General features: G+C 72.7%; 96 protein-coding genes and 2 pseudogenes. 60 read left to right on the top strand and 38 right to left on the bottom strand.

The genetic code is table 11. The annotated features are described in order from the left end of the window. The 4 genes from ABZ873_RS08230 to ABZ873_RS08215 form a co-directional block, all read right to left on the bottom strand. A partial coding sequence (locus ABZ873_RS08230; RefSeq protein WP_360867051.1) for a NeuD/PglB/VioB family sugar acetyltransferase occupies nt 1–743 on the bottom strand: 743 nt, incomplete at its 3' end. Continuing rightward, nucleotides 740–1,894, bottom strand: a complete 1,155-nt coding sequence (locus ABZ873_RS08225; RefSeq protein WP_360867048.1) for a DegT/DnrJ/EryC1/StrS family aminotransferase — start codon at nt 1,892–1,894, stop codon at nt 740–742. The genes ABZ873_RS08230 and ABZ873_RS08225, both read right to left, overlap by 4 nt. After that, nucleotides 1,891–2,913 (bottom strand): NAD-dependent epimerase/dehydratase family protein, encoded by a 1,023-nt coding sequence (locus ABZ873_RS08220; protein ID WP_360867045.1) that lies wholly within the window; start codon nt 2,911–2,913, stop codon nt 1,891–1,893. The genes ABZ873_RS08225 and ABZ873_RS08220 overlap by 4 nt, the downstream gene beginning before the upstream one ends. A gap of 108 nt (nt 2,914–3,021) precedes the next feature. Then, nucleotides 3,022–4,131, bottom strand: a complete 1,110-nt coding sequence (locus tag ABZ873_RS08215) for a Gfo/Idh/MocA family oxidoreductase (protein WP_360867042.1) — start codon at nt 4,129–4,131, stop codon at nt 3,022–3,024. Nucleotides 4,132–4,513: 382 nt separating this feature from the next. Between ABZ873_RS08215 and ABZ873_RS08210 the strand changes: the two genes are divergently transcribed. The 18 genes from ABZ873_RS08210 to hypE all read left to right on the top strand — a co-directional run bounded on the left by ABZ873_RS08210 (nt 4,514) and on the right by hypE (nt 23,674). Further along, nucleotides 4,514–5,383, top strand: a complete 870-nt coding sequence (locus ABZ873_RS08210) for a glycosyltransferase (protein WP_360867039.1) — start codon at nt 4,514–4,516, stop codon at nt 5,381–5,383. Between the two features lie 127 nt (nt 5,384–5,510). After that, nucleotides 5,511–6,932, top strand: coding sequence for an MFS transporter (locus ABZ873_RS08205; RefSeq protein WP_360867036.1), 1,422 nt, complete (start codon nt 5,511–5,513; stop codon nt 6,930–6,932). After that, complete coding sequence (locus tag ABZ873_RS08200; protein WP_360867033.1) at nt 6,929–7,945, top strand: TolB-like translocation protein; 1,017 nt, start codon at nt 6,929–6,931, stop codon at nt 7,943–7,945. The genes ABZ873_RS08205 and ABZ873_RS08200 overlap by 4 nt, the downstream gene beginning before the upstream one ends. Before the next feature lie 59 nt (nt 7,946–8,004). Next, entirely contained in the window at nt 8,005–8,379 is a 375-nt protein-coding gene (locus ABZ873_RS08195) for a low affinity iron permease family protein (RefSeq protein WP_360867030.1), read from the top strand. Between the two features lie 218 nt (nt 8,380–8,597). Next, nucleotides 8,598–10,307, top strand: a complete 1,710-nt coding sequence (locus tag ABZ873_RS08190; protein WP_360867027.1) for a hydrogenase maturation protein — start codon at nt 8,598–8,600, stop codon at nt 10,305–10,307. An 82-nt stretch (nt 10,308–10,389) separates the two neighbouring features. Then, nucleotides 10,390–11,460 (top strand): hydrogenase expression protein HypE, encoded by a 1,071-nt coding sequence (locus ABZ873_RS08185; RefSeq protein ID WP_360867024.1) that lies wholly within the window; start codon nt 10,390–10,392, stop codon nt 11,458–11,460. A 152-nt stretch (nt 11,461–11,612) separates the two neighbouring features. Further along, the gene (locus ABZ873_RS08180; RefSeq protein WP_360867021.1) at nt 11,613–13,397 is read left to right on the top strand and encodes a nickel-dependent hydrogenase large subunit; all 1,785 of its coding nucleotides are present in this window, start codon (nt 11,613–11,615) and stop codon (nt 13,395–13,397) included. Further along, complete coding sequence (locus ABZ873_RS08175) at nt 13,394–13,918, top strand: hypothetical protein (RefSeq protein ID WP_360867018.1); 525 nt, start codon at nt 13,394–13,396, stop codon at nt 13,916–13,918. Before ABZ873_RS08180 ends, ABZ873_RS08175 begins: the two co-directional genes overlap by 4 nt. Continuing rightward, the gene (locus ABZ873_RS08170; protein WP_360867016.1) at nt 13,915–14,574 is read left to right on the top strand and encodes a DUF5947 family protein; all 660 of its coding nucleotides are present in this window, start codon (nt 13,915–13,917) and stop codon (nt 14,572–14,574) included. The genes ABZ873_RS08175 and ABZ873_RS08170 overlap by 4 nt, the downstream gene beginning before the upstream one ends. Next, nucleotides 14,571–15,272, top strand: coding sequence for a DUF6084 family protein (locus tag ABZ873_RS08165; RefSeq protein WP_360867014.1), 702 nt, complete (start codon nt 14,571–14,573; stop codon nt 15,270–15,272). Before ABZ873_RS08170 ends, ABZ873_RS08165 begins: the two co-directional genes overlap by 4 nt. Next, a complete protein-coding gene (locus ABZ873_RS08160) occupies nt 15,269–16,687 on the top strand; it encodes a hypothetical protein (RefSeq protein WP_360867011.1) in 1,419 nt (472 codons plus the stop codon). Before ABZ873_RS08165 ends, ABZ873_RS08160 begins: the two co-directional genes overlap by 4 nt. Beyond that, on the top strand, nt 16,684–17,235 hold the full coding sequence (locus ABZ873_RS08155) for a hydrogenase maturation protease (RefSeq protein WP_360867008.1): 552 nt from the start codon (nt 16,684–16,686) through the stop codon (nt 17,233–17,235). Before ABZ873_RS08160 ends, ABZ873_RS08155 begins: the two co-directional genes overlap by 4 nt. A 226-nt stretch (nt 17,236–17,461) precedes the next feature. Beyond that, nucleotides 17,462–17,857, top strand: a complete 396-nt coding sequence (locus tag ABZ873_RS08150) for a hydrogenase maturation nickel metallochaperone HypA (protein ID WP_360867005.1) — start codon at nt 17,462–17,464, stop codon at nt 17,855–17,857. 3 nt (nt 17,858–17,860) lie between these two features. Beyond that, nucleotides 17,861–18,736 (top strand): hydrogenase nickel incorporation protein HypB, encoded by an 876-nt coding sequence (hypB, locus tag ABZ873_RS08145; RefSeq protein WP_360867002.1) that lies wholly within the window; start codon nt 17,861–17,863, stop codon nt 18,734–18,736. After that, entirely contained in the window at nt 18,736–21,120 is a 2,385-nt protein-coding gene (gene hypF / locus ABZ873_RS08140; RefSeq protein ID WP_360866999.1) for a carbamoyltransferase HypF, read from the top strand. Before hypB ends, hypF begins: the two co-directional genes overlap by 1 nt. Continuing rightward, nucleotides 21,089–21,460, top strand: a complete 372-nt coding sequence (locus ABZ873_RS08135) for a HypC/HybG/HupF family hydrogenase formation chaperone (protein ID WP_360866996.1) — start codon at nt 21,089–21,091, stop codon at nt 21,458–21,460. Before hypF ends, ABZ873_RS08135 begins: the two co-directional genes overlap by 32 nt. Then, nucleotides 21,457–22,596, top strand: a complete 1,140-nt coding sequence (gene hypD / locus ABZ873_RS08130) for a hydrogenase formation protein HypD (RefSeq protein WP_360866993.1) — start codon at nt 21,457–21,459, stop codon at nt 22,594–22,596. Before ABZ873_RS08135 ends, hypD begins: the two co-directional genes overlap by 4 nt. Further along, on the top strand, nt 22,589–23,674 hold the full coding sequence (gene hypE / locus ABZ873_RS08125) for a hydrogenase expression/formation protein HypE (RefSeq protein WP_360866990.1): 1,086 nt from the start codon (nt 22,589–22,591) through the stop codon (nt 23,672–23,674). Before hypD ends, hypE begins: the two co-directional genes overlap by 8 nt. A gap of 85 nt (nt 23,675–23,759) precedes the next feature. Here the strand turns inward: hypE and ABZ873_RS08120 are convergent, their stop codons facing one another. From ABZ873_RS08120 to ABZ873_RS08075, 10 genes are all read right to left on the bottom strand, one after another. Continuing rightward, entirely contained in the window at nt 23,760–23,960 is a 201-nt protein-coding gene (locus ABZ873_RS08120; protein ID WP_360866987.1) for a hypothetical protein, read from the bottom strand. Between the two features lie 75 nt (nt 23,961–24,035). Further along, a complete protein-coding gene (locus tag ABZ873_RS08115; protein ID WP_360866984.1) occupies nt 24,036–24,626 on the bottom strand; it encodes a hypothetical protein in 591 nt (196 codons plus the stop codon). A gap of 91 nt (nt 24,627–24,717) precedes the next feature. Continuing rightward, on the bottom strand, nt 24,718–25,395 hold the full coding sequence (locus ABZ873_RS08110) for a potassium-transporting ATPase subunit C (protein WP_360866981.1): 678 nt from the start codon (nt 25,393–25,395) through the stop codon (nt 24,718–24,720). A gap of 21 nt (nt 25,396–25,416) precedes the next feature. Continuing rightward, nucleotides 25,417–27,546 (bottom strand): potassium-transporting ATPase subunit KdpB, encoded by a 2,130-nt coding sequence (gene kdpB / locus ABZ873_RS08105; RefSeq protein WP_360866977.1) that lies wholly within the window; start codon nt 27,544–27,546, stop codon nt 25,417–25,419. After that, entirely contained in the window at nt 27,543–29,207 is a 1,665-nt protein-coding gene (gene kdpA / locus ABZ873_RS08100; protein ID WP_360866974.1) for a potassium-transporting ATPase subunit KdpA, read from the bottom strand. The genes kdpB and kdpA overlap by 4 nt, the downstream gene beginning before the upstream one ends. Nucleotides 29,208–29,215: 8 nt before the next feature. Next, nucleotides 29,216–29,305 carry a K(+)-transporting ATPase subunit F gene (kdpF, locus tag ABZ873_RS08095; RefSeq protein WP_037631082.1) on the bottom strand — a complete coding sequence of 30 codons (90 nt, stop codon included), beginning with the start codon at nt 29,303–29,305 and terminating at the stop codon, nt 29,216–29,218. After that, nucleotides 29,302–29,520, bottom strand: a complete 219-nt coding sequence (locus ABZ873_RS08090) for a hypothetical protein (protein WP_360866971.1) — start codon at nt 29,518–29,520, stop codon at nt 29,302–29,304. The genes kdpF and ABZ873_RS08090 overlap by 4 nt, the downstream gene beginning before the upstream one ends. Before the next feature lie 618 nt (nt 29,521–30,138). Then, nucleotides 30,139–30,666 carry an SMI1/KNR4 family protein gene (locus ABZ873_RS08085; RefSeq protein ID WP_360866968.1) on the bottom strand — a complete coding sequence of 176 codons (528 nt, stop codon included), beginning with the start codon at nt 30,664–30,666 and terminating at the stop codon, nt 30,139–30,141. 70 nt (nt 30,667–30,736) lie between these two features. Next, a complete protein-coding gene (locus ABZ873_RS08080) occupies nt 30,737–32,566 on the bottom strand; it encodes a DEDDh family exonuclease (RefSeq protein WP_360866965.1) in 1,830 nt (609 codons plus the stop codon). A gap of 81 nt (nt 32,567–32,647) precedes the next feature. Beyond that, on the bottom strand, nt 32,648–33,781 hold the full coding sequence (locus tag ABZ873_RS08075; protein WP_360866962.1) for a hypothetical protein: 1,134 nt from the start codon (nt 33,779–33,781) through the stop codon (nt 32,648–32,650). 224 nt (nt 33,782–34,005) lie between these two features. Between ABZ873_RS08075 and ABZ873_RS08070 the strand changes: the two genes are divergently transcribed. Further along, complete coding sequence (locus ABZ873_RS08070; protein WP_360866959.1) at nt 34,006–35,142, top strand: winged helix DNA-binding domain-containing protein; 1,137 nt, start codon at nt 34,006–34,008, stop codon at nt 35,140–35,142. Nucleotides 35,143–35,282: 140 nt separating this feature from the next. Continuing rightward, a complete protein-coding gene (locus ABZ873_RS08065; RefSeq protein WP_360866956.1) occupies nt 35,283–36,980 on the top strand; it encodes an AMP-binding protein in 1,698 nt (565 codons plus the stop codon). A 75-nt stretch (nt 36,981–37,055) separates the two neighbouring features. On the opposite strand, the gene ABZ873_RS08060 is transcribed toward ABZ873_RS08065, so the two are convergent. Both ABZ873_RS08060 and ABZ873_RS08055 read right to left on the bottom strand, forming a co-directional pair. Continuing rightward, on the bottom strand, nt 37,056–37,544 hold the full coding sequence (locus tag ABZ873_RS08060) for a glutathione peroxidase (protein ID WP_360866953.1): 489 nt from the start codon (nt 37,542–37,544) through the stop codon (nt 37,056–37,058). A gap of 38 nt (nt 37,545–37,582) precedes the next feature. Then, a pseudogene (locus ABZ873_RS08055) lies at nt 37,583–37,981 on the bottom strand (hypothetical protein); the annotation flags it as partial. A gap of 1,135 nt (nt 37,982–39,116) precedes the next feature. On the opposite strand from ABZ873_RS08055, the gene ABZ873_RS08050 reads away from it, so the two are divergent. Together ABZ873_RS08050 and gcl are read left to right on the top strand one after the other, a co-directional pair. Then, entirely contained in the window at nt 39,117–39,302 is a 186-nt protein-coding gene (locus ABZ873_RS08050) for a hypothetical protein (protein WP_360866950.1), read from the top strand. Between the two features lie 292 nt (nt 39,303–39,594). Beyond that, nucleotides 39,595–41,373, top strand: a complete 1,779-nt coding sequence (gene gcl, locus ABZ873_RS08045) for a glyoxylate carboligase (protein ID WP_360867074.1) — start codon at nt 39,595–39,597, stop codon at nt 41,371–41,373. Nucleotides 41,374–41,466: 93 nt separating this feature from the next. On the opposite strand, the gene ABZ873_RS08040 is transcribed toward gcl, so the two are convergent. From ABZ873_RS08040 to ABZ873_RS08020, 5 genes are all read right to left on the bottom strand, one after another. After that, nucleotides 41,467–43,563 (bottom strand): NB-ARC domain-containing protein, encoded by a 2,097-nt coding sequence (locus tag ABZ873_RS08040; protein WP_360866947.1) that lies wholly within the window; start codon nt 43,561–43,563, stop codon nt 41,467–41,469. A gap of 80 nt (nt 43,564–43,643) precedes the next feature. Continuing rightward, a complete protein-coding gene (locus ABZ873_RS08035) occupies nt 43,644–44,126 on the bottom strand; it encodes a hypothetical protein (RefSeq protein ID WP_360866944.1) in 483 nt (160 codons plus the stop codon). A 492-nt stretch (nt 44,127–44,618) separates the two neighbouring features. Then, on the bottom strand, nt 44,619–46,076 hold the full coding sequence (locus ABZ873_RS08030) for a catalase (protein ID WP_360867071.1): 1,458 nt from the start codon (nt 46,074–46,076) through the stop codon (nt 44,619–44,621). Nucleotides 46,077–46,282: 206 nt separating this feature from the next. After that, entirely contained in the window at nt 46,283–47,182 is a 900-nt protein-coding gene (locus tag ABZ873_RS08025; RefSeq protein WP_360866942.1) for a 2-hydroxy-3-oxopropionate reductase, read from the bottom strand. Nucleotides 47,183–47,257: 75 nt separating this feature from the next. Beyond that, nucleotides 47,258–48,091, bottom strand: a complete 834-nt coding sequence (locus ABZ873_RS08020) for a TIM barrel protein (RefSeq protein ID WP_360866939.1) — start codon at nt 48,089–48,091, stop codon at nt 47,258–47,260. 125 nt (nt 48,092–48,216) lie between these two features. On the opposite strand from ABZ873_RS08020, the gene ABZ873_RS08015 reads away from it, so the two are divergent. The 7 genes from ABZ873_RS08015 (at nt 48,217) to ABZ873_RS07985 (ending at nt 54,140) form a co-directional block, all read left to right on the top strand. After that, on the top strand, nt 48,217–48,468 hold the full coding sequence (locus ABZ873_RS08015) for a hypothetical protein (RefSeq protein ID WP_360866936.1): 252 nt from the start codon (nt 48,217–48,219) through the stop codon (nt 48,466–48,468). Continuing rightward, a complete protein-coding gene (locus tag ABZ873_RS08010) occupies nt 48,465–48,848 on the top strand; it encodes a helix-turn-helix domain-containing protein (RefSeq protein WP_360866933.1) in 384 nt (127 codons plus the stop codon). The genes ABZ873_RS08015 and ABZ873_RS08010 overlap by 4 nt, the downstream gene beginning before the upstream one ends. 155 nt (nt 48,849–49,003) lie before the next feature. Further along, nucleotides 49,004–49,519 carry a 2-oxo-4-hydroxy-4-carboxy-5-ureidoimidazoline decarboxylase gene (gene uraD, locus ABZ873_RS08005; protein WP_360866930.1) on the top strand — a complete coding sequence of 172 codons (516 nt, stop codon included), beginning with the start codon at nt 49,004–49,006 and terminating at the stop codon, nt 49,517–49,519. 7 nt (nt 49,520–49,526) lie between these two features. Further along, a complete protein-coding gene (gene uraH, locus ABZ873_RS08000; protein ID WP_360866928.1) occupies nt 49,527–49,925 on the top strand; it encodes a hydroxyisourate hydrolase in 399 nt (132 codons plus the stop codon). A 1-nt stretch (nt 49,926) separates the two neighbouring features. Further along, the gene (gene pucL, locus ABZ873_RS07995) at nt 49,927–50,850 is read left to right on the top strand and encodes a factor-independent urate hydroxylase (protein ID WP_360866925.1); all 924 of its coding nucleotides are present in this window, start codon (nt 49,927–49,929) and stop codon (nt 50,848–50,850) included. Nucleotides 50,851–51,040: 190 nt separating this feature from the next. Next, nucleotides 51,041–52,441, top strand: coding sequence for an 8-oxoguanine deaminase (locus tag ABZ873_RS07990; protein ID WP_360866922.1), 1,401 nt, complete (start codon nt 51,041–51,043; stop codon nt 52,439–52,441). 307 nt (nt 52,442–52,748) lie between these two features. Then, nucleotides 52,749–54,140: a nucleobase:cation symporter-2 family protein gene (locus ABZ873_RS07985; protein ID WP_360866919.1), complete on the top strand. Its 1,392-nt coding sequence runs from the start codon at nt 52,749–52,751 to the stop codon at nt 54,138–54,140. Between the two features lie 103 nt (nt 54,141–54,243). Here the strand turns inward: ABZ873_RS07985 and ABZ873_RS07980 are convergent, their stop codons facing one another. Then, entirely contained in the window at nt 54,244–55,434 is a 1,191-nt protein-coding gene (locus tag ABZ873_RS07980; RefSeq protein WP_360866916.1) for a GDSL-type esterase/lipase family protein, read from the bottom strand. A gap of 303 nt (nt 55,435–55,737) precedes the next feature. Here ABZ873_RS07980 and ABZ873_RS07975 point away from each other — a divergent pair, with 303 nt between their 5' ends. The 3 genes from ABZ873_RS07975 to ABZ873_RS07965 are packed head-to-tail and all read left to right on the top strand — an operon-like array spanning nt 55,738 to nt 59,757. Continuing rightward, nucleotides 55,738–57,480: an Hsp70 family protein gene (locus ABZ873_RS07975; protein ID WP_360866914.1), complete on the top strand. Its 1,743-nt coding sequence runs from the start codon at nt 55,738–55,740 to the stop codon at nt 57,478–57,480. 13 nt (nt 57,481–57,493) lie between these two features. Beyond that, nucleotides 57,494–58,168 carry a hypothetical protein gene (locus tag ABZ873_RS07970; protein ID WP_360866911.1) on the top strand — a complete coding sequence of 225 codons (675 nt, stop codon included), beginning with the start codon at nt 57,494–57,496 and terminating at the stop codon, nt 58,166–58,168. A 2-nt stretch (nt 58,169–58,170) separates the two neighbouring features. Beyond that, on the top strand, nt 58,171–59,757 hold the full coding sequence (locus ABZ873_RS07965; protein WP_360866908.1) for a serine/threonine-protein kinase: 1,587 nt from the start codon (nt 58,171–58,173) through the stop codon (nt 59,755–59,757). Nucleotides 59,758–59,851: 94 nt separating this feature from the next. Here ABZ873_RS07965 and aceB read toward each other — a convergent pair whose 3' ends face one another. The 3 genes from aceB to ABZ873_RS07950 all read right to left on the bottom strand — a co-directional run bounded on the left by aceB (nt 59,852) and on the right by ABZ873_RS07950 (nt 62,495). Continuing rightward, nucleotides 59,852–61,471: a malate synthase A gene (aceB, locus tag ABZ873_RS07960; protein WP_360866905.1), complete on the bottom strand. Its 1,620-nt coding sequence runs from the start codon at nt 61,469–61,471 to the stop codon at nt 59,852–59,854. Nucleotides 61,472–61,722: 251 nt separating this feature from the next. Then, complete coding sequence (locus tag ABZ873_RS07955) at nt 61,723–62,334, bottom strand: nucleotidyltransferase family protein (RefSeq protein WP_360866902.1); 612 nt, start codon at nt 62,332–62,334, stop codon at nt 61,723–61,725. Beyond that, nucleotides 62,301–62,495 carry a hypothetical protein gene (locus ABZ873_RS07950; protein WP_360866899.1) on the bottom strand — a complete coding sequence of 65 codons (195 nt, stop codon included), beginning with the start codon at nt 62,493–62,495 and terminating at the stop codon, nt 62,301–62,303. Before ABZ873_RS07950 ends, ABZ873_RS07955 begins: the two co-directional genes overlap by 34 nt. Nucleotides 62,496–62,585: 90 nt before the next feature. On the opposite strand from ABZ873_RS07950, the gene ABZ873_RS07945 reads away from it, so the two are divergent. After that, on the top strand, nt 62,586–64,073 hold the full coding sequence (locus ABZ873_RS07945) for a PLP-dependent aminotransferase family protein (RefSeq protein ID WP_360866897.1): 1,488 nt from the start codon (nt 62,586–62,588) through the stop codon (nt 64,071–64,073). A 16-nt stretch (nt 64,074–64,089) separates the two neighbouring features. Here the strand turns inward: ABZ873_RS07945 and ABZ873_RS07940 are convergent, their stop codons facing one another. Further along, on the bottom strand, nt 64,090–64,722 hold the full coding sequence (locus ABZ873_RS07940) for a response regulator transcription factor (protein ID WP_360866894.1): 633 nt from the start codon (nt 64,720–64,722) through the stop codon (nt 64,090–64,092). Continuing rightward, a complete protein-coding gene (locus tag ABZ873_RS07935; RefSeq protein ID WP_360866891.1) occupies nt 64,719–65,978 on the bottom strand; it encodes a sensor histidine kinase in 1,260 nt (419 codons plus the stop codon). Before ABZ873_RS07935 ends, ABZ873_RS07940 begins: the two co-directional genes overlap by 4 nt. A gap of 134 nt (nt 65,979–66,112) precedes the next feature. Here ABZ873_RS07935 and ABZ873_RS07930 point away from each other — a divergent pair, with 134 nt between their 5' ends. Together ABZ873_RS07930 and ABZ873_RS07925 are read left to right on the top strand one after the other, a co-directional pair. Next, nucleotides 66,113–67,198, top strand: a complete 1,086-nt coding sequence (locus ABZ873_RS07930) for an ABC transporter permease (RefSeq protein WP_360866888.1) — start codon at nt 66,113–66,115, stop codon at nt 67,196–67,198. Then, nucleotides 67,195–67,890 (top strand): ABC transporter ATP-binding protein, encoded by a 696-nt coding sequence (locus ABZ873_RS07925; protein WP_360866885.1) that lies wholly within the window; start codon nt 67,195–67,197, stop codon nt 67,888–67,890. The genes ABZ873_RS07930 and ABZ873_RS07925 overlap by 4 nt, the downstream gene beginning before the upstream one ends. Nucleotides 67,891–67,970: 80 nt before the next feature. Here the strand turns inward: ABZ873_RS07925 and ABZ873_RS07920 are convergent, their stop codons facing one another. Then, the gene (locus ABZ873_RS07920; protein WP_360866882.1) at nt 67,971–68,777 is read right to left on the bottom strand and encodes an IclR family transcriptional regulator; all 807 of its coding nucleotides are present in this window, start codon (nt 68,775–68,777) and stop codon (nt 67,971–67,973) included. 328 nt (nt 68,778–69,105) lie between these two features. On the opposite strand from ABZ873_RS07920, the gene allB reads away from it, so the two are divergent. Then, nucleotides 69,106–70,449, top strand: coding sequence for an allantoinase AllB (allB, locus tag ABZ873_RS07915; protein WP_360866880.1), 1,344 nt, complete (start codon nt 69,106–69,108; stop codon nt 70,447–70,449). Nucleotides 70,450–70,451: 2 nt separating this feature from the next. After that, nucleotides 70,452–71,585, top strand: a complete 1,134-nt coding sequence (gene alc, locus ABZ873_RS07910) for an allantoicase (RefSeq protein ID WP_360866877.1) — start codon at nt 70,452–70,454, stop codon at nt 71,583–71,585. 1,248 nt (nt 71,586–72,833) lie between these two features. On the opposite strand, the gene ABZ873_RS07905 is transcribed toward alc, so the two are convergent. Next, nucleotides 72,834–73,301, bottom strand: a complete 468-nt coding sequence (locus ABZ873_RS07905) for a GNAT family N-acetyltransferase (protein WP_360866874.1) — start codon at nt 73,299–73,301, stop codon at nt 72,834–72,836. A 129-nt stretch (nt 73,302–73,430) separates the two neighbouring features. Beyond that, nucleotides 73,431–74,546: an NADAR family protein gene (locus ABZ873_RS07900; protein ID WP_360866872.1), complete on the bottom strand. Its 1,116-nt coding sequence runs from the start codon at nt 74,544–74,546 to the stop codon at nt 73,431–73,433. Between the two features lie 67 nt (nt 74,547–74,613). Here ABZ873_RS07900 and ABZ873_RS07895 point away from each other — a divergent pair, with 67 nt between their 5' ends. Next, entirely contained in the window at nt 74,614–75,498 is an 885-nt protein-coding gene (locus ABZ873_RS07895; protein WP_360867068.1) for an endonuclease/exonuclease/phosphatase family protein, read from the top strand. 657 nt (nt 75,499–76,155) lie between these two features. Here the strand turns inward: ABZ873_RS07895 and ABZ873_RS07890 are convergent. Further along, complete coding sequence (locus ABZ873_RS07890) at nt 76,156–76,890, bottom strand: SDR family oxidoreductase (RefSeq protein WP_360866869.1); 735 nt, start codon at nt 76,888–76,890, stop codon at nt 76,156–76,158. 169 nt (nt 76,891–77,059) lie between these two features. After that, nucleotides 77,060–80,029: a DNRLRE domain-containing protein gene (locus ABZ873_RS07885; RefSeq protein WP_360866866.1), complete on the bottom strand. Its 2,970-nt coding sequence runs from the start codon at nt 80,027–80,029 to the stop codon at nt 77,060–77,062. A gap of 1,089 nt (nt 80,030–81,118) precedes the next feature. On the opposite strand from ABZ873_RS07885, the gene ABZ873_RS07880 reads away from it, so the two are divergent. Together ABZ873_RS07880 and ABZ873_RS07875 are read left to right on the top strand one after the other, a co-directional pair. Further along, nucleotides 81,119–88,081 carry a polymorphic toxin-type HINT domain-containing protein gene (locus tag ABZ873_RS07880; protein ID WP_360866863.1) on the top strand — a complete coding sequence of 2,321 codons (6,963 nt, stop codon included), beginning with the start codon at nt 81,119–81,121 and terminating at the stop codon, nt 88,079–88,081. A gap of 16 nt (nt 88,082–88,097) precedes the next feature. Then, nucleotides 88,098–88,544 (top strand): hypothetical protein, encoded by a 447-nt coding sequence (locus tag ABZ873_RS07875; protein WP_360866860.1) that lies wholly within the window; start codon nt 88,098–88,100, stop codon nt 88,542–88,544. A gap of 83 nt (nt 88,545–88,627) precedes the next feature. Here the strand turns inward: ABZ873_RS07875 and ABZ873_RS07870 are convergent. Beyond that, nucleotides 88,628–89,470, bottom strand: a pseudogene (locus ABZ873_RS07870) (site-specific integrase); the annotation flags it as partial. A 905-nt stretch (nt 89,471–90,375) separates the two neighbouring features. Here ABZ873_RS07870 and ABZ873_RS07865 point away from each other — a divergent pair. After that, entirely contained in the window at nt 90,376–90,993 is a 618-nt protein-coding gene (locus ABZ873_RS07865) for a dihydrofolate reductase family protein (RefSeq protein ID WP_360866858.1), read from the top strand. Between the two features lie 1,197 nt (nt 90,994–92,190). Here the strand turns inward: ABZ873_RS07865 and ABZ873_RS07860 are convergent. Next, entirely contained in the window at nt 92,191–92,562 is a 372-nt protein-coding gene (locus tag ABZ873_RS07860; protein WP_360866855.1) for a hypothetical protein, read from the bottom strand. An 807-nt stretch (nt 92,563–93,369) separates the two neighbouring features. Between ABZ873_RS07860 and ABZ873_RS07855 the strand changes: the two genes are divergently transcribed. After that, nucleotides 93,370–94,299 carry a DMT family transporter gene (locus tag ABZ873_RS07855; protein ID WP_360866852.1) on the top strand — a complete coding sequence of 310 codons (930 nt, stop codon included), beginning with the start codon at nt 93,370–93,372 and terminating at the stop codon, nt 94,297–94,299. A 72-nt stretch (nt 94,300–94,371) separates the two neighbouring features. Here the strand turns inward: ABZ873_RS07855 and ABZ873_RS07850 are convergent, their stop codons facing one another. Continuing rightward, complete coding sequence (locus ABZ873_RS07850) at nt 94,372–95,385, bottom strand: Gfo/Idh/MocA family oxidoreductase (protein ID WP_360866850.1); 1,014 nt, start codon at nt 95,383–95,385, stop codon at nt 94,372–94,374. A 257-nt stretch (nt 95,386–95,642) separates the two neighbouring features. Here ABZ873_RS07850 and ABZ873_RS07845 point away from each other — a divergent pair, with 257 nt between their 5' ends. The 8 genes from ABZ873_RS07845 to ABZ873_RS07810 all read left to right on the top strand — a co-directional run bounded on the left by ABZ873_RS07845 (nt 95,643) and on the right by ABZ873_RS07810 (nt 102,354). Beyond that, nucleotides 95,643–96,623, top strand: a complete 981-nt coding sequence (locus tag ABZ873_RS07845) for a sugar ABC transporter substrate-binding protein (RefSeq protein WP_360867066.1) — start codon at nt 95,643–95,645, stop codon at nt 96,621–96,623. Next, nucleotides 96,620–97,684, top strand: coding sequence for an ABC transporter permease (locus ABZ873_RS07840; protein ID WP_360866847.1), 1,065 nt, complete (start codon nt 96,620–96,622; stop codon nt 97,682–97,684). The genes ABZ873_RS07845 and ABZ873_RS07840 overlap by 4 nt, the downstream gene beginning before the upstream one ends. After that, nucleotides 97,681–98,604 (top strand): ATP-binding cassette domain-containing protein, encoded by a 924-nt coding sequence (locus tag ABZ873_RS07835; RefSeq protein WP_360866845.1) that lies wholly within the window; start codon nt 97,681–97,683, stop codon nt 98,602–98,604. The genes ABZ873_RS07840 and ABZ873_RS07835 overlap by 4 nt, the downstream gene beginning before the upstream one ends. Beyond that, the gene (locus ABZ873_RS07830) at nt 98,601–99,770 is read left to right on the top strand and encodes an ROK family glucokinase (RefSeq protein WP_360866842.1); all 1,170 of its coding nucleotides are present in this window, start codon (nt 98,601–98,603) and stop codon (nt 99,768–99,770) included. The genes ABZ873_RS07835 and ABZ873_RS07830 overlap by 4 nt, the downstream gene beginning before the upstream one ends. Next, entirely contained in the window at nt 99,767–100,360 is a 594-nt protein-coding gene (locus ABZ873_RS07825) for a hypothetical protein (protein ID WP_360866839.1), read from the top strand. Before ABZ873_RS07830 ends, ABZ873_RS07825 begins: the two co-directional genes overlap by 4 nt. A 30-nt stretch (nt 100,361–100,390) precedes the next feature. After that, on the top strand, nt 100,391–101,023 hold the full coding sequence (locus ABZ873_RS07820) for an MBL fold metallo-hydrolase (RefSeq protein ID WP_360866836.1): 633 nt from the start codon (nt 100,391–100,393) through the stop codon (nt 101,021–101,023). 30 nt (nt 101,024–101,053) lie between these two features. Next, nucleotides 101,054–101,839, top strand: coding sequence for an exodeoxyribonuclease III (locus ABZ873_RS07815; RefSeq protein WP_360866834.1), 786 nt, complete (start codon nt 101,054–101,056; stop codon nt 101,837–101,839). A gap of 74 nt (nt 101,840–101,913) precedes the next feature. Next, nucleotides 101,914–102,354, top strand: coding sequence for a DUF6278 family protein (locus tag ABZ873_RS07810; protein ID WP_360866832.1), 441 nt, complete (start codon nt 101,914–101,916; stop codon nt 102,352–102,354). A gap of 88 nt (nt 102,355–102,442) precedes the next feature. On the opposite strand, the gene ABZ873_RS07805 is transcribed toward ABZ873_RS07810, so the two are convergent. Further along, nucleotides 102,443–103,615 carry an Ig-like domain-containing protein gene (locus tag ABZ873_RS07805; protein ID WP_360867063.1) on the bottom strand — a complete coding sequence of 391 codons (1,173 nt, stop codon included), beginning with the start codon at nt 103,613–103,615 and terminating at the stop codon, nt 102,443–102,445. Nucleotides 103,616–103,863: 248 nt separating this feature from the next. On the opposite strand from ABZ873_RS07805, the gene ABZ873_RS07800 reads away from it, so the two are divergent. The 6 genes from ABZ873_RS07800 to ABZ873_RS07775 are packed head-to-tail and all read left to right on the top strand — an operon-like array spanning nt 103,864 to nt 110,758. Beyond that, nucleotides 103,864–105,027 (top strand): peptidoglycan bridge formation glycyltransferase FemA/FemB family protein, encoded by a 1,164-nt coding sequence (locus tag ABZ873_RS07800; RefSeq protein WP_360866830.1) that lies wholly within the window; start codon nt 103,864–103,866, stop codon nt 105,025–105,027. Next, nucleotides 104,952–106,730 carry a murein biosynthesis integral membrane protein MurJ gene (murJ, locus tag ABZ873_RS07795; RefSeq protein WP_360866828.1) on the top strand — a complete coding sequence of 593 codons (1,779 nt, stop codon included), beginning with the start codon at nt 104,952–104,954 and terminating at the stop codon, nt 106,728–106,730. The genes ABZ873_RS07800 and murJ overlap by 76 nt, the downstream gene beginning before the upstream one ends. Nucleotides 106,731–106,771: 41 nt before the next feature. Further along, nucleotides 106,772–107,455 (top strand): response regulator transcription factor, encoded by a 684-nt coding sequence (locus tag ABZ873_RS07790; protein ID WP_360866825.1) that lies wholly within the window; start codon nt 106,772–106,774, stop codon nt 107,453–107,455. A gap of 6 nt (nt 107,456–107,461) precedes the next feature. After that, a complete protein-coding gene (locus ABZ873_RS07785; RefSeq protein ID WP_360866822.1) occupies nt 107,462–108,907 on the top strand; it encodes a HAMP domain-containing sensor histidine kinase in 1,446 nt (481 codons plus the stop codon). Continuing rightward, a complete protein-coding gene (locus ABZ873_RS07780) occupies nt 108,904–109,416 on the top strand; it encodes a hypothetical protein (RefSeq protein WP_360866819.1) in 513 nt (170 codons plus the stop codon). Before ABZ873_RS07785 ends, ABZ873_RS07780 begins: the two co-directional genes overlap by 4 nt. A 49-nt stretch (nt 109,417–109,465) precedes the next feature. Further along, nucleotides 109,466–110,758 carry a cytochrome P450 gene (locus tag ABZ873_RS07775; protein ID WP_360866816.1) on the top strand — a complete coding sequence of 431 codons (1,293 nt, stop codon included), beginning with the start codon at nt 109,466–109,468 and terminating at the stop codon, nt 110,756–110,758. On the opposite strand, the gene ABZ873_RS07770 is transcribed toward ABZ873_RS07775, so the two are convergent. Beyond that, a complete protein-coding gene (locus tag ABZ873_RS07770) occupies nt 110,718–111,443 on the bottom strand; it encodes a hypothetical protein (RefSeq protein ID WP_360866813.1) in 726 nt (241 codons plus the stop codon). The genes ABZ873_RS07775 and ABZ873_RS07770 overlap by 41 nt on opposite strands. A gap of 101 nt (nt 111,444–111,544) precedes the next feature. Between ABZ873_RS07770 and ggt the strand changes: the two genes are divergently transcribed. After that, on the top strand, nt 111,545–113,353 hold the full coding sequence (gene ggt, locus ABZ873_RS07765; protein WP_360866811.1) for a gamma-glutamyltransferase: 1,809 nt from the start codon (nt 111,545–111,547) through the stop codon (nt 113,351–113,353). 10 nt (nt 113,354–113,363) lie between these two features. On the opposite strand, the gene map is transcribed toward ggt, so the two are convergent. Then, complete coding sequence (map, locus tag ABZ873_RS07760) at nt 113,364–114,131, bottom strand: type I methionyl aminopeptidase (RefSeq protein WP_360866808.1); 768 nt, start codon at nt 114,129–114,131, stop codon at nt 113,364–113,366. A 64-nt stretch (nt 114,132–114,195) separates the two neighbouring features. Here map and ABZ873_RS07755 point away from each other — a divergent pair, with 64 nt between their 5' ends. From ABZ873_RS07755 to ABZ873_RS07745, 3 genes are all read left to right on the top strand, one after another. Continuing rightward, nucleotides 114,196–114,447, top strand: coding sequence for a helix-turn-helix transcriptional regulator (locus ABZ873_RS07755; RefSeq protein ID WP_360866805.1), 252 nt, complete (start codon nt 114,196–114,198; stop codon nt 114,445–114,447). A gap of 117 nt (nt 114,448–114,564) precedes the next feature. Beyond that, nucleotides 114,565–114,825 carry a hypothetical protein gene (locus tag ABZ873_RS07750; RefSeq protein WP_360866802.1) on the top strand — a complete coding sequence of 87 codons (261 nt, stop codon included), beginning with the start codon at nt 114,565–114,567 and terminating at the stop codon, nt 114,823–114,825. A 9-nt stretch (nt 114,826–114,834) separates the two neighbouring features. Beyond that, entirely contained in the window at nt 114,835–115,215 is a 381-nt protein-coding gene (locus ABZ873_RS07745) for a PPOX class F420-dependent oxidoreductase (RefSeq protein WP_360866799.1), read from the top strand. Nucleotides 115,216–115,250: the final 35 nt, after the last annotated feature.

Raw genomic sequence — 115,250 nt, 5'->3', positions numbered from 1 at the left:
GGCGGGGGGATCCGGCGGGGCGGCCGCGCGCGGGCCAGTTCGGCGAGGGCGGTGGCCCCCGCCGGCCGCAGCGGGCGGGCCGGACTGCCGGCCCACACCTGCCCGGCGGGCACGTCCGCGAGCACGGTGCTGCCCATGCCGGTCAGCGACCAGGCGCCGAGCGCGGCGTACTCCCGCACCAGTGCCCCCGCCCCCACGTACGCCCCGCGCCCCACCCGCACCCCGCCGCCCAGGCGGACGCCGGAGGCGAGGGTGGCGAAGTCCCCGACCTCGTCCTCATGGGTGAGCACCACCTGCGGCATGACCGCCACATGGGCCCCGACCCGGACGGCCGCCGTCAGCACGCAGTGCGCGAGCAGCACCGAGCCCGGCCCCACGGCCGAGGAGGCCGACACCGCCGCCGTCGGGTGGACCACCGTCGCCCAGCGGTGCGCGGGCAGCCCCAGGCGCCGCACCAGCCGCGCCCGTACCGCGTAGTCCCGGGGACTGCCCACGCAGACCACCACGCGGGCGGCGGGCAGCGCGTGGACCAGCTCGCAGCCGCCCAGCACCGGCACCCCGTCGACCTCGCGCCCGAGCAGCGCCGGATCGTCGTCCAGGTGCCCGGCGAGCCGCCAGCGCGGGGCCAGGCCGCGCGCCGTGTCCGCGGCGGCCACGTCCCGGACCGCCTGCGCGGTCTCCCGCGCGAACCCGCCCGCACCGACGATCAGCAGATCCTCGGTCGCGGCCCCCGGCCCGCTCATCCGCCCGCCCGCTCCCGCAGCACGGCCACCACCCGGTCCTGCTGGGCGGCGGTCATCGTGTGGAACAGCGGGAGGATCAGCGAGTCCCGCGTCAGCCGCTCCGTCACCGGCAGCGCCGCCGCGCCGTGGCCCGCGTACGCCGGCTCCAGGTGCGAGGCCATGATCCCGCGCCGGGCCGAGATCCCGGCCTCGGCGAGCGCCGCGAGCAGCGCGTCCCGGCCGAGGGGGAAGTCCTCGGCGAGCAGCACCCAGTACGACTGGAAGTTGCCCTGGCCGTGCTCCGGATCGCGGACCGGGCGCACGCCCGGGACCCCGGCCAGCAGCTCCCCGTACCGGGCGGCGAGCGCCCGCCGCCGGGCCACGATCTCGTCCAGCTTGCCGAGCTGCACCAGGCCCACCGCGGCCTGGATGTCGGTCATCCGGTAGTTGTAGCCGGTCTCCAGATAGCTCTCGGCGATCGGGGTGCCGCTCGCGTGGCGCTCGGCGGCCGACACGTTCATCCCGTGCTCGCGCAGCCGCCGCAGCCGCTCCGCCCAGCCGGCGTCGTCCGTGGTCAGCATGCCGCCCTCGCCGGTGGTGATCACCTTGCGGGGGTGGAAGGACCAGGCGGCGAGCAGGGCGCCGTGGCCGACGGACTTCCCGCCGACCGTGGCGCCGATACCGCAGGCGGCGTCCTCCACCAGCGCCAGGTCCCAGTCGGCGCAGGCCGCGCGCAGCGCGTGCACATCGGCCGGCACCCCGCCCTGGTGGACGGCGAGCACCGCCCGGGTCCTGGGGGTGCGCACGGCGTCCACGGTGGCCGGGGTCAGGTTCCCGGTGGCCTCCTCCACGTCCGCGAACACCGGCCGCGCGCCCACGTAGCGCACGGCGTTGGCGGTGGCGATGAAGGACAGCGAGGGCACGACCACCTCGTCCTCCGGGCCCAGGTCCAGCGCGATCAGCGCCAGGTGCAGGGCGGTGGTGCAGGAGCTGAGCGCGATGGCGTGCTCGGCCCCGACCCGCTCCGCGAAGGCCCGTTCGAAGGCGGCGACGCGGGGCCCCTGGGCCACCCAGCCGGAGAGCACCGCCTCGGCGGCGGCGCGCGCCTCCTCCTCGCCCAGCCACGGCACCATCACCGGGATCCGGGCCGCGGCGGCCCCCGGGGCGCTCATCGGCCCGCCTCGGCGGGAGCGGACGCGGACGCGGCAGCGGGATCCTGGGCGTCGGCCGCGCGCTCGGACCGCCACCAGTCGACCAGGTCCCGCAGCCCCGTCCGCAGGTCGATCGCGGCCGTGAAGCCCAGCCGCTCCGCCGCCCGCGAGGTGTCCGCGAGCCGCCGGGTGACCCCGTTCACGGCGCGCGCCGGCCCGTGCTCCGGGACCATGCCGTCCGCGTCCATGGCCTCCAGCAGCCCCTGGGCGAGCTGGAGCAGGCTGGTCTCCGTACCGTGCGCGACGTTGAACACCTCGTCGGTCAGCCCGGACTCCGCCGCCAGCAGGTTGGCGCGCGCGATGTCCCGTACGTCGACGAAGTCCATGGTCTGCGTGCCGTCGCCCAGGATCAGCGGCGGCTCGCCCGACGCGATCCGCTCCATCCAGCGGATCAGGACCTCCGTGTACAGGCCGTGGATGTCCATCCGCGGCCCGTACACGTTGAAGTAGCGCAGGGCGATGTAGTCCAGCCCGTACATGGAGTGGAAGCTGCGCAGCATCCCCTCGTTGAACGCCTTCGCCGCGCCGTAGAAGGTGTCGTTGCGGTACGGGTGGTGGTCCTCGCCCGTCGGGAAGGTGTCGGCCAGCCCGTACACCGAGGCGGAGGAGGAGGCGATCACCTTGCCCACCCCGGCGGCGGCCGCCGCCTCCAGCACGTTGAACGTGCCGTCCACCATGACCTCGTTCGCCAGCCGCGGCTCCTCCGCGCACTGGGTGATCCGGATGGCGGCGAGGTGGAACACCAGGTCGGCGCCCTCCGTCGCCTTGCGCACCGCGGCCACGTCGCGGATGTCGCCCTCGACGACCTCCACGACACTGCTCGGCAGCGCGCGGGCCAGGTTGGCGGTGCGCCCCCGCACGAAGTTGTCGAGCACCACGATCTCGCGGGCCCCGTGGTCCACCAGCTGGTCCACCACGTGCGAGCCGATGGTGCCCGCCCCTCCGGTGACCAGAATCCTCTTGCCTCGTACCCTGCTCAACGCCCTGCCCCCACTGGTTGGTCGTGGTCTTGCGTGTGACGGAATGCGGAGGGCCCGCGGACGGACCCGCCCGTGCGGCGGCCCGGTCCTCGCCCGGACCGCGAGGGATCAGCGCCCGGTGCGCAGTCCGACGACCGCGCCGCGGAACTCCAGGCTGCGGGAGGCGGCTTCGAGGATGTCCAGGACCTTGAGCCCCGCCCGGCCGTCGGTGAGCGCGGGCCGGCCCGTGCGGATGGCGTCGGCGAACTCCTCCACCATGCTGCGCAGGGCCTCCTTCTCGCCGATCGCGGGCGCGACCATGTCGCCGGTCCGGTAGGAGACGAGCATGTCGCGGCGCTCGTCGGCGCCGATCTCCTGCGGGGTGCTGAGCTCCACCCCGCGGTCGAACACCGAGACGCGCTGGGTGGGGTTGAGGTCGTCCCAGACCAGGGTGCGCTTGGAGCCGCCGACCATGGTGGTGCGCACCTTCGTCGGGGAGAGCCAGTTGACGTGCACGTGCGCGATGGCGCCGGTGTTCAGCTGGAGGGTCAGATAGGCCACGCAGGACTGCCCGGTGCCGATCGGGTCGGCGCCGTGCGCGGCGACCGCCACCGGCTCGACGTGGTCGGGGAGGATGAAGTCCAGCACCGACAGGTCGTGGGGGGCCAGGTCCCACAGGACGTCGATGTCCTTCTGGACCAGCCCGAGGTTGATGCGTACGGAGTCCACGTAGTGGATCTCGCCCAGTTCGCCGGAGCGGACCATGTCCCGGATCCGGCCCACGGCCGGGGTGTAGCAGTAGGTGTGGTCGCACATCAGGGTGAGATCGCGCTCCTCGGCCTCGGTGACCAGCCGCAGCCCGTCCTCGTAGGTGGCGGCGAGGGGCTTCTCCACGAGGACGTGCTTCCCGGCGCGCAGCGCGGCCAGGGCGACGTCCAGGTGGGTGCCGGCCGGGGTGGCCACGGCGACCGCCGCCACCGAGGGGTCGGCGAGCACCGCCGCGTAGTCCGCGGTCGCCTGGACGGTGGAGTACCCGCCGAGCACCTGCCGGGCCCGGTCCACGTCCAGGTCGCACAGCCACTGGAGGCGGAACAGCGGGCTGGACTGGAAGTTGCGGACGAGATTGGGCCCCCAGTAGCCCGCACCGACCACGGCCACGCCTAAGGGGGCCGGGGGCTCCTCACCGGTGGTCCCGGCGCCCCGCCCCGCCCGTTCCGCGTCCTTCGCGGTGTCCTTCACAGCGTTCCCCTTCCTTCCGCGCACGCCGCACGGCGTGCCGACAACTCGTGGCCGGGACGCGTGGAAGGGAGGGAAATGCCGTCGACGGCAGGGCGGACGCCCGCGCGTGGCGTGTCCGACCTGCTCGACGGTGATGGCCCCCCACAACCGCGCTCTGCGTGAACCGCGTGTTCCGCCCCCCGGCCCGGCCACCTGTTCCCCACAAGCGGCCGAACCCGTACTGCTGCCGCCGTTCCGGAGCGTGCCCGCCGGCGGCACCGAGGCGTGCCGGAGGAGCATGCCGATTCCGGTCGGCGCCGTTCAATCTAGACCACCGGGCTTACGTCCGGGCAGAGTTGACGGAAACGCCTGGAGCGGGTGTTCGACGGTGCATACTGCCCGGGTGACCAGCATCGTGATACCGGCCCACAACGAGGGCCGGGTCATCGGCCGGCTCCTCGACGAGCTCCTGGCCGACACCTCCTCTCCCGCCCCCGACATCGTCGTGGTGTGCAACGGCTGTACGGACGACACCGCGCGGGTCGCCGCCGCGCGCGGGGACCGCGTACGCGTCGTGGAGATCCCGGCGCCCTCCAAGCACACGGCCCTGCGGACCGGCGACGAGCACGCCCGCGGCTTCCCCCGACTGTACGTGGACGCCGATGTCGTGCTCGGCGCCACCGATGTGCGGGAACTGACGGACGCGCTCGCCGGGGACCCGGACCTGCTGGCCGCCGCCCCCGCCCGGCTGATCCCGCTGGCGGCCGCCGCCTGGCCGGTACGGGCCTACTACCGGGTCTGGCAGCGGCTGCCCGCCGTCCGCGAGGGGCTGTTCGGCCGCGGGGTGATCGCCGTGACCGAGGAGGGACACCGCCGGATCGCCGCGCTGCCCCCGCTGATGGCCGACGACCTGGCCGCCTCCCTGGCCTTCGCGCCGGGGGAGCGGAGCGTCGTCGGCTCCGCCCGGGTGGTCGTGCGTCCGCCGCGCACCTGGGCCGACCTGGTACGGCGCAAGGTGCGCGCGGCCACCTCGTCGGCCGAGCTGGAGCACCTCCAGGCCACCGGGCAGGTGCCCGTACCGGTGCGGGCCGCGCCCTCGGCCCGCACCGGCACCGCGGACCTGCGCGGACTGGTGCGCGCCGATCCCGAACTGCTGCCCGCCGTCGCGGTGTTCGTCCTGGCGGCGCTGGCCGCCCGCCGGGGGTCCCGCGAGGCCGTGCGCGCGGGGGACTTCTCCACCTGGCTGCGGGACGAGAGCAGCCGCGAGGGCTGAGACCGCCCGGCCCGGCGGGGGCGGGACGGCCGAATCACCGCGTACGCACCGCAGTTGGCCCGTACAAGCATTAGGGTTCCACTCGCACGTGCGAGTGATCCACACGGAGGCATCGGGGGCTCAGAGCATGTACCTCGCGGACCGCTCCGCGCCCGCGGGCGAGCAGGGCGCGCAGGGCGCGCGGCACGACCGGGGCGACCGGGGCGAGCAGGGGGAGAGGAGCGCGCCGGGGGCCTTATCCGGCCGGACCGGGCGCGTCGTCGCCCCGGCCGTCCTCGCCCTCGGCACCGTCAGCCTGATCACCGACATCTCCTCCGAGATGGTCACCGCCGTCCTGCCCCTCTACCTGATCGCCGGGCTCGGCCTGAGCCCGCTCGGCTTCGGCGCCCTCGACGGCGTCTACAACGGGGTCAGCGCCCTGGTCCAGCTGACCGGCGGCCACCTCGCGGACCGGGTCCGCAACCACAAGCTGATCGCCGGCCTCGGCTACGGACTCTCCGCGCTCTGCAAACCCCTGCTGCTGCTCGCCCACAGTCTCGGCCCGATCAGCGTGATCCTCGCCCTCGAACGCACCGGCAAGGGCCTGCGCACCGCGCCCCGCGACGCGCTGATCTCCCTCTCCGCACCGCCCGAGGCCCAGGGCCGCGCCTTCGGCGTGCACCGGGCCATGGACACCACCGGCGCCCTGCTCGGCCCGCTCGCCGCCTTCCTCATCCTGGGCGTCGCCGCCGACGGCTACGACGCGGTCTTCGCCGTCAGCGGCTGCGTCGCCGTGCTCGGTGTCGTGGTGCTGGTGCTCTTCGTGCCCTCCGGCGGCGGCCTTCCCGCGCTGCCGCCCCCGTCCGGGCCCGCCCCCGCCCCGGAGGGCCCGAGCCCCGTACGGGTCCGGGACGCCCTGGCGCTGCTGCGCCTGCCCCGGCTGCGTTCCCTGGCGCTCTGCGCGGTGCTGCTCGGCCTGACCACCGTCAGCGACGCCTTCGTCTACCTGCTGCTCCAGCGCCGGACCGGCCTCGGGGACCAGTGGTTCGCGCTGCTGCCGCTGGGGACCGCCGCCGTGTTCCTGCTGCTCGCCGTCCCCGCCGGGGCCCTCGCCGACCGCATCGGCCGCCGCACCGTCTTCCTCACCGGGCACGCCCTCCTCCTCACCGGCTACGCCCTGCTGCTGTGGGCCCCCGACTGGCCGGCGCTGCCCTATCTGGTGCTCGCCCTGCACGGCATGTTCTACGCCGCCACCGACGGGGTGCTGCCCGCCGCCGTGGCCGCCACCGTGCCCGCCGCCCTGCGCGCCACCGGCATGGCCCTGGTCGGCACCGGCCAGGCGCTGGCCCGCTTCGTCTGCTCCCTCGCCTTCGGCGGCGCCTGGACCCTGTGGGGCCCCGGACCCGCCCTCGCCGCCGCCGCGGGCGGGCTGCTGTGCTGCGCCGCCGTCGCGGGCCGCGTACTGCGCCCCGCCGCGCCGGGGGCCACGCCTGCCGGGGACACCCCGCCCCCGGCTGCCGGGGACACCCCGGCCACCGACCCCGCCCGAAGCCCGCGAGGACCCCGATGACCCGCTCCCGCCGCCTGCTCGTGCTCCTGGTGGCGGTGCTGCTGCTCGGAGGGGTCGCCGCCGCCTGGGTGCTGTACGCCGCCGACCGCGCGGGACGGCCCGGCGCGGGAGGCGCGGCCGGCACACCGGGCGCCGTCGCGCTGACCCCCGGACAGGACGCGCTGGCCTTCCTGGGCGGCGGGCAGGGGCCCCGGCGCGGAGCCCTGGCCGCCGTCCCGGCCGCCGCGCCCGATGGCCCCCGTACCGTCTCCGACCTCAGCTGCCAGCGGTTCCACGCCGCCGCCGGCACCGGGATCTGCCTGCGCTCCACGCCGGGCGCGCTGGCCCAGGACAACAAGGCCCTCGTCCTCGACGCCGGACTGCGCACCGTACGGAGCTTTCCGCTCGCGGGGACGCCGAGCCGGGCCCGGGTCTCGCCCAGCGGCCGTTTCGTGGCCTGGACCGTCTTCGTCTCTGGGGAGTCCTACGGCGCGGCCTTCTTCTCCACCCGTACGGCCGTCCTGGACACCCGTACCTGGAAACTGGAGGCCAGCCTGGAGGAGTTCGCCATCACCCTGGACGGCCGCGACCACCGGGCGCAGGACGTGAACTTCTGGGGCGTCACCTTCGCCAAGGACGACGACACCTTCTACGCCACCCTCTCCACCGGCGGCCGCACCCATCTGGTGAAGGGCTCGCTCTCCCGGCGGTCCGTCACCACGCTCGTCCAGAACGTCGAATGCCCGTCCCTGTCGCCGGACGAGACGCGCATCGCGTACAAGAAGCGGGTGCGCCCCGGGGCCGCCCTGTGGCGGGAGCACGTCATGGACCTGTCCACCCTGCGGGACCACCCCCTCGCCGAGAAGCACAGCGTCGACGACCAGGCCCTCTGGCTGGACGACCGCACCCTGGCCTACGCCCTGCCCACCGAGGGCGCCCCCGACGGCACCGACCTGTGGACGGTCCCCGCCGACGGCAGCGGTGCCCCCCGCCTCCTCACCCCGGACGCCTCCTCCCCGGCCCGCCTGCGCTGAACGGGTCCCGGCGCCGGCCGGGAGGGGTTCGGCGGGCCCGGTTCGGGCAGGTGTGCGGCATGACCTTCGAGCACCCCGCCGAGAAGAAGGACGGGAAACAAGGACTCGGCCGCTTCGAGAAGCTGGCGGAACTGGCGTCGAACTTCACCAGCTCCGCCGCCTTCTCGGTGTTCTGCGTCCTGCTGGTGGCCACCTACCTCACGGTCCACCTGCTCCACCTGGAGACGACCTGGCAGCACCTGGTCGGCGACGCGATGGGCGCGGTCTCGCTGCTGCTCCTGGCCCTGCTGAAGAACTCCGAGCGCCGCGCCGAGCACGCGATCCAGCTCAAGCTGAACGCCATCGCCGCCGCCCTGCTGGAACAGCAGGAGGGGGAGTGGGGCCAGGCGCACAAGGACCTCCAGGAGGCCATCGGCGTCGAGGACCAGCGCTGATCCGGCCCCCCGGCCCGCCCCGGCCGGCCGCCCCCGGGTAGGGCCGAGCGGGCGTTCCCGGGCTGCGCTTTCGGGTGACACCGCCGCAGCGCCGCGGCCGGGCGGGCGGCGGGGTGGCCCAGCATCTCAGGCGGCCGGTCGTGTGCCGGTCAGGAGCCGCACCGATCCGGCCGGGCCCCGCGACACGCGGCCCCCGGCCGCCGCCGCCGGGAGACCACGTGTTCGTCCTGCTCGTCGCGAGCGCCTTCAACAGCCTCACGCAGCGCGTCCACGCCGAACTGCGCGACCACGGCCACCGGGTGGCCGTCGAGCTCGCCGTGCCCGGCACCCCCTGGGCCGCGGCCGTGCACCGCCACCGGCCGGACCTGGTCCTCGCCCCGATGCTGCGCACCGCGATCCCCGAGGACGTCTGGACCGCCCACACCTGCCTGATCGTGCACCCCGGCCCCGTGGGCGACCGCGGCCCCGCCTCCCTGGACCACGCCGTGCAGGACGGGGAGACCCGCTGGGGCGTCACCGTCCTCCAGGCCGGCGCCGAGATGGACGCCGGGGACGTGTGGGCCACCGCCGCGTGCCCCGTACCGCCCGTCGGCAAGAGCGACCTCTACCGCGGCGAGATCGCGGACGCCGCGCTGGAGGCCGTCCTGCTCGCCGTGGACCGCTTCGCCTCCGGCACCTACGTCCCCCGCCCCCAGACCGGGAGCCGGACGCGGCCGCCGGTGCGCCAGGAGGACCGCCGGATCGACTGGGAGCGGGACGGCACCGAGCGGGTCCTGCGCCTGCTGCGCGCCGCCGACTCCCGGCCCGGCGTACGGGACCGGCTGCTCGGGGAGGACTGGTACCTGCACGGCGGCCACCGCGAGGACGGCCTGCGCGGGCGCCCCGGCGCACTCCTGGCCACCCGTGCCGGGGCGCTCTGCCGGGCCACCGCCGACGGGGCCGTCTGGATCCCGGAGCTGCGCGCCCCGCGTACGCCGGAGCGCCCCGCGGGCCCCCGGCTGCCCGCCACGCTCGCCCTCGGCGACCGGCTGCCCGCACTGCCCGAGCACCCCGCGCCCCCGGAGGCCGGCCCCCACCGGCCCGACTGGTCCGACATCGGCTACCACGAGGAGGGGCGGACCGGCTTCCTGTCGTTCTCCTTCCCCGGCGGCGCGATGAGCACCGGCCACTGCCGCCGCCTGCTGGCGGCGTACGGGGCCGCCCGCAGCCGCCCCACCACCGTGCTGGTCCTCGGCGGCGGCCGGGACTTCTTCTCCAACGGCATCCATCTCGGCGTCATCGAGGCCGCCGCCGACCCGGCCGCCGAGTCCTGGGAGAACATCCAGGCCATGGACGACCTCGTCGAGGCCGTCCTCACCACCACCGACCGGCTCGTCGTCAGCGCCCTCGGCGGCAACGCCGCCGCCGGCGGGGTCATGCTCGCCCTCGCCGCCGACGAGGTCTGGTGCCGCACGGGCGTCGTCCTGAACCCCCACTACCGCCTGATGGGGCTGTACGGCTCCGAGTACTGGACGTACACCCTGCCCCGCCGCGTCGGCCCCGCCACCGCCGCGCGCCTCACCGCCGAGGCCCTGCCCCTGAGCGCCGCCGCCGCGCACCGGCTCGGACTGGCCGACCGTACGGTGCCCTGCGCGCCCGGCGACTTCGACCGCGAGACGCGCCGCCTCGCCACCCGCCTGGCGGACCTGCCCGCCACCACCGCCCGGATCGCCGCCAAGAAGGCGGCCCGCGAGCGCGACGAGGCCGTGCGCCCGCTGGCCGAGCACCGCGCGGCGGAGCTGGCCGAGATGCGGGCGGTGTTCTCCGACCCGCAGGCGCCCTACCACGCCCTGCGGCGCGCCTTCGTACGCAAGGAGCGCCCGGAGCGCCCCGCCGCCGTCACTGGACCGGCCCAACAAGACGCGGCACCCGCCCCGCGCCCCTGTTAGCAAGAAGGGTGGGGCCGGGCGACCGCCCGCCTCCCTCCACCCCCACCCCCTCACCTTGATCCCCTCCCCGAGGAGGCAGCGCATGGCCGCAGAGACGAAGGCCGCAGAGACGAAGGAACCGGTCGACGACCCAGTGATCCATATCCTCTGGATCAACGCCGGCCTGAGCTGCGACGGCGACTCCGTGTCCCTGACGGCGGCGATGCAGCCGTCCATCGAGGAGATCGTCACCGGCACCCTGCCCGGTCTCCCCAAGATCGCCGTGCACTGGCCCCTGATCGACTTCGAGTGCGGTCCGGTCGGTGGCGCCGACACCTTCATCGAGTGGTTCTTCAAGGGCGAGCGCGGCGAGATCGACCCCTTCGTGCTCGTCGTCGAGGGCTCCATCCCCAATGAGTCGATCAAGCCCGAGGGCTACTGGTGCGGCTTCGGCGACGACCCGGAGACCGGCCAGCCCATCACCACCAGCGAGTGGATCGACCGGCTGGCCCCCAAGGCCCTCGCCGTCGTCGCCATCGGCACCTGCGCCACCTACGGCGGCATCCACGCCATGGAGGGCAACCCGACGGGCGCCATGGGCGTGCCCGACTACCTGGGCTGGGACTGGACGTCGCAGGCGGGCATCCCGATCGTGTGCGTGCCCGGCTGCCCGATCCAGCCGGACAACTTCTCGGAGACGCTGACCTACCTGCTCTACCAGGCGGCCGGCTCCGCCCCGATGATCCCGCTCGACGACAAGCTGCGCCCCACCTGGCTCTTCGGCGCCACCGTGCACGAGGGCTGCGACCGGGCCGGCTACTACGAGCAGGGCCAGTTCGCCCACACCTACGACTCCCCGAAGTGCCTGGTCAAACTGGGCTGCTGGGGTCCGGTCGTGAAGTGCAACGTGCCCAAGCGCGGCTGGATGAACGGCATCGGCGGCTGCCCCAACGTCGGCGGCATCTGCATCGCCTGCACCATGCCCGGCTTCCCGGACAAGTTCATGCCCTTCATGGACGAGCCGCCCGGCGCGAAGGTCTCCACCACCGCGAGCGGCGCCTACGGCGCGGTGATCCGCAGGCTCCGCGAGCTCACGGCCCACACCGTGGACGAGGAGCCGAAGTGGCGGCGTACCGGCCGCGCCCTGACCACGGGCTACCGCCCGCCCTGGTGACGTCCCCGTCCCGGTGACGCCCCGGCCGCCCGACGGCCGCGTACGGGGCCCCGCATCCCGCGGGGCCCCGTCCCCCCGCCCCCGCAAGCCCGCGTGCGCGGGCACCCGTACCGCACGCGCACGCGTACCGACGAAGGGTCACGGCAGAGACGATGGCACCGAACACGAAGCCGGCCGGTGACGGCAGCGGCCTGGTGGAGATGGCCTGGGATCCGATCACCCGGATCGTGGGCAGCCTCGGCATCCACACGAAGATCGACTTCAAGCAGAAGCGGGTCGCGGAGTGCTACAGCACCTCCTCGGTCTTCCGCGGCTACAGCGTCTTCATGCGCGGCAAGGACCCCCGCGACGCGCACTTCATCACCAGCCGCATCTGCGGGATCTGCGGCGACAACCACGCCACCTGCTCGGTGTACGCGCAGAACATGGCCTACGGGGTGAAGCCGCCCCACCTCGGCGAGTGGATCATCAACCTCGGCGAGTCCGCGGAGTACATGTTCGACCACAACATCTTCCAGGAGAACCTGGTCGGGGTCGACTACTGCGAGAAGATGGTCCGCGAGACCAACCCCGGCGTCCTGGAACTGGCCGAGCGCACCGAGGCCCCCCACGCCGGCGAGCACGGCTACCGCACCATCGCGGACATCATGCGCTCCCTCAACCCCATCGAGGGCGAGTTCTACCGCGAAGCGCTCCAGGTCAGCCGGTACACGCGCGAGATGTTCTGCCTGATGGAGGGCCGCCACGTGCACCCCTCCACCCTCTACCCGGGCGGTGTCGGCACGGTCGCCTCCGTCCAGCTCTTCACGGACTACATGAGCCGCCTCATGCGGTACGTCGAGTTCATGAAGCGTGTCGTCCCCCTCCACGACGACCTCTTCGACTTCTTCTACGAGGCCCTGCCCGGCTACGAGGAGGTCGGACGCCGCCGGGTGCTGCTGGGCTGCTGGGGCGCCCTCAACGACCCCGAGCACTGCGACTTCACCTACGCCAACATGACCGACTGGGGACGGAAGATGTTCGTCACCCCGGGCGTCGTCGTGGACGGCAAGCTGGTCACCAACGACCTCACCGAGATCAACCTCGGCATCCGCATCCTGCTCGGCAGCTCGTACTACGACGACTGGCAGGGCCAGGAGCAGTTCGTCACCCACGACCCGCTCGGCAACCCGGTCGACCCGCGCCACCCCTGGAACCAGCACACCATCCCCGCCCCGCAGAAGCGGAACTTCGACGACAAGTACAGCTGGGTGATGTCCCCGCGCTGGTTCGACGGCAAGGACCACCTCGCCCTCGACACCGGCGGCGGCCCCATCGCCCGCCTGTGGTCGACCGCCCTGTCCGGCCTGGTCGACGTCGGCTACGTCAAGGCCACCGGCCACAGCGTCGTCATCAACCTGCCGCGCACCATGACCAAGCCCGAGACCCGCTTCGAGTGGAAGATCCCGAAGTGGTCCAACGCCCTGGAGCGCAACCGCGCCCGTACCTACTTCCAGGCGTACGCCGCCGCCATCGCCCTGCACTGCGCCGAGAAGGGCCTGGCCGAGGTCCGCGCCGGACGCACCCAGACCTGGGAGAAGTTCGAGGTGCCGGACGAGTCCATCGGCGTCGGCTTCACCGAGGCGGTACGCGGGGTCCTCTCCCACCACATGGTCATCCGGGACGGGAAGATCGCCAACTACCACCCCTACCCGCCGACCCCGTGGAACGCCAGCACCCGCGACACCTTCGGCACCCCCGGCCCCTACGAGGACGCCGTGCAGAACACGCCGATCTTCGAGGAGAACACCCCGGAGAACTTCAAGGGCATCGACATCATGCGCGCCGTGCGCAGCTTCGACCCCTGTCTGCCCTGCGGGGTCCACATGTACGTCGGTGGCGGCAAGACCGTGAAGACCATGCACGTCCCCACCGGGCTGAGCGGACTGGGCGGATGAGCGCCGCCCCCGCCACCGACGCCCGCGAGGCGGGCCGGCGCGTCGAGGAGATCCTGGACGCGCTGGCCGCCACCGGCAGCCGCGAGAGCTGCGCCGCCGCCGAGGAACTGGTGCGCGTCCTCATGGAGTTCTACGGTGCCGGGCTCGCCCGGATCGCCGGGACCCTGGGCGAGGCCCCGCTCGCCGCCCTCGCCGAGGACGAGCTCGTGGCGAGCCTGCTCTCCCTGCACCACCTCCACCCCGAGGACGTGCGCACCCGGATCGACCGCGCCCTGGCCCGGTCCGGCGACCCGGTGGAACTGGTCGGCTTCGACGAGGCCACCGGCGTACTGCGGCTGCGCCCCGCTGCCCCCACCGGCGGCTGCGGCTGCGGCACCGGCGGTTCGGAGCGGAGCGTCGAGGACACCCTCGCCTGCTTCGTCCCCGAGGTGACGGCCGTCGAGATGGAGCCCGCCCCGGCCCCGCAGCCGCCGCTGCTCCAGATCGGCACCCGGCCCACCACCCCGGCGCGGGTACCGTGACCGGCCCCGCCCTCGGTACGCGGACCCCGCGCGGGCTGCACCGCTTCACCGGCCCGAGGCCGCCCCGGCCCGAGACCTGCGAGCTGTGCGGCGTGGCGGTGCCTGAGGCCGGGCACCGCCACCTGGTGGAGACCGAGAAGCGCGCCCTGGTCTGCGCCTGCACCGCCTGCTCCCTGCTGTTCGACCGGCCCGGCGCGCGGACCGGCCGCTACCGGGCCGTCCCCGACCGCTATCTGGCCGATCCGGAGCACCGGCTCGACCAGGGGGTCTGGGAACTGCTCCAGATCCCCGTCGGCGTCGCCTTCCTCTTCCGCAACGCCGCCCTGGACCGGCTCGTCGCCCTCTACCCCAGCCCCGCCGGGGCCACCGAGAGCGAACTCGACCCGGAGACCTGGCAGCGCGTCCTGGGCGGCGGGCGGCTGGCCGCCCTGCTGGAGCCCGACACCGAGGCGCTGCTCGTCCACCGCTGGGAGGGCCGGTCCGGCTGCTACCTGGTGCCGATCGACGTCTGCTACGAACTCGTCGGCCGGATGCGGCTGCTGTGGCAGGGCTTCGACGGCGGCGCCGAGGCACGCGCCGCCCTCGCCGCATTCTTCGACGAGGTCGGCCGCCGGGCGAAGCCCCTCGCCCCGGCCACGGAAGCGGGCCCCGCGTGAGCGACCTCTCCTTCACCTGCACCGGGGTGCGCGCCGACCCGTACGCGGCCGGCCCCACCCTGGTCTTCCGGCTGCGGATCACCGCCGCCGGCGGAGCCCGCGTCCACGCCCTCGCCCTGCGCTGCCAGATCCGCATCGAACCGGCCCGGCGCGGCTACGGCCCCGCCGAGGCCGAGGGGCTGGCCGACCTGTTCGGCGAGCGCTCCCGCTGGGGCACCACCCTCCAGCCGGTGCAGTTCGCGCAGGTCCCGGTGATGGTGCCCGGGTTCACCAGCGAGACCGAGACCGATCTCGTCGTGCCCTGCACCTACGACATGGACATCGCCGCCACCCGGTACTTCGAAGCCCTCCAGGAGGGCGAGGTACCGCTGCTCATGCTGTTCTCCGGCACCGCCTTCACCGGGGACGGCGGCTTCCGGGTGGAACCGGTGCCCTGGGACCGCGAGGCGACCTTCCGCATGCCGGTGACCGTCTGGCGGGAAATGCTCGAACAGCATTTCCCCGGCTGCGGCTGGCTCCGGCTGCCCGCGGACCTGATGGCCGACCTGCTCGCCTACCGCTCCCGGAACGCCCTCGCCTCGTGGGAGTCGACCGTACGCGCCCTGCTCGACGCGGCCGAACCGAGGCGGCAGCCCCCGCCCGGCCCGCCGCGGCTGGCCGGGGCGCTGCCGCGCGTCACCGAGAGGACGGCCCCGTGACCGCCACCACCACGACCGCCGCCGACCCCCGCTTCGCCGCCGCGCGGCAGGTGGCCGACGCCGTCCTGCTGGAGGGGTACGTGCTCTACCCCTACCGGGCCTCCGCCGCCAAGAACCGGCTGCGCTGGCAGTTCGGGGTACTCGTACCCCCGGCCTGGGGCCCCGCGCACGACGAGCCCTCCGCCCAGCAGACCCAGATCCTGATGGAGCCGAGGACCGGCGCGGAGCTCTCCCTGGAGCTGCGCTTCCTGCACGCCCAGCGGCGCACCGTGCACCGGGCCCTGGCGGACGGCGGCTTCGAGGAGACCGGGGAACTGCACCTGCCCGACCGGGTCCTGGTCCCCTGGGACGAGGGGGCCGAGGAGCGGGTGGAGTTCCGGGTGCCCGTGGCCGGGCTGGCGGGGGAGGGCATCACCCTCCCCTTCCACCGGCCCGCCCGCGAGGAGGCCGAGGAGGTGCCCGGCCCGGACGGGCGGACGGCGGGCCGCCTGGTGCGGCGTACCGAGGCCGTCGAGGGCGTCCTGCGGCTGCGCGCCGAGGAACTGGACTGCGCCTACCGGGCGTTCCGGCTCACCGCGGTGGTGGAGAACACCAGCCCGTGGACTCCCGCCGCCGGCGGGGCCGCCGACCGCGAAGCGGCCCTGCCGCGCTCGCTGGTCGCCGCGCACCTCCTGCTCGGCCTGGACTCCGGCTCCTTCCTCTCCATGACCGACCCGCCCGAATGGGCCCGCCCGTCCGTCGCCGCCTGCGTCAACCGCCACACCTGGCCGGTGCTCGCGGGCGCGGACGGCCGCGCCGACGTGGTGCTGTCCTCGCCGATCATCCTGGAGGACCATCCGGCCATCGCCCCCGAGAGCGCCGGGGCCATGTACGACGCCACCGAGATCGACGAGATCCTGGCCCTGCGCACGGCCGCCCTCACCGAGGCGGAGAAGCGCGAGGCACGCGGCACCGACCCCCGGGCCGCCGCCGTCATCGACCTCGCGGACTCCCTGCCGCCCGAGGTGCTGGAGCGGCTGCACGGCGCGGTGCGCTCCCTGCGCGAGGTCACCGGCGAGGACCTGCCGCCGGCGCTGACGGAGCTCCCGGACGAGGAGGCCGTCTTCCGGCCGGAGACCCCCTGGTGGGACCCGGCCGGAGCCGCGGCCCCCGAGCCCGGCCCGGTCGCCGTCGACGGGGTCCCGGTCGGCCCCGGCAGCCGGGTCCGGCTCCGCCCCGGGGCCCGCCGTACCGATGCCCAGGACCTCTTCCTGCACGGCCGCGCCGCGAGGGTCGAGGCCGTGCTGCACGACGTCGACGGGGGAGTGCACCTCGCCGTCACCGTGGAGGACGATCCGGGCGCCGACATCCGCCGGGAACAGGGCCGGTTCCTCTACTTCCAGCCCGACGAGGTCACCCCGCTGGAGGAGGCGTGAGCACGAAGGTCCTGGTCGCGGGCATCGGCAATGTCTTCCTCGGCGACGACGGCTTCGGCGTGGAGACCGTACGCGCCCTGTCCGGGCACCCGCTGCCGGACGGGGCCGAGGTGGTGGACTTCGGCGTCCGCGGGGTCCACCTCGCCTACCAGCTGCTCGACGGCTACGACACGCTCCTGCTGGTCGACGCCACCGCGCGCGGCGGCGAGCCGGGCACGCTGTACCTCATCGACGTGGGAGCCGAGGCCGGGGGTGGCTCCGGGCCGGGTGTGGAGCCCGGCGGCGGGGCCGTGCTCGACGGACACCACATGTCACCCGACACCGTCCTCGCCCTGCTGGACACCCTGTGCGCCGGAACCGGCGCCACCCCGCCCCGGCGCACGCTGGTCCTCGGATGCGAACCCGCCTGCGTCGAGGAGGGCATCGGCCTGAGCGCGCCCGTGGCCGCCGCCGTACCGAGAGCCGTCCGCATGGCCCTGGACCTGCTCCACGACCGGGCCCCCGACGCGGCGGGCGCACCCCGCCCCGCACTGAGGAGAACCCCATGAAGAAGGCATTCATCGGCGGGGCCGCGGCCGCCGCCCTCGCCGTCCTGGCCGTCCAGGTCCTCCCCGACATCAGGCGTTACCTGCGCATCCGCAAGATGTGACACCCCGCCCGCCCGGCGCCGCGCCCCCACCGCCGAACGGCGTACGGGCGGCGCGGCGCACCGGCGTGCCCGCCCGCGCCGCCCGCACCCCGCCGGTGTAATGAGCCCCGGCAGGACGGAGAACGATGCACGAGATGTCGATCGCCATGGCCGTCGTGGGCCAGGTGGAAGAAGCGGCCCGTGCGGCTGACGCGCACGCGGTGACCGCCGTACGCCTCCGGGTGGGCGAACTGGCCGGTGTCGTGCCCGACGCCCTGGCCTTCTGTTTCGAACTGGCCTGCGCCGGAACGGTCCTGGAGGGCGCCGAGCTCACCACCGAGGCGGTCGAGGCCCGCGCCCGCTGCCGCTCCTGCCCCGGCGCCTGGGCCGTCGGGATGCCCCCCGAGCTGTGCTGCCCCGGCTGCGGCAGGGCCACGGACGTGGAACTGCTGTCGGGCCGCGAGCTGGAGATCCTCAGCGTGCGCTGGGAGGACGGCCCGGCCGGCGACCGTACCCGCGAACCGATTCCCGAGGAGGCTTGAGCCATGTGCCGAGAGGTCGATCTGCGGCAGGCGGTGCTCGCCAAGAACGACAGCGCCGCCCACATCCTGCGTACGGAACTCACCGCGCGCGGTACGACGGTGGTCAACCTGCTCTCCAGCCCCGGCAGTGGCAAGACCGCGCTGCTGGAGCGCGAACTGCTCCTCGCGCGGGAGCGCGGCGTGCCCGTCGCGGCCCTCACCGCGGACCTCGCCACCGAGAACGACGCGACACGGCTGGCGCGTTCGGGCGTACCGGTCAAGCAGGTGCTCACCGACGGGCTCTGCCACCTGGAGGCCGCCATGCTCGGCCGGCACCTGGACGGCTGGCTGCCCGAGGACACCCGGGTGCTCTTCGTGGAGAACGTGGGCAACCTGGTCTGCCCGGCCACCTACGACCTGGGGGAGTCCCTGCGGGTGGTGCTCGCCTCGGTGACCGAGGGCGAGGACAAGCCCCTCAAGTACCCGACCGCCTTCGGGCTCGCGCAGCTGGTGGTGGTCACCAAGACCGACATCGCGCGGGCCGTCGACTTCGACGAGGCCGCCTTCCTGGCCCACGTCCAGCAGGTCAACCCCGGTGTGGAGGTGCTGATGACCTCGGCCCGCGCGGGCGAGGGGCTGGGCCTGCTGCTCGACCGCGCCCTGGCGGCCGCGGCGGGGACCTTCACGCACACGCCGGTGATGGCCGGCCGGCAGCCCTCCGCCCTGGCCGGTCACGCGCACACGCACGAGCACGGGACCGAGCACGGGCACGGGGCCGAGCACACGCACGGCCACGAGCACGGACACAGCCACGAGCACGGGCACGGCCATGCCCACGACCACGGGCCCGATCACGACCACCACCACCCGCACGTCCGGTCCGCCGCGCAGACCCGCTGATGGACGCGGCCGTGCAGCGCCGCCGGATCACCGTGCGCGGAGTGGTTCAGGGCGTCGGCTTCCGCCCCTACGTCTACACCCGCGCCATCGGACTCGGCCTCGCCGGGCATGTCACCAACACCCCCGAGGGCGTGGTCGCGGAGGTCGAGGGCAGCCCGGCGGCGGTGCTGCGGTTCTGCGAACGGCTCGCGGCGGACGCGCCCCCGCTGGCCGTGGTCGACGCCGTCGACCACCACGAGGTGCCCGCCGCGGGCGGCACCGGCTTCACCATCGTCGCCTCCCGCACCGGCGGCCCCGCCCGCACCCTCGTCTCCCCGGACGTGGCCACCTGCGCCGACTGCCTGGCCGAGCTGGCGGACCCCGCCGACCGCCGCCACCGGCACCCCTTCATCACCTGCACGCACTGCGGGCCGCGCTTCACCATCGTCACCGGGCTGCCCTACGACCGCGCGCACACCACCATGGCCCGCTTCCCGCTGTGCCCGGACTGCGCCCGCGAGTACGCCGATCCCGCCGACCGCCGCTTCCACGCCCAGCCCGTCGCCTGCCCCGCCTGCGGACCCCGGCTCACCCTGCTCACCGGGAGCCCGCCCCGCCCGGCCGCCGGCCCCGACCCGGTGGCGGCGGCCCGCGGCCTCCTCGCCGCCGGGGCGGTCCTCGCCGTCAAGGGGCTCGGCGGCTACCACCTGGCCTGCGATGCCACCCATGCCGGAGCCGTGGCCGAGCTGCGCCGCCGCAAGGCCCGCGGGGACAAGCCCTTCGCGCTGATGGCCCGGGACCTCCACGAGGCCGGGCGGTACGCGCACATCGGGCCCGAGGAGCGGGACCTGCTCACCGGGTCCGTGCGCCCCATCGTGCTGCTGCGCCGCCGGGACGGCCTCGGGGACGGGCTCGCCGCCGAGGTCGCGCCGCGCTGTCCGGACCTGGGCGTGATGCTCCCGTACACGCCCCTGCACCATCTGCTGCTCGGGCTGCCCGGTGACCCGCCCGGTCCCCGCCTGCTCGTCATGACCAGCGGGAACCTCGCCGGGGAGCCCATCGTCACCGACGACGAAGAGGCCCTGGACCGGCTCGCCGGGCTCGCCGACGCCTGGCTGACGCATGACCGCCCCATCCATGTGCCCTGCGACGACTCCGTGGTCCGGGTCTGCGACGGGGAGACCCTGACCGTGCGGCGCGCCCGCGGATACGCCCCGCTGCCGCTCCCGCTGCCCCTGTCCGTCCCCCCGGTGCTCGCCGCCGGCGGGGACCTCAAGAACACCTTCTGCCTCGGTGAGGGGCGGCACGCCTGGCTGTCCGCGCACATCGGTGACATGGACGACCTCGCCACGCAGGACGCCCTCGAACGCGCCGAGCGTCAGCTGGAGTCCATCACCGGCGTCACCCCCGCCCTCCTCGCCGCCGACCGGCACCCCGGCTACCGCTCCGCCCGGTGGGCCGCGCGCACCGCCGGATCCCGGCCGCTCGTCCGCGTACAGCACCATCACGCACATATCGCCTCCGCCATGGCCGAACACGGCCTGGACGGCAGCCGCCCGGTGATCGGCGTCGCCTTCGACGGCACCGGCTACGGGGACGACGGGGCCGTCTGGGGCGGCGAGGTCCTGCTCGCGGACTACGCCGGCTACACCCGCTTCGCCCACCTCGGCTACGTGCCGCTCCCCGGCGGGGACGCGGCCGTGCGGCGCCCGTACCGTATGGCGCTGGCGCATCTGCGGGCCGCCGGGCTGGCCCGGACGCCGGACCTGCCCTGTGTCGCCGCCTGCCCCGGCGACGAACTGCGCGTACTGGAGAGGCAGTTGGAGCGGGACCTGAACTGCGTCCCGACCTCCAGCATGGGCCGCCTCTTCGACGCCGTCTCCTCCCTGGCGGGCATCTGCCACCACGCCCGCTACGAGGCGCAGGCCGCGATCGAGCTGGAGGCCGCCGCGCTCGGCGCCCCCGGGGCCGCCGGGCCCGGCTACTCCTTCGGGCTGCGCGTCCCCGTAGCCTCCGCCCCCGGACCGGTCACCGCCGAACCGGGACCCGTACTGGCCGCCGTGGCCGCCGATGTGCGCGCCGGGACCGGCCCGGCGCTGATCGCCGCCCGCTTCCACGCCGCCGTCACCGCCCTCGTCGCGGACCTCTGCGGGCTGGCGCGCGAGCGGCACGGCATCGGCACCGTGGCCCTGACCGGCGGGGTCTTCGCCAACACCCTGCTGTCCTCCGGCTGCGCCCGCACCCTGCGCGCCGCCGGGTTCACCGTCCTGCGGCACGGCCGGGTCCCCCCGAACGACGGCGGGCTGTCCCTCGGGCAGCTCATGGTGGCCGCCGCCACCGCGACCGCGCACCACCCACAGCGAGGAGGAACCCATGTGTCTGGCGGTACCCGGCAGAGTGCTTGAGATCGCCGAGAAGGACGGCACCCGCATGGCCACCGTCGACTTCGGCGGGGTCCAGAAGGAGGTGTGCCTGGAGTACCTGCCCGACCTGGAGGTCGGGGAGTACGCCATCGTCCACGTGGGATTCGCCCTCCAGCGGCTCGACGAGGAGTCGGCCCGCCAGACGCTCGAACTCTTCGAGCAGCTCGGCATGCTCCAGGAGGAGTTCGGGGACCCCTGGGAGCAGGCCGCCGCCCAGGCCGGCCCCGACGCCCCCTGGCCCTTCGCCGACGGACCGGCCCTCGGCGGACCGGCCGCCGAGGGGCCCGCCGTCGCCGCACCCCAGGAGGAAGCCGCGCCGTGAAGTACATCGAGGAGTTCCAGGACCCCGCCCTCGCCCGGCGGCTGCTCGACGACATCCACGCCACCGTGACCCGCCCCTGGGCGCTGATGGAGGTCTGTGGCGGCCAGACCCACACCATCATCCGGCACGGCATCGACCAACTCCTGCCGAAGGAGGTGGAGTTGATCCACGGGCCGGGCTGCCCGGTGTGCGTCACCCCGCTGGAGGTGATCGACAAGGCGCTGGAGATCGCCTCCCGCCCCGACGTGATCTTCTGCTCCTTCGGTGACATGCTCCGCGTCCCCGGCACCGGCCGCGACCTCTTCCAGGTCCGCAGCGAGGGCGGCGACGTACGCGTCGTCTACTCCCCGCTCGACGCCCTGCGGATCGCCCAGGACAATCCGCAGCGCCAGGTGGTGTTCTTCGGCATCGGCTTCGAGACCACCGCGCCGCCCAACGCCATGACCGTCCATCAGGCGAAGAAGCTCGGCATCCGCAATTTCAGCCTGCTGGTCTCCCACGTACGGGTCCCCCCGGCCATCGAGGCGATCATGCGCTCGCCCAGCTGCCGGGTCCAGGGCTTCCTGGCCGCCGGGCACGTGTGCAGCGTGATGGGCGTGGGCGAGTACCCCGAGCTGGCCGCCCGGCACCGCGTCCCCATCGTGGTGACCGGCTTCGAACCGCTGGACATCCTGGAAGGCGTACGGCGCGCGGTGCGGCAGCTCGAACGCGGCGAGCACACCGTCGACAACGCCTACGCCCGCGCCGTCCGCCCCGAGGGCAACCCGGCCGCCCTCGCCATGCTGGAGGACGTCTTCGAGGTCACCGACCGGGCCTGGCGCGGCATCGGCGTGATCCCCGGCAGCGGCTGGCGGCTCTCCGCGCGCTACCGGGACTTCGACGCCGAGCACCGCTTCTCCGTCACCGGGATCACCACCCGCGAACCGGCCGAGTGCCGCAGCGGCGAAGTGCTCCAGGGGCTGCTGAAACCGCACGAGTGCGCCGCCTTCGGCACGCTCTGCACCCCGCGCAGCCCGCTCGGCGCCACCATGGTCTCCAGCGAGGGGGCCTGCGCCGCGTACTACCTCTACCGGCGGCTGGAGCTCAAGCCCGTGTCCGCCGCGACCACCCCGCTGGAGGCGACCCCCGTTGTCTGACACCGACACCCGGGCCGGCGGCGCCGCCGCGCTCGATCTCACCGGCTGGACCTGCCCGGCCCCGCTGCGCGACCGGCCGCGCGTGGTGATGGGCCACGGCGGGGGAGGCGCGCTCTCCGCCGAGCTGGTGCAGCACCTCTTCGCCCCCGCCTTCGGCGGCGAGGTCCTGGCCCAGCTCGGGGACAGCGCCGCCGTCACCCTCGGCGGGGCCCGGCTGGCCTTCTCCACCGACTCCTACGTGGTGCGGCCGCTGTTCTTCCCCGGCGGCGGGATCGGTGACCTCGCGGTCAACGGCACCGTCAACGACCTGGCGATGAGCGGGGCCCGGGCCGCGTACCTGTCCTGCGGGTTCATCCTGGAGGAGGGCGTCGAGATGGCCGTGGTCGCCCGGGTGGCCGAGGCCATGGGCGCGGCCGCACGGGCCGCGGGCGTGGAGATCGCCACCGGGGACACCAAGGTCGTCGAGGCGGGCCACGGGGACGGGATCTACATCAACACCGCGGGCATCGGCCTGATCCCCGAGGGCGTGGACCTGCGACCGCAGCGGGTGGTGCCCGGTGATGTCGTGATCGTCAGCGGCGCGATCGGACTGCACGGTGTGGCGATCATGAGTGTCCGGGAGGGCCTGGAGTTCGGCGTGGACGTCGAGAGCGACTGCGCCGCCCTCGGCGGGCTGGTGCGGAGCATGCTGGCCGTCACCCCCGACCTGCACGTCCTGCGCGACCCCACCCGCGGCGGTCTGGCCGCCTCCCTCAACGAGATCGCGGCCGCCTCCGGCACCGGGGTGGTCATCCAGGAGAGCCGCGTCCCGGTCCCCGAGGCCGTGGCCAACGCCTGCGCGATCCTGGGGCTGGACCCGCTCTACGTGGCCAACGAGGGCAAGCTCGTCGCCTTCGTCCCGCGCGAGCACGCCGAAGCGGTACTGGACGCCCTGCGCGCGCACCCGCTGGGCCGTGAGGCCGCCGTGATCGGCGAGGTGGTGGCGGAGCACCCGGGGATGGTGGTGGCCCGTACGGCCCTCGGGGGCACGCGGGTGGTGGATCTGCCGATCGGGGAGCAGCTGCCGCGTATCTGCTGAGCGCGGTATTTGCTGAGCGCGGTGCGGGCGTACGACGAGGGCCGGGCCGCCCCCGAGATGGCCCGGACCTCGTGGTCCCCCGACGTCAGCGGTCGTCCCGCATGTCGTCCAGGTCCCCCTCGCGCAGGTCGTGCATCACGTCCCGCATCGTCGCGTCCTCCCGGCCGCGCTCGTGCGCGATCTCGTCGGGGGTGCGCGGCCTGCCGCCCGTCCTCAGCTGCCCGGGCTCCGGCGACCGCCCGCGGATCCGCTCCGCGCGGCCCTCGCCGTCCTGCTTGCCACCCATCACGGTTCACCTCTCCGCCTCGCCCCTCGCCCTGCTGCTAACCACTGGGGCGCGGGCCAAACAGGCCGCCGCCGGTCAGGTGCTCCGCAGGTCCCTCGGCCAGCTGCCCGGCGGGTCCGGGGGCAGCACGTGGTCGCGGCGGACCCGGTCCGCGTTGGCCCGCGCGACACGGGCCTCGTCCGGCGGGGGCGGCTGCCGGACGCCGAGGGCCCTGCCGCGCGCGGGCACGGCGGGCGCGCGGGGGGCCTCGTAGGGGACACGCAGGGGTACGTGCGGCTCCCGCGGGTCCGCTCCGGCCGCGCGGGCGGCTTCCGGCGGGAGGGCCGCGCGTACCGCCCGGCCGGCCGCCTCGGGATCCGGCACGGTGACGGCCACCTGCCCGTACGGTGCCCCGGCGGCCAGGTCCAGGCAGAGCACGGGCCCGCCGGCCCGTACCGCGACGAAGTCCTCGCCCTCCGGGGTGCGCCGGATCCCGGCGCACCGGCCCGGATGCCACAGGCCCCGGCCGGCCTCGCCGCGCAGCACCCGCCACCAGCTGGTCTCCACGTGCGCCCGGCGCAGCGCGGCCGCGGGCAGCCGTACCGCCCGCAGCCGGCGCGCGGCCAGCAGCTCGCGGGGGCCGAGCCGTACGACCACCTCGTCGCTCTTCACGCTCACCCGTGCCATGACCCGTACGCCGCCCTTCCGCCGCGTGCCCCCTCGGGGGGCGGCTCCCCGCGATCCGGGCGGGCCATGCATGGCTCGCTTTCCGGGGCCGTCAGCCGCTGGTCAGTGCGGCGAGGGCGAGGTTCAGCCGGAGCAGGTTCACGCGGGGTTCGCCGAGGAAGCCGAGCTGGCGTCCCTCGGTGTGGTCCTTGACCAGCTGCTCGACCCGCTGGACGTCCAGGCCGTTCCGCTCCGCGACCCGGTGTGCCTGGAGTGCGGCGTACGCGGGGGAGATGTGCGGGTCGAGGCCGGAGCCGGAGGAGGTGACGGCGTCGGCGGGCACGTCCTCGGGCTTCACCGTGTAGGTCGCGGTGGAGTTGTCGGTGACCACGGCCCGCCTGGCCTCGGTGACCATCGTGACCAGGTCCGGGTTGTCGGCCGCCTTGTTGGTGGCGCCGGAGAGGATCAGCGCGTACTGGGTGTTGACGGTGTTGGTGCCGAGGCCGTGGGAGGGGCGCGGCTGGAACCACTTGAGGTCCGGCCGGGGCGCCTCCTCGGGGTCGTCGGGGTTCTGCTGGGGAAGGTCGTAGGTCTGGCCGATGAGGGAGGAGCCGGCGACGCGGCCGCTCGCGTCCTTGATCTCGGAGCCGTTGGCCTTGTCGTGGAACGCGGCCTGGGCGATACCGGTGACGGCGAGCGGATAGAGGATCCCGCACAGGACCGTCAGGACGAGGAGGGCCCGCAGGCCCGCGCCGAGGAGGCGCGCTGTGGTGGCTACGGAAGTGTTCATGGCAGGTCAGCGGTTCCTGATTCAGGCGAGCCCGGGGATGAGGGAGAGCAGCATGTCGATGAGCTTGATGCCGATGAACGGGGCGACCAGGCCGCCCAGTCCGTAGACGCCGAGGTTGCGGCGCAGCATCCGGTCGGCGCTGGTCGGCCGGTACCGCACGCCCCGGAGGGCGAGCGGGACGAGCGCGACGATGATCAGCGCGTTGAAGATGACGGCGGACAGGATCGCGGACTCGGGGGAGGCCAGGCCCATGATGTTGAGGGTGTCCAGGCCCGGATACACCACGGCGAACATGGCCGGGATGATCGCGAAGTACTTCGCGACGTCGTTGGCGATGGAGAAGGTGGTCAGGGCGCCCCGGGTGATGAGGAGCTGCTTGCCGATCTCGACGATCTCGATGAGCTTCGTCGGGTCGGAGTCCAGGTCCACCATGTTCCCGGCCTCCTTGGCGGCCGAGGTGCCCGTGTTCATCGCCACGCCCACATCGGCCTGGGCCAGGGCCGGGGCGTCGTTGGTGCCGTCGCCGGTCATCGCGACGAGCTTGCCGCCCGCCTGCTCCCGCTTGATGAGGGCCATCTTGTCCTCGGGGGTGGCCTCCGCGAGGAAGTCGTCCACGCCCGCCTCCTCCGCGATGGCCTTCGCGGTCAGCGGGTTGTCACCGGTGATCATGACGGTCTTGATGCCCATGCGGCGCAGCTCGTCGAAGCGCTCGCGCATGCCCGCCTTGACCACGTCCTTGAGGTGGATGACCCCGAGGACCCGGGCCCCCTCGGCGTCCTCGACGGCGACCAGCAGCGGGGTGCCGCCCGCCTGGGAGATGGTGTCGGTGAGGGCGCGGGCGTCCTCCGCGACGGTGCCGCCGCGCTCCCGCACCCAGGCGAGGACCGCGCCCGCCGCCCCCTTGCGTACGGTGCGCCCGGCGAGGTCCACCCCGGACATCCGGGTCTGCGCGGTGAAGGGGATCCACTCGGCGTGCGCCAGTTCGCCCTGGTGGCGCTCGCGCAGCCCGTACTTCTCCTTCGCGAGCACGACGATGGAACGGCCCTCGGGGGTCTCGTCGGCCAGGGAGGACAGCTGGGCGGCATCGGCGAGCCCGGCCGCGGTGGTGCCCCGTACGGGCACGAACTCGGCGGCCTGGCGGTTGCCGAGCGTGATGGTGCCGGTCTTGTCGAGGAGCAGCGTGGAGACGTCCCCGGCCGCCTCCACCGCGCGGCCGCTCATGGCGAGGACATTGCGCTGGACCAGGCGGTCCATGCCGGCGATGCCGATGGCGGAGAGCAGCGCGCCGATGGTGGTCGGGATCAGGCAGACCAGCAGGGCCGTGAGCACGATCATGGACTGCTCGGCGCCGGCGTACATCGCGAACGGCTGGAGGGTGACCACGGCCAGCAGGAAGACGATCGTCAGCGACGCCAGGAGGATGTTGAGGGCGATCTCGTTGGGCGTCTTCTGCCGGGCCGCGCCCTCGACGAGGGCGATCATGCGGTCGATGAAGGTCTCGCCCGGCTTGGTGGTGATCCGGACGACGATCCGGTCCGAGAGGACCTTCGTACCGCCCGTGACCGCGCTGCGGTCGCCGCCCGACTCGCGGATCACCGGCGCGGATTCGCCGGTGATGGCGGACTCGTCGACGGAGGCGACCCCCTCGACCACGTCCCCGTCGCCGGGGATGACATCACCCGCCTCGCAGACCACGAGGTCCCCGACGCGCAGCTCCGTACCGGGTACGGACTCCTCGGCGCCGGTGGTGGCGCCGGTGGCGGCACTGGCGCCGGTCGTGGTCAGGCGGCGGGCCACGGAGTCGGTCTTGGCCTTGCGCAGGGTGTCGGCCTGGGCCTTGCCGCGGCCCTCGGCGACGGCCTCGGCGAGGTTGGCGAAGAGCGTGGTCAGCCACAGCCAGGCGGTGATCGCCCAGCCGAACCAGTCCGTCGGGTCCGTGAGCGCGAGCCCGGTGGTGACCACCGAGCCGACCAGGACCACGAACATGACGGGAGACGTGACCATGACGCGCGGGTCCAGCTTGCGCACCGCTTCGGGGAGGGAACGCAGGAGCTGCTTCGGGTCGAAGAGGCCACCGCCCACGCGCCCGGCCGGCCGTGGCGCGGCGGGGGCGTCCTCGTGCGGAGCACGGACAGGGGTGATGGTGCTCATGAGGCGAGCCCTTCGGCGAGCGGTCCCAGCGCGAGGGCGGGGAAGTAGGTCAGACCGGTGATGACGACGATCGTGCCGACGAGCAGCCCGGCGTAGAGCGGCTTGTCGGTGCGCAGGGTCCCGGCGGTGGCGGGGACGGGCGGCTGCTCGGCGAGCGAACCGGCCAGCGCGAGCACGAACACGATGGGCAGGAAGCGGCCCAGCAGCATGGCGATGCCGAGGGTGCTGTTGAACCACTGGGTGTCGGCGTTCAGGCCCGCGAAGGCCGAGCCGTTGTTGTTGGCGCCCGAGGTGTAGGCGTAGAGGATCTCGGTGAAGCCGTGCGCGCCCGGGTTGGCCATCGAGTTGCCGGGGGTGGGCAGGGCCAGAGCCGCGGCGGTGAAGCAGAGCACGAGGGCCGGGGTGACGAGGAGGTAGCAGGCGGCCAGCTTGATCTGGCGCGTGCCGATCTTCTTGCCCAGGTACTCCGGGGTGCGGCCGACCATCAGGCCCGCGAGGAACACCGCGATGACGGCCATGATCAGCATGCCGTAGAGGCCGGAGCCGACTCCGCCGGGCGCGATCTCGCCGAGCTGCATCCCGAGCAGGGCGATGCCGCCGCCGAGGCCGGTGTAGGAGGAGTGGAAGGAGTTGACCGCGCCGGTCGAGGTCAGGGTGGTGGCCACGGCGAAGATCGAGGACCCGGCGATGCCGAACCGGTTCTCCTTGCCCTCCATCGCCCCGCCCGCGGCCTCCAGGGCCGGGCCGTGGTGGGCGAACTCGGTCCACATCATCAGCGCGGTGAAGCCCAGCCAGATCGTGGCCATGGTGGCGAGGATGGCGTAGCCCTGGCGCGGGTTGCCGACCATGCGGCCGAAGGTGCGGGTCAGGGCGAAGGGGATGAGGAGGATGAGGAAGACCTCGAAGAGGTTGGAGAAGGGGGTCGGGTTCTCGAAGGGGTGGGCGGAGTTGGCGTTGAAGTAGCCGCCGCCGTTGGTTCCCAGCTCCTTGATGACCTCCTGCGAGGCGACCGCGCCGCCGTTCCACTGCTGCGTACCGCCCGCGAACTGCCCGACCTCGTGGATCCCGGCGAAGTTCTGGATGGCGCCGCAGGCGACGAGGACGAGCGCGCCGGCTATGGAGAGGGGGAGGAGGATCCGTACCGTGCCGCGGACCAGGTCGGCCCAGAAGTTCCCGAGCTCGCCGGTCCGGGAGCGCGCGAAGCCCCGTACGAGGGCCACGGCGACGGCCATGCCGACAGCGGCGGAGACGAAGTTCTGGACGGCCAGGCCGCCGGTCTGCACGAGGTGGCCCATGGCCTGCTCGCCGTAGTACGACTGCCAGTTGGTGTTGGCGACGAAGGAGGCGGCGGTGTTGAACGCCTGGTCCGGGTCGATGGAGGCGAAGCCGAGGGAGCCGGGCAGGGAGCCCTGGAGGCGCTGGAGGGCGTACAGGAAGAGCACGCCGACGGCGGAGAAGGCGAGGACGGCCCGCAGATAGGCGGGCCAGCGCATCTCGGTGGAGGGGTCGGCGCCGATGGCCTTGTAGATCCACTTCTCGGGGCGGTGGTGCCGCTCGGAGGAGTAGACCCGGGCCATGTGGTCGCCGAGCGGCCGGTAGGCGAGGGCCAGGGCGGCGGTCAGCGCGAGGAGCTGGAGCGCTCCCGCGGTCGGGGAACTCATGACGGCGCTCAGAACCTCTCCGGCTTGACGAGGGCGAGGACGAGGTACCCGACCAGCGCGGCGGCCACGAGCAGCCCGACGATGTTCTCGGCACTCACAGCTTGGCCACCCCCCGGGCGACGAGAGCCACCAGCCCGAAGACGGCGAGGGTGGCGAGGACGAAGGCCAGATCGGCCATCGCGAGCTCCTGAGATGAGACGGGATGAAACGGGGAAAAATTCGCGACGAATCGGGGATCCGATTCCGGCCAGAACGACCGACACTCAGCAAACCCCCAGCTCAACGCCCCCAGCACCCCCTTGACGCGGTCCATACGCCCCCCACCTCTCTCTTGACACCCCACTGACGCAGCCCTGACGACGCCCTGACGCGGGGGCGGGGCGGGGCGTGGCGCGTGGGCGGGGTGGGGCTTGCCCCGCGCAGGGGCGGGCGGCGCGCGACCGAGCCGGTCCGCTGGGGAGCTGTAGCGAGAATGCGTCGGCTGTCCGGCCGGGGGCGCGCACCCTCTCCGCTCCGGTGTCCACGGGGGCGTGCCACCGGCGGACAGCAGGAGGAGGGCGGCTACCGACGCGTGGGGCGGCCGGACGTGGCCGAGGCCGGCTCAGAGACCGGCGCTGTGCCGTGCACGAGGCCGCCTACGCAGGCGCGCGTCGGGCACGGTCGTCCGCTCGTGGGCCGGAGGCGGTGCCGCGGGCCGCAACTGCCCGGAGGGCAACCGCCGTGCCGATCAGCGGCTCGCCGCGCCACCATGGCCGTGCGGGCGGCCCTGGCCCCCGGCCCCCGAGAACCGGCCACGGTGTCGGCGGGGCCGAGGTCACTCACCTGGGCGCCGGAGCCCGCGGCGTCGAGCCGCACCGGCGGCGAAGGGGCGCCATGGCGTCGGCGCAGCCGGGGACTCCCCACCCGGGGCCGGCGCCCGCGCCAGTCCGGCTCAGCGGCAGAGGGACGTGATCGTGTCGGTGAAGCCGGGGAATTCGTCCTCCGCCTGGCGGACCACCGCTTCCGCCGACGCGTGGCGGGCTGGGGCGTGGCGTTCCGCGAGGGAGGTGCGGGCGGGGTCCGGGTGTCCCGTCCAGTCCGTCGCGTACGGGGAACCCGCCTCCGCCGGGCCGAAGCCGTCCGCCAGGAGCCACAGCAGGTCGGCCAGGTCGCGCGCCACGACACCCGTCTCCCCCTCCGACCCGAGGAAGACCACCGGCTGTTCCTCCACCGGCCGCCCCGGCCGGACCAGCCAGAACGCCGCGTACCCGCCCGTCCCGTCCTGGCCGAACACCCGGAAGGCGTCCCCGTCCAGCTCGGTGTTCCCGGTCCACGCCTGGAACCAGTCGGTGGTGTCCTCGGCGGACAGGAACGCCGGGTAGGGCTCGAAGTCGACCCCGTGGCCGTCCGCGTAGTCGAACGGAACGGACATCGCGGCGGCCAGCGCGGCGGGGAACTCTCGGTCATCGGTGTACGTCACCCGCCCAGGCTAGCCACGCCCACCGACACCCGCCCCGATGCCCCCGACCGGCCAACCCCCCGCCCGGCCGTCAGGCCACCTCGACGCCGTAGCCGCGTACAAGCGCCTCCAGGTCGTGGTCGTAGCCCTGCCCCACCGCGCGGAAGCGCCACAGCGGGCCCCGGCGGTACAGCTCGGCCAGGAGCAGCGTGCGTTCGCTGGTGGCGGCGTCCAGCGCCGCCTGCGCGGTGGCCGGGGCGTCGCTGCCGGGCGCGAGGGTGATCTGGACGGCCCCTATGTCGCCGAAGGTGCCCGCACCGTCGATGGCGGCGGCGATCGCCACCCGCTGGGCGGCGGGCGGGAGTGCGGCCAGGTCGACCGTCACGGTCTGCTCCGTCGGGCCGTCGCAGAGCAGCCGGGTGGCTCCGTCCGGGCTCTCGGGTGCCCCGTAGAAGACGAAGTCCCCGTCGCAGGAGACCTGTTGCTCCTCGTCGAGGACGAAGGCCACCACATCGATCTCGCAGTCCGTCCGCGGCGCCGCCCATGAGGCGTTCACGTACCAGCGCCCGGACGCGGCGGGCAGCACGGGCACGTCGATGACCCCGCCGCGGGGCAGGACGGCGGCGTCCGACGGACGGCCCTCCGAGACGGCCGCCGCGACCGCGGGGACCGGCTCCGGCACGGGCGACCCCAGCCACCCCGGCTCGTGGACGGGCAGCCCCATCGAGGTGACGCGCGCCAGACGCCGGTCGCGCTCGGCGCCGGTGAGGAGCACGATGTCCGTCACGCTCGCCGAGAGGTTGATGGCGGCGGCTCCGCCGAGCTCGACGACCCGGGCGCGGGCGCCGGCCGCTTCCGTGTGCGAGCCGCCCAGGACCAGGACCCGCCGCCGCCCGAACGGCTGCACGACCCGCGGCGCCGGGGGCGCCACCACCTGCCGAGGCGCCGGTACCGCGACGGCCGGTACCGCAGCCGGTACCGCCGTCGCCGCCTGCTGCTGGTGCGGGGTTCCCGGCCGTACGTCCGCCAGCAGGGCGAGGAAGCCGCGTTCGTCGAGCACCGGAACCCCCTCCGCCGCGGCCCGCCGGGCCTTCCCCGACGCCGAACCCGCGTCGTTGGTGACGAGGACACTGGTGTGCCGGCTGACCGACCCCATCACGTTCAGACCGGCGGCCACCGAACGCGCCACCAACTCCGCCCGCGCCATGTCCGTATCTCCCGTCACAGCGATCTTCATCCCCTGGACGAGCGGCCCGCCGGCCACCAGCCGCCCCGGATTCCGGTACGCGCACGGCGTCTTCGGCGGCTGCGGCGCGAACCGGGGATCCTGCCGGGGCGGACAGGGCACCAGCGGCAGCGGGAGGTCCAGCCGTACGGCCTCGGAGAGGGAGGCGCGGAAGATTCCCGCGAGGACCCTGGTGTCGTCCAGCGCGTCATGGGCCCTGGTCTGTACGACGCCGTAGTGCGCGGCCAGCGAGGCCAGGCTCAGGCTGTCGGTCGGCGGCTCCACCCGCCGGTTCAGTGCCAGGGTGCACAGCCGCCGGGAGACGGGCAGGGTCAGCCCGGCCCGCGCGAACTCGTGGGCGAGGAAGTCGTAGTCGAACTGCGCGTTATGGGCGACCAGCACCCGCCCCTGCAGCAGCGCGCCGATCCGCCCGGCGATCCGGCCGAACGCAGGCGCACCGCGCAGCCGCTCCGGCGTGAGCCCGTGGATGTGGACGGGCCCGGGATCGCAGCCGGGGTCGACCAGGCTGCTGAACTCCTCCACGAGCCTCCCCTCCGGCCCGAGGGTGAGGACGGCGACCGACAGGATCCGGTCACGCCGTGGGACGAGCCCTGAGGTCTCGACATCGACCAGCGCCCAGTCATGGGCGTAATCGGGCAGGTGGGACACGTCGAGCGCGGCGGCAGCAGGAGACATGACAACAAGCATGATTCGGACACCACCGCGCATCAACCCGAACGCCCAAATCCACCTGCCCCGGCGGCCGGTGCGACGGCATCAGGCGCGCCGGCAACGCTCCCGCAGCTCGGAAAGAACGGCCTTCTCGCGCGCGTTGGCGGCGCCGTCCACCGCCGCCACCCGCTCGGCGGCGTCCACGACGTCGCTCACATCGCCCGGCTCGGCCTCCACGAGCCGCCACACCTCGGCGGGGTCGATGTCGACCACGCGCGCGAGCCGTTCGTCGGCCACCTGGTGCCGCTCCCGGACCAGCCGCACCAGGTGGCGCATCAGCAACGCCTCGTCGTCGGATATCTTCGCGTCGGCCGTGACGACCAGCCACGCCACCCACAGCAGCAGCCGCGGATGACGGCTCCGCTCGCTCAGGCTCTCCGCGAGTTCGATCACCCGCGCCTCGTTCCGGAAGACGGCCTGGGCATGCCGGCCCGCGACCAGCGTGGTGTAGCGGTTCACCAGCACCGCGAGCGGAACCCCGACCGCCGGGATGCCGATCTTGATGATGTTGCGCTGCAGCAGATGCTTCCCGACGACGGGCAGGCCCTTCGCGGCCGTCAGCACCGATCCGGAGTAGAAGCGCTTGACCAGCGGCCGTACCATGGCCGGGACCGCCTTCACCACGCCTTCCCGGACCGTCTCCCCGCCCTTGATCGTGAAGGCCACCCGGATCAGCTTCCACATGTCGTCGGGGTCGGAGAGGTCGACCGGGACCCGGTAGAGGACCGCGATGTCGTAGGCCAGGCGCAGTTGGAGCCGGGTGATGAACGCGACGTCGACCATCATCGTCGCGACGGCGGCCGGGAAGGTCGCGGGCGAGGCGCCCCCGAGGCTTCCGATGGTGGCGACGACGGCCGCCGAATAGGCACCGGCGGAGAGCCCGCCTTCGAGGGCGGCGTAGCGCGCCGCCATCTTGATCCGCTGGTCGACGACGGCGTCCGCCGGGACACCCTGGTACCGGTCCTGGAAGTACTGCCAGTCGACCTTCTGGGTGTAGGAGTTCATGGCCTGGCCCATGAGCTTGGTGAACCAGCCGCCCGACTTGATGTCGTCGCCGCTCAGGCTCTTGATGAACTCCCGTATCTCGGCCCGCTCGCGTTCGACGGCCTCCCGGTCGGCGGCTTCGTCGCCGTCCTTGTCGCCCGTGGCGCCGAGGGTGTCGGTCGGAGTCTGGGTCATGGCGATTCCCCCGGGGAGTGCGGCAGGCAGGCAGGTGGATGGGTGGGCAGGTGGGCGGGCCACCGGGTGCGGTGATGCGGCGCACGTCCCGCTGGGCTGAAACCTAGCGCCTGATGCGGCGCTTGGTGCGCGTGATCAGATTTCCGTGATGACCCCGCCCGGGCGCGGCGCACCGCGCCCCGTTGCGGACAGCCGTTGTCCGCAAGCGGGGCTAGGTTGCTGGTATGGCTTTCAGGACGAACTCGTATCCCCTGCTCGGTGTGCGGGCGCTCAATCGGGCGACCCTTGCTCGGCAGTTGCTGCTGCGGCGGGCCGGTATGTCCGCGCGGGACGCCGTCGGGCATCTGCTCGGGTTGCAGGCGCAGAATGTCAAGCCGCCCTACTTCCAGCTCCACGCCCGCCTCGAAGGGTTCCGGCCCGCCGAGCTCGCCGGGCTCATGGAGGCGCGGGAGGTGGTGCGGATGGTGACCATGCGGTCCACCATCCACACCCACACCGCCGAGGACGCCCTGACCCTGCGGCCGCTCGTGCAGCCCGCCCGGGACCGCGAGGTGCACTACTTCCGCAAGGGGCTCGCCGGGGTGGACCTCGGGCGGCTCGCCGAGCGGGCCCGGGGCTTCGTCGACGAGGCGCCGCGCACTATGGGGGAGATCCGCGAGGACCTGCTCCAGGAATGGCCCGAGGCCGATCCGCAGTCGCTGTCCGTCGCCGCGCGCTGTCTGCTGCCGCTGGTGCAGGTCACCCCGCGCGGAGTGTGGGGGCGCAGCGGGCAGGTGCGGCTGACCACCGTCGAGAACTGGCTCGGCGGGAGCGCGACCACGGCCGAGCCCGTGCGGGCGCAGCCCATGGACGAGGTCGTCCTGCGCTACCTCGCCGCCTTCGGGCCCGCCTCCGTCAAGGACATGCAGACCTGGGCCGGGCTGACCCGGCTGCGCGACTCCTTCGAGCGGCTGCGGCCCGGACTGGCCGTCTTCCGCGACGAGAACGGCGTGGAGCTCTTCGACCTCCCCGACGCGCCCCGCCCCGACGCCGACACCCCGGCGCCGCCGCGTTTCCTGCCCGAGTTCGACAACCTCCTGCTGTCCCACGCCGACCGCGCACGCGTCGTACCGCCGCAGCTCAAGGGGCGTACGTGGAGCGGGAACCAGGCCCACTGCACCCTGCTCGTCGACGGGTTCCTCGCGGGCCTGTGGAAGCTGGAGGGGCGGCGGCTCACCATCGAGCTGTTCGACCCCCAGGCACAGGGGCTGAGCGCCGCCCGGGACGAGATCGTCGCCGAGGGGGAGCGGATGGCCGCCGACCTGGCCGGACCCGGGGAGGAGGCGCCGGTCGCGGTCCGCTTCGCCGCCGTCCGCCCCTGAACCCGGACCGGACCCGAACCCGGACCGGACCCGAACCCGGACCGGACCCGATCCCGTACCGGACCCGAACCCGTACTCGGTCAACTCCCGGCTGACGCCGCCCTGGTGGTCGGCCCCGCCGACGCGGCACGATACCTGCCATGACGACCGGAAATACGCAGAACAACGCCACCGCCACCGCGGAGTTCCTCGCCGCCCGGGACTTCCTGCTGGACCGCCGCGGTGACTACGAGGCCGCCCGCACCGGATTCACCTGGCCCCGCCCCCGGCAGTTCAACTGGGCCCTGGACTGGTTCGACCGGATCGCCGCCGGCAACGACGCCGACGCCCTGCGCATCGTCGAGGAGGACGGCACCAGCGAGTCGTTCTCCTTCGCCCGGCTCGCCGTACGGTCCGACGCGACGGCCCACTGGCTGCGCGAGCAGGGCGTCGCGCCCGGCGACCGGATCCTCGTCATGCTCGGCAACCAGCGCGAGCTGTGGGAGGTGATGCTCGGCGCGATGAAGCTGCGCGCCGTCGTCATCCCCGCCACGCCGCTCCTCGGCCCGGCCGACCTGCGCGACCGCGTCGAGCGCGGGCAGGTGCGGCATGTCGTCGTACGGAGCGAGGACACGGCCAAGTTCGACGAGGTACCCGGCGGCTACACGCGGATCGCCGCAGGCCACCGGGTGCCGGCGGGCTGGCGGCGGCTCGCGGACAGCGAGGACGCCCCCGGCGGCTTCACCCCCGACGGCGAGACCCTGGCCACCGACCCGCTGATGCTCTACTTCACCTCCGGCACCACCGACCGCCCCAAGCTCGTCGAGCACACCCACGCCTCCTATCCCATCGGCCACCTCTCCACCATGTACTGGCTCGGGCTGCGCCCCGGCGACGTGCACCTCAACATCGCCTCGCCGGGCTGGGCCAAGCACGCCTGGTCCAACCTCTTCGCCCCCTGGAACGCCGGCGCGACCGTCTTCGTCCACAACTACACGCGCTTCGACGCGGAGCGGCTGATGGCCGAGATGGACCGGCACGGCGTGACCACCTTCTGCGCGCCGCCCACCGTCTGGCGGATGCTGATCCAGTCCGACCTGACGCTGCTGGCCCGGCCCCCGCGCGAGGCGGTCGCGGCGGGCGAGCCGCTGAATCCGGAGGTCATCGAGAAGGTCCGCGAGGCGTGGGGCGTCACCATCCGCGACGGCTTCGGGCAGACCGAGACCACCCTCCAGGTGGGGAACTTCCCCGGGGTGCCGGTCAAGCCCGGCTCCATGGGGCGCCCGGCGCCGGGGTACGAGATCGTGCTGCTCGACCCGGTCACGGGGAAGGAGTCGGCGGAGGAGGGGGAGCTGTGCGTGGACCTGCGGGTGCGGCCCGCCGGGGTGATGACCGGCTACCGCGACGACCCGGAGCGCACCGCCGAGGCCATGGCGGACGGGCTCTACCGCACCGGTGACATCGCGGCGCGCGACGCCGACGGCTACCTCACCTATGTCGGGCGCTCCGACGACGTCTTCAAGGCGTCCGACTACAAGATCAGCCCGTTCGAGCTGGAGAGCGCGCTGCTGGAGCACGAGGCGGTGGCCGAGGCGGCGGTGGTGCCCGCGCCGGACGAGCTGCGGCTGGCGGTGCCGAAGGCGTACATCACGCTGGCGGGCGGCTGGGAGCCCGGGCCGGAGACGGCCCGGGCGCTGTTCGCGCACTCGCGCGCGGTGCTGTCCCCGTACAAGCGGATCCGGCGCATCGAGTTCGCCGAGCTGCCGAAGACCGTGTCCGGCAAGATCCGCCGGGTGGAGCTGCGCGAGCTGACCGCCGCGGGCTCGGGGGAGGAGTACCGCGAGGGCGAGCTGGACTGAGGCGCGCCGGTACGGGCCCCCGGGCGGCCGGGGGCCCGGGGGCGGGCGCGGGCCCCGCGGCCGGCGCGGGCCGTACTACGCGGGGAGCAGCGCCTCGATCGCGGAGACGACCTCGGGGGCCTCGGGCTCGGTGCGGGGGCGGAAGCGGGCGACGACCTCGCCGGCGGGGGAGATCAGGAACTTCTCGAAGTTCCACTGGATGTCCCCGGCCTCGCCGTCGGCGTCGGGGGTCTTGACCAGCTCCTGGTAGAGGGGGTGCCGGTTCTCGCCGTTGACCTCGGACTTCTCCAGGATCGGGAAGGTGACGCCGAAGCCGGCGGAGCAGAAGGTCTGGATGTCCTCGGCGTTGCCGGGCTCCTGGCCGCCGAACTGGTTGCAGGGCACGCCGATGACGGTGAAGCCCTTGTCCTCGTACGCGAACTGCAGACGGGCCAGGCCCGAGTACTGCGGGGTGAGGCCGCACTGCGAGGCGGTGTTCACCAGGAGGATGACCTTGCCCTTGTACGCGGCGAGGCTGGTGGGCTCGTCGGACAGGGTGGTCAGCGGGATGTCGTACAGGCTCATCGGGTACTCCTCAGCGGGGCGGGGGTATGCCCCCGAGCCTAGGGGGTGTGCGGGGTGTCCGGCGTGTCCGGGCCGATCAGGGCGTCGGCCGGGTCGTTGACGGGCTGCGGCATGCCGGTGAGGTCCATGACGAAGAGCGGTATCCCGAGGTCGTCGGCGCGGCTGCGGGCCTCCTCGGTGTAGCCGGCGAGGGAGAAGTAGACGCTGGTGGCGGAGGCGGTGAGCCCGTTCAGCCAGACGCACTCCACGGCGCGGAGGCCGGCGGGCGCGGTGGTCGGATCCACCTGCGCGACGAGCCCGGGCGCGCGGAGGTCGACGACCGCGGAGGGGATCGGCCGCCCGTCGGGCTGCCGCACATCCTGAAACCCGAGCCACCGCAGGTACAGCGCGGCGGTGGCCACGGCATCCCGAGCGGTCCGAATGGTCACCGGCCGAAACACCCCCCGCCCGCCCCCTGCGGCCGGCTGCCCACCACCGTCCGCCCGCCCGGCACCCCAGGCTCCGGCCCCTCCGGCTCCGAAATCCCCGGCTCCCGAACCCCCGACTCCGTGACCTCCGGTTCCGTGACCTCCGGTTCCGTGACCTCCGGCTCCGTGACCCCCAGCTCCGTGACCTCCGGCTCCGGAGACCCCGGCTCCCGAGACCCCGGCTCCCGAGGCCCCGGCACCCGTGCCAGCGGCGCCCGGGCCTCCGGCCCCAGAGGTTCCGGCCCCCGCGCCGGCGACTCCCCGGCCTCCGGCTCCCGCATTCGCGGCCCCGGAACCCCAGGCTTCCGAAGCCCCGGGCCAACTCCCGGTCCCAGAACCTGCGGCGCCCGAGCCATCGGCCTCGGGGCCTCCGGCCCACGAAAACCCGGCCCCCGAGCCGCCGGCTCCCGGAGCCCCGTCCCACTCCCAGGTCTCGGGGGCCGCGACGTCCGGACCCTCGGCCCCTGAACCGTCGGCTCCGAGGCCGTCGGCGCCCGGACCGATGGCCTCGGGGTACCCGGTTCCCGACGTACCGGCCCCCGGACGTGCGGTGCCCGGGCCTGCGGCGGCCGGGCCTGTGGTGCCCGGGGCGGCGGTTCCCGATGCCGCGGGCCGTGAGGGGCCGGTGCCTGGGTGTCCCGGGTCCGGGGTTTCCGCCCCGGCGGCCCGGGTTCCTGGACCGGCGGTCCAGGGGGCGTCTCCGTGCTGCGCACCTCCGCTCGCCGGGTTCCCGGCCTGGGGTGGTGTGCCGTACGCGCCCGTGGCCGGGCCGGTGCCCCGGATGCCCGGCCGTCCAGCGGCCCCGGCCTCACCCGCCGCCGGGCCGCGCCCGTCCCCCGCGGTCGGCCCAGCCCCCGAGGTCGGCCCAGCCGTCGAAGCCCCGCCGGTCCCCGGAAGCGGCCCTGCCGCCGGGCCGCGCCCGGTCGCCGGACCCTGGCCGGGGCCCGGGATCGGCCCCGTCGGGCCGTGCCCCGCCCCCGGCGTCGGGCGGCCGGGCCCCGCCCCCGGCGCGGGCCGGCCCGGACCCGCACCCGGCTGGCCCCGGAGCCCCGGTAGCGCAGGCGGAGCCTGTGGTTCCAAGGGGTGGACCGGGAGGAGGACGACCGTGCCGCAGGAGCCGCAGCCCAGCTCCGGGTGGGGCCATTCGCTTTCGCGGCCGCACGAGCCGCACCGCACCGTCACCCACGTCTCCGACCACGTCCGGTGCGTCAGCAGCATCGGCGGCGCCGACAGGTCCAGCGGCGGGTGGACCGGGCTGCCGCACGCGCAGGGGAAGACCGGCGCCGTGTAGCCGTTCTCGCGCAGGCACGCCGGGCAGCGCACCGGTACCGCTTCCGCCATGAGACCAGACCCCTCCGTCGCTGTCCGTGCCCTCATGCTCCACCACCGGCGACCGCCCCCACCCCCGGATCGGAGATTTGTACAAGTCGCCGCCCGGAATGCCGTTTTCGCCCGCCTCCCGCGTCCCCCCGCGCCTTGACGGCGCATCGCTCGCCGCTTAGCTTGTTCCGTATAGCAGAACAAAACTTCCGGATTACGGAAAAGCCTGACCGTCGCACCCGCAGGAGAACCTGATGCCTCGTATGACAGCCGCCGCTGCTGCAGTTGAGATCCTCAAGCTCGAAGGCGTCGAACAAGCGTTCGGTGTTCCCGGTGCGGCGATCAACCCCTTCTACCGGGAGCTCAAGAACGTCGGCGGCATCGCCCACACGCTGGCCCGCCACGTCGAGGGCGCCTCGCACATGGCCGAGGGCTACACCCGCGCCAAGGCCGGCAACATCGGCGTCTGCATCGGCACCTCGGGCCCGGCCGGCACCGACATGATCACCGGCCTGTACTCCGCCATCGCGGACTCCATCCCGATCCTGTGCATCACCGGCCAGGCCCCGGTCTCGAAGCTCCACAAGGAGGACTTCCAGGCCGTCGACATCGCCTCGATCGCCAAGCCCGTCACCAAGGCCGCCACCACGGTCCTGGAGGCCGCGCAGGTCCCCGGCGTCTTCCAGCAGGCGTTCCACCTGATGCGCTCCGGCCGCCCCGGCCCGGTCCTCATCGACCTGCCGATCGACGTCCAGCTGACCGAGATCGAGTTCGACCCCGAGACCTACCAGCCGCTGCCCGTCTACAAGCCGCAGGCCAGCCGCGCCCAGGCCGAGAAGGCCCTCGGCTTCCTGCTGCGCGCCGAGCGCCCGCTGATCGTCGCCGGCGGCGGCATCATCAACGCCGACGCCTCCGACCTGCTGGTCGAGTTCGCCGAGCTGACCGGCGTCCCCGTCATCTCCACCCTCATGGGCTGGGGCACCATCCCCGACGACCACGAGCTGGCCGCCGGCATGGTCGGCGTCCAGACCGCGCACCGCTACGGGAACGCGACCTTCCTGGAGTCGGACACCGTCATCGGCATCGGCAACCGCTGGGCCAACCGCCACACGGGCTACAACCTGGACGCGTACACCAAGGGCCGCACCTTCGTGCACGTCGACATCGAGCCCACCCAGCTCGGCAAGATCTTCGCCCCGGACTTCGGCATCGCCTCCGACGCCAAGGCCGCCCTGGAGCTCTTCATCGAGGTCGCCAAGGAGCTCAAGGCGGAGGGCAGGCTGCCGGACTTCTCCGCCTGGGCCGCCTCCGCGCAGGAGCGCAAGGCCACCCTCCAGCGCCGTACGCACTTCGAGAACATCCCCATGAAGCCGCAGCGCGTCTACGAGGAGATGAACAAGGCGTTCGGCCCGGAGACCCGCTACGTCACCACCATCGGCCTCTCCCAGATCGCCGCCGCGCAGTTCCTGCACGTCTACAAGCCGCGCCACTGGATCAACTGCGGCCAGGCCGGCCCGCTCGGCTGGACCATCCCCGCCGCGATCGGCGCCGCCACCGCGGACCCGCAGACCCCGATCGTCGCGCTGTCCGGCGACTACGACTTCCAGTTCATGATCGAGGAGCTGGCGGTCGCCGCCCAGCACAAGGTCCCCTACGTCCACGTCCTCGTGAACAACGCCTACCTGGGCCTGATCCGCCAGGCGCAGGGCGGCCTCGGCATCAACTTCGAGGTCAACCTCGAATTCGAGAACATCAACACCCCGGAGATCGGCGTCTACGGCGTCGACCACGTCAAGGTCGCCGAGGGCCTGGGTGTCAAGGCCATCCGGGTCACCGACCCGGACAAGCTGGGCGAGGCGTTCGAGGAGGCCAAGAAGCTGGCCCAGGAGCACCAGGTCCCCGTCGTCGTCGAGGCGATCCTGGAGCGCGTCACCAATATCGCGATGAGCAAGACGGTCGACATGAGCGACGTCACCGAGTTCGAGGACCTGGCGACCGAGCCGGGCCACGCCCCGACCGCGATCAAGGCCCTCCTGGTCTGATCCGCCCGCGGGCACACGCGGCGGCCCCCGTCCCCTCACTCCGCGGTGAGGGGACGGGGGCCGCTTCCGCTGTCCGCGGCTACGGCGCCCCGCTCAGCCCCCGCCCCCGTACCGCGCCCACCGCTCCCGCTCCCGCGCCGTCGCCAGGGTGTCGGCGTGCTCGGGCCCCAGTACGCGCGTCTGCTCGGCCAGCAGATGCCCGAGGGAGACCGCTGCCCCCGCCGGGTCCCCGGCCCGGCCCCGCCAGTGCGCGTGGCCGAAGTGCGCGCCGAAGACGTCGTACCAGTTCGGCCGCGTCACCACCGTCCCCAGGAAGGTCTCCCTCGGCAGCGTGGGACCGCCCGAGGCGCCCAGCCGCCGCAGCAGATCGTCCAGGAGGGCTTGATAGGCCATGGCGGCCCCGTACGCGTCCCCGGACTCGCCCCGCCAGCCCGCGAGCAGGGCCCGGTTCGCGAAGACCTCCGGGTACGCGGGCCCGTAGTGCCGCTCCTGGAGCGGTACGAGCTCGGCGTAGGCCGCGGCCGCCCCGCCCGGGTCCCCGGCCTTCGCCCGCCAGCGCCCCAGCGCGGCCCGCGTGGCGAGGGTGCCCAGGTGCTCGGGGCCGAGCCGGTGGATCCGCTCGCCGAGCATCGCCGCGTAGGCGGCCGCCGCCCCGGCCGGATCCCCGGCCTCGCCCCGCCAGTGCGCGGCCCGCTCACGGGCCCCGTCCACCACCTCGGAGTCCGGGCCCTGACGGCGCAGAGCCTCCTCCGCCAGCCGCTCGAAGTGCCCCCGGGCCGCGCCCGCCCGGCCCGTGCCGCCCAGGAACTCACCGACGCGGAAGAGCAGGGGATGCACGCCGAGGGGCGGCTCCCCGCCGAAGAAGGCGTCCATCGTGGCGCTGAACGTGTCGCGGCGCGGGGCAGCGGCCCGCCCGGTCAGCGGGTGGGTCCACAGCACGGTGCCCGCGTGCCGCAGCAACTCCTCGGTGCAGGCCGCCAGTACCGGCCCGAAGCCGGCGTCGTCCGGGTCCCGGTCGGCCGCCTCGGCCAGGGCCGAGGCCAGGCTCAGGGCCGGGGCCCCCGCCCGGTGCGCGGGCACCTGCTCGCGCGTCACCCGCCGCAGTACCGGATGCATCCGTACCGAGGGGTACGCGTCCCCCGCCGCGCAGTCGACCAGCCCCAGGCGGTCCAGCACCCGCAGCGCGGCCGTCACCTCCTCCGGGCGCGGCGCGGCGCCGTCGGGGGAGGGCGCGGTGCGGTGCCGCTCCAGGTGGCGCAGGGCGGCCGGGCGCGTGAGTACGGACGCGGGCGCGCCCCCGTCCGGGAGCAGGGCGGCCAGTTCCAGCAGCGGGCCCACCAGCCCGCCGGGCACCAGCCGGCCGGCCCGCTCGCAGGACGGCGCCCACGCCTCGTGCACCCCGAAGTGCTGACCGTCCGGCAGTGCGCCCGGTCCGGGCACGAGTTCGGCCAGCGGCCGCCCGCCGGGCCGCGTCAGCAGCCCGAGGTACGCCGTGCAGTCCAGCCCCTCCCGGACCAGCTGGGCCGCGGCCTGGGAGAGTGCCAGCGGCAGCAGCCCCAGCTCCCGGGCCAGCGCCTCGGCCTCCTCGGCCCCGGCGTCGCGTCCGCCCTCGGCGAGCACGTCGCGCAGGTACGCCGTCCCCTCGGCCGGGGTGAACCCCGCCACCGGGACCACGGCCCGGACGGGCCCCGGCTGCGCGATGTCCCGCCGACGGGTCGTCACCAGCGTTCGCCCGCCGGGGTGGTCGGGGGGCCACAGGCCGCGCAGGTCCTCGGGGTCGGCCACCCCGTCCAGCACGATCAGCCAGCGCGGCCGGGGCTCCTCGGCGTCGGCCCGCAGCCGGGCGAGGAACGCCTGCGCGGCCTGTTCCGGGGCGGCGGTGGTGTCGGTCCCGGTGAGCTCGGCGTGGGCCTGCGCGTAGCAGGCGAGGACCGCTTCGCGGTCGCCGGCCGGGACCCAGACGAGCAGGTCGAGTCGGCCCTCGTCCCAGGCCCGGCGGGCCAGGTGCGCGGCCTGCTGGGTCTTGCCCGTGCCCGCCGTGCCGACGAGCGGCCCGCGCGGGTCGTCGAGCGCCGGCCGGGCCCGGAAGCAGCGCGCGGCGGCGGGCGGGGTGCCCACCCGTACGGGCCAGGGCGCGGGGGCGCGCGAAGCGGCGTAGTAGGAGACATGGTCGGCGCGGCCGACGGCCATGCCGTAGTGCCCGGCCCGGACGGAGTACGGGTGCGCGGGGCCGGTGGTGGTGGGGGAGGGGCTTGCGCTCGCCGGTCCGGTCAGCCCTGGGACGGAGCCGGCGGGGGAGGGGGGCTCAGGTGGGCACCTCCGTGAATCACGGCGGCGGCGATGGAGCCGTGGTCGGCGCGGACGTGGAGGTCGCCGCCGACGGCCAGTCCCGCGTCCCCGGCGGATACGCCGGGTGCTCCGGCGGCGTCGAGCAGGGCGCGCAGTTCCCCGGCGGCCCGGTCGCGCTCCTGGTCCGGGAGCAGTTCCAGCAGCCCTTCGAACCGGGCCTGCCACAGGGCCTCCTGGCGGATGCGGGTCCGTTCCCCGTCCGGACCGGCGGCCGCGCCGGCGGCGGCGATCTCGGAGGCGGTGCGGTCGAGCCGTACGAGCTCCCCGCCGGCCCGGCCGGTGTCGCCGCGGCCGAACCAGTCGGCCACCTGGGCGCGGAAGCCCTCCCACGCCTGCGTACCGGCGGCCTGCACCACCGCGGTCCCTCCGGCCGTGGCCAGTGCCAACAGCGCTTCCGGCAGCATCGGTTGCCCCCTCCGTACGATCGCCGACGATCTTCCAGAGCCTACCGGGCGGCCTCCCGAAGGAGCCGTGACATGACAAAGTGCCGACATGACAAAGCGCTGACATGGCAAAGCGCCGAGTCACGGGACCGTCCGTGACTCGGCGCTCTGGTGGTGACCGCCCGACGGAGCGAGGCTGGCGCGACAGGACGTTCGCACCGCCGGGCGGAGTGTGTGGGGAGGAGGGCCCTCCTCGTACAGGAAGGAGAGGCCGGGACTGTGGCGGGCGGGCGACGGGAACTCCGGCACCGTCTCCCTCAGGTCGAGAGACGGGCCTCGGAACCCATGACCACCGCACTGGCTCGCACGCCCGCCACGGTCCTCACGCGGCGCCGGCCGCAGGGGCCGGCGCAGTCTGCCCTCACCGCGTACCACCCCTCATCCGGGTCCACGGGTCGGGCTGAGCACCCGGGGCCTGACCTCCCGTCAGGCCCCCGGTACATCCTTGTCGGCTCAGGCGTCGCGCAGGGCGCGGACGGCCTCCTCGACGCGGCGGCCGTAGTCGGCGTCCGCGGCGTGGAAGTGAGCCAGGTTCTTCTCGATCACGTCCTCCAGGGTGACCTGGGAGAGGCCGCCGGCGATGTTCGCCACCAGGCGCTGCTTCTCGGCCTCCGACATCAGCCGGTACAGCTCACCGGCCTGGAAGAAGTCGTCGTCCTTGGTGTGCGCCGGGGCCTCGTGGGTGCCGGTCCAGCCGGAGACGGCCTTCGGGGCGCCCAGCGCGAGGCCGGTCTCGGCCGGGCCCTGGTAGGAGTTGGGCTCGTAGTTCTTGTCGTGGCGCGAGCCGTTGCGCAGCGCCATGACGCCGTCGCGGCCGTAGTTGTCGGCCTTCGTCGCCTTCGGCGCGTTGACCGGCAGCAGGGTGTGGTTCACACCGAGGCGGTAGCGCTGGGCGTCGGCGTAGGCGAACAGGCGGCCCTGGAGCATCTTGTCCGGGGAGGCGGTGATGCCCGGGACGAAGTTGTTCGGGGAGAAGGCGGACTGCTCGACCTCGGCGAAGACGTTGTCCGGGTTCCGGTCGAGGACCAGGCGGCCCACGCGCTGGAGCGGGTAGTCGCTGTGCGGCCACACCTTGGTGAGGTCGAACGGGTTGAAGCGGTAGTCCGCGGCCTCGGCGGCGGGCATGACCTGGACGTACAGGGTCCAGCTCGGGTTCACGCCGCGCTCGATGGCCTGGAGCAGGTCGGTCTGGTGCGAGTTGCCGTCGGAGCCGACGACCTCGGCGGCCTGCTCGCTGGAGAGGCAGCGGATGCCCTGGTTCGTCTTGAAGTGGTACTTGACGAAGAACGCCTCGCCCTGCTCGTTCGTCCACTGGTAGGTGTGGGAGCCGTAGCCGTTCATGTGGCGGTAGGAGGCGGGGATGCCGCGGTCGCCCATCAGCCAGGTGATCTGGTGCGTGGCCTCGGGGGCGTGCGCCCAGAAGTCCCAGACGTTGTCCGGCTCCTGCTTGCCCGTGAAGGGGTCGCGCTTCTGGGAGTGGATGAAGTCGGGGAACTTGATCGGGTCCTTGATGAAGAACACCGGGGTGTTGTTGCCGACGAGGTCGTAATTGCCCTCTTCGGTGTAGAACTTGAGCGCGAAGCCGCGCGGGTCGCGGACCGCGTCGGCGCCGCCGAGCGAGTCGGCGACGGTGGAGAACCGCAGGAAGGTCTCGGTCTTCTTGCCGACCGTGTCCAGGAAGGCGGCGCTGGTCCAGGCGGTGACGTCGTCGGTCACCTCGAAGTAGCCGTACGCCGCGGAGCCGCGGGCGTGCACCACGCGCTCCGGGATGCGCTCACGGTTGAAGCGGGCAAGCTTTTCGAGCAGCTGCTGGTCCTGGACCAGGAGCGGGCCACCGACGCCGGCGGTGGCGGAGTTCTGGTTGTCGGCGACCGGGGCGCCGGACTCGGTCGTCAGCGTGCGCTTCGACATGGTGACCTTCCGTACGGGTAACTGCTGACGGAAAGCGTCTTCCGTCATGCGGAACAGCCTAGATTCGGCACGAACGCAGCGTCAACAGTTTGTTGAACTGACTTGGGGAGTGGTGATCCGGACGGCGCCGGCGCTTGGGCGCGACAGGACAGGTGTCAGCACCGGCGCCATCCGGAGACTCGGGTCCCCTCAGGGAGGGGAGGCGGTCAGACCTGGGCGCCGGAGAGGCGCTCGACGGCGCGCAGCAGGGCCGAGTGGTCCAGGCCGCCGTCGCCCTGGGCGCGCAGGGAGGCGACGAGCTGGGCGACGACCGCGCCGACCGGGAGGGCCGCACCGACATTGCGGGCGGCGTCGGTGACGATGCCCATGTCCTTGTGGTGCAGGTCGATCCGGAAGCCGGGCTTGAAGTCGCGGTTCAGGAAGTTGTCCTTCTTGCGGGTCAGGACCGTGGAGCCGGCCAGACCGCCGTTGAGGACGTCCAGGGCGGCCTGGAGGTCCACACCGGACTTCTCCAGGAAGACCACGGCCTCGGCGCACGCCTGGATGTTCACCGCGACGATGAGCTGGTTGGCGGCCTTCACCGTCTGGCCGGAGCCGTGCGGGCCGCACAGGACGATGACCTTGCCGAGGGCTTCCAGGACGGGCAGGGCCTCGTCGAAGTCGGCCTGCTCGCCACCCACCATGATCGACAGCACGGCCTCGACGGCGCCGGCCTCGCCGCCGGACACCGGGGCGTCGATGACGCGGATGCCCTTCTCTGCGGCGTTCTTGGCGAGGTCCACCGAGGTCTGCGGGGTGATCGACGACATGTCGATGATCAGCGCCCCGGACCTCGCGTTCTCCAGGATGCCGTCGGCGCCGTAGGAGATGGCCTCGACCTGGGGGGAGGCGGGCACCATCGTGATGATGACGTCGGCGTCCTTGACGGCCTCGGCGATGGAGCCGGCCGCGGTGCCGCCGGCGGCGGACAGGCGGTCCAGCTTGTCCTGCTCCAGGGTGAAGCCGGTGACGGAGTAGCCGGCCTTGAGCAGGTTCTCGGCCATGGGGGAGCCCATGATGCCGAGGCCGATCCAGGCGATCTTCGGCAGCGCAGCGGTGTTGCTCATGAGGAGGGTCCTTCTCTTGATACGTCGTACGAAAAGTGCGGGGGATGCCCGGCCGGCCGGCCGGACGTGCCGCCCCTACGCGGCGGCGCGGGCCCCGGCCGGCAGCCAGGCGAAGGAGGCGGCGGCGTCCTCGGCCTTGTACTCCAGGCCCACGTAGCCCTCGTATCCCGCCTTCTTGAGCTGGTCGAGCAGCTCGGCGAGGGGCAGTTCGCCGGTGCCGGGGGCACCGCGCCCGGGCTTGTCCGCGATCTGGACGTGCCCGGTCTTGGCGGCGTACTTTTCGATGACCTCGGAGAGGTCCTCATCGTTCATCGCCAGGTGGTACAGGTCGAGGAGGAACTTGGCGTTCCCGAGGCCGGTGGCCTCGTTCACCCTGTCCACCACCTCGACGGCGGCCGGAGCGCTCACCAGCGGGTAGAGCGGCGACTCGGGCTTGTTGAGGGTCTCGATCAGGAGGACCGCGCCCACGCGGTCCGCGGCACGCGCCGCCGTGACCAGGTTCTCCAGGGCCAGTGCGTCCTGGACGGCCGGGTCCACGCCCTCGACGCGGTTGCCGTAGAGCGCGTTCAGCGCCTTGCAGCCCACCGAGGCGGCGAAATCGGCCGCGATGTCGATGTTGGCGTTGAAGCGGTCCGACTCCTCGCCGGGGACCGATACCGCGCCGCGGTCCGGGCCCGGCAGCTTGCCGGCGTAGAAGTTCAGGCCCACCAGCTGGGTGCCGGCGTCCTCAAGAGCCTTCCTGAGGGCGTCCAGCTCTTCCTGGGCGGGGGCGGGGGTCTCGATCCAGGGCCACCACAGCTCGACCGCCGTGAAGCCCGCCGCGGCGGCGGCCGCGGGGCGCTCCAGGAGCGGGAGTTCCGTGAAGAGGATCGACAGGTTCACATCGAAGCGCTGGTCCGTGTATCCCATGAGGGGTGTGCGCTCCTTCCGTATTGCGGAAGTTGTTTTCTGCTTGATGGAAGACTGCACGGGGTCCCGCGCGGATGTCAAGTGCGGACTGCCGGAAAAACCTGGCCGCGGGGTAGCTTGACGGCGTGCGATTGAGAGTGGAGTTCACGACCGAGCCCTTCGATCTCGAAGAGGCCCCCGCCCATGCCGTGGCCGCCCGGGAGGTCATCCAGAAGGCCAGGCTGGAGGCGGTGGACGTCGGCCCCTTCGGCAACACGGCGGAGGGCGGGACCGAGGAGGTCCTGGCCGCCGTGGGCGCGCTGCTGCGCGACTCGCTGGACGCCGGGGCCACCCGCGTCACCCTCCAGGTCAACGTGATCGGCGAGGAGACGCCATGACCGAGCCCCGCGACCACCCCTTCGTGGCGGCGGTCAAGCCGCTCGTCGACGCCATGGGCGGCGAGCTGATGGACCCCTCCCTCGCCCAGCCCGACGACGTCGTGCTCGCCTGGGAGGGCCAGGACGTGCTCGCCGTGCGCCTGCCGCAGCTCTCCGAGTCGCTGGACCACATCCTGGCCGCGCTGGAACGCCGGCACGGTGTGCCGCTGTCGCAGCTCGACCGGAAGTCCAAGCAGGACGTCGTACGGATACTGGAGGCGCGCGGCGCCTTCTCCGTCCGGCACGGTGTGGAGACGGTCGCGGGGGCCCTGGGGGTCAGCCGCTTCACGGTCTACAACTATCTGAACAGGGAAAATCCCGGTAAAACCAGCCAGGCGTGAGAACCGCCTGACCCACAGTGACCAGCCGTCGCCCTATTCATCCGGGCGGCGGCTTTTGTGTACGCGAAGTTTCAACAAAGTGTTGACGCCGTGTTGTGGAGAGCGTTAGCTATGCGCAGCCCGTCTCAGCAACAACAGGCCACGGAGGACCCACCGTGTCTTCGAGTCCGACCCCGGGTCTCACCCGGATCAACACCTTGGACGACAGCGCGGCCGCGGCCGAGCTGCACGAGGTCTGCGCCAGTTCGGCCTGGGGGAGCAAGATGCTCGCCCAGCGCCCCTTCGCCTCCGCCGAATCCCTGTTCGCCGCGAACGAGGCCGCCATGGCGGAGCTCACCGCGGAGGATCTGGGCGAGGCCATGGGGGGCCACGCACCGATCGGCCGCCCGAAGCCGGGAGACCCGACCTCCGCCCGCGAACAGCGCGGCATGGCCGGCGCCTCGGAGGAGCTCCGCAGTGAACTCCTCGAACTCAATCTGGCCTACCAGGACAAGTTCGGCCACGTCTTCCTCATCTGCGCCACCGGTGCGACCGGTGAGTTCATGCGGGACGCGGTCAAGGTCCGGATCGGCAACTCGCCGGAGCAGGAGCGGGAGACCGCCCGCGGCGAGCTCGTCAAGATCAACCGGATCCGCCTGACCCGCCTCGTGGAACTCGCAGAAGGAGCGTGAGCAGAGCATGAGCACCGCGACCACCGCGTCGGTGTCCACCCACATCCTGGACACCAGCATCGGCCGGCCCGCCGAGGGCGTCGCCATCTCCCTGTCGGCCCGTACGGGATCCGACGGCGAGTGGGCGGCCCTGGGCGGCTCCGCCACCGACGCCGACGGGCGCTGCAAAGACCTGCCGGCACTGCCGGAGGGCACCACCCACGTACGTCTCGGCTTCGAGACCGAGACGTACTTCTCGCATCAGCACAAGAAGCAAGCCGAGGCGCAGCAGGACGCCCCCCGCGTAAGGGACAGCGCTACGTTCTTCCCCGAGGTCACCATCACGTTCGCGGTGAACCCGGGCGAGCACTACCACGTACCGCTGCTGCTCAACCCGTTCGGCTACTCCGTTTACCGAGGGAGCTAGCATGGCCACGATTCTCGGCCAGAACCAGTACGGCAAAGCAGAGAACCGCGTCGTCAAGATCACGCGGGACGGCGACACCCACCACATCAAGGACCTGAACGTCTCGGTCGCCCTCTCCGGCGACATGGACGACGTCCACTACTCCGGCTCCAACGCCAACGTCCTGCCGACGGACACCACCAAGAACACGGTGTACGCCTTCGCCAAGGAGCACGGCATCGAGTCCGCCGAGCAGTTCGGCATCCACCTGGCCCGCTGGTTCGTCAACAGCCAGGAGCCGATCCAGCGCGCGCGCATCCGGATCGAGGAGTACGGCTGGGACCGGATCGCCACCTCGGACGCGAACTCCAAGTTCATCGGCTCCGACGAGGTGAACCACTCCTTCGTCCGCCAGGGCATGGAGACCCGCGTCACCCAGATCACCTACGACGGCCGGAACTGGGAGGTCATCTCCGGCCTCAAGGACCTGGTCGTCATGAACTCCACGAACTCGGAGTTCTGGGGCTACGTCAAGGACAAGTACACGACCCTCCAGGAGGCGTACGACCGCATCCTGGCCACCCAGGTGTCGGGCCGCTGGCGGTTCAGCTGGTCGGACGACGAGCAGCGGATGCCCAACTGGGAGAAGTCCTACGCCGAGACCAGGAAGCACATGCTCCAGGCGTTCGCGGAGACCTACTCCCTGTCGCTCCAGCAGACCCTGTACCAGATGGGCTCGCGGATCATCAACCACCGCTCGGAGATCGACGAGGTCCGCTTCTCGCTCCCGAACAAGCACCACTTCCTCGTCGACCTGGAGCCCTTCGGCCTCAAGAACGACAACGAGGTGTACTTCGCCGCGGACCGCCCCTACGGTCTGATCGAGGCCACGATCCTGCGGGACGGCGCCGACGCGCGCATCCCGGTGGACATGACCAACCTCTAGTACGGCACGCACGGCCCGGGGCCCCGCAGTGGCCCCGGGCCCGGGCGACACGACCCCCACTTCCTGAATCGGCACCCGGAGCACCGCGCGGGGCGGCAGTACTGTCAGCTGCCCAGGCCCCCGGCTCCGGCACTCAAATCCCCTGGGTCCTGCCGTGCCCGCACCGCCACTGAAAGCACGAGGAAGTCCCATGGCAGCATCGGCAGCCCATGACAGCGCCGCCGCGCGCATCGTCATCGAGAACTGTGCGATCGCGACCGTCGACGCGAACGACACCGAGTACGCCTCGGGTCATATCGTCATCGCCGGCAACCGGATCGAGTCCATCGGCGCGGGCAGTGCCCCCGACAACCTCGACAACGTGGTCCGCCGCATCGACGGCACCGGGCACCTCGTGACCCCCGGCCTGGTCAACACCCACCACCACTTCTACCAGTGGATCACCCGCGGCCTGGCCACCGACCACAACCTCTTCAACTGGCTCGTCGCCCTCTACCCGACCTGGGCGCGCATCGACGAGCAGATGACCTACACGGCCGCGCAGGGCTCCCTCGCCGCGATGGCCAGGGGCGGTGTCACCACCGCCATGGACCACCACTACGTCTTCCCCAAGGGCTCCGGCGACCTGTCCGGCTCGATCATCCGCGCCGCGTCCGAGATGGGCGTCCGCTTCACCCTCGCCCGCGGCTCCATGGACCGCAGCGAGAAGGACGGCGGCCTGCCCCCGGACCACGCCGTCGAGACCCTGGAGGGCGCGCTCGCCGACACCGAGGCGACCGTGCGGAAGTACCACGACGCCTCCTTCGACTCGATGACCCAGGTCGCCGTCGCCCCCTGCTCCCCCTTCTCGGTCTCCACCGAACTGCTCAAGCAGGGCGCCGAGCTGGCCCGCCGCCTCGGCGTACGGATGCACACGCACGGCAGCGAGACGGTCGAGGAGGAGAAGTTCTGCCACGAGCTCTTCGGCATGGGCCCCACCGACTACTTCGAGTCGACCGGCTGGCTCGGCGAGGACGTGTGGATGGCGCACAGCGTCCACATGAACGACTCCGACATCGCCGCCTTCGCCCGTACGAAGACCGGCGTCGCGCACTGCCCGTCCTCCAACGCCCGGCTGGCCGCCGGCATCGCCCGGGTACCGGACATGCTGGCCGCGGGCGTCCCGGTCGGCCTCGGCGTGGACGGCACCGCCTCCAACGAGTCCGGTGAGCTCCACACCGAGCTGCGCAACGCGCTCCTGATCAACCGGCTGAACCCGGTGCACCGCGAGCGCGCCCTGAACGCGCGCCAGGCCCTGCGCCTCGGTACGTACGGCGGCGCCCAGGTCCTCGGCCGCGCCGACAGCATCGGCTCGCTGGAGGCCGGCAAGTGCGCCGACCTGGTGCTGTGGAACCTCAGCACCTTCCTGCACTCCTCGATCGCCGACCCGGTCACGGCCCTGGTCTTCGGCGCGGCCGCCCCGGTGACGGCCTCGTTCGTCAACGGCAAGCAGATCGTGGAGAACAACCGACTGCTCTTCGCGGACGAGGACGCCATCGCGGTCTCCACCCGCGAGGAGGCACAGCGCCTCGCGCGGATCGCGCAGGGCTGATACCACGGTGTCCGGCCGGGGGGGACGGCCCCCGGCCGGCGGCCGCGGACCCGAGCGGGGTCCGCGGGCAGCCGTTCCCGGGCGGCGCCCTCGGCGATCCGAAGGGCGTCCCCCGGGGCGGTGACTCGTGCGACACGCGCCACGGCGCACCACGGGAACGAGGAATGGGCGAATCGTTTCCGCACTGTCCGCATCACCTACCACCCCACCACCCCCACCACTCCACCAGCGCTCGACTCGCACAGCCTTCGCACCACCTCCAAGACACCCACGTCCCTGCCGACGTGTTACCCGACCGGAGGAAGCCGTGGCCAATCCGCCCAGCTTTCGCAAAGACGCAGTCGCAGTACCGCAGGAGAAGCACCCGGTCGACGAGACCCTGCCTCCGCTGAAAATGTTCACGAGCGGCCTCCAGCACGTGGCCGCCATGTACGCGGGTGTCGTGGCCCCGCCCATGATCGTCGGCCCCGCCGTCGGACTCTCCGCCACCGAGACCGCCTTCCTGATGGGCGCCTCCCTCTTCACCGCCGGGCTCGCCACCCTCCTGCAGACCCTCGGCATCTGGAAGATCGGCGCCCGGCTCCCCTTCGTCAACGGCGTGTCCTTCGCCGGTGTGACGCCCATGATCGCGATAGGCAAGGGGGAGGGCCCGGACGCCCTTCCCATCATCTTCGGCGCGATCATCGTCGCCGGGGTCATCGGCTTCGTCGCCGCCCCCTACTTCGGCAAACTCGTCCGTTTCTTCCCGCCGGTGGTCACGGGCACGGTCATCACCCTGATCGGTGTCTCGCTGCTCCCCGTCGCCTTCAACTGGTCGCAGGGCGGCAACCCGGTCGCGACCGACTACGGCTCGATGAAGAACATCGGCATGGCGGCCGTCACCCTCGTGATCGTCCTGCTGATGCGCAAGTTCCTGCGCGGCTTCCTCCAGCAGATCTCGATCCTGCTCGGCCTCGTCGCCGGCACCCTGATCGCCCTGCCGCTCGGCATGACCAGCTTCGACGCCGTCAGCAACGCGCCGCTGGTCGGCTTCCCCACCCCCTTCCACTTCGGGGCCCCGCAGTTCCAGGTCGCCGCGATCATCTCGATGTGCATCGTGATGCTCGTCTGCATGACCGAGTCCACCGCCGACATCCTCGCGCTGGGCCGGATCGTCGGCCGGCCGGCGGACGAGCGGACCATCGCCGGGGGCCTGCGCGCCGACACCCTCGGCAGCGCGATCAGCCCGCTCTTCAACGGGTTCATGTGCAGCGCCTTCGCCCAGAACATCGGCCTGGTCGCCATGACCAAGGTGCGCAGCCGCTTCGTCGTCGCCGCGGGCGGCGGCATCCTGATCCTGCTGGGCCTGTGCCCCATGGCGGCCTCCGTCATCGGCGTGGTCCCGCTGCCGGTGCTCGGCGGCGCCGGCATCGTCCTCTTCGGTTCGGTCGCCGCCAGCGGGATCCAGACCCTGGCCGGCGCGGCCATGGAGAAGGGCGAGAACGCCCTGATCGTCGCCGCCTCCGTGGGCATCGGCCTGATCCCGATCGCCGCCCCGGACTTCTACCACGCCTTCCCCAAGGACCTCCTGGTCGTCCTCGACTCCGGCATCAGCACCGGCTGCGTGGTCGCCATCGCGCTGAACCTCGCCTTCAACCACCTCGGGGCGAGGAACCGCGCGGCCTCGGGGACCGCACCCGAGCCCGTACCGGTCCACTGACAGCCGTCGGCGGACGGCACACGACGACGGCGCGTACGCCACCCACTGCGGGTGTGGCGTACGCGCCGCCGTACGTCCGCCGCCGGTCACGCGGCCCCGGCGATCAGGAGGCCGGGGTCAGCACCATGCCCGTGTGGTCCCGCCCGGCGGTGTTCCGGCACGAGCTCGCGGAGTTCGCCGGCTGGGCGACGGCCAGGGCCAGGCAGCGGCCCGCGGCGAGCTGCCCGTAGAAGTTGGGGTGCATGGACTCCTGGATCAGCCCCTGCGACTCGTTGTTGTCGATCCAGCGTGCCCACTCGCTGCTCGTCGCCGAGGCGGGGACGGTGGAGCCGACCAGCTTGCTCGCCTTCGCGCACACCTCGCGCCCCTGGAGCATGTCGCGCAGGTCGAGGAACTGCACGCCCTTCGCCGCGGCCACGCCCTTGATGCGGCCGGCGATCTGCGGGACGAGTGAGTCGCGCGCCCAGTCCGAGTCCCGGTTCCAGAACGGGCAGCCGCCGGTGTTGAGCCGGCTCCAGTCGCTCTGCGGGTAGCGGTTCTCCGCGCCGCGGGGGATGGGGGAGGGGTAGGACTGGAGCACGATCCGGTACGAGGAGTCCGCGTACCCGGCCGTACGCATCACCGCGCGCACCTCGTCCACGGACCTGGCCACCTTCGCCATGACCGCGTCGATCTTCTGGTCCACGGCGTACTGCTGGTCGTCGTGGCAGTAGGAGTTCCAGAGGATGAAGTCGTACGCGCAGCTCTTGATGATGTCGGCGAAGCCCAGGTCGTTGCCGCCGACCGACAGGGCGATGATCTTCACATCGTGACTGGCGGCCACCGCCGCGAGCTGGTCCGCCTGCGGGGCCTCGCCCCGGAAGGGGACACCGCCCTGCGAGGCGCGGAAGACGTTGTCGGTGGTCGCCCCCGAGCAGGCGAGGTTCACGGCCACGTCCGCGACGGGCCCGGCGCTGCGCACCTCGGCCGAGTCGGAGCGGTGGCAGCCGCCCGCGGTGCTCCCGTACACGCGCGCCGGATCGTATACGTTCCCGCTGACCCAGGCCCGGTCGGTGCCGTAGCGGCTCCCGGAGTTGGTGAGGGTGTTGCCCTTCCAGCGGCCGGCCTCGCCGGAGATGTAGCTGTCGCCCAGGGACACCACGGCCGTCGGGCCGGTGCCGGGGGCGGCAGCGGCGGTCCCGGCACCGCCGGCGAGCAGCACGCCGGCGGTGAGGGCCAGTGCGGCGGCGGCGCCGGCCGGGCGTCGCACCCGGCGGCGGTACCGGCCCGTGCTGAGGTTGCGGAATCCGATCACAGCGGAACTCCTGCGTTCGGCCACGGCGAAGTCGGCGACGACCGCGTCGCGTGGCGGGAAGGTGGGGGAGCCGCCGGCCGGTGGCACCGGAAAGGTGACACGGGCCCTCTTGTTACCGCTAGGTACAGGCGCGTTACGAACGAGTAACGACCGATCGGTCGTTCGGCTCACGGGAGCGGCCGGAACCGGTCAACTTCCTTTCTCCGGCGATCAGCTGACGCGCAGTCCGGACGTCATGCACCCTGTGTAACAATGACCACCCTTCCGGCCGCAGGCACGGTGAGGACGAGGGGGACGGCACGCATGAAGTACAGGGTTGTGGCTGCCATCGACTTCGGGACGCACGGCTCGGGATTCGCCTGGGCGGTGCTCCCGGCCGGGGCGGAGATGCCCGACCAGCGCCAGATCGACTATCCGGACCAGTGGGACGACGCGCCCCTCACCTACCCGAAGAATCTCTCCGCCCTCTTCCTGGACCCCGAGGGCAACGACCGCGACTGGGGGTACGCCGCCCGGCGCGCGGGCTCCGCGGGCGAACCGGGCCGCCTGGAGCACGGCTTCAAGATGTGGCTGAGCCCCGAGGGCGCGGAGGGCACCCAGGGCCCCGGCGGCGGACTCGTCGGCACCCCGGAACAGGCCGTACCGCTCATCGCGGCCTATCTGCGCCGGCTGCGCGGCGCGGCCCTCGACCGCATCGTCGGCGGCGGCTTCCTGGAGTCCGACATCCGCTGGTGCCTGACCGTCCCGGCCATCTGGGAGCCCGAGCAGCGCAACCTGATGCGCGAGGCAGCCCGCCTGGCCGGATTCCCCGCCGACGACCGCGACCGGCTGATCCTCGTCACCGAACCGGAAGCCGCCACCGTCTACTGCGCCCAGGACGGCGCCGCCGGGATCGGCGGCCTCGGCTCCCTGGCCACCCTCGTCGTCGACTGCGGCGGCGGCACCGTGGACATCGCCGCCTACCGCTGCACCGCCGACGGCGCCCTGGAGCAGCTGCGCCGGCCCTCCGGCGGGAAGCTCGGCTCGAACTACATCAACCGCCGCTTCCAGGTCCAGGTGCTCGCCCCGCGCCTCGGCCAGGCGGCGTTCAAGGCCCTGGAGGCCGCCCCCGCCCAGCTCCTGGAGCTGATGGACGACTTCGAGCGGATGAAGACCCACTTCCGCGGCGACAGCGACAGCCCGGTCAGCATCCCCATCTCCCTCAAGGCCAGCCGCATCATCGACCCGCACGGCGGAACGGAACGCCTCGCCGCCGAGCAGCAGGGGGTGGACGACCACGTCGTCATCGAACCCGACGTGATGCGCGGCCTGTTCCAGGGCACCACCGAACCGCTGGTGAAGCTCGTGGACACCCAGATCCGCGAACTGCTCGCCGACCCGGCCGTCGCCGGCGAGGGCCTGCGCGTGATCCTCGTCGGCGGTTTCGCCCAGTCCCACTACGTCCAGACCCGCCTCGCCCGCCACCTCGACCAGGAGTTCCCCGGCGCGGTCCAGCTGGTGATCCCGCCGAACCCCTCCCGCGCCGTGCTCGGCGGAGCCGTGCACTACGCCTGCCGCCCCGAGGTCGTGCACTCCCGGCGCGCGTCCAACACGTACGCCGTCGAGATCTCCGCCCGGCGCCGCTTCGGCGCGCTGTTCCGGGAGCGCGGCGCCGTGCGCGCCCTCCCCATCACCAGGGTCAGGGGACAGGGCGCCTTCCGCGACGGCGTCCTCGACCCGCTCGTGCTCATGGGGGAGTCCGTCCGCGTCGGCAGCGAGCGCAGCTACGGCCTGATGCCGCTCAGCGCCCAGCAGCGGGAGATGGAGGTGTCGCTGTACGCGGTGCCCGGGGTGAAGGACCTCACGGTCAACACACCCGGCGTGCGGCTCCTCGGCACCGTGCTCGTCGACATCTCCGAGTCGGTGGGGGAGGAGGAGGTCGAGGACCGCCGGGTGGACCTCTACTTCACCTTCGGCGGAACCGAGATCGGGGTCACCGTCGTCAATCCGCGCACCGAGGCACGCTGCGAGACCGTCATCGAGTTCGCCGGCATCCCCGAGCAGTGAAGAGGGACACGAGATGGAGCACCCCGTACCCGACCGCCCCGCCTCCGCGCCCCTGCCCGAGGGCGGACTCATGCCGTGGAAGGTGTTCCACGAGGTGAAGGCCCTGCGGGCGGAGGTCCGGGCGCTGCGCGCGCAGCGCGAGGAGGCCAACGGCCGGCTCGACAAGCTGTACGAGGCGGTGCACGCCCTGCGCGCCGACCGCACCACGGAGCTGGAGAGCGCCCACCACGAGACCTCCCGGGCCTACGGAGCCCTGCGCGACCGGATCATCAGCCACTGCCGGTACGCCGCCGAGGCCGCCGCCGAGCAGCCGCACCAGCGCGCGGAGACCCACGTACGGCTCGCCGCGGCCGTCTTCCGCACCGTCCTCGCCGAGCATCCGGCCGCCGAGGAGGACTGGCACCGCTCGGCCGCCCGGGTGCTCGGCCCGCAGGTGCCGCTGGGCACCGTGACCGACCTGCACCGGGAGACCGCCGCCCTGCGGGCGCGCGTCGCGGAGCTGGGCGGGGTCCACCGCTGGAACTTCGAACTGCGCCTGGGCCAGGCCCCCGATCCGCGGCTGCACGAGGTCTGGCCGCGCTCCGACGAGCACGAGCCGCTGAGCCTGTGCGTCGCCCCCGCCTACCAGGTCGTCGGCCGGACCCCGCACGTCAGGCCCCTGGTCCACACCGTGATCGGCCGGGTGTGACGGTGCCCGGCCGCCCCCTGGACGGAACCCTCCTCGACGGCCGCTACCGGCTGGAGCGGCTGCTCGGGCGCGGCGGCATGGGCGAGGTGTGGCACGCCGCCGACGTGACCAGCGGCGAGGCCCTCGCCGTGAAGACGATCCTCGCGCAGTCCCTGGACTCGCCCGAGGCCCGCGCCCGCTTCCGGCACGAGGCCCGCGCCCTGGAACGCGTGGTCAGCCCGTACACCGTGCGCCTGCTCGGCTCCGGCTCCGACGGGGACATCGACTACCTGGCGATGGAGTACGTCACGGGGCGCGGCCTGGACCGGGAGCTCGCGGCCCGCTTCATCGCCGACCGGACCTGGCGCTGGGCGGCGCCCCTCCTGCGCGGCATCGTCCAGGGCATCGCCGATGTGCACGGCGCCGAGATCGTGCACCGGGACATCAAGCCCTCCAACGTCCTGCTCACCTCGGACGGTTCCGTCAAGGTCTGCGACTTCGGCATCGCCAAGCTGGTCGGGCCCGAGCCCTTCACCCAGCTCACCGCCCCCGGCCAGGCCATCGGCAGCGCCCCCTACATGCCGCCCGAGCGGTGGAACGGCGGGCCGGTCACCTACCTGGGCGATCTCTACTCCTTCGGCTGCCTGGCGTACGAACTGCTCACCGGGGTACGCCCCTTCGGCCTGTGCGTGGACCGCGAGGACTACCGCCGGGCCCATCTGACGCAGCGGCCCGAGCGGCTGTCGGTCCTGCGGCCCGATCTGCCGGCGGCGCTGGACCTGCTGCTGTCCGCGCTGCTGGAGAAGCGGCCCGGGGACCGGCCCGCCTCCGCCGAACTCGCCGCCGTGGTCCTGGACGTGTCCCCGCTGGAGGCCCGCGGCACCCGCTGGGCCCGCCAGCGGCTCGCCGCGCACGACACGGAGACCGACCGGATGCTGCGGGACGCGGAGAGCAACTGGCTGTCGAACCGGCCCGAGGCGGGGCTCTTCTCCAGCCGGGAGGTCGTCCGCCGCCGGGTGCTGGTCAACGGCCCGAACGCCGATGCCACCCTGCGGGCCCGCCGGGTGGAGGCGGACTGCCTGTGGGCGCTGGGGGACGTGCAGGAGGCGCTGCAGCTCAGCGAGGAGCTGGCGGAGCAGCGGGTCGCGGTGCTCGGTCCGTACAACGACGAGGCGATCATGTCCTTGCGGGCCTGGGCCAGCCGGCTGTGGCACCTGGGGCGGCTGACCGAGGCGCTGGTGCCGCTGCGGCGGATAGCGGAGGCCCGCGCGGACACCCACGGGGACTACTCGCCCGAATACCACCGGGCCGCCTACGACCTGGCGCTCTGCCTGTTCTCCTGCGGCCGCGGCGAGGAGGCGGCCCCGCTGCTGCGCGCGGTGGTCGCGGGCCGTACGGACCTGCTCGGCGCGGAGGCGGCCGAGACCCTGGAGGCCCGGCTGCTGCTGGGCGCGGTGCTGCTGGAGCACGACGCGGCGGCGGAGGCCCTGGCCCAGCTGGAGCCGGTGGAAGGGGCCCTGGAGCGGGGCTGGATCCCGAACCAGCGGCCGCCGGACCACGCCCGCGCGCTGATCGAGAACGCGCGGCTGCGGGTGAAGCGCAAGCGCTGAGGGAACGGCCGCCGGGGGAACGGCACCGCCCCCGCCGCCCGGAGGCGGCGAGGGCGGCGGGGGCGACGGGAGCGCGGGGGCCGTCCGGGTGCGGTCAGCCGGCCAGCTGGTCGTAGGCGGGCAGGGTGAGGAAGTCCGCGTAGTCCGCGTCCAGGGAGACCTGGAGGAACAGGTCGTGCGCCTGCTGCCACTTGCCCGCGGCGAAGGCTTCCTCGCCGGCCTCGGCGCGCAGGGCGGCCAGTTCCTCGGCCGCCAGCTTCCGGGTCAGCTCGGCGGTGGCCGTCTCGCCGTTCTCGAAGACCACACCGGCGTTGATCCACTGCCAGACCTGCGAGCGGGAGATCTCGGCGGTCGCCGCGTCCTCCATCAGGCCGAAGATGCCGACCGCGCCGAGACCGCGCAGCCACGCCTCGATGTAGCGGATACCGACCTGGACGGCGTTGCGCAGGCCCTCGTACGTGGGCTTCGCGTCCAGCGAGTCGATGGCGATGAGCTCGCCCGGCGCCACCGAGACGTCCTCGCGCAGCCGGTCCTTCTGGTTCGGCTTCTCGCCGAGCACGGCGTCGAAGGAGGCCATGGCGATCGGCACCAGGTCGGGGTGGGCCACCCAGGAGCCGTCGAAGCCGTCGCCCGCCTCGCGGTCCTTGTCGGCCTTGACCTTCGCGAAGGCGACCTTGTTGACCTCGGCGTCCTTGCGGGAGGGGATGAAGGCCGCCATGCCGCCGATGGCGTGCGCGCCGCGCTTGTGGCAGGTGCGGACGAGCAGTTCGGTGTAGGCGCGCATGAACGGGGCCGTCATCGTCACCGCGTTGCGGTCCGGCAGGACGAACTTCTCGCCGCCGTCGCGGAAGTTCTTCACGATGGAGAAGAGGTAGTCCCAGCGGCCCGCGTTCAGCCCGGCCGCGTGGTCGCGCAGCTCGTAGAGGATCTCGTCCATCTCGTACGCGGCGGTGATGGTCTCGATCAGGACGGTGGCGCGGACGGTGCCCTGGGGGATGCCGACGTAGTCCTGGGCGAAGACGAAGATGTCGTTCCAGAGGCGGGCTTCCAGGTGCGACTCGGTCTTCGGCAGGTAGAAGTACGGGCCCTTGCCGAGGCCGATCAGGCGCTGGGCGTTGTGGAAGAAGTACAGGCCGAAGTCGACGAGCGAGCCGGAGGCGGGGGCGCCCTCGAAGCTCAGGTGGCGCTCCTGGAGGTGCCAGCCGCGCGGGCGCATCACGACGGTCGCGAGCTCATCGGCCGGCTTGAGGGCGTACTCCTTGCCGGTGCGGGGGTCCGTGAAGTCGATGCGGCGCTCGTAGGCGTCGATCAGGTTGAGCTGGCCGAGGACGACGTTCTCCCAGGTGGGAGCGGAGGCGTCCTCGAAGTCGGCGAGCCAGACCCGGGCGCCCGAGTTCAGGGCGTTGATGGTCATCTTGCGGTCCGTCGGACCGGTGATCTCCACACGGCGGTCGTTCAGCGCGGCCGGGGCCGGGGCCACCTTCCAGTCCCCCTCGCGGACCTGTGCGGTGTCCGGGAGGAAGTCGAGGGTGGAGGTCCGGGCGATCTCGGCGCGGCGCTCGGCGCGACGGGCGAGCAGCTCCGCGCGGCGGGGGGCGAACCGCCGGTGCAGCTCGGCCACGAAGGTGAGGGCCGCTTCGGTGAGGACTTCGTCCTGCCGGGGCAGGGGCTCGGCGTCGACGATGGCCAGCGGGGACGGCGCTGGTGCGGACATATCTGTCACTCCTTCAGCGGCGGTGCCTGGCGGCCGCGGGGAATGCTCGCGCGAGACGGCACGCGGTGCCGTCGGGTGTGGAGAGTTCCGAAGTACGGTCGCGGGCGCCGTCTGTGGGTTCAGGGCGCTTCTGACCAGTGGATAGTAATTTCCTCATGGTGGAAGTTCAATGGTTTGTTGATGTCGAGATTCTCTGAGTCGACAGATTCCCGGTTCCGGTGGCCCTCAGTGCCACGGCGGTCACAGGGCGCTCAGGCGAGACGGGCCAGGTCGGGCGGGGTGTCGATGTCGAAAGCCTCCGCGACGTCCGCGCACTCCACCAGGACCAGTTCCCCGGCGTGGCGCGACAGATGCACCCGCGCCCCCTTGTCACCCGTCGCCGTCTCCGCGATATCGGCCCAGCGGTCCGCCCCGAACAGCACCGGATGCCCGCGCTCCCCCTCGTACGCCGCCGCCACCAGGCTCGCCGGGGAGCGGTAGGCCGCGCGGACCCGGGCCACGGCCGCCGGGCCGATGCCCGGCTGGTCGACCAGGGAGACCAGGGCCGCACCGGCGCCGGTACCGGCCAGGGAGGCGAGGCCGGTGCGCAGCGAGGAGCCCATGCCCTCGGCCCAGTCCGGGTTGTCCACGACCACGCAGCCGGAGAGGTCGGCGCGCTCGCGGACCTCGGCGGCGGAGGCTCCGAGCACCACGTGCACCGGGCCGCAGCCCGCCTCGCGCAGCACCCGTACGGCGTTCTCGACGAGCGGGCGGCCCCGGTAGGGGAGCAGGGCCTTGGGGCGGCCGCCGAGCCGGCGGCCGCCCCCGGCCGCGAGCAGGAGTCCGGCGATCACGGGCGGAGCGGAGTGCGTGGTGGCTGGCATGCCACCGATTCTCGCTCCCGGCCGGGCTCCTGCGTCCGTTCCCGGGTGCGCCGGGCCAGGGCATGCCGTACGGAAGCCAGCGCGGCACCGATCCCCAGCGGCGGGGAGACCCGGTCCTCGGCGGCGGCCAGCAGGGCGCGTTCGTCACGGTCGGTCAGCATCGCGGGCAATCTCCTTGCCAATCGGGGGCCAATACCGCGAGTCTGGTCCCCGATTGGCCTGGCCGTCAGAGCCAATCGGGGGAGGTTGGCATGGCAAACGGGCGAGTGGTCCGCACAGCGGACAGAACCCTCGGCAGCCGCCAGCTGGCCGCCCTGCTCCCGGCCGAGGTACTGGCCCGCCCCGGCTACCGCGTGCTCGCCGACGCCCTGCGCACCCTGATCCTCGACGGCCGTATCGCCCTCCACGTCCGGCTGCCCGCCGAACGCGAGCTCGCCGAGGCCGTCGGCGCCAGCCGGGCCACCGTCACCGGCGCCTACGACCTGCTGCGCGAAAGCGGCTACGTCCGCAGCCGGCGCGGCTCCGGCACCTGGACCGAGCTGCCCGACGGCCACCGCCCCGTCGGCGCCCACTCCCTCCTCGGCGGCGCCGGCCACCGCCCCGACGGCGATCCCGGCATCGACCTGGCCGTCGCCGCCATGAGCGCCCCCGACGGCGCCGTGGCCGACGCCCTCGCCCGGGCCGCCCCGCTGCTGCCCGCCGCCGCCCGCACCCCCGGCTACCACCCCTTCGGGCTGCCCGACCTGCGCACCGCCGTCGCCGAGCGGTTCACCCGCCGCGGGCTGCCCACCCGCCCCGAGCAGATCCTCGTCACCTCCGGGGCCCAGCAGGCGTTCACCCTGGTCATCGGCCTGCTGTGCGCGGCCGGGGACCGCGTCCTCACCGAGAACCCCACCTACGCCAACGCCCTCGACGCCCTGCGCCGCGCCCGCCTGCGCACCGCCTCCCTCGCCGTCTCCGACGCCGGCTGGGACATGGAGATCGCCGAGTCCACGCTGCGCCAGACCGTGCCGCGGCTCGCCTACGTCATCCCCGACTTCCACAACCCGACCGGCGCGCTGATGCCCCCGGAGCAGCGGCTGCGGCTGCTCGCCGCGACCCGGCGCACCGGGACCTGGCTGGTGGTGGACGAGACCATCGCGGACATCGCCCTCGACGTCCCCGCCCCCGCGCCCCTGGCCTCCCTGGCCCCGCGCGGCGGCGCCGAGCACGTGATCACCATCGGCTCCCTCAGCAAGACCCACTGGGGCGGGCTGCGCGTGGGCTGGATCCGGGCCACCGCCAGGATGATCGCGGAGCTGACGGCCGTACGGGTCTCCTCGGACATGACCGGCTCCGTCCTCGACCAGCTCGTCGCGCTGCCGCTGCTGGAGGGCATGGACCGCGCCCTGCCCGCCCGCCTGGACCGGCTGCGGGCCCAGCGCGCCGCCCTGGTGGCCGCCCTCCAGCGGCACACCCCCGAGTGGTCCTGGAACGTGCCCCCGGGCGGCCTCTCGCTCTGGGTGGACCTGGGCGAGCCGGTCAGCTCCGCCCTGGCCGAACGGGCCGCCGCCGCGGGCGTCCACATCGGCCGCGGCGCCCGCTTCGGGGTGGACCCGGGCACCTTCGAGCACCGCCTCCGCATCCCGTACACCCTCCCGGCCGCCCGCCTGGACGAGGCCGTGCACCGCCTGGCCGCCGCCTTCCACGACGGCACCCCGCTCGCCCCGTCGGTGGACCGGCCGCACTGGGTGGCCTGAGGGGTACGGCCTGCCCCTACGGCGTGCGGATCAGGCGGCGGGCGGTGGCCGCCGCCACCGCCGCCGTACGGGAGTCGACGCCGAGTTTGGCGTAGACGTGCACCAGATGGGACTTGACCGTGGCCTGGCTGAGGAACAGCCGCTTGGAGATCTGCTGGTTCGACAGGCCGTCCGCGACCAGTTGCAGCACCTCCAGCTCCCGCTTCGTCAGGGCCTCCGCGGGCGTCCGCATCCGGTCCATCAGGCGCAGCGCCACCGCCGGGGCCAGGGCCGACCGGCCCGCGGCGGCCGTCCGTACCGCCGCCGCCAGCTCCTCCGGCGGGGCGTCCTTGAGCAGGTAGCCGGCGGCGCCCGCCTCCACCGCGGCCAGGATGTCGGCGTCCGTGTCGTACGTGGTCAGGACCAGCACGCGGGGGGCGTCCGGGCGGGCCGTGATCAGGGCCGTGGCCTGCGAGCCGTGCATGCTGCCCGGCCCGAACTGCAGGTCCATCAGGACCACGTCCACCGGCTCGGCGGCGGCCAGCTCCACCGCCCGCTCGGCGGTCGCGGCCTCGGCCACCACCGCGAAGTCGGCCTCGGTGTCGAGCACCGCGCGCAGGCCCGCCCGTACCACGGGGTGGTCGTCGGCGAGGAGGAGACGGACGGTCACAGGGCTGCCTCCGAGGTGTGCGCGGCCAGGGGCTCCAGCGGGAGGGGCAGGGTCACGGCCACCGCCGTGCCCTGGCCCGGGTCCGACTCGACGGTGAACAGCCCGCCCAGGGACTCGGCGCGCGAGCGCATCGCGGGCAGTCCGAAGCCGCCGCCGGCCGCGCCCGAGGCGCCCGTGGCCGCCGGGCCGGGGTCGAAGCCGTCGCCGTCGTCCACGATGTCCAGGGTGACCGAGGCGTCCATGAAGGTCAGGGTGATCTCGGCCCGCCCGGCCCGCGCGTGCCGCACCACATTGGCCAGCGCCGACTGCGCGATCCGCAGCAGCGCCACCTCGTACGGCGTGGGCAGCACCCGCGGCCGCCCGCTCAGCGAGAACCGCACCCGCGGCCCCGGCACCCCCGAGCACAGCCGCTCCAGCGCGGCGGCGAGCGAGCCGTGCTCCAGGTCGGGCGGGGTGAGCGCGCGGACGAACCGGCGCGCCTCGGCCAGGTTGTCCTGCGCGGCCTCGCGCGCCCGCGCGATGTGCGGCCGGGCCGGGTCGCCCTCCGGAAGCGCCCGCTCCGCGGCCCGTAGCAGCAGCTGGATCGAGGACAGGCCCTGGGCGAGGGTGTCGTGGATCTCCCGGGCCAGCCGCTCCCGCTCGGCCATGATCCCCGCGCTGCGCTCGGCCGCGGCCAGCTCGGCGCGGGTGGTGATCAGCTCCTCGATCAGCTGCCGCCGGCGCTCGCTCTCCCGGTACAGCGCCTGGTAGCCGAGTACGGTCGCCACCGCCACGGCGCCGCCCAGCAGCGGCCCGAGGAAGGCCCCCGGGGTCACCGCCCCGCTGTGCGCGAGGAAGCCGCCGATGGCGGCGCAGGCGGTCAGCGCGACGGCCGTGACCCCCCAGCGCAGCCGCAGCAGGTGCAGCTCCAGGAAGTACAGCGGGAAGGCGATCCACAGCCCGTCGGGGGAGAGCACCAGCAGCCCCGTCCAGGCCGCGCCGAGCCCGGCCAGCCACAGCGCCCCGGCGCGGGGCGAGCGGTGCACGGCGGGGGCCCGTACCCCCGCCGCGTAGACGGCGGCGAGCAGGGCGCAGGCGGCGAGCACCCAGCCGGCGTGGGGCGCGGAGTCGGCGACGGCCCGCCCGGCGGCCAGCGCGAGCAGCCCGCCGAGCAGGGCGTGCAGGCACAGCCGCAGCACCACCGATACGGGGGTCAGGGCGCGGGCGGCCGCGGAGGAGGCGGGACGCGGGGGTGCGAGGAGAGGAGCGGAAGTCATGGCCGAACCAGCGTAAGTCGGACGCGGCCGCCCCCGGTCAACCGAAAGTTGGATGTCCCGATGAGTCTTTCGATACGAAGATCTCCCCTGTGGAGCGATGTCCTGTGCCCACGCGGAACACCAGGGTGGGGGACATGTTCGTCGCATGGAGAGATCTACGGTTCGCCAAGGGCCGCTTCGCCCTCATGGGCGCCGTCGTCCTGCTGATCACACTGCTGGTCGGCCTGTTGTCCGGGCTCACCTCCGGACTGGCCCGGGAGAACGTCTCGGCCGTCACCGGCCTGCCGGCCACCCACCTCGCCTTCGCCGCGCCCGCCGGGGACCAGGAGGTCTCCTTCACCAACTCCCAGGTGCCCGAATCCGCCTGGCTGGCCTGGCGGGCCCGGCGCGGGGTGAGCTCCGCGGAGCCGGTCGGCATCCGCACCACCAACGCCGTCTCCGGTGAGCGCACCGCCGCCGTCTCCGTCTTCGGCGTGGACGCGGCCGGGAAGCTGCCGCCGCGCGGGGCGGGCCTGACCCAGGGGCAGGTGGTCCTCGCCGAGAAGGCCGCGAAGGAGCTGGGCGGCCTCGCCGCGGGCGACCGGCTGCGCATCGGCCAGCTCGAACTGACCGTGGCCGCCGTCTCCGGCACCGCCGCCTACAGCCACACCCCGGTGGTCTGGATGGACCTCAACGACTGGCAGCGCGTGGGTAACCCCGGCACCTCCATCGACACCCTCGCCACCGTCGTGGCCGTCTCCGGCAGCGGCCTGGACCTCGCCGCCGCGGACAGGGCCGCCGGGACGCGGACCCGTACGGTCGACGAGGCCCTGGGCGCCATCGGCTCGTACCGGGCCGAGAACAGCTCGCTCCAGCTGATGCGCGGCTTCCTCTTCGCCATCTCCGCCCTGGTCATCGGGGCCTTCTTCACGGTGTGGACGATCCAGCGCAGCGGGGACGTGGCCGTACTGAAGGCACTGGGTGCCTCCACCCCGTACCTGCTGCGGGACGCGCTCGGCCAGGCCGTGGTGATGCTGGCCGCCGGAACCGGGCTCGGGACCGCGCTCGCGGCCGGCCTCGGCGCGCTGATCAGCGGGGGCGAGGTGCCCTTCGTCCTCGACGCCGCCACCGTGCTCGTGCCCGCCGCGATCATGATCGCGCTGGGCGCGCTGGGCGCCGCCCTGTCCATCCGGCGGATCACCGCCGTCGACCCGCTGACCGCCCTCGGGAGCGCCCGATGACCCTGCTCGTCCACGACGTCACGCTCACCTACCCCGACGGCGAGAGCCGGCTCACCGCCTTGGACGCGGTCCGCCTGGAGGTGCCCGCGGGCACCCTGACGGCGGTGGTCGGACCCTCCGGTTCCGGCAAGTCCTCGCTGCTGGCGGTGGCCGCCACGCTGGTCACGCCGGACGCGGGCCGGGTCGTGGTCGCGGGGCAGGAGACCACGGGCCTGACCGCCGCCGAGAAGTCGGCCCTGCGCCGGGAGAGGATCGGCATCGTCTTCCAGCAGCCGAACCTGCTGGCCTCCCTGACGGCCGTCGAACAGCTCCAGGTCATGGCCCACCTCTCGGGCCGCCCGGCCCGCGGCGCGCGCGGCCGCGCGATGGAACTCCTGGACGCGGTGGGCCTGGCCGACAAGGCCGGCAAACGCCCCCACCAGCTCTCGGGCGGCCAGCGCCAGCGGATCAACATCGCCCGCGCCCTGATGAACGACCCGGCCGTCCTGCTGGTGGACGAACCGACCAGCGCCCTGGACCACGACCGCGGCGCGGCCGTCCTGGACCTCCTGACCACCCTGACCCGCACCCGGGCCACCGCCACGGTCCTGGTCACCCACGACCCCGCCCACCTGAACCGTGTGGACCGCACGGCGACGATGACGGACGGCCGCCTGACGGAACCGGTGGCGGCGGAGCCGGCGGCCGGCTGAGGCCCTTCCCGTACGCGCGGCGCCCCGCCGGAATGCTCCGGCGGGGCGCGCGTGCGTGTCCGTACGTACGGGGCGGGGTGTTACGCCGGGCTCTGGCTGGACAGGGCCACCGAGAGCTCCGCGGCCACGCCCTGGAGGATCGGGACGAAGGACTCGGCCACCGCCTCCGTGACGCGGCCCGCCGGGCCCGAGATGGAGATCGCGGCGGCGGTCGGGGAGTTCGGGACGGAGACGGCGAGGCAGCGGACTCCTATTTCCTGCTCGTTGTCGTCGACCGCGTAGCCGGACTTGCGGACCTGCTCCAGGGCCTCCAGGAAGCCCTCGGGGGTGGTGATGGTCTTCTCGGTCGCCGCGGGCATGCCGGTGCGGGCGAGCAGGGCGCGTACCTCGTCGGCGGGGGTGTGGGCCAGGAGGGCCTTGCCCACGCCGGTGGAGTGCGGCAGGACCCGGCGGCCGACCTCGGTGAACATGCGCATGGAGTGCTTGGAGGGCACCTGGGCCACGTAGACGATCTCGTCCCCGTCGAGCAGGGCCATGTTCGCGGTCTCGCCGGTCTCCTCGACCAGCCGCGCGAGGTAGGGCCGCGCCCAGGTGCCGAGCAGGCGCGAGGCGGATTCGCCGAGGCGGATCAGGCGGGGGCCGAGGGAGTAGCGCCGGTTGGGCTGCTGGCGTACGTAACCGCAGGCCACCAGCGTGCGCATCAGCCGGTGGATCGTGGGCAGGGGCAGACCGCTGGCGGTGGACAGCTCGCTGAGGCCGACCTCGCCCCCCGCGTCCGCCATCCGTTCGAGCAGGTCGAAGGCGCGCTCCAGGGACTGGACGCCACCGCTCGCGGCAGGGGTCTTGGAGGAAGCGTCGTCGGTGGTGCTGGCGCTGGACGTCGGCACGGCGCGGTCCTTTCGGTGCTGGCAGGCAAGGGAGCAGCCTACCCGGCCGACGGCGTCGGCCCCAGTGCTGGGGTGAGGGCCGTCGCCGCCGGTCAGAGAGGGTTTGTCCGGGTGGCGGACGTCCCCGGTCAGGGATCCGCCCGACTCGCGGTGGTGATAGCTCCATTCTGTATCGCGAAACTTTAATTCCATCTTGTGGAAAGCTCCAATTGCGGTCCCGGCGGGTCGGCGGTCCGTCCGGTGGCTCTTGACTGGCCCCGGATCGCGGGGAAGACTCCGTCAACAGAACGTTGAATTTCGCTCTGTGGAAGTAGATGGGGAGGTTCCGGTGGCCGACGCGGCTGTGGAACTGGTACTGCGCTCGACGCGCGTCATCACCCCCGAGGGGACGCGCGCCGCCTCGGTGGCCGTCGCCGGAGGGAAGATCGCCGCCGTGCTCCCGCACGACGCCGAGGTGCCGGCCGGAGCCCGGCTGGAGGACTTCGGCGACGACGTCCTGCTCCCCGGCCTGGTCGACACCCACGTCCATGTGAACGACCCGGGCCGCACCGAGTGGGAGGGCTTCTGGACGGCCACCCGCGCCGCCGCGGCCGGCGGCATCACCACGATCCTCGACATGCCGCTCAACTCCCTCCCGCCGACCACCACCGTCGACCACCTGCGGACCAAGCAGGAGGTCGCCCGCGCCAAGGCGCACGTCGACGTCGGCTTCTGGGGCGGCGCCCTCCCCGACAACGTCAAGGACCTGGCGCCGCTGCACGACGCCGGCGTCTACGGCTTCAAGTGCTTCCTCTCGCCCTCCGGCGTGGACGAGTTCCCCGAGCTGGACCAGGAGCAGCTGGCCACCTCCCTCGCCGAGATCACCGGCTTCGGCGGCCTGCTGATCGTGCACGCCGAGGACCCCCACCACCTCGACGCCGCCCCCGTCGTCCCGGGCCCCAAGTACGCCGACTTCCTCGCCTCCCGGCCGCGCGACGCCGAGAACACCGCGATCGGCAACCTCATCGCCCAGGCGAAGCGGCTGGACGCGCGGGTCCACGTACTGCACCTGTCCTCCTCCGACGCGCTGCCGCTGATCGCCGCGGCCAAGGCCGAGGGCGTCCGGATCACCGTCGAGTCCTGCCCGCACTACCTCACCCTCACCGCCGAGGAAGTGCCCGACGGGGCCAGCGAGTTCAAGTGCTGCCCGCCCATCCGCGAGGCCGCCAACCAGGACCTCCTGTGGGACGCGCTCGCCGACGGCACCATCGACTGCATCGTCTCCGACCACTCGCCCTCCACGGCCGACCTCAAGACCAGCGACTTCTCCACCGCGTGGGGCGGCATCTCCTCCCTCCAGCTGGGCCTGCCCGCCATCTGGACCGAGGCGCGCCGCCGCGGGCGCACCCTGGAGGACGTCGTGCGCTGGATGTCCGCCGCCCCGGCCGCCCTCGCCGGGCTGGCGCAGAAGGGCGCGATCGAGGCCGGCCGCGACGCCGACTTCGCCGTGCTCGCCCCCGAAGAAACGTTCACTGTGGACCCGGCCGCCCTCCACCACCGCAACCAGGTCACGGCGTACGCGGGCAGGACCCTGCACGGCGTCGTGAAGTCCACCTGGCTGCGCGGGAAGCGGATCGCCGACCACGGCACCCCGACCGAGCCCACGGGCCTCCTCCTCGAAAGGCAGAACTGACAGTGGCACAGCGTTCAACGGGACCGGCCTCCTTCACCGGCAACGCGAACCCGTACGGGGGCGGCGACCCGTACGCGGACTACCGCACCGCGGACTTCCCCTTCACCCAGTACGCGAACCTCGCCGCCCGGGAGCTGGGCGCCGGTGTCATCGCCGCCAACGACGAGTTCTTCGCCCAGCGCGAGAACCTGCTGATCTCCGAGGCCGCGCACTTCGACCCCGAGGACTTCGGCCACAAGGGCAAGGTCATGGACGGCTGGGAGACCCGCCGCCGCCGCGGTGTCTCCGCCGAGCAGCCCTGGCCGACCGCCGAGGACCACGACTGGGCCCTCGTACGCCTCGGCGCCCCCGGAGTGATCCGCGGGATCGTCGTCGACACCGCCCACTTCCGCGGCAACATGCCGCAGGCCGTCTCCGTCGAGGCCACCAACTGGGAGGGCGCCCTCGCCCCGACCCCGGAGGAGCTCCAGGGCGCCGGCGTGAAGTGGACGACGATCGTCCCGCGCACGGCGGTCGGCGGGCACGCCGCGAACGGCTTCGAGGTCGACAGCGAGCAGCGCTTCACCCACCTGCGCGTCAACCAGCACCCCGACGGCGGCATCGCCCGCCTGCGCGTCCACGGCGAGGTCCTGCCTGACCCGCGGTGGCTGGCCGCGCTCGGCTCCTTCGACGTGGTGGCCCTGGAGAACGGCGGCTCGGTGCAGGACGCCTCGAACCGCTTCTACTCGCCGCCCTCCAACACCATCAACCCGGGCCGCTCCCGCAAGATGGACGACGGCTGGGAGACGGCCCGGCGCCGCGACGACGGCAACGACTGGATCCGCTACCAGCTCGTCGCCGAGTCGGAGATCCGCGCGGTCGAGATCGACACGGCCTACCTCAAGGGCAACTCGGCGGGCTGGGCGGCGCTGTCGGTGCGGACGGGCGAGGAGGGCGACTGGCAGGAGTTCCTGCCGCGCACCCGCCTCCAGCCCGACACGAACCACCGCTTCGTCCTCGCCACCCCGGCGGTGGGCACGCACGTCCGCATCGACATCTACCCGGACGGCGGCTTCTCCCGCCTCCGCCTCTTCGGCTCCCTGACGGCCCCGGGCGAGGCGGCACTGGGGGCGCGCCACCGGGAACTGGGGGGCTGAGCCTCCTTGGGGGGCGGGGCGGGGCGGGGTGCCGCTCGGCGCGGCGCGCCTGCCGGGCGTGCCCGGCTGCCCGGCTGCCCGGCGTGCGCGGTGGACCGCGCGAGGTGGCGTGCCCGTCTGGGCGCCGCCTGTGCGGCTGGCTGCGCACCCGCCGACCCTGGAGGCCGACACCTCCGGGGGGCGGCCCGGCCGCGCCGCCCCTGCGCTTGCCCGCGCTGCGCGGCGTGCCTGAACGGGTGCTTTGCGGCCTGACCGCCCCCGCGCCCGCTGCTTCTGGGGGCCGACACCTCCGGGGGCGGTGGGGGCGGCCCGGCGGCCCCGCCGTGCAGGCCATCCGCTGCCCCACCCTGCGCGGCGGACCCGCGCGGGGGCGTGCCCGCCCGGGTGCTTTGCAGCCTGACCGCCCGTACGCCCGCTGGCCTTGGGGGCCGACACCTCCGGGGGCGGTGGGGGCGGTCGGGCGGCCCCGTCGCGCAGGCCGTCCGCTTGCCCGCGCTGCGCGGGGTGCTCGCGCTGGGGCGTGCTGGTGTGCTTTCCGCCTGGCGCGGCCGCCTGCGCGGCGGGCCCGCGCGAGCGCGTGCGTGCCCGCCCGGGTGCTTTGCGGCCTGACCACCCGTACGCCCGCCAGCCCTGGAGGCTGACACCTCCGGGGGCGGACGGGCGGCCCCGCCGCGCCGCCCGTCCGCTTGCCCCCCGCGGGGCCTGCCCGCATGGGCGCGGCCGGCTGCGGGCCTGGCCCCCGTGTGCCCGGCGGCTTGTCCGCCCGTACGCCGCCTGCTCGCGCGGCGGCGTGCCCGCCTGGCGTGATCTTCCGCGGGGGTGCGCCCGTATGGGCGTCCGATTGCGGAGGGACGTGCCCGTCGGGGTGTCGGCCCAAGCTGGGGCGTGCCCATCCGGTTGCCCGGCCGACGCACTGGCGTGCCCGCCTGCGCGCTGGTGCGCTCCGCGCCCCGCCCCGGTGTCCAGCTGCGCGCTGGCCTGCCTGCCGGGTTGTCGCCCGTACGGCTATGCGCCCGCTGGCGCGGTCGCCCGTACGGCTACGTGCGGGCGGGGCGCGGTCGCCGGTGCGGCTGCGTCCCCGTTGGCGCGGTCGCCCGTACCGGGGGCGTGCCCGTCTGGGTGCCTTGCGGCCTGACCGCCCGTACGCCGCTCGCGCGCCCCTGGGCGGGCCGCCGGCCTGTTCATCGGATGCTGCGAGCGGTCAGCTGACCAGCCCGTCACCGTCCGCCGGGGCATCCCGTTGGCGTGTCAGCGGAGGGGGAGGGCGGCTACCAGTTCCTCGTCCTCCGCGTCGCCCGTGGGGGCGAAGCCCAGGGTCGTGTAGAGGTGGGCGGCGGGGGTGTTCCGCGGGTGGTACGAGAGGCGGATTTCGCGGCAGGACGGGAGGGCCGTGAGGCGGGCGATCAGCGCGCTGATCGCGGCGCGGCCCACGCCACGGCCCTGCTCGGCGGCGTCGATGATCATGCCGCCGATCCAGTGGGCCCCGCCCTCCTCGTCGTACGCCCACATCACATGCCCGACCACCACCTCACCGGCCCGGACCGCGAGCGAGTTCCACAGCCCGCCCCGCATCGAGAGCAGCAGGTAACGGGCGCCGAGCGCCGCCACGAAACGCCGCTGGTCGTCCGCGGGCGCCACGTCCGCGACGGCCCGCCAGTTCTCGTCGGTGATCTCGTCGAGTACGACGGTCCGGCCCTGTCGGTCGGTGAAGTGCACTGTTCTCCTGGGTTGTTCGCGTACTGGGTGCCTGCCGAGTCGAGTCGGCCACCTGCGGCTGTTTCCACCGCGGAGCGGGACGGTCCTCGTCGCCCCGCGGCCCTGAGATCCTGCCGGCAGCCGCCCGCGTCAGTCCGCGAGGGCTTGCCCCGCCGCCAGCTCGGAGCGGACCAGCTCCAGCAGCCGCCCCGACCAGTTGCGGCCGCGCCCCGCGTTGTCACCCCAGAAGCCCGAGTCGGCGTCGTCGTACAGCAGGGTCGCGTCCCCCGTGGCGAGCAGGATCGCCGCCAGCTCGGGATGCTGCTCGTACTTCGCGCGCAGCAGCCCGGCCATCACCGCCGTCCGCACCCGCTCCCACCCCTCCCGCCGCCCCGCCGCCTCCGCGAGCGCCCGCGCCCTGCCTCCCGTCTCCGCCGCCACGACCGCGTCCCGCACCTCCGGCTCGGCCGCCGAACGCGCCCAGTAGGCATGCGCCACCGACGGGTACGTGACGTCACCGACGACGATCGGCGCGGGGTAGTCGTTGCGCAGCCCCTGCTTGCCCGGGTCCTCCAGCGCGCGCTGCGGGTACGAGTGGTAGATCTTGACCGCGGGTGCGAAGGACTCGGCCGGCCCGTCCGCGGGGACCCGCGCGGCCGCCTTCGTACGCCACTGCTCGCGCTCCTCGAAGTAGCCGACGGCTTCCTCGTACACCTCCCGCGTAACCGTTTCGCCGCGCTCGTCCGGCATCCGCCCGCCCGGCCCCGCCACCAGCACCCGCAGGGGGTGGTCCTTGCGGTCCATGTCCCCGAGCGCGTAGAGCCGTACGGTCTCGGGGATCGCGAGGTAGGCGGCGTGGGCCGCCGCGCGGTTGGTCTCCGTACGGTCCGCCAGGAAGACGTCCACCGCGGCGAGGCAGCGGCCGGTCGAGTCCGGGCGGCGGTTGAGCTCGTCGATCGTGTCGCGGACCTCGGCCAGCAGCAGCTCCGGCGTCAGCCAGACGTGCGTTTCGCCGAAGGTCCAGGCGGCCAGGTGGTGGGCGGAGGCGCGCCCGCCCTCCGGCAGGCTGGTGGCCACCCATCCGCTGCGCAGCTTCCGCTCGAACTCGTCGAGGGTGACCAGCTCCCAGCAGTCGACGAGGCCGTCGGCGTAGATGAAGAGGTCGGTGAGGAAGTAGGAGCCGCCGTTGCATATGAAGGCGTGCCGCCAGGTGCCGGGGACGCGGACGCCGTCCGCGGTGCGATGGGTGATCCGATTGCCGATCATGCCGCGATGATGCCGGACGGACGGGGTGGGCGGCACCTCGATTCCGGGCCGGGCACGTCATGTGATGATGTGCGTCCACTCCACCTCACCTTGGGAGGCGCCGGTGTGGAGCAAGGCCACGCGGTGGGCGGCGGGCGCGATGACCGCGGCCTGCCTGCTGCTGCTCCTGGGCCCCTCCGCGCCGGGCGGCGGGGGTCCCGCCCCGCTGCCGCCGGGCGCCGCGGAGGAGGTCGTACCGGACCGGGTCGCCACGTGGAACATCTGCAACCCGTGCGGCGGTAGCGGCCGCAACTACGGCCGGGCGACGGACATCGCCACGTACGCGCCCCAGGTCATCGGGCTCCAGGAGGCGTGCGTACGGGATGTGGAGCAGATCCGCACGTACCTGGAGGAGGTCTACGGCCTCGTCTACCACGTCGCGTACGGGCCGGTCCTACGGAACTGGAACCGCTGCGGCGGCCTGCCGTGGCACCCGGGCGGCTACGGCCAGGCGATCCTGTCGGCGGCGCCGATGACGGACCGGGTGAGCGTCGCGTACCCGGACGGCGGCTCGGAGGACCGCGGCTACCTGGCCGTCACCACGCTGGTGGCCGGCCGCCCCGTCCGCGTCTTCAACACCCACCTCGCGGAGCGCCGCCAGGCGGAGGTCCGGGCCGCCCAGGTCCGCCGCCTCGCGGCGGCCGTCGCCCGCCACCCCCGCGCGATCGCCCTCGGCGACTTCAACGCCCGCCCGCAGGCCGCGGAACTCGCCCCGATGTGGCCCTTGTCCACGGACGCGGACCCGGCCTGCCGCTCCACGGCGACGCCATCCGATGCGTGCACGCCGACGACGGACTGGAGCAGCAAGTTCGACTACCTCTTCCTCCGCGCCCTCACCCCCCGCACCCATGCCGTCCACCCGACCCCGAACTCGGACCACCACTTGCTGCACGCGGACTTGGACGGGGGCTGAGGGGAACCGGACGGGCACCGGCGGAGGGCGCCGGCATTGTGCCGTGGCCTGGCGCGCTGGAGGCCGCAGACGGCGACTTCGCTGGAGCGTGGGCGGGCGCGGCGGCGTCGCGCAGGATGCCACCGGTACGGGATCCCTCCGAGCGGGCTCCGAGGGCGAGGGCCGGGTAGGCCAGGGGCCTCCCTGGGCGGGGAGCCCCCGAGGCACGAGAAGCCCGGATCCCGGCCCGCCCACGGGCGGGGGAGTACCCCGGTTCGCGCCCGCGCGGCACACAGAGGCCAGGGGGCCCACACCCACCCACGGAAGACGGCCGAGATCCGGAATTCTCCAAGGCCGGGGGTACGCAGCTCCGAGCTGCCGCCGATCGGGCCCCTGGCGAGGACGCCCCTCAGCCACCGTGGCCCGGGGCCGGCCCCGAGGCACAGGGCCCACTCTCCGGCCCGCCGAGGGACGCGGGACCTGCCGGTGCCGGGGCACATGGGCTCCGGTATCTCGCGCCCGCGACCGCGACCGCGATTGGGACCGTGACCGCGAACTCGGCCATAGGCCATCGGACTTCGAGCAGCCCGCTGACACCCGCCGACGCCAGCCGCAGCATCCGCACCAGCACCAGAACCCGCACCCGCACCCGCGACCCGGCCCAGGCGCCCGCCCGCGCTATGCCGCGTGCCCCCCGTCCACCGTGAACTCCGCCCCTGTCACATAGCCCGCCCCCGGTCCCGCCAGGAAGGCCACCACGTCCGCGACCTCCTCCGCCCTCCCGAACCGGCCCAGCGCCGTCATCGCCGCCTGCGGGCCCGCGTACGGACCGTCCGCCGGGTTCATGTCCGTGTCGACCGGCCCCGGATGCACGAGGTTCGCCGTGATCCCGCGCCCGCCGAGCTCGCGCGCCAGGGCCTTCGTCAGGCCGATGGTCGCCGCCTTGCTCGTCGCGTACAGCACCCCGCCCGGCCCGGGCACGCGCTGCGTCATGCAACTGCCGATCGTGATGATCCGCCCGCCCTCCCGCATCCGTGCCGCGGCCGCCTGCGCCGCCAGGAAAGCTCCCCGTACATTGACGCCGAACACCCGGTCCACCTCGGCCACCCCCACCCCCTCCATGGGCCCGACCGCCCCCACCCCCGCGTTGTTGACCAGCACATCGAGCCGCCCGAACCGCCGCACCGTCTCCCCGACGGCGTTCGCCACCTCGTCGGCGTCCCCCGCATCGGCCCGCAGCGCGACGGCCCGCCGCCCCAGCGCCTCCACGGCCTCGACCACCCGCCCCGCGGCCTCGGCATCACTCACGTACGTGATCGCGACATCCGCCCCGCACTCGGCGAGCCGCAGGGCAACGGCCGCCCCGATCCCCCGACTTCCCCCGGTCACCAGCGCCACAGCGTTCCTGTCCATGTCTCTTCCTCCCGCATCGCTTGGTTGCGAGTTCAATCAAATAACCCCCACCACCTCCCCGCTGGCAGAAATCCGACCCCGCGTTCCGCGCGGGGGAGCGCTCACGTCGAAGCGCCCTGCCGGGAGGGATCTCCCGGCAGGGCGCTCGCGTCATCTCTGTGCGCCGCGACTATCCGATGGACAGGAAGGTGTTCCAGCCGTCCTCGTCGCGTGCGACGGCGCTCCCGACGGCGGTGGTTCCGCCTTGGAAGAGCCACTGGTTCCCGTCGGTCCCGACGGCCCAGATGTCGGGGACGCCGTCACCGTTGGCGTCGGGAGTGCCGAGGACCTTGGGGTAGGTGCTCCTGCCCCAGCCGCTGGTGGCGTAGGTGTAGTCCTCGCCGCCCTCGGAGTTCGCCTTGGACTCCAGGGATGTGATGTCGACGCCGCCGTTGACGCCGGGCTTGCCCTTGCGCAGGGCCAAGCCGCGGTTGGCATTCGTGTTGTCGCGGAAGATCAGGTCCGGGATCTTGTCCCCGGAGACGTCCCGCACGCCGACGATGTCGCGGCCGGCCCAGCCGGTGGCCATCTTCTTGTACGACGCGAAGCTGGAACCGGTGTAGCCGGAGAACACCCAGAAGCCGTCGGCGTCCAGGGCGAACAGGTCGCCCAGACCGTCGCCGTCGATGTCCTCGGTCGCGACGAGCTGCCGGAAGACGGACGGGTCGGGTGCGCTGAGCGGCATCTGCATCTGCATGCGGCGGCCGACGTCGAACTGGCCGGTCCCGGTGCCGGGGTAGATGTAGAGCTTCCCGTCGGGCATCCGCGCGATCAGGTCCGTGAGGCCGTCTCCGGGATACCAGTCGGTGGCGTGCGCGATGAGCGCGGACTGGCCGGTGGTCGCATCCTTCCAGTACCCGGGCGCCACGGGCCGGCCGTTCTCCACCGCACCGGGGATGTAGGCATCGGTGTCACCGGCCTTGTCCCCGGCGTAGGTGCGCAGGTTGCCGTCCTTGTCGATGGCGAGGAGATCGGGATTGCCGTCTCCGGTGACATCGCCGGGCCTATCCTGGCCGGGCCTCGGCCGGACCAGGAATCCGTAGACGCTCTGGTTGGAGATGTTGCCGGCCTTGCTGACGGTACGGACGTAGAGGACGTTCGGACCGGAGACGTCCACCTGGAGGGGAACGACGGCCTCGTCACTCCCCGCCACGGGTACGGCCTTCTGGTCGAACACGGGCCGGTTCAGGCTCCACTGGTACTCACGGATGTCCGCCGCCTTGGCGCCGTTGCCCTTGATCGTGAAGGTCTGGCCGGGAGTGCTGACGGGCTCGGTGCTCCACTCGGTGAAGGCGTCACCCTGCGGCGGGAAGGCGACGGAGGAGATGGCAGGGTTCGGCGGGACGGTGTGGCTGACGGTGAAGGCGCACCACGCGCCGCTACCGGACTCGTGCGGCCCGCTGCCGGACCACACTCCGTCCTTGTCCTTGGCGCGGGAGAGCCAGTAGTAGGTCTGGCCGTCCGCGAAGGTGGCCTGAGGTACCTCGGCGGTGACGACGCCGTCGATGTTGGCCGAGAACCACTGGTTGAAGACAGGCGGCCCGCCGGCGGCGTTCCACACCTCGATCTGGAGCTGGTCGAGGTTCTGCTGATCGGGCCGGTCGTCGCGGTCGGAGCCCTTGACCTGGAAGGTGATGCTGGTCTTGCCGATTCCGGTCCCGGGCCAACTGGTCACGCACGGGCCGCCCGGGAAGGTCTGCATGTTCGCCGCGGTCGGAGTGTCCGGGGGTGAGTTGTAGACGACCTCGAGGTACGGAGCGGTCTCGCCGTTGGCGATGAACTTCTTCCAGTAGTACGAATCCGACTCGTTGGGGGCGGCGAACCCGAGAGACAGCGCTCCCCAGCGGGCATTGGCCGCTTCTGCGACGAGCCCCTTGATGTCGGGGGCGATCCAGTTGTCAGGGCACGAGCTGTTGTAGCCGTAGCCGGCACGCTCGGTCGCGACCTTCTTGGTCCAGGCGCCGCTCATGTTGTTCCACGTGCTCGACGAGGTGATGTACGGCGTCGAGTAGATGTCCGTGGGCTTCTGATCACAGGACCACGAGTACGTCTGCAAAGCCCGCACGCTGGCCGAGATGACCCCCGCGCCGTGGAGCTGAGAGCCGAAGTCGAAGTTGAAAACAGAGCGCGAGGTACCACCGGAGCTGGACTCGAAGCCGACCCGGGCTTCGTTCGTTCCGCTCGCGTTGTAATTCTGCCCGTTGTAGAAGCTTGAATTACCCGCTGTCTTGTAGAGAAGGGTCCAGGCGTGCTTGTGCCCCTTGAACGAAGGGTCGACAAAGACCGGGTACACGGTCTCCGGAGCATTGAGCAGCGCATGGTCCGGTGTGAGGGACAGCGCGTTGTCGGCGAGCGCCGCAGCGACGGGCCTCAGTCTCGCGCCCTCAGCGCCGGCCAGGCCCGACAGCGCCAGCGTCGGGTGCTGCTTCGCCACATCGGTCGGCTTCCAGGCGGGCTGGTCGTCGGTGGTGGCGACCTTGCCACTGGAGTCCCACATCATCGGGGTCGGCGAGCCCGCGATCTCTTCGCCGTCGGCCGCACGGGCACTGAGTGCGTCCGACTCCTCATCCAGGTGGAAGGTCATGTCAGGGCTGGCCAAGCGGTACTTCAGCTGCCCCAGCAGCGGATCGGCCGCGGCCTGCTTGTCCTTGACCACCAGCAGATGCGAGTAGCCACCGTCCTGCGCGGTCATCACCAGGTCGATGCCGGGGCGGACGTTCTCGTACAGGGCACGCGGACCGTCGATGACAGGCGTGGGGAGGGCACCGGGCCAGCTGACCGTCATGTCATGGCCTCCGGTGGTCAACCGGACCAGTTCGGTCCACACTTCGCCCGGTGCGTCCTGCCGCAGGGACACCCGGCTCACGCCACGTGAGGCGCGCTCATCACCGGCAGCCTGCCCCGTCGACCCACCGCTGAAGAGCACCCGGCCGTTGACCGCCTTGGCCGCGTAGCCGCCGTCGACCCGCTCCAGACCGGTGTCGATGGGCTTCCACGCGCCGTCCACGTTGGCACGGAAGGCCGAACTGAAGATCTGCTTGCGAAACGTCCCATCGGGCTTCGCCCACGTCGTGGTGTTGGCGCTCTGTGCGGCGGTCACTTCGACCTCTTTGCCGCTGCTCACTGCCAGTCGCCGCGCCTGCGGTTCATCGAGCGGAGCATCCTCACCGGAGCGGGCCCGCGACGGCCCGTCGCCGATCACATGCACACCGACCGGCACCGCGAGGGCCGCCGCCAGCAACACGGCCAGACCCCCCAGAGCTCGCCGGCGCCCGTACCACCGGCGCGCGGGTACGGGACCTTCCGCGGTCCCACTCCCAGTAGGCGGACTTCCGCCCGCGGAATCACTGACAGACACGACGTACTTCTCCCCCCTCGGGCGCACCACTTCGCAGCCCTCGGCACTGATTGATGACTTCTGCTCTTGACCTGAGGAACCTCAACGGCCGAATCCGCCCGGCCTTTCAGGCGCGTGGCGTGCGAGCTGAGCATGACCCATCCCGCTGACATCTCGCCCCTGACATCGGCCGCGAGGCGTGTCGTTAGCAGCCGATTTGCGCCGATCATCCCGAGGTATGCGCCTGGTCAAGTGACAATGCCCACACCGGATATCGGAACCATGGTGTTTCGAGCCTGCTGGCCACAGAATCAGTGGCTAATTGTCAGTTTCCTGCCAGCCTTGTGCCATAGCCGAGGCGGCAGATCGTGGGGGGTCCGCATGTCGCCGTTCTCGGCGAATTTCCGCCTGCCCGGAAACAGAAAGGCGCGCGCAGTTCGCGCGCGCTTTGCCGGGCGAGCCGGCATCACACTTTCGGTGGTGCTGGTCGCAAGTCTTATGCCTGCCCAGGCTTGGGCAGCGCCACCGGGCGACCGCAGTGGCGTCGAACTGCCGGGGCTGCAGAAGGATGCCAAGGTCAGGCCCGACCAGGCCGCCATGGACGGTCTCAACAAGTGGGTCGGTGATCCGCCGAAGGCGCTCCAGGAGTACACGCCGAGTGCGGTGGCGCCACCGAAGGAGGATTCGGCCACCATTCCGCTGTCGCCGACTGGCTCCGGCCTTGTGCCGATCGGTTCGCTCCCGGTCAGTATCGGAAAGCTTCCGGGAACCGGAGCTGCGCCCACGGGTACCTGGTCTGCGGCTGTCGAGGGCCGCGAGAAGACCGAGGCGGCAGGTGTCGACGGCGTCCTTATGAAGATCACGCCTCCGGCCGATGCGGTGAACCCGGTCGACGTGGCCCTGGACTACTCGAAGTTCCAGGACCTGTACGGCACCGAGTGGGCCTCGCGCCTCAAGCTGCGGCAGTACCCCGCGTGCTTCCTTGACCACCCCGATTGGTCGGAATGCTCGGGCTCCGTCGATGTACCCAGCTCCAACGACGCGGACGGCAAGAGGGTCATCGCGACCCTCAATCCGGCCGCGGCCCCCGTTCAGGGCATGCGGACGATGACCGGGGGCGGCGCAGCCGCCATGGCTGTCGTGGCCTCCGACGGCGCCGAGGGTGCGGGTGGCTCGTACAAGGCCACTTCCCTTTCGCCGTCGGGCTCTTGGACCGCAGGCGGCAGCGGCGGCGGCTTCTCGTGGACCTACCCCTTGGCGGTGCCTCCCGCGCCCGCCGGGCCCACCCCGTCCATCGCGTTCACGTACTCCTCGCAGGCGGTGGACGGCAGGACCTCCGTGACGAACGGCCAGGCGTCCTGGATCGGTGACGGCTGGGACTACAACCCTGGCTTCATCGAACGCCGATACCGCTCCTGCTCCGACGACCTGAAGGCATCGCCGAGCGGCAAGCCGAACAACGACAACGCGACGGACAAGAAGAAGGGCGACCTGTGCTGGGCCGGCGACAACGTCGTCCTCTCCCTCAACGGCGCGAGCACCGAACTCGTCCATGACCCCGTCACCAAAAAGTGGGTCCCTGCCACCGATGACGGCTCCAAGGTCGAGCTCATGTCCGGCAGCGGCAACGGTGCGAAGGACGGCGAATACTGGGTCGTCACCACGCGTGACGGCATGCGGTACCACTACGGCCGCCACAGTGTCGGTACTCACGGGGACGGATCGTCACCCAGGACCGTCACCGACTCCGTCTTCACCGTCCCGGTCTTCGGCAACCATCCCGGCGAGCCCTGCTACCAGTCGGCCTACACGGATTCCTCCTGTACCCAGGCATGGCGCTGGAACCTCGACTACGTCGAGGACCTCCACGGCAACGCCATGATCATCGACTGGGCGAAGGAGGAGAACCGCTACGCCAGGAACGAGAAGGTCAACGAGAAGGACCGCGCCAAGGTCGGCTACATCCGCGGCGGATACCCGACACGCATCCTCTACGGCCTCCGTGCCAACAACCTGGCCGGCGCTCCTGCGGGCCGGATCGAGTTCGGGGTGGAGCAGCGGTGCTTCGAGGAGAAAAACGTCTCCTGCGCGGACTCCCTGTTCGGTTCCAAGAACGGAATCGGCTGGTACGACACCCCCGCCTCCCTGAACTGCAAGATGGACGCGGTCGTCTGCGAATCCTTCTCCCCGACGTTCTGGTCGCGCATGCGCCTGGACAGGGTGACCACGTACGGTCAGCGCACCGAGGGATCCACGGCACTCACCAAGGTCGACCAGTGGGCGCTCAAGCAGTCGCTGCCCAAGCACCGCACTGACACCAGCCCCCCGCTGTGGCTGGAGTCCATCACCCGGACCGCTTACGGCGCCAAGGACAGCAACCTCGGCGTCCCGCTGCCCCCGGTCTCCTTCAAGGCCAACGAAGTCGACATGCCCAACCGTGTTCTCAAGGCAGATGTGGGCGGAAGGCCGGACGCGGCACCGGACTTCGACCGGCTCCGGGTGGCGACCATCCTCACCGAGACCGGCGGCGCGATCGAGGTCGGCTACTCCGCTCCGTGCGCCAAGGGCACGAGTATCCCCGACCTCGCGAAGAACACCACGCGCTGCTTCCCGGTGCGCTGGTCCGCGGACTCGGGGCTGGAGCCGGACAAGATCCCGCCGATCGAACTGTTCAACAAGTACGTCGTGGACAGCGTGGTCGAGAGGGACCGCGTCGCACAGCGCCCCGACGTCACGACCACCTACACGTACGAAGACGCTGCCTGGGCCAAGGACGAGGACGAGTTCACCAAGCCGGACTGGCGCACTTACAGCCAGTGGCGCGGTTATGCCGCCGTCCTCACCACCACAGGTGCGACCGAGAACACGGGCAAGGCCACCGCGACCGAGCAGGCCCAGAAGCGCACCCGCTACTTCCGCGGCCTGTCCACCGGATCCCCCAAGATCGTGGTCAAGGACTCCACCGGCACGGACGAGCTGGGCGAGGACCTGCCTCAGTACCAGGGCCAAGTCGCCGAGACGATCACCTACACCAAGGCCGGCGGAAGCGTCGAGAGCCGCACACTGGTCGCGCCGTGGCGCAGTAAGCCGCTCGCTTCCCGGCCGCGAGCGGACACCACTCCCTTGGAGGCTTACCGCCTCGGCACGTCACGCACCGACGAGATCCAGTCCGTCAGCGGTGGCAAGTCCCGCAGGGTGCGCACCCTCAACACGTACGAGGAGGAGCCCACTTCGTACGGCCTGTTGCTCACCACGCAAACCGATGTCTCGGAGAGCGCGGGCACGGGCTGGACCCCCGTCAAGCAGTCCTGCACCAAGCCCAAGTACGTCCACAACCCCACGAACAACCTGATTGGTCTGCAGTCCGAGGTCGTGGAGACGACAGGCGACTGCGCCGGCGGCGGCATCGAGGCCGGCACGCGCCTGAACGCGGCCCGGACCTCGTACGACGCGGTGAACGCTTTCGGCGCCGCACCGACCAAGGGGCTCCCGTACCAGGTCGACGGCACCGACGCGGCGGGCACGGGCTGGACGACGTCCGGCCGCACCGAGTACGACTCGCTCGGCCGCGCGGTCAAGACCTACGACGCCGCGGGCAACCCTTCGAGCGTCACGTACAGCCCGGCGACCGGCCCTGCCTTCTCCACGACGGCGACCAACGCTCTCGGACACACCGTGACCACCAAGGTGGACCCGGCCCGCGGCAGCGTCCTGGAAGCCATCGACGCGAACGGCCGCAAGGTCCTCACGACCTATGACGAGTTCGGCCGGAGCACCGAGGTCCGTACCCCGTCGCAGAAGCCCACCGACCCGGCGGCCTACACGTTCGAGTACCAGATCACCGAACGCAAGACCCCCGCTGTCATCTCCCGCACGCTCAAGGACAACGGCACCTACAGCACCTCCATCACGATGTACGACGGACTGCTGCGCCCGCGACAGAGCCAGAGCGAGGGACCGGGCGGCGCACGCCTGATCACCGACACCCTGCACAGCGCGAACGGAACCGTCAGCCAGACCAACAGCGGGTACCTCGCCGAGGGCAAGGTGAGCACGGAGCTCTACGTCCCGAAGTCGGTCACGGAGGTGCCCAGCTCCACCCAGACCGCCTATGACGGCCTCGGGCGGGCCGTGCGCGTCACCACTCTGGAGAAGGGCGAGGCCCGGCAGTCCGCCGTCACCCAGTACGGTGGCGACTGGACCCTGACCCGTAGTGCCATGTCGCCCACCGGGTCGACCCCGCTGTCCGGCAGCCGCGCGGCGAAGACGTGGACCGATGCCCTGGGCCGCACCTCCGTCATCGAGCACTACACCGCCACCGACCTCAGCACGTCGACCAGGACCGGCTACACCTACGACATCCGGGGCAAGCTCGCCAAGGTCACCGACACAGCCAGCAACAACTGGACGTACACCCACGACGCCCGCGGACGGATGATCTCGTCCGAGGACCCCGACACGGGCAAGTCGACCTTCACCTACAACAACCTCGACCAGCAGGTCTCGACGACCAACGTCTACAACGTCACCCAGTTCACGTCGTACGACGTGCTCGGCCGCAAGACGGCGCTGCGCGACGACTCCGAAACCGCCGACCCCATCGCCACCTGGACCTACGACACCCTCCCGGGTGGCAAGGGCCAGCCGGTCGCGTCCACCCGCAAGTGGGGGGCAGGCTCGTACAAGACCGAGGTCACCGGATACGACAGCGAGTACCGGCCCACCGGATCGCGGATCACCGTCCCGGACGTCCCCGCCACGAAGGGCCTGGCCGGCAGCTACGCCTACAGCACCACCTACACCCCCACCGGCAAGGTCCAGTCGACGACCCTCCCGGAGACCATCGGCGGTCTCGCCGCCGAGAAGCTGATCACCCGGTACAACGCCGACGGCATGGTGCAGACCATGTCCGGCCTGTCCTGGTACACCTCCGACACCGTCTACAGCCCGTACGGTGAGATCCTGCGTACCGCCTCGGGCAACGCACCCCACCGGGTGTGGACGACGAACACCTACGACCCGCACACCGGACGGGTCGCCTCGGCGACCAGCCACAAGGAGACGCGCGACCCCACGTCGGGTTCGAACCTGCTCTCCTCCCTCAGCTACACCTACGACCCGGTCGGCAACCCGACCGAGATCACGGACACCTACCCCGGTGCCACCCCGCAGTCCCCGGCCCTCGTGGACCGGCAGTGCTACACCTACGACGCCATGGGCCAGCTCGTTCGCGCCTGGACGGGCAAGACGGCAGGCTGCCCCACCAGCCCCGCGGGTCCGGCACGTACCGAGGTCGGATCGGGTACGGCGGGTGATGCCTACTGGCAGGACTACCAGTTCGACGCCATAGGCAACCGCACGAAGCTCACCGATCGCGACCCCGCCAACAGCGCTCTCGACGACGAGACGTCGTACACGTACGGCGTGGAGATCACGGGCGGCGCCCTGCCCAACCCGAAGAAGCAGCCCCACGCCCTGACCAAGGTCAACAAGACCACCAGGACGCCCGGCTCCACGACCGACTCCCTGTCCACCTACACCTACAGCGCGGCCGGCAGTACCAAGACCCGGACCATCGACGGTGACACCCAGACCCTGAACTGGGACCGACGGACCAAGCTCCTCTCGGCCACGAGCCCCGGCATCGGTTCCGTCGCCGTCACGGGCCTCGCCGGCAAGTGCCTCGACGTCCAGGACGGCAGCACCGCTGACGGCACTCCCGTCCAGCTGCTGTCCTGCAACGAGACCAAGCCCCAGCAGTGGCGCATCACCGGCGACACCGTCCAGGCCCTCGGCAAGTGCCTCACCTCCGAGAACGGCAAGGCGCTCCTGAAGGCATGCAAGACGGGCGAGCCCAGCCAGAAGTTCACCTACCGGGAGACGGACAAGGCCCTCATCACCGGCACGAACCAGTGCCTCACGGTTCCCGGCGACAACACCGCCGAGGGCAACGACCTGCACACCTTCACGTGCGCCGGTCCGGCCCCCACGCCGGCCCAGCAGTGGAGCTTCGGCAACGTCACGACCTACCTCTACGACGCATCCGGCAACCGGGTCGTCCAGGACACCGGTAGCGCCCGCACCCTCTACCTCGGCGAAACCGAGATCACGGTCGACAAGGCCGGCAAGGCCATGGACGCCGTCCGCTACTACAGCAGCCCCGGGGCACCCACCACGGTCCGCCGCACCAACGGCAAGACCACCGGTCACACCCTGTCGCACTTGCTGACCGACCACCACAACACCGCGACGATCAGCGTCGAGCAGAAGGCCGGCCAGCCGGCCACGCGCCGCAAGTCCGACCCCTACGGCAACCCCCGCGGAAGTCAGCCCGCCTTCTGGCCCGGCGACCGCACGTTCCTCGGTGTCGGCATCGACGACAACACGACGGGCCTGACGCATATCGGCGCCCGCGAATACGACGCCAGCACCGGCCGCTTCATCACGGTCGACCCGATCATCGACATCACGGACCCGCTCCAGATGAACGGGTACACGTACGCCAACGGCAACCCCATCACCAACCTGGACCCGGACGGCCTCAAGTACTTCGAGGGCGACAGCGACCCCGGCTTCCAGGCGGCTTCGCAGAATGTCGTGGAGGTTGCGCAAGCGCGGCAGTACCGGCGAAACAATATAGGCCAGAACGCGAGGAATACGTTCAACCGCGCTCGATCGAGCATCCTGAACGGCAAGAAAGACTACCTGCGCAATAGCAAGAACACTCCGGGCAAGACTCTTGCTCGAATGCAACGCAAGTATGACCAGAGCAACGGATCGGTCACTTCTCAGATCTCATACAAGATGTGGCTGTACGGCGCATCGGATGAGGAGCTCGACTACTTCAACGGTCACTCCTGTGACTTTGTCCAGTGCAACAACTGGCTGGAAGCCCTGGAAAGCGGTGAGCAGGTTTCGTCGGACATCTACGAAAAGCCTGACGGCCAGCTGATAGGTGAGATGGTCTCGGCGGGGCTCGGCTCACGCTCTCTGACCATCAAGAAGGCGAACGCGGCGGCCGCCAGTCCCTGCGGCGGTAAGAACAGCTTTGTGGCTGGCACGCAGGTGTTGCTGGCCGATGGAAGCACCCGCCCCATCGAGGACCTGGTCGGTGGCGACGAGGTCGTCGCCACCGACCCGGGGACCGGCGAGACGGCAAATAGGGCTGTCACTGCGACGATCTACACCCAGGACGACAAGACCTACGTCGATCTGGGAATCGAGACTCCCAACGGCATCGAGATCATCACGACGACGGGTCATCACCCGTTCTGGTCGGAGGCCGAGCAGGCGTGGAAGGACGCCCGAGACTTGAAGTCGGGTGAGGCGCTTCGCACTGACCAAGGGGCCTCTGCGGCCATCGCGGCCGTCCGGGTCTATGAAGCCTTCGACAGGACCTACAACCTCACCGTCGCTGACCTCCACACGTACTATGTGCTGGCGGGCGAGACGCCGGTACTGGTTCACAACAGTGGAGGGTGCATTCCGGCCCTCCGGGATTGGAGCAGCCAACGCTTCCAGTTCGGGAACCAGACCTTCCTTCTGGACAAGAAGGGAATGGAGCACATCCTCACTCGTCATCATCCGAAAATGTGGGATGGCTCGGTAAAGGCCCAGCAGTCTTTCTTCGACCCCAAGATGAGCGTTGCTGATGTTCAGGACGCAATCGGGCAGGTCATGCGCCAGAACAGGGATGCGCTCGTTCAGCGAGGAAGCAGGGGTATGTATCAGATTCAGGGAAACGTCAACGGAGTAGACTATGTTCTCGGCATGAATAAAGGCCGAGTCGGCCAGTTCTACCCTGTTACTCCCTGACATGAGGAATCGCGCCGTGATCGAGATCGAGACGTACCTGAGGGATTCGGGCGGCAAGTTCGTGCAGGTTGGTGCCTGCACCGCCCGCCCAGCTGATGCCGACTACGTCGAGGGTGCGGTGCGAATCGCCATCCACGGAGTTGAGATCATCGGGATCAGTGAATGGGATTACGTTGACCAGCTGTGGGCATACGTGGCCAGCATGGTCCCGCAACTCTCGGCCGCAGGGTACGCGTCGACTTATTTCCCGGATCAGCCGATTGAGCTCTCTTTCCGACAGCAAGGGTCTCAGGTTCTCGTTTCGGCGAAATCGGGCAACGACGCGAAGAGGGCGAGCGTTTCAACGTCTGATTTCGTGGCGGCGCTGAGGGGTGCGGGAGCGGCGTTCTTCGGCAAGATGTCGGAGCTTCTCCCGGAGAACGCGGACTCCTATTCGGAGTCTCGTCGCGAATTGTTGTCGTGAATTGACTCGACGCTGAGAGGTCCCGCCAGAGCCGACTCTGGCGGGGCCTCTCGCCGTCTTGACGGCAGTAGTTGACGCCAACGTCAGCGGACAAGCGCGTTGCAGGGTGGCGGTTCGTCGCCGTCGGAGCGTGCCGTCTCGGTGATTCCCAGGGTTCCGAGTGTTGTGCTGAGGCTGTCGATGGCGTTGCGTTGGAGGCGGAGTCGGACGTGGGCGTACACCGTGGCGGTGACGCCGATGTGGGCGTGGCCGAGGAGTTCCTTGATCACGACGAGCTCGACTCCCTGCTCCAGGAGCAGGGTGGCGGTTGAGTGCCTGAGGTCGTGGAAGCGGATGCGGCGGAGGTCGGCCTTGCGGAGGAGCGTGAGGAAGGTGCGGGTGAGGTTGGTCGGGTCGATCGGTCTGCCCTGCACCGTGGTGAACACGTGCCCGTCGTGCAGCCACGTCGTGCCCGCGGCCTCACGCTCGCGCTGCTGCTATTCGTGGTGGAGCTTCAGCGACTGGACGCAGCGGGTGGGAAGGGCGATGCGGCGCTCGGAGGCCCGGGTCTTGGTGGGCAACGTGGTGAGTCCGCCTGTGCTCGTGCGCTGCAAGGTGCGGCGGACGGCAGCCGTGCCCCGGTCGACGTCGAGGTCTTCCCAGCGGAGGCCGAGGAGTTCGCCTTTGCGGAGTCCAGTGTGGAGCGCCAGTTCGAACAGGGCATGGAGCCGGTGCCCGCGCGCGGCTGTGAGGGACTGGCGGGCTTCGTCGGCGGTGAGGGGTTCGAAGCGTCGGGGTCGAGGTGTGCCGGTGCGGATGTTGCGGGCCACGTTGCGAGGGATCTCCTCCTCGCGCACGGCGTGTTCGAGTGCGGACTTGAGCACGGAGTGGATGTAGGCCAGCGTCAGCGGAGAGAGCCGCTTGGAGCAGCACGTTCCGACGGCGCAGCCTTGTGTTCGACTTCCTGATGTTGTCGGTGGCTCTTCAGCGAGTGGACGGACCCGGTCGGTAGGCCGATGCGGCGTTCGGAGGGACGAGTTTTGGGTGTACAGGGTCCTCAGGCCGCCGCCCTGGGTGCGTTGGAGGGAGCGGCGAACGCTCGCCGTTCCACTGTCGGGGTCGAGGTCTTCCCAGTGAAGGCCGAGGAGTTCGCCTTTCCGGAGTTCCGTACGGAGGACGAGTTCGTACGGCGCGTGGTGAGTGGTGGCCTTGACGTTGCGGGGCAGCTCGTGTTCGCGGACGCCGTATCTGGGGGCGGACTTGAGCACCGAGTGCACGTAGGTCAGTTAAGACCGGAGAGTCGCTTCTCGCAGCACTTGCAGCACTCGCTGACCGCGCAGCACCTCTTCCGTTCGGCGTCGAGCACGTGGGTGCATCACTGGCAGGCGGTGCGAGGCGGTCGAGGAGGTGCGTACATTCTTGCCGGTGAGCCGCGCGACTTTCTTGGTGTCGAGGCCGAGGCTGAGGTGGTGGCGGAGGCAGGCGGAGTAGCGGATGTTGGCGTCCTCACGGAGCCGGTGGATCACGCTGCTGCCCGCCGTAGGTGAGGTACTCGTTGACGGTGCTGTCGGAGGGGGCGACGGGGAGCCACGGTTGTGTCAGCGAGGGCGTAGCCAACGCTTTCCTAGCGGCCGTCCTTGCGCTGGTAGATGGTGCCTTTGCCGCTGGCGCAGCCCTGCTTTCCGAGAGCGGTCATCAGGCTGCCACCCTTCCGACGGCGTCAAATGTAGTCGGTCAGGGTGTGGGGGGTGTTGCGCCGATCGGGGGGTTGCTTGCGTGGCGGGGAGGTGGGGGCGGGGTGGTCCGGGAGGCTGCGTTGCGGTAGGGGTTTTCGGGTGAGGAGAGCAGGGGCATGGCCGAGTTGACACTGACCAGTTTTGTGACCTTGGACGGCGTCATGCAGGCGCCCGGGGGGCCCGGGGAGGACCGGAGTGATGGGTTCGACTACGGGGGGTGGGCCGCGCCGTATGTCGATGAGGGGATGGGGGAGTTCGTCAGCGAGGTGTTCGGGCGGGCCGGGGCGTTTTTGTTCGGGCGGCGGACGTACGAGATCTTCGCGGGGTACTGGCCCGAGCATGATGAGGCCGGCGATCCGGTGGCGGGCGGGTTGAACCGGCTGCCGAAGTATGTTGCCTCGGCCAGTCTCAAGGAGCCGCCGGCGTGGGGGCCGGTTACGGTGCTCGACGGGGAGCATCTGCAGGGGGAGATCGTCCGGGTCAAGGACGTGCTGGAGGGGGAGTTGCAGGTGCACGGGAGTGGGCGGCTGGCGCAGTGGCTGCTCGCCCGGGATCTTGTCGACGAGATCAACCTGCTGGTTTTTCCCGTGGTGCTGGGGGCCGGGCGTCGGCTGTTCCCCACCGGGGGGCTTCCGACCGCGTACGAGCTGACCGCCTCCCGGACGACGCCCGCCGGGACGGCCATCCACACCTACCGCCCCACAGGGCGGGCCTCGTTCGGCACGGTCGGCTGACCCGCCGAGCGCCGACGCCCCCCGGACGCTCGCCGACGACCCCTCGCACCGGGCCCTGCACGGCTGCGGCCCGCTTGTTCGTGCTCCGGAGCTGCCGTGGCCTTCTCGGAGTGGCGGTTGCGGTGGCTCCGGGAGGCGCCTCGACCTTCCGTTCGGGCCGACCTGGACTGGGCGCGAGGGAGGGGCTGCCGGATCGACGTCCGGGTCCGGCCACGCCCATTCGGCCCGGCTGCGGCACGCCGTTCGCGCCCCGGAGCTACCACAGCCCCTCGGCGTGGCCGTCGCTGCGGGGGCCGCCGGATCGCCGCCTCCGGTTCCGGCCCGCCCGCCTCGCCCGGCTACGGCACACCGTTCGCGCCCGGGAGCTGTCACAGCTCTCGGCGTGGCCGTCGCGGCGGCTGGGGGCCGCCGGATCGTCGCCTTCGGTCCGGCCCGCCTGCTTCGCCGGGCTGAGGCGCACCGCTCGCGCTCCGGAGCTGCCGCGATCCCCCGGCGTAGCGGTCGCGACAGCTTCGGGAGCCTTCTCGACCTGCGGTGTGGCGGGGCCTGGACCGGGAGTGGGGGAGGGGTGGCCGGATCGTCGCGTCTGGGTGCGGCCCGAGTGTTCCGTCCCTGAGGCACCGCTCACCCTTCGGAGCTGCCACAGCCCCCGGCGTGGCGGTCGCTGAGTCTGGGGGCGGCCGGTTCGGCGCGTTCGGGTGCGGCTCGCCCGCTTCGTCCGGTTGCGGCACCCTGCTCGTGCTCAGAAGCTGCTGCGGCCTGCTCGGCGGCTCAAGGAGCCTCCTCACCTGCGTTCGGGTCAGGGCCCGGGCCGGGTGTGGGGGCCGCCGCGCGCTGCCGTCACGGCTCCTCGGTGTGGCGGTTGCGGTGGCTCCGGGGGGCTCCTCGGCCTGCTGTCAGGCCGACCTGGACCGGGTGTGGGGGAGGGGGCGGCCGGATCGGGGCTTCCGGGTCCGAGCCGCCCGAGTTGCCCGGCTGAGGCGCATCGTTCGCGCTCCGGAGCTGCCACGGCCCGCGCGGTCGCGGCGGCTCCGGGAGCCTTTTCGGCCTGTGGCTTGGTGGGCACGGACCGGGTGCGGGGAGGGGGTCACCGATTGTTGCCGCCACGGCCTCCCGGTGTGGCCGTCGTGGTGGCTTCGGGGGCGTCCTCGGCCTGCCCTCCGAGCCGCCTCGGACCCGGGGGAGCAGGCCGCGCCCCTACCGCCGGTCCAGTGTCAGCTGGACCACACGGCCCTCCCGTAGGACCAGTAGGTCGGGGGACTCGTGTTCGTAGTGGCGGATGTGGCCCACCGGGCCCGGGGGGCGGATGTGGGGGGAAAGGGTGGTGAGGAAGTCCTCCACCTCCGGCAACTGCTCCGCGTGCACCTCCTGGCGGAGCGTCAGGGACCAGCCACCGCGCTCGTTCGGGGCGTACGCGCCGGCGAGCATGCCGCCCACGCGCCACGCCGGGCCGCGTTCCCCGAAGAGGCCGTCCGGCGCTATCAGTTGGCGCCGGACCTCCGCGAGCACGGGCTCCGGGGTCCCCTCCAGCAGGTCGAACGCCAGGTCCAGGGCATAGAGATCAGCCATGCGCCGATGCTACGGACCCCGGGTGCGGGGCCCCAAACCGGCCGCCCGGCGTGATCGCTTCGGCTGCGGTGCGCCCGCTGCTACCGATCCCGCCGGTGGGCTCCTGAACGGCGTCTCCCGCCTTGATCCCCTCCGCCACGGTGTGCCCGCTGCGCGCGGACCCCGTCGACGGGCCCCAAACCGGTCGCCCGGCGTGATCGCCTCCGCTGCGGTGTGCCCGCTGCTACCGGTCCCGCCGACGGGCTCCTAACGGGGTCGCTCGGTGTGATCACCTTCGGTGCGGTGCGCCCGCTGCTGACGGACCACGTAGGCGGCTCCCAAACCGGTCGCGCGGCGTGATGGCTTCCGTTGTGGTGTGCCCGCTGCTACCGGTCCCGCCTGCAGGCCCCCAAGGCGGTCGCCCGGCCTGATCGCCCCGCTGCTGCCGATTCCGCTGGCGGGCTCCTGGACGATGTTGCCCGGCATGTTCGCTTCCGCTGCGGTGCGCCCGCCGTCACCGATCCCGCTGGCGGGCTCCTGAACGGCGTCGCGCGGCGTGATCGCTTCCGTTGCGGTGCGCCCGCCGCCACCCACCCCGCCTGCGGGCCCCCACCCGGCCGTCCGCCATGACCACCCCCGCCACCGCGCGCCCGCCGCCACCGATCCCGCCTGCGGGCTCCTGACGGCGCCCCCCGCCCCCGACCCCGCCCCCCAAACCACTCGCCCCCCAAAACCCCCTCCGGTACCGTGTGCCCGCGCCCGTGCGAGCCGTCGTTGTCTCCACCCCGCGGGAGACCGCCGACCGAACCGACCCGTCCGGAGACCACCGTGACCCTCGCCGCGCCGTCAGTTACCGCCGTGCCCCGCCGGGCCTGGCTCGCCGATCTGCCCGTGCTTGTCGTCGCCGTCGTGTGGGGCGGGAGCTATCTCGCTGCCAAGGGGATCACCACCGCGCACACCGTGATCGCCGTGCTCGTGCTGCGGTTCGCGCTTGTGCTGCCCGTGCTGGTCGTCGCCGGACGGGCGCGGCTGCGCGCGCTCACCCCCGCCCAGGTGCGCGGCGCCGGGCTGCTGGGGCTCGTACTCGGGGGGATCTTCCTGCTGGAGACCTACGGGGTCGTCCACACCTCCGCCACCAACGCCGGGCTGATCATCAGCCTGACCATGATCTTCACCCCGCTCGCCGAGGCCGCCGTACGGCGCGAGCGGCCCTCCGCCGCCTTCCTCGCCGCCGCCGCGACCTCCGTCCTCGGCGTCGTACTCCTCACCCAGGGGGCCGGCTTCACCGCGCCCGGCCCCGGTGACCTGCTCATCCTCGGCGCCGCCCTCGCCCGGACCCTGCACGTCCTGCTCATGGCCCGCGCCGAGGCCGTACGGGGCGCCGACTCGCTCTCCCTCACCACCGTGCAGCTCGGCGCCGCCCTGCTGCTCTTCGCCCTGCTGGCCGCCGTACCCGGCACCGGCGCCACCCCCTGGGCCGCCGCCGCGGGTTTCGGGCCCGCGCAGTGGGCCGGGCTGGCCTTCCTCTCCGTCTTCTGCACCCTCTTCGCCTTCTTCGTGCAGATGTGGGCCGTACGCCGCTCCTCGCCCTCCCGGGTCAGCCTGCTGCTCGGCACCGAGCCCCTGTGGGCGGCCGCCGCCGGCATCCTGCTCGGCGGGGAGCACCTGGGCCTGCCCGGCTACGCCGGTGTCGTCCTGGTCCTCGCCGGTACCGCCTGGGGCCGCCACGCGCTCACCCCCGCCCCAGCCCCCGCCTGAAACAGCCCCCACCTGGCCGGAAAACGCCGGGTTCAGCAGCGCGCCCCCGCCGTAGGGTGGATGCCCATGCGCTCACCGATCCGGCAGGTCCGGCAGTTCCTCCAGCCGGACCCGCCGACCCTCCCGCCGCGAGAGCTCGCACGCCTCCGCCACCCGCAGCGCGGCCAGTGCCTCCCGCCCGTCGCAGGGGTTCCCGGTCTCGCCGCGCACCATCCGTACGAAGGCGTCCAGCTCCGCCTCGTAGGCAGGACCGAAGCGCTCCAGGAAGCCCGTCCACGGCTTGGTGGCGGGCGGCGGCCCCTGCGGCTCGGTGGAAGCGATCGGCGTACGGTCGTCCAGCCCGGTGGAGATCTGGTCCAGCTCCCCGGCCAGCTCCATCCGCACGTCGTAGCCGGCGCCGTTGCAGCGGGTGCCGGTGGCGGTCACCAGCGTGCCGTCGTCCAGCGTGAGCAGCGCCGCGGCGGTGTCCACGTCCCCCGCCTCCCGGAACTGCGGAGGGCCCGCGTCCGACCCGGTCGCGTACACCTCGGCCACCTCCCGCCCGGTCACCCAGCGCACCATGTCGAAGTCGTGCACGAGGCAGTCCCGGTACAGCCCGCCCGAGCTCGGCAGGTAGCCGGCGGGCGGCGGCGCCGGATCGGAGGTCACCGTCCGCACGGTGTGCAGCCGGCCCAGCGCGCCCGAGCGCACCCGTTCCCGCGCCGTGCGGTAGCCCGCGTCGAAGCGGCGCATGAAGCCCACCTGGAGCACCCCGCCCGTGGCCGTCACCTCGCGCAGTACGGCCAGGGTGCGCCGCAGGTCGGGGGCCACCGGCTTCTCGCAGAACACCGGCAGCCCGCCGCGCACGGCCCGTACGACGAGCTCCGCGTGCCCCTCGGTCGCGCAGGCCACGACCACCGCGTCCACGCCCCAGGTGAACACCTGCTCCACGGAGGGCGCGGCGGTGGCCCCGAGCCGGTCGGCGAGGCGCGCCGCCCGCGCGGGATCGGCGTCCGCGAGCAGGAGCGAGCCCGCTTCCGGGTGACGGCTCAGGGCCGCCGCGTGGAACGAGCCGATCCGGCCCGTCCCGATGAGCCCGATGCGCATGCACTCAACCTGGCCCCACCGGCGGAAGCTGTCAATCCGCTCGACGCCGGTCCTGCGCTTTTCCCGCGCCGGCCGGCCCGCCCGCCGCGCCGGTCCGCGCGTACATGCCCCGATGGCCCTTCATGGTCCACTGTGGCGGATACTGAGCGGCTGGAACCGGAATGACCGAATGATGTCGATGGCGTCAGACGACAGCAGAGAAGCGGACGAGGGAAGGGCGCGGGGACGTGGCTAGGGTTCGGACAGGGGTGCGCGTCGTGGGCGCCGTGCTCGCGGCGGTACTGGGGGCCTCGCTCGCGGGGTGCAGCAGTACGGGTGGCAAGCGTGCCGAGGAGCGGGCGAAGGCCGCCGAGGCGGGCCGGCCGGCCGTCTCCACCCCCCGCTGGACCTTCGCGATGGTCACGCACGCGGGAGACGGGGACACCTTCTGGGACATCGTCCAGAAGGGCGCCAAGGAGGCCGCGGCCAAGGACAACATCAACTTCGTCTACGCCCACGACGACCAGGCGCAGCAGCAGGCGCAGTTCGTGCAGAACGCCATCGACCAGAAGGTCGACGGCCTGATCGTCAGCCTGGCCAAGCCCGACGCCCTCAAGGACGTGCTCGCCAAGGCCGTCAAGGCCGGTATCCCGGTGGTCACGGTCAACTCCGGCTCCGCCCAGTCCGCCGCCTACGGGGCGCTGACCCACATCGGCCAGGACGAGGAGATCGCGGGCGAGGCCGTCGGTACGGAGCTGGGCAAGCGGGACCGCAAGAAGGCGGTCTGCGTCCTGCACGAGCAGGGCAACGTAGGCCATGAGCAGCGCTGCGCGGGCGCGAAGAAGACCTTCCCCGGCACCATGGAGAACCTGTACGTCGAGGGCACCAACATGCCGTCGGTGCAGGCGGCCATCCAGGCGAAGCTCCAGGCCGACCCGTCCGTGGACGCCGTCCTCACCCTCGGCGCCCCCTTCGCGCCCACCGCGGTCAAGGCCAAGGAGGCGGCGGGCAGCCAGGCGGAGATCGACACCTTCGACCTGAACGACTCCGTCGCCCGGGACCTCAAGTCCGGCGCCCTCGGCTTCGCCGTGGACCAGCAGCCCTACCTCCAGGGCTACGAGGCCGTCGACCTGCTCTGGCTGTACCGCTACAACGCCAACGTGCTCGGCGGCGGCCGCCCGGTCCTCACCGGCCCGCAGATCATCACCAAGGCCCAGGCCGCCCAGCTGGAGGAGTACATCAAGCGGGGCAGCCGATGAGCGCTCCCGCCCCCGCACCCGCCGGCGCGCCGTCGGGCGCCCCTCCCGCCGACGAACGGCTCGCCCCCACCTCCACCCTGCGCAGGCTCCTGGGCCGCCCGGAGCTGGGCTCGGTGGTCGGCGCCGCCGCCGTCTTCGTCTTCTTCTCCTTCGCCGCCCCGAGCTTCCTCCAGGCGTCCAGCCTCAGCACGATCCTGTACTCGGCCTCCACCATCGGGATCATGGCGGCCCCGGTGGCCCTGCTGATGATCGGCGGCGAGTTCGACCTCTCCGCGGGTGTCATGGTCACGACCTCGGCCCTGGTCAGCTCGATGTTCAGCTACCAGATGACCGCCAACGTCTGGGTCGGCGTCCTGGTCTCCCTCGTGGTGACCCTGGCCATCGGCTTCTTCAACGGCTTCCTGCTGACCCGCACCAAGCTGCCCAGCTTCATCATCACGCTCGGCACCTTCCTGATGCTGACCGGCCTGAACCTCGGCTTCACCAAGCTCATCACCGGCACCGTCTCCACCAAGAGCATCGCCGACATGGAGGGCTTCCCCTCCGCCCGCGCCCTCTTCGCCTCCCAGTGGACCGTCGGACCGGTGACCCTCAAGGTCACCATCCTGTGGTGGTTCGCCATCGTCGCCGTCGCCACCTGGATCCTGCTGCGCACCCGCGCCGGGAACTGGATCTTCGCCGTGGGCGGCGGGGCGGACGCGGCCCGCGCGGTCGGCGTGCCCGTGGTGAAGACCCGTATCGGCCTCTACATGGGCGTCGCCCTGTGCGCCTGGATCTCCGGCCAGCACATCCTCTTCTCGTTCGACGTGGTCCAGTCCGGCGAGGGCGTCGGCAACGAGTTCCTGTACATCATCGCGGCGGTCATCGGCGGCTGCCTGATGACCGGCGGCTACGGCTCCGCCATCGGCTCGGCGGTCGGCGCCTTCATCTTCGGCATGACCAGCAACGGCATCGTCTACGCCCAGTGGAACCCGGACTGGTTCAAGTTCTTCCTCGGCGCGATGCTGCTGCTCGCGACGCTGCTCAACGCATGGGTCCGCAAGCGGGCGGAGGCGAAATGACCACCGAGACGATCACCGGCAACAGCGCGGACGGGACCGCCGCGCCCCTGGTCAGGCTGACCGGCGTCAGCAAGTACTACGGCAGCATCCGCGCCCTCCAGGGCGTCTCCCTGGAGGTCTCCGCGGGCGAGATCACCTGCGTCCTCGGCGACAACGGCGCCGGCAAGTCCACCCTCATCAAGATCATCGCGGGGCTGCACCGGCACGACGCCGGCACCTTCGAGATCGAGGGCGAGGAGACCGTCCTCGCCAACCCGCGCGCCGCCCTCGACCGCGGTATCGCCACCGTCTACCAGGACCTCGCCGTGGTCCCGCTCATGCCCGTCTGGCGCAACTTCTTCCTCGGCTCCGAGCCCACCAAGGGCCGCGGCCCCCTGCGCCGCCTCGACGTGGACCGCATGCGCCGGACCACCCGCGCCGAACTGCTGCGCATGGGCATCGACCTGCGCGACGTGGACCAGCCCATCGGCACCCTCTCCGGCGGCGAGCGGCAGTGCGTGGCCATCGCCCGCGCCGTGTACTTCGGTGCGAAGGTCCTCGTACTCGACGAGCCCACCGCCGCCCTCGGCGTCAAGCAGTCCGGGGTGGTCCTCAAGTACGTCGCCGCCGCCCGCGACGCCGGACTCGGTGTGGTCCTGATCACCCACAACCCGCACCACGCCCACCTCGTCGGCGACCGCTTCGTCCTGCTCAAGCGCGGCACGATGGCGGCCAGTCACACCCGCGACTCGGTCACCCTCGACGAGCTCACCCGGCAGATGGCGGGCGGCTCCGAGCTCGACGAGCTGAGCCACGAGCTGGGGCGGGTGGCAGAATCGGGCCAGGACACCCGCACCGCAGACGGTACGGACGGCCCGGCGGGCCCCGCCGGACCGGCCGCCCCCACCACCGGACCGACGAGGGACGACACGACTCGATGAGCACGTACCGGGACTTCTCGCTCTCCCACCGGGGGTCGGCGCGAGGCACCGTCCTGCGCACCATCGGCACCCGCGAGCGGCGGTCGCACCTGACCGCTCCGCGCGTCCCGACCGTCGGCATCGACATCGGCGGCACCAAGGTGATGGCCGGTGTCGTCGACGCCGACGGGATCATCCTGGAGAAGATCCGCACCGAGACCCCGGACAAGTCCAAGAGCCCCAAGGTCGTCGAGGACACCATCGTCGAGCTGGTGCTGGACCTCTCCGACCGGCACGACGTGCACGCCGTCGGCATCGGCGCCGCCGGCTGGGTCGACGCCGACCGCTCCCGGGTGCTCTTCGCCCCCCACCTGGCCTGGCGGGACGAGCCCCTGCGCGACGCCCTCCAGTCCCGCCTGGCCGTCCCCGTCATGGTGGACAACGACGCCAACACCGCCGCCTGGGCGGAATGGCGCTTCGGGGCCGGCCGCGGCGAGGACCACCTCGTCATGATCACGCTCGGCACCGGCATCGGCGGCGCCATCCTCGAAGGCGGCCAGGTCAAGCGCGGCCGCTTCGGGGTGGCCGGCGAGTTCGGCCATATGCAGGTCGTGCCCGGCGGCCACCGCTGCCCCTGCGGCAACCGCGGCTGCTGGGAGCAGTACAGCTCCGGGAACGCGCTGGTCCGCGAGGCCCGCGAGCTGGCCGCCGCCGACTCCCCGGTCGCGTACAACATCATCGCCAAGGTCGGCGGGAACGTCTCGGAGATCACCGGGCCGCTCATCACCGAGCTGGCCCGCGAGGGCGACGCCATGTGCGTCGAACTGCTCCAGGACATCGGCCAGTGGCTCGGCGTCGGCATCGCCAACCTGGCCGCCGCCCTCGACCCCTCCTGCTTCGTGATCGGCGGCGGCGTCAGCGCCGCCGACGACCTGCTGATCGGCCCCGCCCGGGACGCCTTCCGCCGCCACCTGACCGGCCGCGGCTACCGCCCCGAGGCCCGTATCGCCAAGGCGCAGCTCGGCCCCGAGGCGGGCATGGTCGGCGCCGCCGACCTGGCCCGGCTCGTCGCCCGCCGCTTCCGCCGCGCCACCCGCCGGCGGGTCGAGCGCTACGAGCGCTACGCGCGGCTCGGCCTGCGCGACACCCCCGGAGCCCCGCAGACCGAGGACGACGTACAGCCGTGAACCCGCCCACCCTGCCCCACCAGGCTTCCGCGCCCGACGAGGGCGGCTCCCCGCCTCCCACCCCCGAGGACCGCCGGCATGTCGTCAAGCGGCGCTGGATCACCGCGATCATCATCGTGCTGCTGATCGGGGTGCCCGCCGGCTATCTGGCGATCTCCACCCAGCAGAGCCGCGAGAGCGGCCGCGACAAGGCGGCCAAGGTCGGCGCGACCACGGTCCGCCCCGGCTGGCCCTCCAAGGTGCAGCGCAGCATCTACGAGGTGCCGATCCCGGCGAGCGCCTGGAAGGTCGGCTTCCTGGAGACCAACAACTGGCGCACCAGCCGCCTCTTCACCCAGTTCGCCGTGACCCCGGCGGACCTGGACGCCTTCCTCGCCGCCGTCGGCACCAGCCGCGAGGCGCTGACCCCCGGCGACGTCACCATCTCCCCGCACGACGCCGAGACCGCCGGCTGGAGCTGGAGCCCCCGGGCCCTCTGGTACGGCACCAGCGTCGAGCAGGACGACCCCCGGCCCTCCCGGGACATCACGGTGGACCTCACCGACCCCGAGAAGCCCAAGGTGTACGTGGTCTCCACGACCACCCCGTGACCGGGCGGGCGCGGCGCTAGCCTTGGGATCATGAAGCTCACCAAGCGGCTGCACTCCTGCGTCCAGCTGGAGAAGGACGGGCACACGCTCGTCATCGACCCGGGCGCCTTCAGCGAACCGGACGCGGGCCTCGGGGCCGACGCCCTGCTCGTCACCCACGAACACCCCGACCACTTCGACGAGGGCCGGCTGCGCGCCGCCCTCGACGCGAACCCGGCGGCCGCCCTGTGGACGCTGCGCAGCGTCGCGGACCGGCTCGCGCCCGCCTATCCGGGCCGGGTGCACACCGTCGGCCACGGAGACACCTTCACCGCCGCCGGCTTCGAGGTCCAGGTGCACGGCGAACTGCACGCGGTGATCCACCCGGACCTGCCGCGCGTCACCAACGTCGGCTACCTCGTCGACGGCTCCCTCTTCCACCCCGGGGACGCGCTGACCGTGCCCGGGGTGCCGGTGGAGACCCTGATGGTCCCGGTGCACGCGCCGTGGAACAAGATCGCCGAGGTGATCGACTACCTGCGCGAGGTCAAGCCGCGCCGGGCCCTCGACATCCACGACGCCTATCTCGCGGACATCGCGCGGCCGGTGTACGACTTCGCCCTGGACCGCCTCGGCGGCACCGACCACGGGCGACTCACCGCCGGCGACAGCGCCGAACTCTGAGTGTCGGTGCCGGGCGGTAGGTTGGAACGTATGCGTATCGCCACCTACAACGTCAACTCCATCACCGCCCGGCTGCCGCGCCTGCTGGCCTGGCTGGAGAGCTCCGGCACCGATGTCGTGTGCATCCAGGAGACCAAGTGCTCGGCGGAGCAGTTCCCGCACGACGAGCTGCGCGAGCTGGGCTACGAGTCGGCCGTCAACGCCACCGGCCGGTGGAACGGCGTGGCCCTGCTCTCCCGCACCGGGCTGGACGACGTGGTCATGGGCCTGCCCGACGGCCCCGACTACGAGGGCGTCCAGGAGCCCCGCGCGATCTCCGCGACCTGCGGCGGGGTCCGGGTCTGGTCGGTGTACGTACCGAACGGCCGCGAGGTCGAGCACGACCACTACGGCTACAAGCTCGACTGGTTCCGCTCGCTGACCACGGCGGTCGCCGAGGACGCGGCGGGCCCGCGCCCCTTCGCCGTGCTCGGCGACTTCAACGTGGCCCCCACCGACGAGGACGTCTGGGACCCGGCCGTCTTCGCGGGCCTCACCCATGTCACCCCGGCCGAGCGGGCCGCCCTGGAGGCCCTGCGGGCCGCCGGGCTGTCGGACGTACGGCCGCGCGCGCTCAAGTACGACCGCCCGTACACCTTCTGGGACTACCGCCAGCTCGCGTTCCCCAAGAACCGGGGCATGCGCATCGACCTGGTCTACGGCAACGAGCCCTTCCAGAAGGCCGTCACCGACGCCTACGTGGACCGCGAGGAGCGCAAGGGCAAGGGCTCCTCCGACCACGCGCCGGTCGTCGTCGACCTGGATCTCGACCGCTAGCCCGGCCCGTCCCGGGCGGCGGATCCAGGCGCGCCCTGTGGCCAGGGGCGGGTCCTGGTGCGACGCTGGGCGGTATGAACATCCCCTTCCTGGACAACTGGCTGAACCGGCGCGAAGCGGAACAGGGTGAGCGGCTCACCCTCGCCCTCGCCGACGACCCCGAGGGCGTGGCCGAGTTGTTCTCGGAGTGCGCGATGCTGCGGGCCCATGCCCGCGCGGCCGGGCTCGAACTCGACGGCAGCCCGGCCTCGTTGGAGGCACTGGACCAGCTGATGCCGCGCTGGCGGCGCGATCCCGAGGTGGTGCCCTGGCTCGGCAACGACGCCGGCTTCTACCTCGGGACCGTGATCGTCCGCACCGTACCGGAGGCGTCCTGGCAGGTCTGGCCCAACGGCCGGCCGGTGATCCTGCTGGCCTCCGGCCGGGAGCTGGACGTGATCGATTCGGGGGTCTCCTGGGCGATGACGGGATCCCCCGAACTCAGCCAGGCGTACGCGGAGGCGTCCGAGGACTGAGCTCCGAGGGCCGGCCTCCGGGGGCGGCCTCCGGGGGCGGCTTCCGAGGGCCGGCCTCCGCGGGCCCCCGGATCGCCCGCCGTACGGGTCAGCCGTTCTGCGCGGCGCCGGACAGCGCGCTCTTGGCCTTCCACTGGTCCCAGGAGAGGTTCCACTCGCCGTAGCCGTTGCCGATGTCCGCGTTGCCCTTCGAGCCCTCGCCGACCACCTCGAAGGCGTCACCGACCTGCGACTGCGCGAAGAAGTCCTTGGCGTCGGCGTCGCTCATGCCCACGCAGCCGGAACTGCTGTTGACCCGGCCGAAGTTGTTCGAGTTCCAGGGGGCGGCGTGCGCGTACATGCCGGACCAGGTGAGACGCATCGAGTAGTCGACCATCTTGTCGTAGGCGTTGTCGAGGCCCACCGTCTGGGAGTCCATCCGGATGGTGCCCTCCTTCGACATGATCACCATCTTCCCGGACCACGACGCCTTCTTGCCGCCCGGTGTACCGGCCGAGATCGGGATCGTCTTCTGGGCCTGGCCGTCCTGGGTCACGGACAGCTTCTTGGTGTCCAGGCTGACCTGGATCCGGCGGTCCTTGCCGATCTTGAACTCGGTGGTGTAGTCACGGGCGAACAGGCCGCCGCCCTTGCCCGAGTCCACGCCGTTCAGGTGCATCTCCACCTTCACGTCCGTACCGGACTTCCAGTACTCCTTGGGCCGCCAGTCCACCCGGTCGTTGCCCGAGTGGTCCTTGATCCAGCCCCAGGAGCCCTCGGTGTTGTCCGAGGTGGTGACCTTGAGCTGCTTCTCCACCTCGGCCTTGTTCGTCACCGGGTTGTCGAAGACGAGCGACACGGGCATCGCCACGCCCACCGTGCTGCCCTTGGCGATGTTGATCGAGACCTTGTTCACCTTGTCGGCGGCACTCGTCCTGAACTGCGTACCGGCGCTCTGGCTCTCGGTGTTCTGCGCCTCGACCTTGTACTCCGCACCGGCCGGGGCATTGCGCTCCGAGGTCCAGCTCTTCCCGTCGTCGGCTATCTTGCCCGGCAGTTCGGCGCCCTTGGCGTCCGTCACCTTCACCTGCGCCAGCTTGCCCTCGGCGAGGGTCACCGTCACCGGCTGGCCCGCCTTGACCTGATCGCCCGTGAGGTTCACGGAGACCGCCATGGGCGCCTTCGGCTTCGCGTCGGCCTTGCCCTTGTCGTCACCGCCGGCGTCGCCCCCGCCCGAGCAGGCGGTCAGCGCGGCAGCGGCCAGAAGTACGGTGCCCGCCATGGCGGTGCGGCGTGTGCGGCTCAACGAAGGGCCCCTTCGAGTCGTGGTGGTGATGAACGTTCGCAAAAGAGGATGGGAACGGCACGACTTTAGGTTGCGCAAACCGAGGAAAAGATCCTTCTTTTCTCTGTGACGTGGACCGCAGCGAAACAGTCATCATCCGGTCACATTCGCCGCGCACTTCGGTCACGGCCTCCTGTGACAGTCCTGTGCACGACCCCACAGGACGAACAGGAAGGCGGCCGGCCGTGTGCGCACTGCTCGTTGTCCCCGCTCGGCAGGACCAGGACCAGGAGCTCCGGGTGCGCGCCCTGTCCGCCCCCGAGTACCACGCCTTCCTCGCCCGGACCCCGGGAGCCAGCTTTCTCCAGTACCCGTCATGGGCGCGCGTCAAGGACCTCTGGCGCTCCGAAATGGTCGGCTGGCACTGCCCCGGCGGCGAGATCGAAGGCGCCGGACTCGTTCTCTATCGCCAATTCCCGGGCACCCGTAAATACTTCGCCTACCTTCCCGAGGGCCCCGTCGCCGACTGGTCCGACCCGCACCTCGACCGCTGGCTGCGCCCCCTCATGCGCCACCTGCGCGCCGCCGGAGCCTTCGCCGTCCGGATCGGCCCCACCCCCGCCTACCGCCGCTGGGACGCCACCACCGCCAAGGCCGCCACCGGCGCCGGGAGCCGGATCTCCGACGTCCTCGCCACCGAGGTCGACCCCGTCGGCGCCGCCCTCGCCGACCGGCTGCGCACCCGCGGCTGGCAGCGCTGCGGCGGCGAGGACGACGGCGACGCCCAGCCCCGCCACGTCTTCCGCGTGCCCCTGGCCGGGCGCACCCTCGACGAGGTCTGGTCGGGCCTGAACCAGGAGTGGCGGCGCAATGTCCGCAAGGCCGGCAAGGCGGGCGTCGAGACCGTCATCGGCACCGCCGCCGACCTGCCCGAGTTCTACCGGCTGCTGCGGATCACCGAGGAGCGCGACGGCTTCCGCCTCGGCCGCTCCCTCGCCTACTACGAGCGCCAGTACGAGGTCCTGAACGAGGAGTCCCCCGGCCGGATGCGCCTCTACCTCGGCATCCACCGCGGCGAGATCCTCGCCGCCCACACCATGATCACCGCCGGCCGCCGGGTCTGGTACCAGACCGGCGCCTCCGCCGACCACCGCCGCGAGGTACGACCCAGCAACGCCCTGCAGTGGCGCATGATGTGCGACGCCCACGCCCTCGGCGCCGACGAGTACGACATGCGCGGGGTACCCTCCACCCTCGACCCCGACGACCGCTCGTTCGGACTGCTGCGCTGGAAGCTCGGCACCGGCGGACAGGTCGTCGAGACACTCGGCGAATGGGAGACCCCGATGGACGGAGTGGCCAACACGGCGCTCTACAAGGCGTTCCAGGCATATCTGGCCCGCCGGTGACGGCCACCACCGACACCGCCGCCGACGCCACCCCCGACGCCACCCCCGGCACCGGGGCCGCCGCCCCGGACAGCGCCGGCAAGGCGGCCGCCGGGAACTCCGTCCTGCGCAGCGGCGCCCTCATGGCCGCCGGTTCCGTCGTCTCCCGCGCCACCGGCTTCCTGCGCTCCGCCGTCGTCGTCGCGGCCCTCGGCACCGGACTCCTCGGCGACGGCTACGCGGTCGCCAACACCGTCCCCAACATCATCTACATCCTGCTCGTCGGCGGCGCCCTGAACGCCGTCTTCGTCCCCGAGCTGGTCCGCGCCGCCAAGGAGCATGCCGACGGCGGCGCCGCCTACACCGACCGGCTGCTGACCGCCTGCACCGCCGTACTCGTGCTGATCAGCGCCGCCGCCGTGCTCGGCGCCCCGCTCATCGTGGCCGCGTACACCGACTACAGCGGGGCCCAGGCGAGCACCACCGTCGCCCTCGCCCGCTACTGCCTGCCGCAGATCCTCTTCTACGGCCTGTTCACCCTGCTCGGCCAGGTGCTGAACGCCCGCGGCCGGTTCGGCGCGATGATGTGGACCCCCGTCCTCAACAACGTCGTCGTCATCGCCGTCTTCGGCCTGTTCCTCGCCGTCTCCCACGACGCCGCGAACGGCCTCACCGCCGACCAGACCCGCCTGCTCGGCCTCGGCACCACCCTCGGCATCCTCGTCCAGGCCCTCGCCCTCGTACCCTCGCTGCGCGCCGCCCGCTTCCGCTGGCGCCCCCGCCTCGACTGGCGCGGCAGCGGCCTCGGCCGCCCCCTGCGCAACGCCGGCTGGCTCGTGATGCTCGTCCTCACCAACCAGATCGGCTACTGGGTCGTCACCCGGCTCTCCACCACCACCGGCCAGCGCGCCGTCGAGGCCGGACTGGCCGGCGGCGCCGGCTACACCGCCTACAGCAACGCCTACCAGCTGTGGATCGTCCCCCAGGGCATCATCACCGTCTCCCTCGTCACCGCCCTGATGCCCCGCATGAGCGCCGCCGCCTCCGACGGCGACCTCACCGCCCTGCGCCGCGACGTCTCCTACGCCCTGCGCTCCAGCGCCGCCCTCGTCGTCCCCGCCGCCGCCCTCTTCGCCGCCCTCGCCCCCTGGGTGATGGGCACCGTCTTCGAGTACGGCCGCACCGGCGCCGCCGACATCGAGGTCATGGCCGGCATCCTCATGGCCTTCGCCCCCGGCCTGATCGCCTTCTCCGCCCAGTACGTGCTCTCGCGCGGCTTCTACGCCCTCTCCGACACCCGCACCCCCTTCTTCCTCAACCTGGTCGTCGCCGGGCTCAACGCCGGGCTGTCCGCCCTCGCCTACGCCGCGCTCCCGCCGCGCTGGGCCGTCACCGGCATGGCCGCCGCCTCCTCCGTCGCCTTCCTCGCCGGCGCCGCCGTCACCGCGTACACCCTCGCCCGGCGGCTCGGCCCGCGCGCCGCCGGCCGCCGCCCCGCCACCGCCGTACGGACGCACCTGCGGCTCCTGGCCGCCTGCGCGCCCGCGGCCGCCGCCGGGCACCTCGCGGCCCGGGCCGCCGAGGGCTTCGGGGACCTCGCCGCCGTCGCCGCGGGAACCGCCGCCCTGGCCCTGGTCGTCCTCCTCCTCGCCGGACCGCTGCGCCTGACGGAGATCACCGGCCTGCTGGACCCGCTGCGGCGCCGGCTCGGCCTCCGCCGGTAGCGGGAGGGAAGACGACGGAACCGCCTTGGGATACTGACCGGATGCCACGCGTACTGCTGATCGAGGACGACCCATCCATCCGGGAGGGCGTGGGCCTCGGCCTGCGCCGGCGCGGGCACGAGGTCCGCGCCGCCGAGACCGGCGAGGAGGGGCTGGCCCTCATGGCGGGCTTCCACCCCGAGCTGGTCCTGCTCGACCTGATGCTGCCCGGGATCAACGGCGTACAGGTCTGCCACCGCATCCGGCAGACCAGCGAGGTGCCGATCATCATGCTCACCGCACGCGGCGACGACTTCGACATCGTCATCGGCCTGGAGGCGGGCGCCGACGACTACATCGTCAAACCCGCCCGCACCGAGGTCATCGAAGCCCGCATCAAGGCCGTGCTGCGCCGCCTCAGCGACCCGGCCGGCGCCCGCCCCGAGATCCAGGTCCACGGGGAACTCGCCATCGACCGCGCGGGGCTGACCGTCGCCAAGAACGGCGAGCGCGTCGCCCTCGCCCCCAGCGAGATCAAGCTCCTGCTGCACCTGTCCGCCTCGCCCGAACAGGTCTTCTCCCGCCAGCAGCTGCTGGAGTACGTCTGGGACCACAGCTACCACGCCGACGCCCGGCTCGTGGACGCCTGCGTGCGCCGGCTGCGCCACAAGATAGAGGACCCCGCCCGCAGCCCCCGCTACATACAGACCGTGCGCGGCTTCGGCTACCGCTTCGGCCCCCTGTAGGCCCCGGTGAGACGCATCGCACCGCTCGGGCTGCGCACCCGGCTCATCGCCGCCTTCCTCCTCGTCGCCGCGATCAGCGCCGTCACCACCGCCGCCCTCACCTACCAGCAGGCGCGCAACGCCATCCTCAAGCAGACCCAGGACACCGCCGTCAACACCCTGCGCGACCAGGTCGAGCAGCAGCAGGTGCGGCTGCCCATGGACATGCCGGAGCTCCAGCGCATCGTCACCGAGCTCGGCAAGCGCGGCAAACCCCACCCGTGGATCATCTTCGGCGAGTACGCGGGCCTGCGGACCTCCACCAACCCCGCCACCCCCACCTCCACCGTCATCACCGACAGCCTGCGCGAGCGCGTCCGCCAGAGCAGCTACGCCGCCTTCCAGCGGGTCGAGGACCAGCGCGGCAACCCGTGGCTCACCATCGGCGTCCCCGCCCTCTTCGAGCACAACGGCTACAGCGAACCCACCGGCGCCGTCTTCTTCGCCAGCGTCCCGCTCAGCACCGAGAAGCAGACCGTCCAGGCCATGGTCGACGCCGCCCAGCAGGGCGCCGTCCCGGGCCTCGCCATCGCCATCGTCCCCGCCCTGCTGGCCGCCCGCAGCGTGCTGCGGCCCGTACGCGACATGCGCCGCGCCGCCCAGAACCTCGGCCGCGGCCGGCTCGACACCCGCATCGAGGTCCGGGGCGCCGACGAGCTCGCCGGGCTCGCCCGCACCTTCAACGAGACCGCCCGCGCCCTGGAGCAGTCCGTACGCGAACTCCAGGAGGCCGAGGTCCGGGCCCGCCGCTTCGCCTCCGACGTCTCCCACGAACTGCGCACCCCGCTCGCCGGGATGCTCGCCGTCACCGAGGTGCTGGACGAGGACGCCGACCGCCTCGACCCCGACACCGCCAAGGCCCTGCGCCTGGTCAGCGCCGAGACCGGCAAACTGGCCGTGCTCGTCGAGGACCTGATGGAGATCTCCCGCTTCGACGCCCGCGCCGCCGAACTCAACCTGGACGAGGTCGACATCGCCGAAGCCGTCCGCAAGACCCTGGAACGGCGCCACTGGGACGACGCGCGCGTCGCCACCGACCTGCCCGACGGGGTCCGCGCCCGGCTCGACCCGCGCCGCTTCGACGTGGTCCTCGCCAACCTCGTCGGCAACGCCCTGCGGCACGGCGACGCCCCCGTACGCGTCACCGTGCGCACCGCCCCCGGCGACGACGGCGAGCGGCTGCTGATCGAGGTCTCCGACAGCGGCCCCGGCATCGCCCCCGAGGTCCTGCCGCACATCTTCGACCGCTTCTTCAAGGCCGACGCCGCCCGTACCCGCTCCGCCGGCAGCGGCCTCGGACTCGCCATCACCCTGGAGAACGTACGCCTCCACGGCGGCACCCTCCACGCCGCCAACGGACCCTCCGGCGGCGCCCTCTTCACCCTCGACATGCCCCGGGAGGCACGCGCATGACCGGCCGCGGGATCCGCTCCGCCGCCGCCCTCGCGGGCTGCGCCCTGCTGCTCACCGGCTGCGGGATCAAGACCACCGGGGTGATCGAGAGCGGCCACGCCGCGAAGGTCCAGGTCCCCGACGGCAGCGGCGCGACCCTCTACTACGTCTCCAAGGACGGCCGGCTCGTCCCCACACCCTTCGGCTTCGCGGGCTACACCGTCTCCCCGGCGATCCTCGTCCGCCTGCTGATGGAGGGCCCCCGGGACGCCGCGCGGCAGGCCGGTCTCACCACGGAGCTGCCGCCGCTGCCCAATGAGCGCACCGACGGCTTCGGGGCCACCCCGTACTCGCCCGAGCAGGGCATCCGGGTCCGCCTGCCGATCCCCGTGGCGGGGCTGTCGGAGACGGCCCGGCTCCAGATCGTGTGCACCGTCGCCGTCTCCGCCGTGAAGGACGTGGTCACCCAGGTCACCCTCCAGGGCACCGACACCACCCTCCCCGCCGCCGAGTGCCGGACCCGCTCCTGAGGGGCCGCGCACCCTTGCGGGCGGGCCCCGCACCCGTCACGGTGGCCCCATGGACCACGCCGCGGCCGTCCCCGACGTCTTCGACCCCCGCCTCTACGCCGCCGGCGTCCCCCACGAGAGCTACCGGCTGCTGCGCGACCACCACCCCGTCTCCCGCCAGGCGGAGCCGGAGATCGACGGCTGGCCCGCCGGCCCCGGGTTCTGGGCCGTCACCCGGCACGCCGACGTCGTACGGGTCCTGCGCGACCACCGCACGTACTCCTCCTGGCTCGGCGCCACCCAGATCCGCGACCCCGACCCCGCCGACCTGCCCTTCCTGCGCCGCACCATGCTCAACCAGGACCCCACCCCGCGCCCCGACGGCCCCGCCGGAACCCTGACCGCGCACGGCCGGCTGCGGCGGCTGGTCTCCCGCGCCTTCACCCCCGCCCGCGTCGACGCCTTCGCCGGACGGGTCCGCGCCCGCGCCCGCACCCTGCTCGCGGGCGCCCGCGAGCACGCCGAGGACGGCTCCGCCGACATCGTGCGCGCCGTCACCGACGAATACGCCCTGCTCAACCTCACCGACCTGCTCGGTGTCCCGCCCGCCGACCGCGCCCTGCTCCTGGAGTGGACCGTACGGATCATCGGCTACCAGGACCCCGAGGACACCCCCGCGCCCCGGCTCGGCCCCGACGGCAAGCCCCTCAACCCGCGCTCACCGGCCCTGCTCGGCGAGATGTTCGGCTACGCCCGCGCCCTCGCCGCCCACAAGCGCGCCCACCCCGGCGACGACGTGATGACCGCCCTGGCCTGCGCCGGGCTGGACCCCGCCGAGCTGGAGATGTTCTTCTTCCTGCTCACCGTCGCCGGGAACGACACCGTACGCGGCGCCGCCCCCGGCGGTCTGCTCGCCCTCGCCGGGGCCCCGGACGCCTACCGCCTGCTGGCCGCCGGCGCCGTACCGCCCGAACGGGCCGTCGAGGAACTGCTGCGCGTGCACCCGCCCGTGCTCAGCTTCCGCCGCACCGCCGACACCGACACCGAACTGGCCGGGCAGCGGATCCGGGCCGGGGACAAGGTCGTGGTCTTCCACGCCTCCGCCAACCACGACGAGCGCGTCTTCACCGACCCCGCCCGCCTGGACCTCGCCCGCACACCCAACCCGCACGTCTCCTTCGGGGACGGCCCGCACGTCTGCCTCGGCGCGCACTTCGCCCGCCTCCAGCTGCGCATCCTCTACGAGGAGTGGTGCGCGGCCATGCCCCCGCCCGAACTGGCGGGCCCGCCGCGGCGCTTGGTGTCGAACTTCATCAACGGCATCACGCGGCTTCCGCTACGGGTGTCCGGGCCGCCTCGGTGACATCCGCGACCAGCTCCGTCACATCCGGGCCGTAGGCCGCGGAGTTGACCACCTTGAGCACCAGGCAGAAGGACCGGTCCTTGTAGGAGTGGGCCAGCCGCTCGTGGTGGCGGGCCAGATAGCGGGCGGCGGCCTGGTTGCTGACCGCCGTCTGCCCGGACAGCAGGAACACCGGCCGGCCGCCCTCCCCGGCCGCGATCCGCGCCAGCAGCACATGCTCCGCCTGGCCCTTCTCCCACCGGTACGTCACCTCGCCGACCCGGATCGCGCCCCGGTCGGCGTGCTGCTCGCTGTCCAGGTTGACCCGGATCCCGGGCAGCATCGAGGCCAGGTGGGCCACCGTACGGGCGTTGGAGGTCGGGCCGCCGACGCAGAACTCGGCGCGGTCGCCGAAGCCCTGCCGCGCCTCGTCGTGCGTGACGATCTGGACGTTCGCACCGCAGTCCTTGATCAGCGCGGAGATCTCCAGCAGCGCGAAGGCGTCATTGCGGTGCACGGAGAACTCCGTGCCGCCCATCTGCCGGTTGACCACGAACAGGCAGTCGGAGCCGGACGGCAGCCCCAGGAACGCCTGCTTGCGCCGGAGGGCCCGGCGCCACAGATAGGTCCGGGAGAACCAGCCGAAGCCACCGCTCAGGCCGGTGGCTATCACCCCGAGCACGATATTGCGTACGTCGTCGTCCATGCGGCGGATGCTAGCCGCCGCCCGGCCTTCCTGACGCGGGGGGTGCCGTGAAGTTACGCTGCGAGCCCTGTGCCTGACAGGCCGTCGACTGGAGGAACCGGATGCGCCGTCCCGCCGCACGTCAGTTAGCGCTCGTCGCCCTCGCCGGAGCGCTGGTCTCCACCGGCGCGGCCGCCCCGCCGGGCCCCGGCGGCCCGGGCGGGACCCCCGCGAAGGTGCCGGTGGCGGCGGGCTACGGCGGGGCCGTGGCCAGTGTCGACGCCGACGCCTCCGCCGCCGGGATCGCGGTCCTGCGCGAGGGCGGCAACGCCGTGGACGCCGCCGTGGCCACCGCCGCCGCGCTCGGCGTCACCGAGCCCTACTCGGCGGGCATCGGCGGAGGCGGCTACTTCGTCTACTACGACGCCCGCTCCCGCCGCGTCCACACCGTCGACGGCCGCGAGACCGCCCCCGCGACGGCCACCGAGACCCTGTTCCAGGAGAACGGCCAGCCGATCCCCTTCGCCGAGGGCCAGACCAGCGGCCTCGGCGTGGGCGTCCCCGGCACCCCCGCCACCTGGAAGAGCGCCCTCGACGCCTGGGGCACCCGCTCGCTCGGCCGGCTGCTGAAACCCGCCGAGAAGCTGGCCCGCGACGGCTTCACCGTCGACTCCACCTTCCGGTCCCAGACCGAGCTCAACGAGGCCCGGTTCAGAGACTTCCCCGCCACGTCCGCGCTCTTCCTGCCCGGCGGCGCGCTGCCCGCGGTCGGCTCCACCTTCAAGAACCCGGATCTCGCGGACACCTACGCCGAACTCGCCCGCAAGGGCACCGGCGCCCTCTACCGCGGCCCGCTCGCCGAGGACATCGTCCGGGCCGTCCGCACACCCCCGGTGGACCCGGCGGCCACCCGCAAGGTCCGGCCGGGCGATCTGACCACCGCGGACCTGCGCGCGTACGCCACGAAACGGCAGGACCCGACCCGGGTGCGCTACCGCGGCCTCGACGTCTACGGCATGGCGCCCTCCTCCTCCGGCGGCACCACCGTCGGCGAGGCGCTGAACATCCTGGAGCGCACCGACCTCTCCCGGCTCTCCGAGACGCAGTACCTGCACCGCTTCATCGAGGCGTCCCGGATCTCCTTCGCCGACCGGGGCCGCTGGGTGGGCGACCCGGCCGCCGTGGACGTGCCGACCCGCGAACTGCTCACGCAGCGCTTCGCCGACGCGCGCGGCTGCCTGATCCGCCCGGACCGTACGCTGACCAGCCCGCTCGCCCCCGGCGACCCGCGCGACCCGAAGCCCTGCGCCACCACCGGGCAGGCGGCCCCGACCACCTACGAGGGGGAGAACACCACCCACCTGACGGTCGCGGACCGCTGGGGCAACGTGGTCTCCTACACCCTCACCATCGAGTCCACGGGCGGCAGCGCGATCACCGTCCCCGGCCGCGGCTTCCTCCTCAACAACGAGCTGACGGACTTCTCCTTCGCCCCCGCCGCGCCGGGCGTCCCGGACCCGAACCTGCCCGGTCCGCGCAAGCGGCCCCGCTCCTCGATGTCCCCGACGATCGTGCTGGAGGACGGCCGTCCGGTGCTCGCGGTGGGCTCCCCGGGCGGCGCCACCATCATCACCACCGTCCTGCAGACCCTGACCGGCCACCTGGACCGGGGCCTGCCGCTGGTCGACGCGATCGCCGCACCCCGCGCCAGCCAGCGCAACCAGACCACCACCGAACTGGAGCCGGGCCTGTGGAACAGCCCGCTGCGCGCCGAGCTGGAGGCGCTGGGGCAGGGCTTCCGGCAGAACCCGGAGATCGGCGCCGCGACCGGTGTGCAGCGGTTGCCGGACGGCCGCTGGCTGGCGGCGGCCGAGACCTCCCGGCGGGGCGGCGGCTCGGCGATGGTGGTCCGGCCGCACGGGAAGCCGTAGCGCATGGGCTCTACAGGGTGGTGAGGATGCGTGGTCCTGCGGCGGTGATCGCGACCGTGTGCTCCGCGTGGGCGGCGCGGCTGCCGTCGGTGGTGCGCAGGGTCCAGCCGTCGGCGTCGCAGGAGTAGTCGTCCCCGCCGCCCGCGGTCAGCATCGGCTCGATGGCGAGGACCATGCCGGGGCGCAGCTTCATCCCGCGCCCCGGCGGGCCCTCGTTCGGCACGCCCGGGTCCTCGTGCATGCTGCGGCCGATGCCGTGGCCGCCGAAGCCGTCGGGTACGCCGTAGCCGGCGGCGCGGCACACCGTACCGACCGCGTGGGCGATGTCCCCGATGCGGTTGCCGGGCACGGCGGCGGCGATCCCGGCGGCCAGGGCGGCCTCGGCGGTGGCGATGAGCCGCAGGTCGGCGGGGCGGGGGCGGCCGACGGTGAAGCTGACGGCGGCGTCCCCGGCCCAGCCGCGGAGCGTGGCCCCGCAGTCGATGCTGACGAGGTCGCCGTCGCGCAGCCGGTAGTCGTCGGGGATGCCGTGCACGATGGCGTCGTTGACCGAGGCGCAGACGACGGCGGGGAAGGGCACGGGCGCGAAGGAGGGCCGGTAGCCGAGGAAGGGCGAGCCCGCGCCCGCCTCGCGGAGCACGGCGCGGGCCACGCCGTCCAGCTCCCGCAGGGACACCCCTACGTGGGCGGCCTCGCGTACGGCGGCCAGGGTCCGGGCGACGACCCGGCCCGCGGCGCGCATCTCGTCGATCTCTTGGTCTGTTTTCAGCTTCACCATGCCAATAACTATACCGGTATAAAAATAACGGGATAGTTATTGGGGGCCGGGGTAGGATGGCGGCATGGTCCGAACCCCCCTCACCCCCGAAGAGCGCGAGCGCGGCGAGCGGCTGGGCGCGCTGCTGCGCGCGGCACGCGGTGGCCGCAGCATGGTCGAGGTCGCGGCGGGCGCGGGGCTCTCCGCGGAGACCCTGCGCAAGATCGAGACGGGCCGGGCGCCCACGCCCGCCTTCTTCACCATCGCGGCGCTGGCCGACACGCTGGGCCTCTCGCTGGACGACCTGCTGCGGCGCTGCGCGGTGGTGGCGGCCTGATCGCTGGGGCCTGATCGCTGAGGTCTGGTCTCTGGGGTCTGGTTTCTGGGGTCTGGTCCCTGGGCCGAACGGCGCAACAGGGGTTGCGGGACGCGGGCGGCGGGGCATGCGTGACGGGTGCCCCTTGCGAATCCACCCCTGCACCCGTCCCTGAACCCGTCCCTGCGCCCCTCCCTGGCCCCCTCCCCGAACCCGTCCGAGAACGCGTCCGAGCGCGTGGGCCTCTGCCTCGTCGGGGCGCTGCTCGCGGGCGGGCTGCTGCTCGCCGCCTGCGCCGTGCCCGACGGCCGGGACGCCTCGGGCGGGGCGGGCCCGGAGCGCCGGGGTCCGGCCGCGAGCTCCGGCGTACGGGGTGATCCCGGCGGACTGGGGCCGTAGGGTCGGGCCATGGACATCGAGGAGCTCGGCAGAGCCCGGTACATCAGCCTCACCACCTTCCGCAAGGACGGCACGCCCGTCGCCACGCCGGTCTGGGCGGTGGCCGACGGGGGCGAGCTGTACGTGTGGACGCGCACGGACACGTGGAAGGTCAAGCGGATCCGCAACGACGGGCGGGTGCGGGTGGCCCCCTGCGACGTACGGGGGCGGATCGCGGAGGGTGTGGAGACGGCCGAGGGGCAGGCCCGGCTGCTCGACGAGGCGGGGCTGCGGCGGGTCCGCAAGCTGATGTCGCGGAAGTACACGTGGCAGTACTGGTTGGTGGACGTACCGGCCACGCTGGCCCGGCGCGGGAAGCGGCCGCACACCGCGATCGCCGTCAAGCTTTGAGATTCCCGTAGTCCAGCTGTAACACGGGTGCGGTC

Source organism: Streptomyces sp. NPDC047014, from assembly GCF_040644195.1.
Lineage (GTDB): Bacteria > Actinomycetota > Actinomycetes > Streptomycetales > Streptomycetaceae > Streptomyces.
The sequence above is the reverse complement of the archived record's forward strand: the minus strand, read 5'-3'. Positions and strand labels throughout refer to the sequence as shown.

What these genes read in the sequence shown, in the direction of transcription:
- ABZ873_RS08225 (WP_360867048.1), bottom strand. Translation starts at nt 1,894, where the DNA reads ATGAGCGCCCCGGGGGCCGCCGCGGCCCGGATCCCGGTGATGGTGCCG.
- ABZ873_RS08205 (WP_360867036.1), top strand. Translation starts at nt 5,511, where the DNA reads ATGTACCTCGCGGACCGCTCCGCGCCCGCGGGCGAGCAGGGCGCGCAG.
- ABZ873_RS08200 (WP_360867033.1), top strand. Translation starts at nt 6,929, where the DNA reads ATGACCCGCTCCCGCCGCCTGCTCGTGCTCCTGGTGGCGGTGCTGCTG.
- ABZ873_RS08195 (WP_360867030.1), top strand. Translation starts at nt 8,005, where the DNA reads ATGACCTTCGAGCACCCCGCCGAGAAGAAGGACGGGAAACAAGGACTC.
- ABZ873_RS08185 (WP_360867024.1), top strand. Translation starts at nt 10,390, where the DNA reads ATGGCCGCAGAGACGAAGGCCGCAGAGACGAAGGAACCGGTCGACGAC.
- ABZ873_RS08180 (WP_360867021.1), top strand. Translation starts at nt 11,613, where the DNA reads ATGGCACCGAACACGAAGCCGGCCGGTGACGGCAGCGGCCTGGTGGAG.
- ABZ873_RS08175 (WP_360867018.1), top strand. Translation starts at nt 13,394, where the DNA reads ATGAGCGCCGCCCCCGCCACCGACGCCCGCGAGGCGGGCCGGCGCGTC.
- ABZ873_RS08150 (WP_360867005.1), top strand. Translation starts at nt 17,462, where the DNA reads ATGCACGAGATGTCGATCGCCATGGCCGTCGTGGGCCAGGTGGAAGAA.
- hypB (WP_360867002.1), top strand. Translation starts at nt 17,861, where the DNA reads ATGTGCCGAGAGGTCGATCTGCGGCAGGCGGTGCTCGCCAAGAACGAC.
- hypF (WP_360866999.1), top strand. Translation starts at nt 18,736, where the DNA reads ATGGACGCGGCCGTGCAGCGCCGCCGGATCACCGTGCGCGGAGTGGTT.
- ABZ873_RS08135 (WP_360866996.1), top strand. Translation starts at nt 21,089, where the DNA reads ATGTGTCTGGCGGTACCCGGCAGAGTGCTTGAGATCGCCGAGAAGGAC.
- ABZ873_RS08120 (WP_360866987.1), bottom strand. Translation starts at nt 23,960, where the DNA reads ATGGGTGGCAAGCAGGACGGCGAGGGCCGCGCGGAGCGGATCCGCGGG.
- ABZ873_RS08115 (WP_360866984.1), bottom strand. Translation starts at nt 24,626, where the DNA reads ATGGCACGGGTGAGCGTGAAGAGCGACGAGGTGGTCGTACGGCTCGGC.
- ABZ873_RS08110 (WP_360866981.1), bottom strand. Translation starts at nt 25,395, where the DNA reads ATGAACACTTCCGTAGCCACCACAGCGCGCCTCCTCGGCGCGGGCCTG.
- kdpB (WP_360866977.1), bottom strand. Translation starts at nt 27,546, where the DNA reads ATGAGCACCATCACCCCTGTCCGTGCTCCGCACGAGGACGCCCCCGCC.
- kdpA (WP_360866974.1), bottom strand. Translation starts at nt 29,207, where the DNA reads ATGAGTTCCCCGACCGCGGGAGCGCTCCAGCTCCTCGCGCTGACCGCC.
- ABZ873_RS08090 (WP_360866971.1), bottom strand. Translation starts at nt 29,520, where the DNA reads ATGGACCGCGTCAAGGGGGTGCTGGGGGCGTTGAGCTGGGGGTTTGCT.
- ABZ873_RS08080 (WP_360866965.1), bottom strand. Translation starts at nt 32,566, where the DNA reads ATGTCTCCTGCTGCCGCCGCGCTCGACGTGTCCCACCTGCCCGATTAC.
- ABZ873_RS08075 (WP_360866962.1), bottom strand. Translation starts at nt 33,781, where the DNA reads ATGACCCAGACTCCGACCGACACCCTCGGCGCCACGGGCGACAAGGAC.
- ABZ873_RS08070 (WP_360866959.1), top strand. Translation starts at nt 34,006, where the DNA reads ATGGCTTTCAGGACGAACTCGTATCCCCTGCTCGGTGTGCGGGCGCTC.
- ABZ873_RS08065 (WP_360866956.1), top strand. Translation starts at nt 35,283, where the DNA reads ATGACGACCGGAAATACGCAGAACAACGCCACCGCCACCGCGGAGTTC.
- ABZ873_RS08060 (WP_360866953.1), bottom strand. Translation starts at nt 37,544, where the DNA reads ATGAGCCTGTACGACATCCCGCTGACCACCCTGTCCGACGAGCCCACC.
- gcl (WP_360867074.1), top strand. Translation starts at nt 39,595, where the DNA reads ATGACAGCCGCCGCTGCTGCAGTTGAGATCCTCAAGCTCGAAGGCGTC.
- ABZ873_RS08040 (WP_360866947.1), bottom strand. Translation starts at nt 43,563, where the DNA reads ATGGCCGTCGGCCGCGCCGACCATGTCTCCTACTACGCCGCTTCGCGC.
- ABZ873_RS08035 (WP_360866944.1), bottom strand. Translation starts at nt 44,126, where the DNA reads ATGCTGCCGGAAGCGCTGTTGGCACTGGCCACGGCCGGAGGGACCGCG.
- ABZ873_RS08030 (WP_360867071.1), bottom strand. Translation starts at nt 46,076, where the DNA reads ATGTCGAAGCGCACGCTGACGACCGAGTCCGGCGCCCCGGTCGCCGAC.
- ABZ873_RS08025 (WP_360866942.1), bottom strand. Translation starts at nt 47,182, where the DNA reads ATGAGCAACACCGCTGCGCTGCCGAAGATCGCCTGGATCGGCCTCGGC.
- ABZ873_RS08020 (WP_360866939.1), bottom strand. Translation starts at nt 48,091, where the DNA reads ATGGGATACACGGACCAGCGCTTCGATGTGAACCTGTCGATCCTCTTC.
- ABZ873_RS08010 (WP_360866933.1), top strand. Translation starts at nt 48,465, where the DNA reads ATGACCGAGCCCCGCGACCACCCCTTCGTGGCGGCGGTCAAGCCGCTC.
- uraH (WP_360866928.1), top strand. Translation starts at nt 49,527, where the DNA reads ATGAGCACCGCGACCACCGCGTCGGTGTCCACCCACATCCTGGACACC.
- pucL (WP_360866925.1), top strand. Translation starts at nt 49,927, where the DNA reads ATGGCCACGATTCTCGGCCAGAACCAGTACGGCAAAGCAGAGAACCGC.
- ABZ873_RS07990 (WP_360866922.1), top strand. Translation starts at nt 51,041, where the DNA reads ATGGCAGCATCGGCAGCCCATGACAGCGCCGCCGCGCGCATCGTCATC.
- ABZ873_RS07975 (WP_360866914.1), top strand. Translation starts at nt 55,738, where the DNA reads ATGAAGTACAGGGTTGTGGCTGCCATCGACTTCGGGACGCACGGCTCG.
- ABZ873_RS07970 (WP_360866911.1), top strand. Translation starts at nt 57,494, where the DNA reads ATGGAGCACCCCGTACCCGACCGCCCCGCCTCCGCGCCCCTGCCCGAG.
- aceB (WP_360866905.1), bottom strand. Translation starts at nt 61,471, where the DNA reads ATGTCCGCACCAGCGCCGTCCCCGCTGGCCATCGTCGACGCCGAGCCC.
- ABZ873_RS07955 (WP_360866902.1), bottom strand. Translation starts at nt 62,334, where the DNA reads ATGCCAGCCACCACGCACTCCGCTCCGCCCGTGATCGCCGGACTCCTG.
- ABZ873_RS07950 (WP_360866899.1), bottom strand. Translation starts at nt 62,495, where the DNA reads ATGCTGACCGACCGTGACGAACGCGCCCTGCTGGCCGCCGCCGAGGAC.
- ABZ873_RS07945 (WP_360866897.1), top strand. Translation starts at nt 62,586, where the DNA reads ATGGCAAACGGGCGAGTGGTCCGCACAGCGGACAGAACCCTCGGCAGC.
- ABZ873_RS07935 (WP_360866891.1), bottom strand. Translation starts at nt 65,978, where the DNA reads ATGACTTCCGCTCCTCTCCTCGCACCCCCGCGTCCCGCCTCCTCCGCG.
- ABZ873_RS07930 (WP_360866888.1), top strand. Translation starts at nt 66,113, where the DNA reads ATGTTCGTCGCATGGAGAGATCTACGGTTCGCCAAGGGCCGCTTCGCC.
- ABZ873_RS07925 (WP_360866885.1), top strand. Translation starts at nt 67,195, where the DNA reads ATGACCCTGCTCGTCCACGACGTCACGCTCACCTACCCCGACGGCGAG.
- ABZ873_RS07900 (WP_360866872.1), bottom strand. Translation starts at nt 74,546, where the DNA reads ATGATCGGCAATCGGATCACCCATCGCACCGCGGACGGCGTCCGCGTC.
- ABZ873_RS07895 (WP_360867068.1), top strand. Translation starts at nt 74,614, where the DNA reads ATGTGCGTCCACTCCACCTCACCTTGGGAGGCGCCGGTGTGGAGCAAG.
- ABZ873_RS07890 (WP_360866869.1), bottom strand. Translation starts at nt 76,890, where the DNA reads ATGGACAGGAACGCTGTGGCGCTGGTGACCGGGGGAAGTCGGGGGATC.
- ABZ873_RS07880 (WP_360866863.1), top strand. Translation starts at nt 81,119, where the DNA reads ATGAAGATCACGCCTCCGGCCGATGCGGTGAACCCGGTCGACGTGGCC.
- ABZ873_RS07865 (WP_360866858.1), top strand. Translation starts at nt 90,376, where the DNA reads ATGGCCGAGTTGACACTGACCAGTTTTGTGACCTTGGACGGCGTCATG.
- ABZ873_RS07860 (WP_360866855.1), bottom strand. Translation starts at nt 92,562, where the DNA reads ATGGCTGATCTCTATGCCCTGGACCTGGCGTTCGACCTGCTGGAGGGG.
- ABZ873_RS07850 (WP_360866850.1), bottom strand. Translation starts at nt 95,385, where the DNA reads ATGCGCATCGGGCTCATCGGGACGGGCCGGATCGGCTCGTTCCACGCG.
- ABZ873_RS07840 (WP_360866847.1), top strand. Translation starts at nt 96,620, where the DNA reads ATGAGCGCTCCCGCCCCCGCACCCGCCGGCGCGCCGTCGGGCGCCCCT.
- ABZ873_RS07835 (WP_360866845.1), top strand. Translation starts at nt 97,681, where the DNA reads ATGACCACCGAGACGATCACCGGCAACAGCGCGGACGGGACCGCCGCG.
- ABZ873_RS07830 (WP_360866842.1), top strand. Translation starts at nt 98,601, where the DNA reads ATGAGCACGTACCGGGACTTCTCGCTCTCCCACCGGGGGTCGGCGCGA.
- ABZ873_RS07820 (WP_360866836.1), top strand. Translation starts at nt 100,391, where the DNA reads ATGAAGCTCACCAAGCGGCTGCACTCCTGCGTCCAGCTGGAGAAGGAC.
- ABZ873_RS07815 (WP_360866834.1), top strand. Translation starts at nt 101,054, where the DNA reads ATGCGTATCGCCACCTACAACGTCAACTCCATCACCGCCCGGCTGCCG.
- ABZ873_RS07810 (WP_360866832.1), top strand. Translation starts at nt 101,914, where the DNA reads ATGAACATCCCCTTCCTGGACAACTGGCTGAACCGGCGCGAAGCGGAA.
- ABZ873_RS07805 (WP_360867063.1), bottom strand. Translation starts at nt 103,615, where the DNA reads ATGGCGGGCACCGTACTTCTGGCCGCTGCCGCGCTGACCGCCTGCTCG.
- murJ (WP_360866828.1), top strand. Translation starts at nt 104,952, where the DNA reads ATGGGAGACCCCGATGGACGGAGTGGCCAACACGGCGCTCTACAAGGC.
- ABZ873_RS07790 (WP_360866825.1), top strand. Translation starts at nt 106,772, where the DNA reads ATGCCACGCGTACTGCTGATCGAGGACGACCCATCCATCCGGGAGGGC.
- ABZ873_RS07780 (WP_360866819.1), top strand. Translation starts at nt 108,904, where the DNA reads ATGACCGGCCGCGGGATCCGCTCCGCCGCCGCCCTCGCGGGCTGCGCC.
- ABZ873_RS07775 (WP_360866816.1), top strand. Translation starts at nt 109,466, where the DNA reads ATGGACCACGCCGCGGCCGTCCCCGACGTCTTCGACCCCCGCCTCTAC.
- ABZ873_RS07770 (WP_360866813.1), bottom strand. Translation starts at nt 111,443, where the DNA reads ATGGACGACGACGTACGCAATATCGTGCTCGGGGTGATAGCCACCGGC.
- ggt (WP_360866811.1), top strand. Translation starts at nt 111,545, where the DNA reads ATGCGCCGTCCCGCCGCACGTCAGTTAGCGCTCGTCGCCCTCGCCGGA.
- map (WP_360866808.1), bottom strand. Translation starts at nt 114,131, where the DNA reads ATGGTGAAGCTGAAAACAGACCAAGAGATCGACGAGATGCGCGCCGCG.
- ABZ873_RS07755 (WP_360866805.1), top strand. Translation starts at nt 114,196, where the DNA reads ATGGTCCGAACCCCCCTCACCCCCGAAGAGCGCGAGCGCGGCGAGCGG.
- ABZ873_RS07745 (WP_360866799.1), top strand. Translation starts at nt 114,835, where the DNA reads ATGGACATCGAGGAGCTCGGCAGAGCCCGGTACATCAGCCTCACCACC.